Below are 115,343 nucleotides of genomic sequence, written 5' to 3' on the forward strand. Positions count from 1 at the left end.
ACCTGAAACTGCTCGAAGCCGCGGGTGTCCCGTACTACCACGAACGGGGCAAGGGCTATCGCATCCGGCAGAGCTACTTCCTCCCGCCGATCAACCTCACGGTCGCCGAGACCATGGGGCTGATGATCCTGGCCAAGTCCGCCGAGGCCGAACGCAACCGGCCGCTTGCCCCCGCCGCGCTCTCGGCGATCTACAAACTCATCGCCATCACCCCCGACCCCATCCGCGAGGCGTGCAGCGACCTCTTGGAAAACATCTCCGTCACGCCGATCCAGCCCGTCGATGGCCACGACGAGACGCGGGTCTACCACGAACTGCAACGCGCCATCGACGAGCAACTCGTCTGCGACGTCGCCTACCAATCCCCCACCGAAGACGAGCCGCTCACCTGCAAACTCATGCCCTACGCGATGCACCTGGCCAACAACGCCTGGTACGTCCTGGGCAAGACCTCCGCCCACGGCAACGAAGTCCGCGTGCTCAAACTTGTCCGCTTCCGCTCCGTCGAACTCACCCGACGGCGATTCAAACGCCCGGCCAAGTTTCAGGTCTCCGATAAGCTCGGCCTCGCCTGGAAGCTGATACCCGAAGGCAAGGAGTACAACATCGAGATCGAGTTCAGCGCCAAGGTCGCCACGAACGTGACCGAGGTCCGCTGGCACTCCACCCAACAGATCAAGACCCTCGACGACGGCCGGTGCCGGGTGAGCTTCCGAGTCGACGGTCTCAACGAGATCGCGTGGTGGGTGTGTGGGTACGCCGATCAGGCCCGCGTGATCAAGCCGGCAGCGCTTCGGAAACGGGTGCGCGAGATGCACGAGCGGGCGTCAAAACTCAACACCTGACTCAATTTTGTTTCGCGTCATCCCATCAAAAGGTTTAGCGGGTGACGCGAAGCGTCCCGCGAGATACGCTCGGAAAACGCGGGGCACTTCGTGCCACCCGCTAAACCAGTGGGCGGATGGCTCAAAACATTCGAAGCATCACGCGTTTTCGAGCCGCGCGATCGCCGCGGGCAGTTCACCCGCAAGTTCCATCGCCAACATGCCGCGCGAACCGTTGGCGTCTCGCCAGGCGTCGGCTGCGCTGCCGTGCAGGTGCGCGCCCAATACCCCGGCATCAAACGCATCACACCCCTGTGCGAGCAGCGAGGCAATCAAGCCGGTGAGGACGTCGCCCGTGCCCGCGGTGGCAAGCACCGGGTTGCCCGTGGTGTTGCGATAAACGCGATGCCCATCGCTCACGATCGTGTGTTGGCCCTTGAGGAGCACCACCGCGCCGGTCGCCCGTGCCAGGGCCGCCGCGGCGTCTGGGCGTTGCTGGGGGTCGGTCGGGTCGCCCTCGATGCCGAGTTGCTCGGCGAGTCGGCGGAACTCGCCGGGGTGGGGCGTGAGGACCCATGGCTTGTCGGACGACCGCTCAAACGCCTCCCCGATCGCCAGCGCGTTCAGGCCGTCGGCGTCCACAACCAGCGGGTTGGGCCAATCCAGGAACCCGCGCACCAGCACGTCAAATCCCTTCTCCTGCCCCAGCCCCGGGCCGATCGCGATCACGGTTTTCCCGTCGCCCTTCGCGCCGCCGAGGTCTTTCAAACCGATGCCCGTGGCGCTGGGTTGGATCGCCAGCACCGAGGCGAGCACCTGTAGCGCCCCCGCGACTTTGACCAGGCCCACGCCGCCGCGGAGGGCGGCTGTCGCACACAACGCCGGGGCGCCGGGCATGCGCAAGCTGCCGCCGACGACCACGACGGTGCCGAAGGTGCCCTTGTGCCCGTCTTCCGGACGTGGGGGCAGTGCCGGTAGAGATTCAACCCAATCCAGTTTCATCAAACCGATGCTCCGAGACACGCGCGGTTGAGCCGCGGCGCTGCATAGTGTGAATCACACCTTCCGATTATCCGCTTCCGTTTTCCGGATTCCTGCCCCCGCGTAAGACCGCCCGTTCGATCTGGCACGCCGCGTACGCTGCGCCGAAGCCGTTGTCGATGTTCACAACGGTGACGCCCGAGGCGCAGGAGTTGAGCATGCCCAGGAGCGCCGACAGCCCGCCGAAGCTCGCGCCGTAGCCCACGCTCGTCGGCACCGCGATCACCGGCACGTCCACCAAGCCCCCCACCACGCTCGGCAACGCGCCCTCCATCCCCGCCACCACGACCACGCAATTGCCCGCCCGCACCTCGTCGAGCCGCCCCATGATCCGGTGCAGCCCCGCCACGCCCACGTCGTTGATCGGGTACGGCTCGAAGCCCAGTGCCTTGCAGGTCAACGCCACCTCTTCGGCGACCTTCAAGTCACTCGTCCCCGCGGTCACGATCGGGATGGGGGTGGTCGACTTCGACTCGGCCGTGCCGACGATCACCGCGCCGCAGCGCTCGCCGACCTCGATCGGTTGCTTGCCGTCGAACGCCTCACGCATCGCGGCGACCTGCGCGTCGTCACAGCGCGTCGCCAACACGCACGGGCTCGAGCCACGCTCGAGCAGTTCCTGGGCAATCGCCACAACCTCGTGCGGCAGCTTGCCCGCCGCGTAGATCACCTCGCCATGCCCGCAGCGGGCGGCGCGGTCGTGGTCAACGGTCGCAAAATCAGACGAAGAACCTTCTTGCATCACATTCCTGGGGGCTGGTGTCACGGTGTTGTCACTCATGGGGAACGAAGTCTTAGATACTACTCTCGCTTCGTTGAAGCGGCCGAGAAATCCTGACTGGTTTCAGAGGGGCATTCCGGGGCCCCCCCGAATCGGCCGCAAATAAACTCCCCCTCGCGGGCCGCACTTCCGGGCGGTCCGCGAGGGTTTTTCTTCAAACACGCCGGTCAGTCTTTCTCGTAGACCGTCTCAACGACTTCGATCTCAAGGTTGCCCAGCAACGGCAGCAACGCCGCCATGTCGTTGCCGACCAAGCCTTCGTTCATGTCGGAGACGGACAACGCGATGTGCGTCGCGTCGAAGCGGACCCCGCCCGGGAGCGTGGCGTCAAAGTCGACCCATTGGCCCGATTGAACCGCAGGGCCGCCGGGGGCGGGGTCAACTTCGATCCACGCCTGGGTCCACATGTGATACCCAAAAATGCCTTCATGCCCCGCGAACTGGTCGGCGTACACTAAACCGCTCACGCAACGCGACGGGATTCCCGCCCCCCGCAGCAACGCCGCAAGCAGCACAGCGTGTTCGGTGCAGTCGCCCTGCTTCGTGCGGGCCACGTCGCTGGCGGTGGCGAAGCCGACCGACAGGTCCTTGGTTTGCACCTTGCGGTGGACTTCCTGCCGGAGGAATTCCGCGACCGCTTCCGGGCCGCCCGCCAACCGGGCACGCTTCAGCGGTTCGAGCCAAGCCTGGATCGCGGGGTCTTGGTGGTTAAGGATCGGCGAAGCCGCAAGATAGTTCTCGTCGGGAAACAAGCCTTGCTCGACATGGTCAACGACCACCGTCAATTCCCCATCGGGCTGAAAATTCTGGCCGTGCCTGTCGGGTAGGAATGGGAGCGGCGATCCGTCTTTCGTCGATAGTTTGTAACTCGCCCGCACCAATTCCCGCGGGCGGTCGATCGGCCGACTGGGCACGACGAACGTCTGGGCCATCATCTCTGCCGGGGTCAGCTCGGACAGGGCCAGGGCCTTGTCGGCCTGCAGCACCGTGATCGACATGCCCGGCATCAGATCGATCGTCGACTTGATCGACTTGCCTTCCGCATCGACATACTCCCGCATCGTGATGCCCGGCATGGCCGAGACAGTCGCGTCCCAGGCGATGGCGGGCACGACCTTGCCGTAGACCTCGACATCCTCGGGGCCACGCACCTGCATGGTCATATCCACCGCTTGCAGGCCCGACGCGATGTCTACCGTGCTGACCTGGATCGTCTCGGCCCCGGCCTCGAGCTGCTGTTCGACGTACCGCCCCATCGCGGCGGGTGGGAGCCAGTCGCCCTCGATCGGGCGTTTCATGGTGGTCTGCATCCGCCCCGCCTGCCCGGAGCTGACCTTCATCGCCTTTTCGCCGAACTCGACCTCGGTGACCATCGGCAGCCCGCCCATGCTCATCGACGAGCTCGCCCGGATCGGCTCGCCCTGGGCCGACTCAACGAAGCCCTGCGTAACCTCGATCTCAAGGCGGGTCCCGCCGCGGGCCATGACGAGTTTGGTGGTCTGGTTCGTGGTGATGTCGCCGTTCTCCGCGGTGGCTTCGGTGGTGTGCATGTACCCGATGCGGTCCTCGCCGTTGAGCAGGACGAACCAGTCTTCTTCCACGGCCGGGGCGTCGGCCCGGGCGGTGGCGGTGACGACGCCAACCGCCAACACCATGGCGAGTTTGAGATAGGCCGAGATCAACGAACGGTGACGTTTCATGAGTGAATCCTAAGACGGGAACGGCTGACTGGTCTGGAAGTGGTCTGGTCGTGGTCTACTTTTGGTGGTCTGGTCTGCGGTTAGACCCGTTCCAGACCAGTTGACCGCCCTGTTGCCATGCGACAACGCCTCCCCAAGCGACAGGCTCGGGCGGGAACGGCAAGCGGGTGACCAGCGGGATCGAGCAAAAGAGACTCCAATAAAACCTTATTTTACCCTAACAAAACGCATTCTCAACGATTTTCTTCCCGACATGCCCCAGCAATCTCATCTTCAGAGGCAATGCCGTAGGTCAGGTCTTCGACCTGACGCGGTCCGCGCAGATTGCCGAGTCAGGTCGAAGACCTGACCTACGGGACCGGCCGACCTACCCGGGCTTGCCGGGCTCGCTGGACAGTTGTCCGAGGGGATACGCGATCTGTTGCCGCAGCGTTTCAAGCTGGCTCGGCGGGTAGAGCAGGAATGACCAGTCACGCTTTTGCGCTAGCCGGGCGTTGGCCACGCCCAGGCGGGTGGTTTCCACGGCCCGCCTCGCCTCGGCGATCACTTGGCCGTGCTGGTCCGCCAGCTCGCCGTTGATCTGGTGGATGAGTTCAAACGCGGCGCGTCGGCGTTGCTTGTCGCGGTCGTCGTGCATGCGGTCCAGGAGCTCGCGCTTCTCGCGGGCCGGGGTGTGGTCGAGGGCGAGCTCGCGGTCGAGGTTGTGCGGCAGGTGGTGGGCCCGCCACACCGCACGCTCGACGTCATCCGGCGTATTCACCGGTAGGTCGCCGAAGTCGAGGCGCACGTCCGCGGTGGCGAGCGCCATCGGCGCGAGCGTTTCGCCGCGCCAGTGCTGCCACCACTGCTCGGTGATGCGGTCGTACTGCCAGCCGCCGGTGCCGTGGATGAAGAGGCCGCAGCGGTCGGGCCGACGCAGCAATGCGGTCATGAGCAGCGCACGCGGGGCAAGCGTGACATCGTCGGTGAGCGGCTCGCCGTCCTCGGTGATGAAGATCGGCGTCGAGTCGGCGATGTCCACATACACCCGCTCCCGGGGCTGCATCCAACGCAGCGCCCACACCGGCACCTCCACCCGATCCGGCTCGATCCCCATCGGCTTCATGCCCGCGCCCGGATAAGCACTCACCGCCTGGTTGTACAACGCTGCGCACCGCGGAGCATCGTGCAAAAGCTGATTCCCGATCTCGGTTTCATCCGCCAACAACGTCGAAGCGAAGACCGGCGGGCTCCCCGCGGCATACGCCGGCAGCAGGCAACGCAGGACCTGATCCATCTGCGCCGCCAGGCTCTCGGCCTGCGCCGCAGATGCGAACGCCTCGGCCAATCGATCCGCATCCAACGCGGTGTCGCGCCGCATCGCGTTCAACGTCATCGACATCGCGGCAGATTGAACCGGCGGCTGCATCCCGACCGGAACGCCCGGCAGCACCGGGGCCAACTGAAACGTCTGGGTGTAAAGCCGCTGGCCATCGACGCGCGGTACGGTGAGCTTCAACGGGTCGTAGACATCCTGATCGACGGCGACGTGTGCGAAGGGAATCCCCGTGGGCTCGGACACCGCTTGAGCGGCCAGATACTTCGCCAGGATCCCCGGGTGGAACAGGGTGAGTTGGTGCCCGGTCCAGATCGGGCGCTGGGCCGTGGGCGTGGGCCACTGATCGATCGGGGGTTCGAGGCGGGTGTGCATGGCTGGGTTTCGCCGCTTCGCTTGAATCTGCGTGATCGAAGGTTCCAACTTTAGCCGGGGGTGAATCACCCCCGGTGCCGCGGCCCCGGGGCCTGTTAGGCCCCGGCTATTTTGATCGTCGCTCCGTGTTCACGCCGTCGTGGTGACCTGCCCGTTTCGGGCCTCCAATGCCTCGGCGTGCCTATCGACCTCACGTTCAAACACCTCGCGGTAGTGGGCCAGGCGTTGCTCGGCGTCATCGAGCGGGCCGCCGAAGGAACGGTTCGGGTCGTTGTAGATCAGCTTGATGGGCAGCTCTTTCACGCGGTGCCCCGCGACGGCGTGCTGCACCCAGAACTGCAGCGGGATCGCGTAGCCGTCCACGCAGAGGTTGAGGTCCGCCAACGCCGAGACGCGGTAGGCCTTGTACCCGCAGAAGGCGTCGGTGATGTCCAGGTGCAGCTGATCGTTGACCCAGCCGGTGATGGTGCGGTTGATCTTGCGGCGTTCTTCGGGCGGCGGGTCGCCGCACTGGTCGGTGCTGACGTAGCGGCTGCCGGAGATGACGTCGGCGTCGTCGGCGAGGATGGCTTCTTCGAACGCGGGCAGGCTCTCGGGCTCGTGCTGCTCGTCGCAGTCCATCGTGATGAGCCAGTCGTAGTCGTAGGTCTGGGCCCAGCGGAACGCGTCGCGGATCGCCCGGCCGTAGCCGAGGTTGGTCTTGTGCCGGATCACGTCGACCGGCTGCATCGCCAGCAGCATCGGGGTGTAGTCCGTCGAGCCGTCGTCGATCACCAGGACATCGTCACTCGCGAATTCGGCGATCTTCGCGATGACGTTCTGGATGTACTTCTGCTCGTTGTAGACGGGCACCGCCACGAGGATGCGCGGCGAGTCGGACGGTTCGGACTGGGACATTGAGGGAGCTCCGTGGGATGCCTAAACCTTAGACTTGGGAGTGCCTCAGATCAATCCCTTCTGTGCCGAACCGACGGGCTTTGCCGCGAAAGCCCTGCCTACACTTCCGCGTTCGATGAGCCGCCCTGCCAACCCCCCAGGAACCCAAGATGAAAGCCCCACTTTTTTCTCTGCTCGCCCTGGCATTGATCTGCCTGCAACCCGCCGCCCAGGGCCAGGACGCCCTGCCGTACGGAACCCTGGTGGAGCTGGACCAAAGGCCCGGCAACCCCGCGGTCGGGCCGGACGGCACGGTGTACTTTTCGATGCACCCGATGGACGGGCCGGAGTTCAAGATCATGCGGCTGGAAGACGACGGCCAGTCGGCGCCTTACCCGAGCGCCGAATTCTCCAGGTCGCTCGGCGCGGTGATCGGCGTGTTCGTCACCCGCGACGGCGTGCTGTGGATGCTGGACATGGGCAGCCCCGAGACCAATGCGAAGCTGGTCGGCTGGTCGACCGTGACGGACACGCTGCACGCGGTGCACTACCTGCCGAACGAAGTCAGCGTGGGCAACTCGTTCCACCAGGACTTTGCGATCGACGAGGTGCGTGGCCGGGCGTTTATCGCGGACATGAGCCGGGGCGACATGGTGGGCGAAAGCCTGCCCGCGATCGTGGTGATCGATCTCAACACCGGCGAGACCCGCCGCGTGCTCCAGGGAGTGGCCGCGCTGCAACCTAAAGACGACCCGGTCGCCAACGTGGATGGCAACCCGATGACGTTTACCGGGGCCGACGGGGTCACGACGCCGCTGCGCCTCGGGCTCAACCCCATCGGCATCGATCAGGCCAATCGCTACGTCTACTTCTCCACCATCACGCCCGGCCCGATGTACCGCATCGACGCCGCCCTGCTCGGCGACTTCGACGCCAGCGACAAACAACTCGCCGCAGCGATCGAAGAAGTCGGCCCCAAGCCCACCAGCGACGGCATCGCGGTCGACGGCGACACGGTCTACATCACCAACCTCGAAGCCAACGCCATCACCGCCCTGCACGACGGCAAGCTCCACCACGTCGCTCAGCACGAAACGATGTCTTGGCCCGACGGGGTCGCGGTCGCGCCGGATGGCTCGCTGATCGTCACGATCAACCAGTTGCATAAAGTCCCGCCGTTCAATGGCGGAACCGACGGGGGCGAGCCGCCGTTCATGGTGGTGCGGATCGCGGCGCCGGAGTAAGGTCGAGGCGTAATTCGGTTACTTAATGTCTGACCCCAACATCTCGGCCAAGGCGATGAGCTGCTCAACGGTGAGCGCATCCGGCCGGGTGTCGTGACTGATGCCTTCGGGGAGCTCGGTGTCCCGGCCGAGGATCGAGCCGAGCTGCTTGCGACGCTTCGTGAAGAGAGTTTTGAGCGTTGCGGAAAACGCCTTGGGGTCGTCGGTCAACGGCTGGGGGCGACGCTTGAGGTGAACCACGGTTGAGGCAACCTTGGGGGGCGGCCAGAAGCAGCCGGGGGCCAGGGTGCCGACGGTACGGACCTCGCAGAGGGTTTGGATGAGGATGCCGAGTGGGCCGTAGGCCTTGCTACCGGGTTTGGCTTCGAGGCGGTCGGCGACTTCCTTTTGGATCATCACCACCGCGTCGCTCATGGCGGGGTGATCGACCGCGAGATTGGCCATCAGCGGCGAGGCGACGTGGTACGGCAGGTTCGCGATCAGCTTGAACGACTCCCGACCCGAAGACGCGACCCGGGCCATTGTCGGCTCGATGACGGCCGGGTTGATCGTGTGCTTGCCCGCCAAGGCATCCCCCACGACCAGCGTGAAGCGATCGCCCTGCCCATCGGGCAACCCGGCCATGCGGTGCGTGAGCACGGGCTCGAGGTCGGTATCGATCTCGACCGCCACCACCTCGGCCCCTACTTCGAGCAGCCGCTCGGTCAACGCGCCCGTGCCCGGGCCCACCTCGAGCACCACATCCCCCGCTTGCAGGTCGGCGGCGTCCATGATGCGGCGCATGTGGTTGCCGTCGTGCAGGAAGTTCTGCCCGAACTTATGCTTGGGGCGGAGGCCGTGCGCGGCGAGGAGGGTCTTGATTTCGGAGAGGGTCTGAGCCACGCCGGGAAGATAGCAGTTTCGGTCAGAGGTTGGCGGCCGCGTCGAGCCACGCGTCGGCCATGAGTTGATGGCCCGCCTCGGACGGGTGCACGCCGTCGCCCGCCCAGTGATCGGGGCCCGCCTGGGCGAGGGCGTCGTTGAAGACCGTCTGGAACGGAACGAACACATCCGCGTAGTCCTCGGCGATCGCGCGGACGAGCTTGGCCCGCTCGTCGATGTCGGGGTGGAAGTTCAGCTCGGTCACCGCGCCGCACTCGAGCGCGAACGGCTCGCAGATCACCAGCTTCACGTCGGGCAGCTCGGCCCTGGTGCGGTCGAGCAGTTCGCGGTAGATGCGGCCGAACTCGGGCAGGCTGGTGCCGCCTTCGGGGACGTCGAGAGGTTGGCCCTTGGCGGTGCCGTGCCAGGTGTCGTTGACGCCGATGAGGATCGAGAGGACGGTTGGCTTGAGGGCGAGGGCGTCTTCGGCCCAGCGATCGCGGAGGTGCCAGACGCGGTTGCCGGAGATGCCACGGTTGTGGACGGTGACGCCGGGGAGTTCGGCGAGCAGCCGCTGGGCGACGCGGTTGGCGTAGCCGTTGCCTAGGGAAGCGGGGTCGTTGGCGAGCTGCCGATCGCGGTCGCGGCCGCAGTCGGTGATGGAGTCGCCCTGGAAGAGCACGACGTCTTGGGGAGTCAGGGGCATGGGGTTCCTCTTGTGAAAAACACGGCGGGGCGAAAACTTCCGGCGGCCGGGGTCGGGTAAGATAGCTCGTTATGCCGATCCGCAAACTGTCTCCGCTGCTTGTGAACCAGATCGCCGCGGGTGAGGTGATCGAACGCCCCGCGTCGGTGGTGAAGGAACTGATCGAGAACTGCCTCGATGCGGGGGCGACGCGGATCGATATCGCCATCGAAGAAGGCGGGCTCAAGCTCATCCGCATCGCCGACGACGGCCACGGCATCCCCGCCGAGGAACTTCCCCTCGCCCTCACCCAACACGCCACGTCCAAACTCGAAACCGCCGAGCAGCTCGCCGCGATCGAGACGCTGGGCTTCCGCGGCGAAGCGCTGGCGTCGATCGCCAGTGTCAGCCGCTTACGGCTCAGCAGCCGGACCCCCGACAACGACTCGGGCCACATCATCGAGCAGGCCGGCGACGAGATCACCCCGCCCCGCCCCGCCGCGATGGCGCCCGGCACGGTGATCGAGGTCCGCGACTTGTTCTTCAACACCCCCGCCCGCCGCAAGTTCATGCGCACCGCCGCGACCGAGTTCGGCCACATCGCCGACACCGTGAACCGCACCGCGATGGTCCACCCCGCCGTGGGCTTCACGTTCACGCACAACGGGCGCAAGTCCATCGACCTTCCGCCCAACGACGACCAGCGCCAGCGCTGCGTCAACATCCTGGGCAAAGAACTCGAACCCGCCCTGCTCGAGTTCGAGCACCACGACACCCGCCCCATCGAAAACGACGCCGAGGGCCAGCCGCTGCAACCCGCAAGCATCTGGGGCCTGGCGGGCGAACCCTCGATCGCGCGGAGCTCGAGCAAGTTCCAATACCTCTGCGTCAACGGCCGACCGGTGAAAGACCGCAACCTCGCCCACGCGGTGAAGGAGGCCTACCGCGGACTGATCGCCCCGGACAAGCAGCCCGTCGCGGTGGTCTTTGTCGAACTCGACCCGACGCTGGTGGATGTGAACGTGCACCCGACCAAGGCCGAGGTCCGCTTCACCAAGCCCAGCAGCGTGCACGGGCTGGCGCTGTCGCAGGTGCGTCAGCGGTTGTTGGCGACGGATTTGGTGCCGGATGCGTCGTTGAAGGGATCCGGGGGTTGGGGGTTGGGGGTTGGGGGCTTGGGACAAGGCAAGGGGGATACGCCTGCTGCGCCCATCGCGACGCCGACGCCCAATGCGTTTGTGGACTACTTCAAGCAGATGGACCCCAAGCAGAAGGGGTTCGTGTACGAAGAAGTAAAGCGGGAGATGGTCGAGACCGACATGTTCGCCGACGCCGAGCCCTCAGCAGCCCCGGCCTCCGAGATCCGAAATCCGCAACCCGAAGTCCGCGACATCCTGCAGTTCCACAACAGCTACGTCGTCACCCACGACAACACCCCCGGCCGCGAGCCAGGCCTGATCATCGTCGACCAGCACGCCCTGCACGAACGCATCATGTTCGAAGAGTTCCGCCAGCGCATCCTCGTCGCGGGCGGCAATCTCGAGTCGCAGCGGCTGCTCATGCCGGCCGTCGTCGATGCGGATGCGAAACGGCAGTCGCTGCTGGACAACGTCAAGCCGTTGCTGACCCGGCTGGGCATCGAGGCCGAGCCGCTGGGACCGTCGGCCGTGGGCGTGCAGGCGTTCCCGTCGCTGCTGTTCGAGCGCGGCGTGGACCCGATCGCGTTCATGAACGAGCTGCTCGACAAGGCCGAGGCGGGCGACCTTTCGTCCACCGACCTGCGTCCCGAAGCCGACGTCGACACCGCCGAGGCGGCGCTGCACGAAGTCCTGGACATGATGTCCTGCAAAGCCGCGGTCAAAGCGGGCGACAAACTCAGCGACACCGAGCTCGCCGCGTTGCTGGCCAAGCGTGACGAGATCGAGCGCAGCAGCTCCTGCCCCCACGGCCGCCCCACCACCGTCCGCCTCACCCTCAAAGACCTCGAAAAGCAGTTCCACCGGGCGTAGTCCTTGCCACCCGCTCCCGGCTGTGTGGCCGGTTGAGCAACACCGTAGAATGTCCGCATGTTCAGGCTCGTTGTCTTCTCAGCCCTGTTATCCCTGACCGCCGTCCAAGCCCTTGGCCAGACGTCTTACGAACTGACCGACGGAGGCTTTGCCGAGGTCGCCGTGCCCGAGCCGGGGACGCCCGCGGCGGAGCTGGCGGCGGCGCGGAAGCTCATCGCGCAGGACGAGCCCAAGAAGGCGCTCAAAGCCCTGGAAGCCTGGATCGAGGACTACCCCAACGACCCGCTCGCGGTCGAGGCCTATCTGCTGCGGGGCGACGCCAAGGCCGCCAACGGCGATTTCTACAAGGCCCTGTTCGACTACGAAGAAGTCATCACCTACTACCCCGCTTCGGAGCAGTTCTGGACCGCGATCGAGCGGGAGTACGAGATCGGGGTGCTCTTCACCACGGGCTTCAAGCGCAAGCTCTGGGGCGTCCGCTGGCTCCCCGCCGACGGCGAAGGCGCCGAGCTGCTCATCCGCGTTCAGGAACGGGCTCCGGGTTCGCCCATCGGCGAGCAGGCCAGCATCGCCCTGGCCGACCACTACTTCAACAGCAGCCAGATGATCCTGGCGACCGAGGCCTACGACCTGTTCCTGATCAACTACCCCGAGAGCGAGCTGCGGCAGTGGGCGTTGCTCCGGCTGATCCAGGCGAGCCTGGCCCGGTTCAAGGGCCCCGAGTTCGACGGCACCGGACTGATCGACGCCGGGGAACGCCTCCGCCAGTACCGAGACGAATACCCCGCGGCCGCCGAACGGGTGGGCGTCGATGCGCTGCTGGTCCGTATTCGCGAATCGCTGGCGCGGCGGGATTACGCCAGCGCCAACTGGTACGACCGCACCGGCGAGAACGTCTCGGCCGCCCTGCTCTACCGACGCCTGATTCAAGAATACTCCGACACCACCGCGGCCCGCGACGCGGTCGCCCGGCTCGAAGCCATGGGCGAGCCGCCGGTGCTGCCCGAAGACGAGGGGGACGAGTGATGAAGAGCCAATCGCATCCCCTCCAACGTTTAGCGGGCGATCGCAGATCGCCAGGGCTCCTGGTGATCGCCCTCTTTGTGCTGTCCGGTGTCGGCTGCGGCTACTCCACCGCGGAGCTGTTCCCCGAGGAGTACCAGAGCGTGGCGGTGCCCATCTTTGACAACCGCACGTTCTACCGGGGCATCGAATACGACCTGACCGAGGCGTTGGTCAAGGAGATCGAGCAGCGTACGCCGTACAAGACGATGGACGCCAACGTGGCGGACACGCTGCTGTCGGGCACGGTTTCGAGCGTCGTCGTGCAGCAGCTCAGCCGGACCCGGGAAGGCGGCCTGCCCCAGGAGGTCCAGGTCACCGTCACGATCGACTACGACTGGACCGACCAGCGGAGCGGGGCCAAGATCACCAGCCGACGCAACTTCTCCGGCGTGGGCCGATACGTGCCCACCCAGCCCGTGGGCGAATCCTTTGAGATCGGCCAGCACGCGGCGGTCCAGCGGCTGGCCCGGGACGTGGTCTCGTCGCTGCGGGGCGATTGGTAAACCCGGGCGGGGATTCGGCCGTACATTAATATGCAGGTCTGCGTCACACCCCGACGATGTTTCACCATGAAGCCCCCCGCCGGGCTACAATACCGTTCTGAACCATCCCGCTTCCTCGACGCCTGCGGCCGGCAAACGCCCTACGATCACACGGCCGCCCCCTCAAGAAACCCCGATGTCTGACGAAAAAGACCCCAAAATCAACCGCGGTGACGACAAGCGGCCCGCCCGCGACAACGGCAACCGCTCCGGCAAGGACGACAAGCCCACCGGCCGTGGCGGCGGGCCGGGCAACAACGGCAAGCCCAACAACGTCATGTCCCGCGGCGCGTTCGCGTGGATCATGGTCGGCATCATCGCCCTGGTCATGCTCCTCCTGGTTAACTCGGCCCAGAACTCGGCCAGCGAAGTGTCCTGGAAAGAGTTCTACGAACGCGCCCAGAACGGCGACTTCGACACCAACGAATCGCTGGTCGTGAAAAACGACCGCATCATCGGCCAGCTCCGCGAAGGCCTCACCGGCGAGATCGTCACCAAGGCCCCCAACGGCCGTATCTTCACCCCCATCAGCATCGAGACGAAGACCTACCGCTTGTTCCTGCTGGACAAGATCGGCTACGGCAACGTCAAGGAAGATGCCGGCAGCAACCTGCTGGTGCAGATCCTGATCGCCTGGGGCCCGATCCTGCTGATCCTGTTCCTGATCTACTTCTTCGTGTTCCGCAGCATCCGTGGCGCGGGCGGCGGGCCGGGCGGCATGCTCGGCAGCTTCGGCCGGTCCAAGCACAAAGTCCTCAACAAAGAACACTCGAACATCACCCTGGCCGACGTCGCGGGTATCGACGAAGCCAAGGACGAAGTCGGCGAGATCATCGAGTTCCTCAAGAACCCCAAGAAGTTCCAGCGTCTGGGCGGCCGCGTGCCGCGTGGTGTGCTGCTGATCGGTCGGCCGGGTTGCGGTAAGACGCTGCTGGCCAAGGCCGTGGCGGGCGAGGCGGATGCGCCGTTCTTCTCGATCTCTGGCTCGGACTTCGTCGAGATGTTCGTCGGCGTGGGTGCATCCCGTGTTCGCGACCTGTTCAAGCAAGCGAAAGACAGCTCGCCGTGCATCATCTTCCTGGACGAAATCGACGCCGTCGGCCGTCGCCGTGGCAGCGGGTTTTCGTCCGGTGGTCACGATGAACGTGAGCAGACGCTTAACGCGATCCTCGTCGAGATGGATGGCTTCGACAGCTCCGACCAGGTCATCGTGATGGCCTCGACCAACCGCGCGGATGTACTCGACCCGGCGTTGACCCGTCCGGGCCGGTTCGACCGCCAGGTGCAGGTGCAGCTGCCCGACATCAAGGGCCGGCTGGAGATCCTCAAGGTCCACGCCCGCAAGATCAAGCTCAATCCCCAGGCCGACCTCGAGAAGCTCGCCCGCGGCACGCCGATGTTCTCCGGTGCCGAGCTCGCGGCGATCATCAACGAGGCTGCCATCGGTGCGACCCTGCAGAACAAGGACTTTGTCGAGCAGGAAGACCTCGAAGAGGCCCGCGACAAGGTGCGCTACGGCCGATCGCGCAAGTCGCACAAGATCGAAGAAGAAGAGAAGAAGGTCATCGCCTACCACGAGGCCGGCCACGCCGTGGTCATGTACTACGACGAGCACTCCGAGCCGCTGCACAAGGTGACGATCATCCCGCGTGGCCAAGCGTTGGGTGCCACGTTCATGCTGCCCGACAAAGATCGCCACATCCAGAGCAAGCAGCAGCTGCTCTCGATGATGCGTGTCAGCTACGGCGGCCGGATCGCCGAGCAGATGTTCACCGGCGACCAGTACAACGGCACCGCCGGCGATATCCGCCAGGTCATGGGCGTCGCCCGGGCGATGGTGACCGAGTACGGCATGTCCGAAAAGCTCGGCTTCCAGATGCTGGGCGTCGATAGCCAGGCCCAGCCTTGGGAGCAGCCCGACAAGCTGTACTCGGATGAAACCGCCGAGCTCATTGATGCCGAGATCAAACGCCTGATCGATACGACGTATCAGGAAACCGTCGATCTCATCACCGAGCACAAGCAGCAGACCGAAGACCTCGCCCAGGCGCTGCTGAAGTACGAGACGCTGACCTACGAAGAGGTCGACAAGATCATGAAGGGTGAGCCCCTGAACAAGGCCACCGTCAGCGACCTGCTCGCCGCGGAGAAAGAAAAGCTCGAAGCCGAGCAAGCGGCACAGGCGGATGAGCCTTCGACCGATCGGGCAGCCGACGGCGACGACGACCCCGCCCCGGGCATCATGCCCACGCCCGCATAAAAGCCGTCGCACTCCAAACCCAATCACTCCCGACACCCTTTCCCAAGGGTGTCTTTTTTTGGTCCAGATAACCGCTGCACCAAGGCCATCGACCTCTCGTAGGAGAGTTATCCGGTCTTACGAATCGATTAATCGGTTTCATGAGCCGGCTTTGCTTAAACCCTCGACGAAACGGCTCACCCCACTCACATTTCTTGCCGAAGGCTGATTCGATACAGGTTTACCCTGAATAGAAACACTTCGAGAGGCTTCCATGTCCATTAAATTCAAACTCACTCTGCTCGCAGCCATCCCGCTCCTGGCGATCGCCCTGATGGGGATCAACAGCACTCTGGCCAACGCCCGGGTGGCCGGTGAGATGAAAGACATCCAGACCCTTGCCGACCTGGCGGTGCGCGTCAGCGCCTTGGTGCATGAAACCCAGAAGGAACGCGGCCGTACCGCGGGCTTCCTCGGCAGCAAGGGCGCGAAGTTCACCGCCGAGCTCTCGGATCAACGTAAGCTCGCGGACCAGCGCATCGCAGAGTTGTACGACTTCCTCGAAACGTTCGACGCCACCCACTTCGACCCCGCCTTCCAGGACAGCTTTGCCGCGGCGCTCGACGACCTCGAACAGATCCAAGGCAAACGCCAGGCCGTCTCTTCTCAGAGCATCACCACCGGCGACGCGCTGGGCTACTACACCGCGATGAACGGCAAGTTCCTCGACGCCATCGGCGTGATGTCAGAGCAGAGCATGGACGCGGACCTGACGCGGTCGATCACCGCCTACGTCCACTTCCTCAAAGGCAAGGAACGCGCCGGCATCGAGCGTGCGGTGCTGGCCAACACCTTCGCCGCCGACGCCTTCGGCCCGGGCATGTACAAAAAGTTCGTCTCGCTCGTCACCCAGCAGGACATCTACCTCAACGAGTTCAAGGCCCTCACCTCTGACGAAGCGTTGGCGTTTATCGACGAGGCCTCGGCCGACCCGTCCTTCGCCCAGGTGCAGTCCTACCGCGACACGGCGTTTGCCAACGCCGACAGGGGCAACTTCGGCGTCGATCCCGGCGTGTGGTTCAGCACGATCACCAACAAGATCAACAAGCTGAAAGAAACCGAAGACTTCCTCTCCGCCGAATTGCAAGGACAGGCCGAAGCGGCGGCTTCATCGGCGGCCAATACGATGCTTGCTTTCGCGGCTGCCACCGGCCTGATTGTTTTGCTTGGTGTCGCCGGGGCCTGGTTCATCATGCGTTCGATCAACCGCCCCATCGGGAAGCTGGTCGCCACGATCAACGAGATCCAAACCACCAATAATCTCAACCTCACTGCTGATACCTCCGCCAAAGGCGAAGTCGGCCAACTCGCTGGCTCCTTCAACGAGTTTGTAGGCACCCTCCGCGACATCATCGGTCAGGTCAGCCAATCCAGCGAAGAAGTCGCCGCCGCCGCCACCGAGGTCGCCGCGTGTAGCGATGAGCTCGCCCGTGGGATGGGTGAGCAGTCGTCTCAGGTCATGTCGATGAGCGCCGCCATCGAAGAGATGTCGGCCAGCGTCGTCGAGGTCGCCCGGCAAGCCAGCGACGCCGCGGGTGACGCCGACCAAGCCGGCAGCGTGGCCCGCGAGGGGCAAGGTGTGGTGCGCCAGACCGTCGACGGCATGCAGAGCATCAAAGACGCCGTGACCCACTCCGCTCAAGCCGTCTCCGAACTCGGCAAACGCGGCGAACAGATCGGTGAGATCATCGCCGTCATTAACGATATCGCCGACCAGACCAACCTCCTAGCCCTCAACGCCGCGATCGAAGCGGCCCGCGCCGGGGAGCACGGCCGCGGGTTCGCCGTCGTCGCCGACGAGGTCCGCAAGCTCGCCGACCGCACCACCCAGGCCACCGACGAGATCAGCCAGTCGATCATCGCGATCCAGAAAGACACCACCTCGGCCGTCGGCCGCATGAACACGGGCACCGATCAAGTCAACCACGGTGTGGAAACCGCCACCCAGGCCGGGACCAGCCTGGAGCAGATCGTGGGCACCTCCGAGAGTTTGGCCACCAAGGTGCAATCTATCGCCGCGGCCGCCGAGGAGCAGTCCTCCGCGGCCCAGGAAGTGGCGCTGGGCATCGAGCAGATCAACACCGTGAGCTCGTACTCCCTTGAGGGGACCCGCCAGGCCAACAAGGCTTCGGACCACCTGTCCCGCAAGGCCGAAGAGCTGCGGGAACTGGTCAGCCGATTCAACACGTAAAATCCCAAACCCGCCAACCGATCGCGCGCTATCGGGGCTATGCTTCTGCCATGCCCCAACGCCAAGCCTTCACGCTGATCGAACTCCTTGTCGTGATCTCGATCATCGCGATCCTCATCGGTATCCTGCTCCCCGCCCTCGGGGCCTCGCGCAAAGCCGCCCGCAACGTCGTTTGCCAGAGCAACCTGCGCAGCATCCACCAGCTCATCCACGTCTACGCCAGCGACTTCGATCAGAACATCCCGGTCGGCTACCGTGACACCAGCGCCAGCTTTCCGCCCCGCCTGCAATTCAACGCCAACGTCTACAGCGGCTTCGCCAGTAAGTTCGTGCTCTACGGCTGGCTGCACGAGCACGGGCTCATGGAGACACCCGAAGTCTTCTACTGCCCCGCCGAAACGAGCGAAGGGCAATCTTTCGATTCCGCCTCCAACCCCTGGCCACCCGGCACGCCGGGACAAAACGTCCTCACGAGCTACGGCATGGCCCCGCTCGCCCCCATCCCCGACGATGCCGTCAACGCCACCAACCTGCCCAAGCTCGACCTGCTCGGCCAGCAAGCAATCCTGGCCGACAGCGTCGGACTCCCCGAACGGGTCGATTCCCGCCACGGCGATGGTGTCCACGCGCTCTACGCCGACGCGGCCGTCCGCTGGATCGACCGCGATCGTTTCGATGCCGACCTTGAAGTGATTACTTCGCTGAGCGACACCTTCAACCCGCAGCAGCAGGCGATCTGGGACGTGATCAACGAGCGCTAAGCCGACAGAAGTGGGACTCCTCCCGCGGGGATTCTCCGCCTTGCACCACTCAAATCCAAACGCTCGCGGTAAGATCGGCACAGGTTGATTTCACGCGCGAGACCCAAGCTTGGCTGAGAACACCCGGCACTACAAGTTCCATCAAGGGAGAGCCGCTCACACCATGCGTGTGCTGATCCCTCTGTTTTTCGTAGCGTTTGCCGTCACCGCGTTTCTTTCTGGAGACGGCGGCGTGTGTATCGGTACCGGCATCAGCTTCTTCGCCATCCTGGCGGCCGTCGGCCTCTCGTTCAATCACTACACGGTGATCGACTTCGACCACGGCTGGGTCCAGCGGTGGACCACGGGGTTCTGGGGCGTCCCGGGAGACGTCAAAACCTACAGCTTCCACGAATTCAACGAGGTCCGGGTCACGCAAGACGAAGAGAGCTTTGAGCTGATCCTGATGCGTGGCCGCAAGAAACTGCGGTTAACGTGGGGCGGGGAAGAGCTATGCGAAGAAGGCAAAACGCTAGCGGGCCTGATGCGGCTGCCGCTGGATGACCGCAGCGAGCGAGCCAACCCTGCGGAATAATCTATTCCGCCAATCGGTACTCGCGCACGACGATACGGCCGAACTTCCCTATAGACGCCGGATCACCCAACACCGCGACGCTGTTTTCCCACTGCTCGGCGGGCCGGCTGGTGATCAGCCAGACCGTTTGGTATCCCTTGGCCCTCTCTTCGAGACGGTCCCGGGCGACGCGTTCGAGGGTGATGAAGTACGCCGTGGGGGCCTCGCCGTCGAACTCCGCGGCGGACAGATCGACCAGCCCGATGCGGTCGGCGGGGCCGGTGTCTTGAGGGTAGTAGTAATCGAACGCGGTGTCGTGGGGCTCCCAGATGAACACGAGCAGGTCGCCCGCCTCGTCGTGGTCCCGCACGTAGTCCGCGGCCCGGTCCCAAGGCGACTTCTCGATCAGGGCGTAGGAGGAGTGCACGTTCTTGGTCGACAGCAGCAGCAGGAAGCCGACGACGCCCAGACGCAGCGGCGTCGGCCGGATGGACATCAAGCCCGCCGCCATAAGCGCGAACATCGCCGGGGCGGTCCAGATGACCGCCCGGGTCAGGAACATCGGCCTCCACTGGCTGAGGGCGTACAACAACATGATGCCGCCCACGCCCATCCCCAGACACATCAGCAACGCCACCGGCCGCTTCCGCCAGGCCAACAAACCCAGGAGCATCGTGATCAGCCCCAGCGCCAACGCCACGAGGCCGATGCGGTTGAGGTGGTCGTAGAGGTAGATCTGCTCGAACGACTGCCAAACCGATCCCCAGTTCGCATCGGGGATCCACCAGTTGGTCTGCAGGCGGTTGGTCGCCTGGCCCATGATGCGCGGGATCCACCAGGCCCACCCCACGAGCACCAGCACGTTAGCGGCGAACCAGTTCCCGAAGAAGCCCCACCGCCGGCCGCCCGCCGTGAGCCACCAAGTGAAGGTCAAAAGCTGGATGCACGCCATCGGGACGACGGCGGTGTTGTGCGTGTAGAGCATCACCAGCGACGAGAGGATGTACCCCGCCCAGGCCAAGCCTAGGCGGAGACTCGCTTCGCCTTCGGCCGTGGACGGATTGTCCCCGCGCTTCCACCAGAGCCGACTCGCCGCGATCGGATGCCGCAGGAGAACCGAGAGGCAGACCATCGCGCCGAGGGCGAACGTGGTCATCATGCCGTAGGCCCGGGCTTCCTGGGCGTATTCGATCTGCATGGCCGCCACGGCATACAACGCCGCCGCCACCAGCCCCGTCCGCCGCCGCACCTCCGGGGCCGCCAGCCCCGCCGCGAGCAGGTAGGTCAATCCGATCGATGCCACACCCAGCACCGCCGACAGCGACCGCAGCGCCGCCTCCGATTCGCCGAACACCAGCCAAAGCCGCTGGACGCTGTAGTACAGCGGCGGGTTGGTCTCCAACACCGCCAACGGCCCCCAGAGCTCGCCCAGCGTTCGGCGGGCAAACCGCAGGGTCGCGCCCTCGTCACGCCACAGCGGCAGCACACCGATGCGGTAGAACCGCAGGGCCGTCCCGATCAACACTACCACGGCGAGCGCCAGCAACGCCGGGCCGCGTCGCTCGAGCAAGGCAGCCGAAGCCGCGGGTGCTTGGGGTGTGGTGGAGGCGTCGGCCGATTCGTTCAATCGTCTGTTCTCGCAGGTGTAGGGGCGGGCGTTCACACGGCCGAGGAAGGCTCAGCTTCGGCTGAATCTTCTGGCACGTCCACCGGTTGTTTGGCCTGGGCCTCGGCTCGCTGGGCGTAGCTGCGGCGTTTGAACACGAAGAAGCGGTTGCCCAGGAAGTTGAACATCATGCCCGCGCCAATCCCGATGACCGCCGAGAGCTGCAGCCCCAGGCCGAAGCCCGACAGCAGCGTCTGCCGCATGACGTAGGCCACGATGTAGTTGATCGTCGCGCCCGCCGAGGTGACCGTGAAGTACCCGGCCATCTGCTTCCAGAAGTTGCCGCCCCGCGCGTAGCCGAAAGTGAATCGGCGGTTGAGCAGGAAGTTGCTGAGCACGCTCACGGCGATGCCGCCAAGCAACGCCACGCCATCGGCAGCGCCGAGCAGCGACAACACGGTCAGGGTGACCAGGTTCACGACCATGCCCGAGCTGCCCACCGCCAGGAACTGCAAAAGCTCCATCGCGGTCGAGAACTTGTAGATGTACAGCCGGCGGAGGTGTTGGATGTAGAGCAGTTGCTGGCGGAGCGTGAGCTTGCTCTCGCCCAGGTCGCGGTCGCGGAAGTGGATCGGCACCTCGCCGACGTTCTCCAGCCGACACTTCACGATCAGCTCCAACGCGATCTTGTAGCCGACCGGGTTGAGGTCTTTGGCGTTGTCGAAGTCTTCTTTGCGCATCGCGAAGAATCCCGCCATGGGGTCCTTGCTGTCGGTGAGCGGCCGAGCCAGAAGCGTGGCGATGCGGCTGTTGAGCCAGCGGAACAAGCCCCAGTCGTCGTCGGTCGATCCGCCGGGGACGTAGCGCGAGCCGATGACGAACTGCTGGCCGGACTGCAGGGCGAGGATGAGGTGGGGGATGCGTTCGGGGGGGTGGCTGAGGTCGCAGTCCATGCAGACGATGGCCGGGTGGGTGGCCGCCTTCATGCCGTCGATCACCGACTGGCTCAGCCCGGGGTCTTCGGTCCGCACGAGGATACGGACCCAGGGGTAGCCGCAGTTCTCGACCGCCTCGACGCTGCCGTCCCGGCTGTTGTCGTCGGCGAAGATCAGCTCGAACTCGGCGTCGTAGGCCTCGGCCAGCGCGGCGATCCGCTCGATCAGGCGGGGGATGTTCTCCACCTCGCGGAACGTGGGCACGACGATACTGACCGGCGTGTGAAGCCGGATACTGGCCAGCTCGAGCTGAGCGATGTCGTTGTCTTCCACGTGGTCCGGCCCCTGCTTGGTGGGTGTCTCCCGACGAGTCGGGAGCTTCAGGTTATACCCTACATCGTTTAAGGGAGACACCAACTTAAAAAAAACGCCCACGGCGAGGGCCGTGGGCGTGGTGGGGTCTGGATTTCCGGGATAGCTAAGCGATTAGCCTTCCTGGTTTTCGAGGATGGTCTTGGCGACGTTGGCGGGGACCGCGGCGTACTTCAGCGGCTCCATGGCGTAGGACGCACGGCCCTGGCTCATGCCGCGGAGGCTGTTGGAGTAGCCGAACATCTCCGAGAGCGGGGCCTCGGCGGTGATGATGCGGACCACGCCACGCTCTTCGTCGCCGACGATGATCGCACGGCGGCGGTTGAGGTCGCCGGTGACGTTACCGAAGAACTCGTCGGGGGTGGTGACGACGACCTTCATGAGCGGCTCCATGAGCTGGAGGCCGGCCTTCTTGGTCGCTTCCTTGAATGCCAGGGTGCCGGCCATCTCGAAGGCGATCTGCGAGGAGTCAACGTCGTGGTACTTACCGTCGGTGAGCTCGACCTTGACGCCCAGCAGCGGGTAGCCCGCGAGGACGCCGGAGATCGCGGTGTTGCGGCAACCGACGCCGACCGAGGGGATGAACTCGCGGGGGATGGCACCGCCAGCGATCTTGTCGACGAAGACGACGCCGTCTTCCCACTTGAGCTCTTGCTCTTCAGCTTCTTCCTCGGTGATGGGCGAGACGTTGATCGTACAGTCGCCGAACTGACCGCGGCCGCCGGACTGCTTCTTGTGGATGCCGCGGGCTTCGGCGGAACCGGTGATGCATTCCTTGTAGGCCACGCGGGGTTGGCCGACGTTCACGCCGATCTTCATGTCACGGGTGAGCTTAGTGGTGATGATGTCCAGGTGCAGCTCGCCCATGCCGGCGATGATGGTCTGGCCGGTTTCTTCGTCGTAGTTGGCTTGGAACGACGGGTCTTCGCGGCGGATGGTGCCCAGAGCGTTGGACAGCTTTTCCTTGTCGCCGGCGGTGGCGGGCTCGATGGACATCGAGATCACGGGATCGGGGAAGTCCATCCGGTCGAGGACGATCGAGTCGTCCGCGTCACACAGGGTTTCACCGGTGTAGCTGTTCTTGAGGCCGACCACGGCGACGATCTCGCCGGCGAGCGCTTCGTCGCGGGCCAGGCGGTCCTTCGAGTGCATCTCGAAGATACGGCTGACGATCTCTTTCTTGCCGTTGTTGGAGTTGAGCACGCGGGTGCCCTTGGTCAGCTTGCCGGAGTAGATGCGGACGTAGGTCAGGTCGCCGTGGGCGTCGTTGACGATCTTGAAGACCAGGGCCGACAGCGGCGCGTTTTCGTCGTGGGGACGGGTGAGGCGCTTCTCGGCGTCGTCCGGATCGGTACCTTCGGTCTCGGGCACTTCGGTGGGGTTGGGCAGGTAGTCGATGACGCCGTCGAGCAGCTTCTGCACGCCGATGTTTTGGAGGGCCGAGCCGCAGAAGGTCGGGTGGATTTCTTTGGACAGCGTGCCCTTACGCAGCGCGGCGGTGATCTGCTCGTTGCTGATCTCTTCGCCGCCGAGGTACAGCTCAGCCAGATCGTCGTCGACGTCGCAGGCGCCTTCGATCATCTCTTCACGCTTCTGCTCGGCGAGTTCTTTGAGCTCGTCGGGGATTTCTTTTTCTTCAACGACCGAACCCATGTCGCCGGTGAAGTAGAACGCCTTCATGGCGAGCAGGTCGACCAGGCCTTCGAACTCGTGGCCGGCGCCGATCGGGATCTGCACGGGCACGGCCTTAGCGCCGAGGCGCTCGCCGATGGAGTCGAAGCTGAATTGGAAGTCGGCACCGATCTTGTCCATCTTGTTGATGAAGCAGATGCGGGGCACGCCGTAACGCTCGGCCTGACGCCAAACGGTTTCGGACTGGGCTTCCACGCCTTCCTTGCCGTCGAACACGACGACCGCGCCGTCGAGGACCCGCATGGAGCGTTCGACTTCCATGGTGAAGTCGACGTGGCCGGGGGTGTCGATCAGGTTGCAGGTGTACTCGATGCCGTCGCGGGTCCAGGGGCAGGTGGTGGCCGCCGACTGGATGGTGATGCCGCGGTCTTGCTCGTCCTGGAGGTGGTCCATGGTGGCGGTGCCGTCGTGGACTTCACCGATCTTGTAGGACTTGCCGGTGTAGTAGAGCACGCGTTCGGTGGTAGTGGTCTTGCCCGCGTCGATGTGGGCGCAGATGCCGAAGTTACGGGTCTTCTGCAGGCGGGTGAGTTTGCCGGTCGGGGTGGTGGTGGTGCTCATGGGTGGTACGTGGGTTAGCGGGATGACCGGACCGAAATAATCAGGGTTTACGGCCGAGGAACTGGAAATGCCTCACAGATGTGGCATGTTATGTCTGGCATCCCGCCGATTCTCTGGGGAATGGGCGGGCGAGCCGCGTAATTTAACAGGTGGACCCACTGGGTCAAGCCTGAACGCCGGGATCACTGTCCAGGAGAGGCCCCAAATTGTCCGGGAAATCAACAAAACGGTGGCTTTGGATCGGGCGGGTGGTCCTATTGGGCTGGATGCTGGGCGTCATGCTCCCGTACGTCCTGTCGTCGCCCGAGCACGTGGATTTCCCCCAGCTTTACATGGCCGGGACCATTGCGGCCCAGGGCGAATGGGACGCCCTGTACGCCACCCCCCTGCCCGACGCCCAGCTGAACCCCGCCTACCCCACCGCCTCGACCCCCCACGCCGACTACCTCCGGCTGGCCCAGGAGCGGGGCGTGCCCCCCGAGAGCCTCCGCTACATCTATCCCCCGCCCGCCGCCCTGCTGTTCTGGCCGTTGGGGCTGATGACGTACGACTCCGCAATCCTGGCCTTCGCGGTTCTGTCCTGCCTCACCGTGTGGCTGGTCGGGGTCCAGGCGGGGCTGATTTACCGCCACTTTGCGGGCCAGCCCAGCCGGATCGAACTGGTGCTGACCGCCCTGGTTTGCATCTGCCCGGCCATGATCAACGGTACACGCGCCCTGAACATCGCCATGGTCAGCTCCGCGTTCATCGGCATGGCGGTCCTGGCTCTGCTACGCCGATCCGACCTCCACACCCCGTGGTCGCTAGCGCTGGGGGGGATTTTCAAAGCCACCTCCGGGCCGTTAGTCATCGTCGCCGCGGCCTTGGGAAGGTGGCGTGCGATCGTGGGGACGATCTCGGTCACCGTCGCCATCGTGGGGCTGAGCCTGCTGGTCATGGGGGCGGGCCCGTTTGAAAGGTTCTTCCAAGACATCGCCCCGAACCTGACCACCACTACCCCCGAAGTCTCCAACCAGTCCCTGGCGGCGGTTTTGCTGCGTCAGGGATGGATCGAACCCAACGGCAACGCCCTGGGCTGGATACGGCGTCTGGGAATCGTATTGCTCCTGGCCACGGCCGTGGCCACCCGGCACCAGACACGTCGTCATCCGGAGCAAAAGGCTGCCCTGCTCATGGCCGGGCTGTACCTGGCGATGCTGACTTGGATGGTGTTCAACCCGCTGTTCTGGAGCCACTACCAGATGGTCCTGGCGCCGTTCTGGGGCTGGCTCGCCTGGGAACTGCACCGCGAGGCCCGGGCGGGGCGTTGGGTGTGGGTCGGGCTGCTGGGGGTGAGTTTTGCCAGCGTGTGGTTCCCCGCCACGATCGTGCTGAACCAGAAATTCGCGACCCCGGAATTGATCACCTCGCATGTGTTGTGGGCGACGCTGGTGCTGGCCGTATTCACGGGGTGGCGACTGTTCAAGCCTTTGCCCGACACGGATAACGAACAAACCCCGGGTAATACCCCGACCGACGACGCCCCCGCCGCGTAAAGTGCGTTCATGCCGTTGATCATCGACTGCTACAACGTGCTGCACGTCTCGATGCCCCCGATGCTCGCCGGGCTCAGCGAAGCGGGGTTGTGCCACGCCCTGGTCCGGACCAAGTGGGCGGCCTCGGGCCAACCCATCACCGTGGTCGCCGACGGCCGGCCCAAACCGCTCGGAGTGGAAGCATCGCCCGTCGCCGAGGTGGACCTGGTCTACGCCGGCAGCCACCGCTCGGCCGACGACCTGATCATCGACCTCATCAACGCCCACTCCGCCCCGCGTCGCCTCACCGTGGTCAGCAGCGACCGCGTGATCCGCACCGCCGCCCGACGCCGCCGGGCCAAAGACCTGGCCAGCGAAGACTTCATCGATCAGCTCTGCGACCAGCTCCGAAAGCATGCCCAGGGCCCGCCCCCGCTGGCCCGCCCCCAGTTTGCCCCGCTCCCCCCCGAACTGGTGCAACGCTGGAAGAAAGCCTTCGGGTTCAAAGAACACGACTAACCCCTGCCGCTTGCGGCTTAGCGCCTGACCACACCCCCTAAGCCGCAAGCGGCAGGTTAAAAGGTTGTCACCGCCACTTGACGAAACCCCTTTTGGAAACTCCAATTACATCACCATGACCGAACCCGTCATCCAACTCGCCACGCCCCACTACCGCCGTGTCCTCCTCAAGATCAGCGGCGAGGCCCTGAGCGGCGAGGGTGGCTTCGGCGTCGACCCGGATGAGCTCCGCCTCATCGCCCACGAGATCGCCGAGGCCGCCAAGGTCAACGCCGAGGTCGACCCCAATCGGCTCCGCCGCGAGGGCGACAAGCCCAACGCCGGCACGCAGATCGCCGTGGTCGTGGGCGGGGGCAACATCATCCGCGGCGCGGCCCTCGCCGAGCAAGGCGTCATCCCCCAGGCCGTCGCCGACCAGATGGGCATGCTCGGCACCGTCATCAACGCGCTCGCCCTCAAAGAAGCGCTGGAAAACATCGGCCAACCCGCCCGCGTCATGTCCGCCCTGATGGTGTCTTCGGTCGCCGAGAACTTCATCCGCGGCCGTGCGCTACGTCACCTGGAAAAAGGCCGCGTCGTCATCTTCGCCGCCGGCACGGGCAACCCCTTCAGCACCACCGACTCGGGCGCCAGCCTCCGCGCCAGCGAGATTTCCGCCGACGTCGTGCTCAAGGCCACCAAGGTCGACGGCATCTACGACAAAGACCCCAACAAATTCAACGACGCGGTCCGCTTCGAATCGCTCTCGTTCGACGAAGCAATCAACCGCGACCTCAAGGTCATGGACATCGGCAGCTTCGCACAGTGCCGAGCCCAAAACATCCCCATCGTCGTCTTCGACATGAAAGTCCCCGGCAACATCGCCCGTGTCGTCGCCGGCGAATCCATCGGCACGCGGGTCGGCTGAAAACACTAAAGTGTGATCGCATCATTTCTTGATTGCCAGGAATGATCCAATCCCTCATTCAAGAAATCACACAATCTCACTTGGAGCACCGCGACTCATGGACCTCGACGAAATCCTCATGGAAGCCGAAGAATCGATGGAGAAAGCCATCGACTACGCCAAGTCAGAGATGAAAGGCGTCCGCACCGGCCGGGCCCAGCCGTCGATGCTGGAGATGGTCAAGGTCGAGTGCTACGGCGCCGAGTCTGAGCTCCGCAGCGTCGCGCTCATCAGCGCCCCCGAGCCCACCCAGCTCCTGGTCAAGCCCTTCGACCCCAGCACCACCAACGAGATCGCTAAAGGCCTCGAAAAGGCTGGCCTCGGGTTCAACCCCCAGGTCGATGGCAAGCAGATCCGCCTCAACATCCCCGCCCTCTCCGGCGACCGCCGCAAGCAACTCGCCGCCAGCGTCAAGCAGATGGGCGAGCAAGCCAAGGTCACCATCCGCAACGCCCGCCGCGACGCCAACAAGCACATCGACACCGCCGGCAAAGACAAATCGCTCGGCCTGTCCGAAGACGACGTCTCGGGCACCAAGAATGAAGTCCAAGACCTGCTGAAGAACTACGAAGGCATTGTCGAGAAGATGGTGGGTGAGAAGACCAAGGAAATCGAAGAGGTCTAAGCCTCGGGTTTTCGACTGATTCGCAAACCCCTTCGGACTTACATTACCCCTCCGACCGGCTTCGCCGGCCACCTCCCCCGACGGGGGAGGGATTATTGCCTTGCCCCCTCTCCCCTCGGGAGAGGGTTAGGGTGAGGGCACGCGACTGATGTCAGTCGTGCCGATGCTCATCAAGCCGACGAGCGAGTTCCACCACCGCTTCCCGCCAGCGTTCTTCAAGTTCTTTCTGCGCCGCCCGCGTTTCCAAATCCTCGCGCACGAACAATGGCTCACCAAACGCCACGTAGAAACGAGTGCGCGAAAACGGGAGCCACGCCATCACGCCCGAACTCTTGGCGGTGTCCAGGATCAGCGTGGGGATCACCGGCACATCCGCCAGCCGGGCGATCCGGCCGAAGCCCGAGCGGAACTCGCCGCCGTGCAACACCGAGTCTTCCTCCGGCGTGATCTTGCCCTCGGGAAACATGCACACCACCCGCCCGGCTTGCAGCCGCGACACGATCGTGCGCACCGCCGCCGCATCGACTTTGCCCCGGTCGAGCGTGATGGTGTTGAACAGCTTGTAGAACGCCCCGACGCCGGGCACGCCCATGACCTCGACGATGCTGACGAAGTCGATGATGCGCGGCACGCCGTACATCAGGCCGGGGATGTCGAACGGGCTGGTGTGGTTCGCCACGACGAGGTACCCGCCCTCCCGCATCGCGTGCTGCTGGCCATGGAGAATCCGGCGGTGGGTGACGGCGTAGATCGGGCGGCACACCACACGCATGAAGTAGTTGAACTTGTCGCGCACGGGGGCGGTGAACATCGCCTTGAGGTCGCCGGTCCAGCTGTTCATGGCTTGACCTCGCCCGGGATGTCGAAACGCTCCTGCATCTGCCGGTACACCCGCCGCATGGCCTGGGCCAACTCGGCTGAGCTCGCGGCGCGCGACGCCCGGCCGGGCCGTGCATCACCGGCAACCCGGATCGGCTCACCCAACCCGATCCACAACCGCCCCGTCCGCAACGGTAGCCACGGCATGACACGCCGGAACTGCTCACTGCCCAGCACCACACACGGCACGATCGGCACCCCGCTCCGCCGAGCCAACAACCCCGCCCCCCCTTTCACCGGCCCGCCGTTCAGCACCGAATCGTCGCCCGACATGATCTCCCCCTCGGGGAACAGCGCGATCGGCCGACGCTTCTCCAAACGACGCAGCGCCTCACGCACCCCCGGCAACGCCTGCCCGTACCGATCGATCCGCACGCAACCCGCGTGCTCCACGCACCACCGCGCGATCGGCGTCTCGTAAAACTCAGCCCGGGCCATGAAGTCCAGCTTCCGCCGCAGGAGCGCCCCCACCACGACCGGGTCGTAGTGCGACAGGTGCGCGATCGCCAGGATGTACGGCTGCCCCTTGGCGGGAAGATGCTCCCGCCCCACAAACGCGCAGCGCGACGTCACACGAAAGATCGCGTGGATGCCCGTGGCAATCGCGGTGTTGTTGAGCAGACTCATGAGCCCAGAGTGTCGCAGGATCGCCAGGGACCTGCATGCGAAAATTTAGCCCCGGGTCAGTGACCCGGGGCCGCCGCGGCACCCATGGGATTTCAAACCGCTCCACTCACCCCCGCAACGGCATCAACACCCCCGACAGATGCAGCCGCATCTGCAGCACCAGCTTCCGCGTCGTGGCGGTGTTGTCGTGGATCAGGTTGACCTTTTCTTCGGGGTCTTCGAGCAGATCGAACAGGCCCAGGCACTTGCGGTCGCCGGTGCGGAACACGGCTTTGTGCCGCTCGGTTTCGACGAGCAACCGGTCGTGGAACTCCGACAGGTTGGCGGGCGGCACGGGAAGCACGGGCTCGGCGTTGAAGATCGGCAGGACGCTGCGCCCCGCGACGCTTTCGGGGTGGTCCGCTCCGCCGAGGTGGGCGATCGTCGGCGCAACATCGACCACGCTGAACAGGCCGTCCTGGAATTTTTCCTTCGGCGGCGACACGCCGGGCGCGTCCGGCGGTGTGACGATGAGCGGCACCTCGATCGAAGGCGCCAGGAACGAGCGGTGGCCGATCAGGCCGTGCTCGCCGAGCAGTTGCCCGCGGTCGGAGGTGAGCACGGTCCAGGTGCGGTCGGCGTCTTTGCGTTTGGACAACGCCTCGTTGAACCGGCCGACGCCGTGGTCAATCAGGCTGACCCGGCCGAGGTAGTCGGCCCGGATGCGTGCGACCTGATGCGGCTCGAGCCGTTGCAAGACCGAGCGCGGAAGCTCCGGCTCGACGAGCGCATCGAGCTGCTCGAACTTGGCCGGCACAAATCCCTTCGCCAGGTCCGCCCCTTCGACCAGCCCGTCGTAGTACATCGGCGGGGGCAGCTCGTTGCCCGGGCCGCTGAAGACCACGAACATCGCCCAGGGCTTGTCCTCGGGCATCCGGCCCAAGGCCTCGGCGGCCTGGGCGGCGATGAAACCGTCGATGTCTTCCTCGGGTTCGAGCATCAGCCGATCGGGCGCCAACGGGCCGGACCGCAGACGCTGCCGACGCTGCTGCGCGAGGGCCGGGGCGTGACCACGCGACCGCGCGGCGGCGGTGTACCAGCAGCGGTTGGGCTTGGGCTCGGGGTTGGCCACGCCTTCGGTGACCAGCGACTCGTCGAGCAGCGAGGCGAACGCGCCGACTTCGCCGACGCCCACGGTGTGGTACCCCGCGTCGGCGAGCCATGCGGGCAGGCCGTCGCGGAGGGGCTGGGGTTGTTCATCGTCACGCAGCTGGCCGTGCTGCCGGGCGTGGAGGCCGGTGAGCACGCTGGTCATCCCGCCGGGGTCGGCCGGGCTGGCGCTGCTGAGCACCAGGCGTACGCCGCGCTCTGCCAGATCGACCAGGTGGGGCGTGGGCAGGGGCCACTCGCGCTCATCGGATAATGCATCGCTGCGCAGGCCGTGGGCCAGCACGATTAATAGATTCCGCTTGTGATTCATGGGGGTGATTCGCTTCCCTATTTCCGTCCTCAACCAGAGGTGCCACACGCACCTGCCCGGAACTCCCCTGTCGCGATCGATGCCCCACCGTGATCCCCCATCGGACCGGTCGGGCGGCTTGCGTACGAACCGGCCCGCCCCCCTCTCTTTCGAGGCCCCGGGGCACGACCAGCACGACGATCGGCGTGGTTACGCCAACGCCCAACTATGCACGCGCAACCGGCCCGAGGCCACGCCAAATCACCACCAATTTTTCCACCTTCGGCTACACTGCGGGGCCCCTCGGGCACCCCAGAGACCGCCCGGAAACCCCCAAACCCCCGGATTGCCCCCGTATGGCCCTGCTCAGCGTCGCCAACCTCGTTTTTTCCTTCGGCGACCGCGCCATCCTCGACGGCGTCAACCTCACCGTCGACTCCGGCCAACACGTCGGCCTGGTCGGCCGCAACGGCTGCGGCAAGTCCACCCTCCTCAAAATGATCGCCGCCCTGGGCGGCACCAAGGGCCTGCCCTCGGGGCTCAAGCCCGAGTCCGGCCAGATCCAGCTCGCACGCGGCAGCTCCGCCGGGTACCTCCACCAGGACCACGACCTGGACATGAACCGCACCCTCCGCGAGGAGGCCGGCCACGCCTTCGCCGAGCTCGAGTCGCTCCACCAGCAACTCGAAGAAACGGCCGAGGCCATGGGGACCGCCGAGCCCGATCAGCTCGATGCGCTGATGAAAAAATATCAGCAGCTCGAAGAGCGGATGGAAGCGTCGGGCGGCTACGCGGTCGACCACAAGATCGACGAGACCCTCCACGGCCTCGGGCTCACCGATGCGATGTTCAACATCAAATGCGGTGACCTCTCCGGCGGACAAAAGGGCCGACTCGCCCTCGCCAAGCTGTTGCTCTCCGAGCCCGACCTATTGCTGCTCGACGAACCGACCAACCACCTCGACATCGCCGGCCGGGAATGGCTCGAAGGGTTCCTGTCGACCTACGCGGGCGGTGTCGTGCTGATCTCCCACGACCGCTGGCTTCTGGACCGCGTGGTCACGAAGATCTACGAACTCGAAGCGGGCCAGATGGTCGAGTACCCCGGCAACTACGCCAAGTTCCGCACCCTGCGAGCCGAGCGCATCGAAGACCAGCGACGGGCCTACGAGAAGCAGCAGACGCTGATCAAGTCCGAGCAGGGATTCATCGACAAGTTCCGCGCCGGCCAACGGGCCAAGCAGGCCCAGGGCCGTGAGAAACGTCTCGAACGATTCAAGCGCGACCACCTGATCGAGCCGCCCGTCGAGCTCGACGTGATGAAGCTCAACTTCAGCCCCAAGAAGAAGGGCAACGACGTCGTCGCCCAGGCCGAGAGCCTGAAGCTGGTGCACGACAACGACGGCACCGCCAAGCAGCTCTTCGAAAACGTCGACCTCACCATCAAGCGCGGCGACCGCCTGGGCGTCATCGGGCCCAACGGCGCAGGCAAGTCCACCATCATCCGCTGCCTGCTCGGCGAGCAGACCCCCACCGCCGGCACCGCGAAGATCGGCAGCCAGATCGACGTGGGCTTCTTCACCCAGACCCACGAACACCTGGACCTGTCACGCACCATCGTCGAGTACCTCCGCGACTACACGCCCAACGAGCTTGAGCAGGAAGCGCGCGACCTCGCCGGGGCGTTCCTCTTCTCGGGTGATTCGCAGGACAAGCCGTTGTCGGTGTTGTCCGGCGGCGAACGCGCCCGGGCCGTGCTCGCAGGCCTGGTCAACGGTGGGCACAACCTGCTGGTTCTGGACGAGCCCACCAACCACCTCGACATCCCCAGTGCCGAGCGTCTCGAAGACACCCTGCGCACCTACACCACCCAGCAGCAGGCGTATTCGACTGCGGGTAACCAGTCCCACGCCGGCACCCTGATCCTGATCACCCACGACCGGATGCTGCTGGACAACCTCGTCGACCAGCTCCTGGTCTTCGACGGCAACGGCAACTGCACGCTCTTCCTGGGCACCTATTCCGAGTGGCTGGAGCAACAAGAAAAAGCCGCCGCAGGCGTAAGCAATACAGCGCCCACCAACGACAAACCTAATCCCAAGCCCAAGCAAAAGAAGCCAAAAGACAAGAAACCCAAGGCCGAAAAGCCAATCGCCAAATCACCAGATCGGAAAATCACCAAATCCAACAACGGCGCCGCGTCCAAGATGAGCCAATCCAAACTCGAGTCGGAGATCGAACGCGTCGAGACCCGGCTCAACGAGATCGACTTCGCCCTGATGGACCCCGACGTCTACGCCGACGGCGAGAAGGTCAAAGCCCTGCAAGAAGAACGCGACACGCTCAAGAAGCAACTCGGCCCGCTCGAAAACGAGTGGATCGAACGCGCGGGTTGAGTCTTACGACCAGCCGTGGTGTTCGCGTAACCAAATAATCTGTCCAGCATGGTGTCGTGCGTGCCACGGATAGTCGGCCAGCACTTGGTCCAACGTGAAGGTTTGGCCGTGCTCGGGGTGGATATAGTTCCGAGCAAAATCGGTGGCTTGCATCCCGCGAAGCAAGACCACCCACCGCCGATGGATCGCCTCGAGCATCAGCAGCGCATCTTCGACATCCCCCGTCATGCTGTCGGCCAAACCCACCGTCGCCGCTTCGTCGTACGGCTTGATCGTCGGCTGTTCTTCGGTCAGCGCCAACTTGAACCTCAGCAGCGCATGGGCATGACTGTCCGCCACATGATGCACGATCTACCGCACCGTCCAGTGGCGATATGGCGTGTCCAATGCGTCATCGTTTAAACCCGCCACCGCTTCCCGCATGATGCTGGGGACCGTCGCGATCTCCGCGATCAAGCGTTCTCGATCGTCGGGTGTATGAGTAACAATCTGTGGAGGTGGTCCGGCTGGAAAGTCTGGGCTCTGATGCTCATCGTGCATGTGGGGAAGATACCACGCTGCACTTGCCAAGAGCGGGCCCACGCTCAGGTGGAAGACTGGTATCGCTCGACGATCAGCTTCAGGTATTGCTCCTGATCCATCGCCCAGTACTCCTCGCTGAATACCTCCACCTCGTTGAACCCCTGAAAGCCTGCGGCTTCAACCTTGGCGCGGATGCTGGGGATGTCGATACAGCCGTCGCCCATGAGCCCGCGGTCGGTGAGCATGTGCCGGGTCTCCAAACGCCAGTCGCAGACATGGAATCCGAAGAGCGTGCCCTGCTGCCCGGCCAACTCGATCTCTCGGTCGAGGTCGGGGTCCCACCAGACGTGATACACATCCACCGCGATACCCAACCACATCGACTGCAGCTGCTCGCAGATCGCGCGAGCCTCGGCCATGCGATTCACGCAGCTCTTGTCGCCGGCGTACATCGGGTGCAACGGCTCAATGCTCAGCTTCACGCCCACCGCTTCCGCGTGATCCAGACACGCCGCAATACCGTCCGCGGTGTGCTTCCGGGCTTCGGCGAGCGTCATCCCCGGCACCGCCCCGACCACGAGTACCACCTGATCCGCACCGAGCGCCGCGGCTTCATCGAGCATGACCTTGTTGTGGTCGATCGCCTTCTGTCGGTCCTCGGGAGCAAAGGCGGGAAAGAACCCGCCGCGTACATAAGCCGGCACCGCAAGCCCCGAGGCTTCAATAATATTCACCGCCTCATCGAGCCCGACCCCGCCCTCTTCAGGCGCAACCGTGTTTCGCCAAACACTGATGCCCCCGATGCTCGCCGCGGCGAAACGTTCGCAGCACTGAGCTAGCGACCAGGGCTTATGGGTCATGGTGTGGATAGCGCAACGTGATAGATCGGTCATGCACCGACTATAGCGGCCGGGCATACCCGATCTGGTCATCATTCCGTCAAACTCTGGACAAGCCCTCACCCATTAAGGGATGGTGTAGGCGAACTCACCACCGCCGCACGCATTCTTAGCGGCATCCGTCATGACCGCTTGGCCTTCAGAGGATTCGAGTGAAACCCATTCTCCTGCTTCGAGCATCGCAAGCGAGGCGACAACCTCCGATTCCGGTGCGGTCAGCACCCTAATCTGTTCTTCGGAAGCGGGGCCGCCCGTCTTCTTGATGTCTTTCATCGCCTCAACCGCCGCATCAGAATGCTTACGGACATAGGCGACCTGTGGCTCGGTGTTGCCCGACGAGCATTCAATGACATACGCGTGAACCGCTCGGTTGCCGTTCGAAAGAGTGACGGGCGGGAGTGTGTCGCTGCTCATTTTGATCAGAGACTTCTCCCCCACATCGTAGAACCACATTTTGGAAGGATAGCTTGAGTTTGAGTTACCAAGCACAAAGAAGTAAACCAACGCCAAGGCAACCACGAGCCCCGCGAGGGTACCCAAAGACGCTTGATTTTTGGCAAAAAAGCCGGATGAACCACTCATAAAACCAATACCTCGAAGAATTTTACTTGAACCGAAAGCCCACACCATCAGACCTGTAAATTGCCCGCCCCAGGCATGGGGCGGGCAACCGAAGGAATCAAATTATCACTCCCGCATCGGACGCGATCAAGGCTGCAGGTGATTCCACATCGAATCACCTTCGGTGCGGGCATCGGTGGTGCTACCAGTCGTGGTATTGAACGTGTTGATCAAAAGATCGCTTGATGCGTGGCCGTCTACGAAAGCCATGTTGGGGGTAGCGTTGTCGGCGGGATTAACACCGGGACCGACGGCATTCATGTGGCTGTAGATCCGGGAAGGACCACCCGCTGGCCAAAGAAACGCTTGATCAAAACCACGGGTGGTGGCGATGTACTCAAACGGGGCGACGACAGAACCATTGACCCAGCCTACAAGCCCGAGTTGCGTGTTGTAGTCGATCAGGGCAATCGTGTTTGAGGCTTTGGTGACATCATCAACCCGGGCGGTCCAGGCTTGGTCGATTTCAGCAGCGGTCGTGTCGTCCGTTCCGGTTCTAACCAAACCTGTTACGTGCGTCTCCTGCCAACCGTTCGCGTAAGTGCCGGGTTTAAACCCCGCGGTGAACGCGTAGCTGGCGATCTGCTCACTGGTCGCCCAGCGACGGTTCTTTGCGTCATCCAACGGACAACGCCAGATCCGAGCATCGACCAGACCTTCGTACCACCAGTTTCCGAGTTGATCGGCCCGACTTCTCAAGTCGAAAGCGTTTTGCAGATACGGGAACAACTGCTCGTGGTGAGAAAGGCTCGTCGCCGATCCATTGGTGTTGTTGTAGTTTGCCGGGTAGTGGAGGTCGTAATCCTCGGCATAGGTCAGAGCCGCAATATTGATCTGACGAACTTGGCTCAAACACGCGGCATATCGAGCGGTACGCCGAGCTGCCGACAGAGCAGGCAGCAGGATGCCGACCAGCAGCGCGATGATGCTGATTACAACCAGAAGTTCGATCAGGGTAAACCCTTTTCTATTCAGAGATGTACATGTATGAGGCGTCATGGCGATAGACCTTCTTTCGAGAAATGGAATGATTTATGACAGAAAGAGAGATGAGAACGATAAAGTACTTTGACAGCGATTAACTACTTAACTCATTATGCATCTAAATGATACCTAATACAAGCCCTAGAACCAAATATTTTCTTCGTTCGGACGGTTACGGAGAATGGATGAAATCAGAAAATATCGTAAACCATTTATTGCAAGCACCTTAAGAACCTGGAGTTGGCCCATTTTCTCCCGCCGAGCCCCCCCTGCGTCCCTCGCCACAAGCTCCTGTGGCGGGCACCTCCAGGCCCGAAGCTTTGACGATCTTCACCGGCTCATCGAGCCCCACACTGTCCTCCTAGGGCGCAACCGTGTTGCGCCAGATACTGACCCGCCGATACCCGCAGCGGCGTAACACTCACAGCACTGGGCGAGGAACAGGGGCTTGTTGGTCTTAGTGTGAATGGCGCATCGTGACAGATCGTTCATCGCACAAAGTTAACACGTCAAACCTTCCCAAATAAAGCGAAGGCCTTCAATTGGATAACAAGAACTGTCCATCTCAGGACTCGCGCTAAACCCGATGATCAGGGCCGAGTCAAAACCGCAGTGCCGCCGTCTGGACAAGAGGGCATCGTATCGATCTGCAACTGCATGCCCGGGCCACTATTTTCACCAAACCACTGCCCCGCATCGGGGCGGGAGAAAAGCCGATTTGGAGCAAAGCCCGAATTCTGCTCGGTCGGGTTAGTGAGCGATTCAAACCCTTTGGGGTCGTAGCGGGCAATGAAGGCGATTTTAGCGTCGATTGCTTCTAAATCCTCTTGCGTCATCCCCTCTTTGGGGCCGGTTGGATCGCCGCAGGCGTAGACAAAGGCGTCAACGACCGAGCCGGCGGAGCCGAGCGGTCCGTAATCAAAAGCCCCTCCCCCCGAATCGTCTGGCGAGATCGTATCGATCGTGGCGACGACGAGCTGCTTGGTGTTCAAGTCATACATCCACTTAGTTTCGGCGTAAGGGGTACCACCCCTTAAGTTCAAAAGAATCAGCAAGACCGCCAACAATAAAACGACGACGCATGCGATGACTGCAACCTGATTGTTTTCTGCGAGGTAAGAACGAAGACTCATTGTGGTTCCAGAAGGTTAATCGAAAGAACGGGGGAGGGGAGAGAAGAAAAGTGGCGGCGGGTAGATTCCCGCCGCCACTGGCTAAGTCAGTAGTAATCACAGCACGGGCGTTGGATCAAAAGCTCATTTACCGGCCCAAGCATCCCATTGCGTGTCTTGTACAAAGAAACGGTTGGTTTGGATATACGCCCCGTCTTCTTTGACCGTATCACCCGCACGCTTGGTCTCGACGTGACCGTCGCCGTAGAGGAAGTTGGGCGTATAGAAATCGTCTTCGGCAACGCCGGGCGGAGGCGGCGACTGCGTATCCGAGTGATGCAATGCCTGCCGCGACAGGGTGCCCAGGTTGCGGGGATCGAATTGGGTGCCCGCAAAAATCAGCGAGCGGTTATTAATCGATCCCAAAATGTTCTGGCTAACGGTATCGGCCACATTGTTCAAACCCAAGGCATCTGCCATGATAATTGTGTTCGAGCCCTTGAGGACCTCTTCAAAGCGGAGCGAGGCGCCTTGCTCACCTAATGCTGCGGTTCCAACCAAGTCACGAATCACGCCACGACGGTTGTTGGTTGGTCCGTTTGCTGCATAAGATGTAAAACCATAAGACCGAGCGTTACGGACTGTCCCCGCGTTAAATCCATGGACAAAATCGTCTAGCGGACAGCGATATAAATCGTCTTGGAATGGCGGGGGGACCGGCGCAAAGTCCGGATTTCCTATATCAGCACGACCGTCGTAGCCGCCTGTACCAAGGAAGTCGTCCCAAGACCAGCCTAAGCCGGCAGCTTGATACCGCTCTTGCTTCATGATGTAGCCGTCGAAATCCGCAGAATATGTGAAGGTTGCTCGACCGATCTGTTGCTGTTGCGTCGCGCAAGCAACCACACGAGCAGCCCGACGGGCACTACCCAATGCAGGCAACAAAATACCGATCAGCAGCGCGATGATGCTAATAACCACCAGAAGCTCAATCAGGGTGAACCCTGACCGACTGGACGAGGAATTTGACACAGCTTTCATAGCGATAAACCTACTTTCAGATGATGAAATAGAGAAATTGCAGAGACGAAATGGAAGCAGATAAAATAATTAATTGCTAGCAAAAACAATTATGTCGGTCGAACTCGGCAAAATCAAGCCCATGCAACCCGGGGAATAGGCGTGCAGGCAGACAATCACCACCACGATGCAGATGTAATTGCTTTTTTAAGATCAATATCTTCGTGTTAAAAAACTTAAACACAAAAAAGCAGCCTCAGGCAAAAGCGAGCCGGGGGTAGAAAAAAAATTTTGCGAACCCTGAATTTTCTTAGCCAATTACTCCAATTTCAGGAGCACCAGTCTCGCAGTTGATCAATCGAGACCCGGCACATCCACCCAACACTTCTCACGCCAGGACTGCATGCCCAGTTCCGCGAGCTGGACGCCGCGTGCGCCCGCACGCAGGTCCCAGGTGAACGGCTCATCTAGCGCCACGTGACGCAGGAACAGCTCCCACTGGATCTTGAAGGCGTTGTCGTACTCGATGTTGTTCGGCACGAGCTCCCAGCCGCCGTAGAAATCGATGGGCTGCTCGATGTCGGGGTTCCAGACGGGCTTGGGGGTGTTGGCCGCACTTTGGGTGTAGACCTCGCGCAGACCCGCCACGGCCGAGCCTTTGGTGCCATCCACGTGAACCGTCAACAGGTCGTCACGGCGGACACGGGTGGCCCAGGACGAGTTGAACTGGCACATCGTGCCGTCTTCGAGCAGGAACATCGCGTAGGCCGAGTCGTCGGCGGTGCACTTGAACGGCTTGCCGTCTTCGGCCCGGCGCTCGTCGAGGTCGATGTGGCCGTGGGCGACGAGGGATTTGATCGGGCCGAAGAGGTTGGTGATGACGTATTCCCAGTGGCAGAACATGTCGATCATCATCCCGCCGCCGTCCTCGGCGCGGTAGTTCCACGACGGGCGTTGCATGGGCTGGTCGGAGTCCATGCCGGAGAAGACCCAGTAGCCGAAGTCGCCTTTGACGCTGAGGATCTTTCCGAAAAAGCCGAGCTCTTTGAGCATGGCGATCTTGCGGAAGGATGACAGCCAGAGCTTGTCCTGGACCACGCCGTTCTTCTTACCGGCCTTCTCGACCATGTCGGCGATGGCGACCGCTTTGTCGGTCTCGGTCGCGGTGGGCTTCTCGCAGTAGACCGCTTTGATCATCTCTGAGGCGCAGGCCTTCTCGAGGAAGCCGGCGCGTTGCAGCGTGCCCGAGGCGTCGAAGAAGACTTCGTAGTCGCCTTCCTTGCCGGCGATGACGCCGTCGACATCGGTGGAGAACTTGTAGGGCTTGCCGATCGCGCCGGGGCCATGAGCCTCGGCGAGGGCTTTGAGTTTGTTGGCGTTGCGGCCGGTGAGAATGGGGTCGGGCATGAGCGTGAGGTCGGGGCTGATCTTCACGCCGCCCTGCTGGATGATCGCTGTGATCGAGCGGATAAGGTGTTGGTTGGTGCCCATCCGGCCGGTCACGCCGTTCATGATGATGCCGATGCGTCGCTGTTCCATGGTGATTTACTCCGTTTTAGTGCTTGTCCTATTTTGGCACCTACACCCCACAAAGCCACCGGCGGATCGAGACAGAAAAATATCAAAACCAGACACAGGCAAATGGTTGGCTACTTACGTTTATTAACCGTGTCGCCTGCGCGGCGGGCGGCAGGGGCTTTGCCCCTTGCATCCCCAAAGACAATTAAGGCAAGTAAGGCACGCAAGCGATACGGGAGTGATATCGGCAGGGGGGGCAGGGGCAGAGCCCCTGCCGCTCGCCGCGCAGGCGACACGCAACAGTAGGCCAGAAGATTTAGAAGTTTTGTGGGTCGTCACGGAACGTGCGTGGGCTCTGGCCGGCCAAACGGGTGAACCAACGAGAGAACGCAGCGGGTGAGCTGAAGCCCAGGTCTTCCGCGACGCTCGAGACACGGCGGTCGGCGTCACGCAGCAAGCCGCGGGCCGCGTCCAGACGACGGGCCTGGAGGTAGTCGTGCGGCGTGCATCCGAAGTCTTGCCGGAATCGGCGGGCGAAGTGACGGGGTGACAGGTTGGCTGATGCCGCGAGTTCCGCCAGGTCCGGCGGATCGCTCAAACGTCGGCCGAGCGTTTCGATCGCGCGGCGCACCCGCGACGAAGGTCCATCCCCGCCGACTTCGTGGGTGGCCGAAGTGTCGTATCCCTCGGCATCTGCACGCTCTCCCTCGTAGACCGACTCCGGCCAGGCACCGATCGCCAGCGCCAACTGCGTCAACGCCTGCAGGCTCACGCCCTGCGGTGTCCAGTCGCTGACCAGCGCCGCCACGGCGGTTTTCACGCTCCCCCAGCCTTCGTTGCCTGTGACTAACGTCGGCAGAGCCGATTCACCGTCGCGGCCGATGCGCAGCTTGATCAGCCAGACCGCGGCGTCGGGGCCCGCGGGGCGCAGCGTATAGCCGTGCATCACGCCGGGGGGCACCGTCATCAACGTGGTGCCGGAGAGCTCAGTCTCGCGCCCATCGACCATCGCCTGACCTTCGCACTGATGGATCACATCCAGCTGCAGAAGGTCCGTGTGGTGGTGCGCCTCAATGACAAACCGCCCCGCCACCGGGTGGGACAGGGCATCGGCTATCTTGCTCGGGTCGTCGAACAACGCGGCGCACAGCGCCCGACGCCAGACCTCGGGTTCCTGATTGGTGGACAGCGAAGCACCGAAGCGACGGCGGGCAGAGCGCGGGGCGGAGTCGGGCGGCGGAGTCATACCAATTATCATATCCAGACACAGGCTGGCGGGAAGCGCCACTTCCCAAATCTTCTCTGCCGGGTATGGTTGAGGGTTGATTCTCCATTCCGCCTGAGCGCAGGAGCCTGCCCCGTCATGCAAATCGATACCCAACTCACCCCCGCCGACCTCAAGGCCGCCGCCGAGACGGTCTTCCAACTCGGGGCCGACAAAGCCCGCCTGATCGACACCACCTGGGACACCGGGCAAGGCACGCCCGTGTTCACCGTCGAAGGCAAGTACACCACCCGCGGCTGGACCGAGTGGACCCAGGGCTTCCAGTACGGCTGCATGATCCTCGCCGGCGACGGCCTCGGCGACGACGCGCTGATCGACCTCGGCCGACAGCGCACTGTCGAGCACATGCTGCCCCACGTCACGCACATCGGCGTCCACGACCACGGGTTCAACAACCTCTCGACCTACGGCAACCTCCTGCGCCTCCACCGCGAAGGCCGCCTGGGCGACAACCCGTGGGAAGCGACGTACTACCAGCAGCTCATCGCCGCGTCTGGCGCGGTCCAGGCCGCGCGGTGGTCCGGCACGCCCGGCGATCCGTCCGACCCGCACTGCGCCCACAGCGATTCGCTCGGCTACGTCTACTCCTTCAACGGCCCGCACTCGCTGTTCATCGACACGATGCGCACCGTCCGAATCATGGGCGTCGCCTACCAGCTCGGCCACAGCCTGATGCACGAAGGCGACCGCCAGGCCAACCTGCTCAAACGCTCGGTGCTCCACGGCCTAACCACCAGCAAGTACATCGTCTTCCACGGCGACAGCGAACACACCTACGACATCGCCGGCCGCACCGCCCACGAAGGCACCTTCAACCGCAACGACGGCGCCTTCCGCGCCCGCGCCACGCAGCAGGGCTACGCCCCGTTCAGCACGTGGACCCGCGGCCTGGCGTGGGCGATGTGCGGCTACGCCGAGGAACTCGAGTTCTTCCAAACGATCAGTGATGAGGATTTCAATGCCGCGACCGGCCTCGCCAAAGCCGACGTCGTCAAGGTCTACGAACGCAACGCCATCGAAACCTGCGACCACTACATCAACGACGTCACCGCCCTCGACGGCATCACCTACTGGGACGACGGCGCGCCGACGCTCCACAAACTCGGCGACTGGCAAGCCAAGCCCGCCGACCCGTACAACGACTTCGAACCCGTCGACGCCTCGGCCTCGGCCATCGCCGCCCAGGGCATGATCCGCCTGGGCAACTACCTGAGCGCCACCGGCCGAGACGGCGCGAAATACATCGCTGCGGGCCTGAGCGTGTCCAAGACGCTGTTCGACGAGCCCTACCTCTCGACCAACGCCGATCACCAGGGCTTGCTCTTGCATTCGATCTACCACTGGCCCAACCACTGGGACCACGTCCCCGCCGGCAGCAAGGTGTCGCACAGCGAGTCGAGCCTCTGGGGCGACTACCACCTGCTGGAGCTGGCCCTGCTCATCCACCGCATCGCCGACGAGAAGCCGTACCTTAAGTTCTTCCTGTGATGCTCAACCCCGTAGGTCAGGTCTTCGACCTGACACGGCTGTAAATGTGACTCGCGTCAGGTCGAAGACCTGACCTACAACGGACCCCACCCATGACCACTTCCCCCAAACGCGTCGCCCTCGTCACCGGCGGAAGCCGCGGCATCGGCCTAGGCATCGCCGAACACCTCGCCGACGCCGGCTACAACCTCGTCATCAACGGCCGCCGCCCGCAGTCCGACGTGCAAGCCACCCTCGACGCCCTACAAGAACGCGGAGCCGAGGTGCTCTACCGCCCCATGGACGTGTCCAACGTCGACGAACACGCGGGCATGCTCGACGCGATCCGCGAGACGTTCGGCCGACTCGACGTGCTGGTCAACAACGCCGGCGTTGCCCCGAGTGTGCGCGCCGACATCCTCGAAGCCGAGGCCAGCCCCGAAAGCTTCGACCGGCTGATCAACATCAACCTCCGCGGGCCGTACTTCCTGACCCAGGCTGCCGCCCGTTGGATGGTCGAGCAGAAGCAAGCCAACGCCGAGTTCAAGGGCGTGATCGTCAACGTCTCGTCGATCAGCGCCACCGTCGTCTCGGTCAACCGCGGCGACTACTGCATCAGCAAGGCCGGCGTCGCCATGGCCACCCAGCTCTGGGCCGCCCGTCTCGGCGAGTACGGCCTGGGCGTCTTCGAGGTCCGCCCCGGCGTCATCCGCACCGACATGACCGCCGGCGTCACCGAGAAATACGACAAGCTCTTCGAGCAGGGCCTCGCCGTCGAGCCCCGCTGGGGCGAGCCCTCGGACATCGGCAAGGCCGTCACCCACCTCGCCTCGGGCGACCTCACCTACGCCACCGGCAACGTCTTCATGGTCGACGGCGGGTTGACGATCCAGCGTCTCTAAAAACCTGCCGCCAACCCAACAATGAACGAAGCCCACGGCTCAAACCGCAGGCTTCAATCAAAATGGGCGATGAGGGACTCGAACCCGCGACCTATTCGGTGTAAACGAATTGCTCTAGCCAGCTGAGCTAATCGCCCCGGGCCCGTATTTTACAGACTTCCCGTCCGTCTGCCGTCGCCGGCCGGGGTATGATGACCGGATGCTTATCGACGACATCAAAAAACGCATCATCGTGGCCATGAAAGCCAAGAACACCCAGGAACGCGACATCCTCAAGGTCGTGCTGGGTGACCTGCAGATCCAGGAGACCCGCAAGGGCGAAGCGCTGACCGACGCCGAGTCGCAGCAGATCATCCGCAAGGTGATCAAGGGCAACAACGAGCTGCTCGCTGCGGCGAACGACCCGGCGGTGGCCGAGAAAGTGGGTCAGGAGAACGCGATCCTCGATTCGCTGCTGCCCCAGTCGCTGACGCCCGAGCAGATCGTCGAAGCGCTCGCCCCGGTCGCGGACGCGGTGCTGGCCGCGGGCAACGACGGCCAGGCCACGGGCGTGGCGATGAAGCACCTCAAGTCCAACGGGGCCGAGGTCCAGGGGCAGGATGTCTCCGCCGCGGTCCGGCAGATGCGGGCGGGATAGGACTGGGATGTGAGGGGTGAGGCACTGAGTGCTCATGCATCTCAGGGATTCTTGCCCGAACCCGGGAACGTTAGGCCCTCGGATGACGAGGCCGACGAGACGCGGCTGGCGCGGCCGGACATCGGTGCGGTCGGACTCGCGGCCCCGCCGCCACGGTTGGTGAGGTTGTAGGTGGCCGCGGCCCGTTCACGTCGGAGCTGCGAACGAGCGAGCCAGAAGAAGCCCAACGCCGCGCCCAACGGCACGACCAACACCGACCCCACCGCCTGCACCGAGGTCCGCCGGACCGGGTCGAGGTGGGACTCGTCGAGCAGCAGCAGGGTCGACGCCACCTGGCCGGCGATCAGTCGTTCACCCGCATCGTTCGGCTGCACGCCGTCGTAAGACAGGTGCGTGTCCGGATTAAACGACCGGGTCAGGTCGACCAACCGGATCGGCGAGTTCACCGTCGTCTCGCGCTGCGCGATCCCGGCGTAGGCCGTGGCCAGGGGCGGGAGGAACCCCGCGTTCTCGTGTTTCATCGGCGGGGGCACCACCAGGATGATCGCGACGCGGTCGTTGTCGTTCCGCAGCGCCTTGATCACCCGCCGCATCTCACGCTCGGCCCACTCGGTCTGCTTGGCCTGCAACACGTCACGCGTGCCCAGCAGGACCACCGCGATGTCCGGCGTGTAGCCGTCCAGCCAGCGGGCGAGGTTGCCCTTTTCTTCCTGCCCGTCTTTGCCGTTGACGATGTGGTCGATCCGCCAGCCGCGGTAGGCCTCGTGGTCACGGTCGAACTCGAGGTCCTGGTAGCGGGGCCAGTAGCCCTCACCGCCGTGGTTGAGGTGCTGGGTGCCGATGAAGTCGAACTCGAGCTTCTCGTCCACCAGCCGACGCCAGAGGTAGTAGCGGTACGACCGCCGGCCCTCTTCGCTGGCGGTGATGGAGTCGCCCAGGAACATGATCTGAAGCGGCTTGGCCTGGGCGGAACGCGGCATCAGCGCCACCGCCGTCAGCACCAGCAGACACCACCCCAAAACGCGGAGCCCACGCACCGCTGCGGGGGGCTGAAGCGAAGCGGATTGGCCTGGTGGACTCGTCAAATCAAGCGGCATCAAGCGTGGGGCTCCTGATCGACCACGGCAAGCGATTGTGGGCCGAAGTAACGCTAAAGGATAACCGCAAGCCCCCCTTGCCGCCCGCCCCCAGGCCCCGCCCTATCGGTCCAGCGCGATCGCCGGCCGGCCGATCTGGACATGCACATACAGCGGTGCCCGCACGATCATCTGGCCGTTGCTGTACCGGGCCCGGCTGAACTCCCCGCCGTGTTCCAGCCAGATGTCCGGCTCGATCGTGTCCCGCACCAGCTGCACCAGCAGCTCCCCGCGTTCCCGCTTGGTGAGCGGCCGGTCTTCCTCGGAAAACTCCTCCACATCAAAAATGCCCGAAGGCGAGCTGCCTCCTCCGCTGCTGGTGTTGCTCAGCGCGTCGGTCAGGCTCAGCCGGGGGGCGTCGTCAAAGTTGGGCACATCCACCAGCAGGTCGCGCACGTCGTACACCCGGGTGATCACGTCCTGATTCGCACGGATCCGGCTCCGCAAATGAACGCCCCACCCGTGCGTCTCGGCAATAAAACGCAGCTCTTCCGACATCGAATCCATCAACACCAACAGTACCGTGTCGGCCCGGACATCTTCGAGCTCGATGTCGACCTCCAGGTCGGGGTCCACCCCGTCGATCTCCATCGCCTCCCAGTCGATCACGAGCGGGACTTGCGTTTTCTTCGACCAATCCGCCAACGCCTGCTTCACCCCGACCCCGCGGGCACTGAAGTCCATCCGAGAGGCCATGCGCCGATCGATCTGCAGGTCCGGGTCGTTGGCCCGCTCACGCTCCGCCGCCCGGGCGAGCTTGCGTTCACGGTCTTCGATACGCTCCTGCAGCGTCTGCCCCGTCGCCGAGAACGACACCGTACACAACGCCACCACGACCGAGACCCACACGCAAGCTTGAAGGTGACGGGCGACATCAGGCATGGCACTACCTCTCATGCGATGGGCAAACGGGGGTGGATCAAAACCGGTCACAAAAGAACGATCATTTTAGTTACTACCCCATCAGATCACGAAAGAAATCGGTGATTCGTGCATGACCTGCACCTGGCGTGAGATACGAACAACCCAGGCAGCAAACCCGAAACCGCTCACCGCCCGGTACGGCGATCCGCTTTGCGTTTGGCTTGGTTGAGTGCCGACAGCATGTCCTGGTCGGGGTCGGGCGTGGGTTGGGGTTTTGACTTCGGAGTCTCGGCGGGAGCGGCTTGGGGTGCGGGGGCAGACGACTTGGCCGGCGACGCGTCGGGGATGGGGGCTGGCTTGCGGCGGCGTTTGGAGCGGCGCGAGGTTGCTACGGTGTCTTTGTCCGTCTTCGCCGGGGCTTCACTCGGAGACGGCGCGGCTTTCGCCTGGCGTCGACGGCCATAGACTGCGATGGACAGCTGCGACACCCACGAAGTCCGGCGTTCGAGCACTTCCAGCAACAACAGCACCACCACCGCCAACCAGAGCCAGTGGGCGATCGTTGCGAATCGCTCGATGGGCACCAGGTCGTCCCAGATGCTGCCCAGCTCGGCCCGGGCTTGACCCTGGGTGATGTCGGCCAGGAGCTGGAGTGTCGTTCGGCCGTCGCGGGTGTTGGGCCGGTACTCCGGGGAATACAGCAAACGCGTCGGCGGCAGCGTGACCGAACCCAACGCGCCAAGATCGACCGTGGCCAACGCGACGTCCGCACCGGGCAGGTTGAACTCGGCCACCAGTTTGTCGGGGGCGGCGTACTGCATCGACAGTTCACGGCTCGTCGGCGCGGTGCCCGGCCGACCCGACAACACGCTGACGCGCGGCTCGCCGGGCAGGCCCTGTTCGGGGCGTTCGGGGTCGAGCAGGAGCTCCACGACGAGCCGGCCACCGTCGATGCGCTGGCGCACCAGCAGAGTGTCGGGCAGCCGGCGGTCGCGCGCGGCAACCCATCGCGCCAGGCTGGTCAGCAGGTCGCCGAGCTGGGGCCAATCCGCAATCGGGCCGGTGAACTTGCCGTCGGCTTCCCCGGTGTACACCGCGACCCGCCCGAGGCCGGCCTGCCAGGACGCGACCAGCGGCGCGGTGTTTTGGTCGGTCGTGGCTAGGGCGAGTTGGGCGTCGGGCTTGAGGTAATTGAGGTTGTATCCGCCGACGGGCGGCGGGTCGGTAAAGCTGCGCCCGGTCATGGCCGTGAGGGCACCGGTGCTGCGGACGGGGGTGGTTTCATCGATAAAGCTCGAACGGGCGACGACGAAGGTGTCCTGCGCAAAGAGCTGCGGCAGCTTCTTGGGGTCCTCCGTGAAGAAGGCCCGCCCGCCGCCACGCTTGGCGATGTCTTTGAGCAGCCCCGCATCGACATCGCGATCACTCCCGAGGCCGATGACACTCACGGTGATGTTGGCTCGGCGGGCTTTCTCCAGAAGCGTTTGGTACGCGCCGGGCGCCTCGGAGTCCTGGGCGTCGGAGAACAGAATGATGTGCCGGGTGGTGGGCGTCGCGCTGGCGAGCATGCCCGCCGACGCGGCGAGGGCTTCGTAGACGTAGATGCCCCCGCCCATCGAATCGATGCTCAGGATTTTTTTCTTCAGGGTGGCTTTGTCCGTGACCGGCCCGAGGTTCACGATCGTGTGCGGCGCCGAGTCGACGGCGATCACGCCCAGCTCATCCATCGGCCCCAACAGCTCTAGCACCTGCGCCGAGCCGAGGTTCGCCAGGTCCATCTTGGTGCGGCCGTCGGGCACCGTCATCGACATCGAGCCCGAACGGTCCAGCGCGATCACGATCGCCAGCGACAGCTTGCGGTGCTCCTGCCGGAGCTCCATCGAGACCGGCAGCAGCGGATCAATCGCCGACTGGAAATACCCGCCCGGCCCGAAGGACTGCTGGCCGCCGGTCATCGCCAAGCCGACGCCCGACTCTTCGATCAACGGCGCGAGTTGATCGAGGGTGTTGGCCGGCAGGTCCGTGGCGGGAACATTCTCCAGCACGATCCCGGCGTAATTGGACAACTCTTGCAGCGTGCCCTGCAACTGTTCGGGTTGGGCCGACACCACATCCAGCCCGCCGGCCCGCAACAGGTTGGCCAGTCCCTGACCGGGCGAACGGGTCACCACCAACAGCGGCTTGTTGCCCTCGACGCCGACGATAAACCGGCCGGTGTTGTTCTCGGGCACCGGGTCGAGCGCCGCGGGATCGGCGTGGGTCAGCCGCAGCCGGTAGTCCATCGAACCCGGGGTTTGCGCCCGGTCACGGAAGGTCAATCGGCTAAGCCCCGCGGGCAGGTCGCGCTGCCCCGAGGCGATCCGGGTGTTGCCACGCATCAACTCGAAGGACACGCTCTGCGCCGACGGCGACTGCACCCAGCCGGTGATCATGAACGACTCGCCGGGCTGCACGGTGGCGGGGGTGTCCACATGCGTCACAGCCAGATCGCGTGTGGCCGGTCGGCTGAGGTCTCGGTAATCGATCGGCACGCCGCGGGCCGCCGCGCGGGCGGCCTCGGCCCCAGGGTCGCGGCCGGTGAACCGCCCGTCGCTGAGCACCAACACCCGGCCCGCGCCGTCGCCGGGGATCAACGCCAACGCCCGACGCAGCGCCCCCGACAGGTCCGACGCGTCGCCGCCCACCGCCTGCTCGAACCCCTCGACGCGCTCCACGGCCGGCTCCTGCTCCAACGCCACCGCCTCACCAAACCCCACCACCGCCAGCCGATCCTCGGGCGACATCGCGGCGTGCAGCAGCGCGATGGCTTCGAGTTGTTGGTCCGCCGCGTTGCCGGGCATCGACGCGCTGCGGTCCGCCACCACCACCACCGTGCCCGCGCGCTCGGGCAGCACCAGCCGGGGTTCGCACATCGCCAGCACGATCAGCCCGTAGATCAACACCCTCAACCCGCGCAGCCACCAACCGCCGGGGCGCAGCAGCCACCACGCCAACCCCAAGGGCACCACCAACAGCAACCAATGCGGCTCGGCCAAGATCATGCCGCCACCTCGACTCCCGCCACCGTCGCCGATGACGATCTCGAGAAGACGCCGCCGCCCTGGTGCCGAGCAAACCACCACGCGTGCAGGATCAACACGCCGAGCACCAACAGCCCCAGCGCCCACGCCAGGCCGCGGTACTCCCGGACGACGGCCAAGTCGTCGTCCCATTCTCCGAACCCGTCCTCAATCGCCGCACGCAAGTCCGACTCGGCCAACGAGCCCGCGTTGACCGCGAAGCGGTGCCGTTGCTCGCCGGCCACGACTTCGTAGACGCCGGGCTGATCCGGGATGAACGTCGCCCGACGCTCTCGGACGGGAAGCGTTTCGGCGGCGGTCTCTTGCGATGCATAGGCTTCGATGCGCTCGACCTGCACCTCACCGCGGCTGCTTCGCGTCACGATCGACACCGGCACGCCCGGCCGCGCGTTGACCGGCGAGAGCCCGGGACGCTCGGCCTGCCGCATCTCGATCATGTTCCAAACCAGAATTGGAAGCGCCGCGGACTGCAACACCGTCGACCGATCCGGCCGGAGCCGCCACGTCAGCTGGTGCGTCCCGTCCGGCCTTTCGTCGTCGCTGAGCAGCACCACGTTGCCCGCGGTCACCACCGGCCGACCCGGCGGCGTGGCTTGCTCCTCGGATGCGTTCCCCGGCACCGCCCAGACCAGGCCGTTCAACGACAACCCTTCCGCCACCGGGTGGGCAAAGTCGATCACAAACGGACCGAGAAACGCCTGCGGCTCGGCGCCGTCTTCGGCAGACCCGGTGTCGAACAACACCGTCCACGTAGGAATCGTCCCCGCGAGCGGTGCCTCGTCCGGTGCTGCGGCCGTGTCGGTGATCCGAAGCAATGCCCGCTCGCTGGCCAGCACCGCGCGGTTCGAGGCACGGACCGCCTGAGTCACGGACCGGTTGAGTTCTGCATCGCTCAGATCAACCGACACCGGTAGCAAGCGGCGCTCGGGCGGCATCAGCACCACGCGGTTGTCCTGCATCAGCGCATCGTCCCCGAGCGACGCGATCAACGGCCGACCCTCTGCTCCGACCGGCGACAACCAAAGCCGAGTGGTCTCCCCCGCGGCCAGCTCGATCGCTCGTTGATCGATCACCGTCGGCTCGGACCCCACCGCCGGCGCTTGCGGCTCGGCCTCATAAACCAGATCACTTGCGCCCACCGCAAGCGTCAGCGTCTGACGCACCGGGACCAAACTATGGTTCGCGATTTCCAACAGCACCTTGTCGCCCTGCGCCGCGTCGGGGGAACGCACCGCGTTGGTCAGGGCCACGTTCGGCAACGCCTTGCCCACCGAAACCCAACGCAACCTCCCCCACGACGAGTCCGTGTCTTCGGCCGACGTTTCATCCGCCGCCTCGCCGCCCTCGGCCGGTTCACGCAGGGCGTCCGGGATCGGGTGATCACTCAGCACCAGCAGTCGGCTACGCGGGTCGCCGATCTCCCCCGCCAGGGCGATCGCGCCGGTCAGGTCGGCCGACGACGACTCGCACCCCCACCCCTCCAACGCCGCCTCAACCTCGGCCCAGCGATCCATCGGCTCGCCCAACACCCGCGGCTGTGATCCCGCCGCGATCAGCCGCACCGAATACTGCCGCAGCGACTTCAGCTCGTCTTCCAGCGCCGCGACCGCCCGCTGTCGCGCCGACTCGCCCTCGGGGTCGACCGCGTTCATCGAATACGAATCGTCCAGGACCACGACGACCGCCGCGGTATACCCGGCCCGCAAGACCCGCGGGCTCGTTGCCGCCAGGACCAACAGCAAGATCGCCAGCAATTCCAACAGCAGCGCCAACGGTGTCTGCAGGCGGCTCTTCTTGCGTCCCCCGCCCTGCGCATCGAGCGTCGCCCGCCAGAGAAACAGTGTCGAGACTTCCTGCCTGCGAAAGCGCGTGCGCAGCCAGTAGATCCCCGCCACCATCGGCAGCCCGACCAACCCGACCAGCAACAACGGCAATCCCAAGACCGGCATAGAAAACCTTTACGATTCAGACCAACCGCAGCACATCCGCCCGGACCAACGCCCCCATGTCCCAATCCGCAACCAAGTCCTCGGCGATCAACTCGGTCATCCGCACACCCGCCCGGGCGCACGCGCTGCGCCACTGATCACGCAGCCGATCGAGCTGCTGGCGGTAGCGCGACAGCGCCGTCGCGTCGAGACGGAGTTCACGCAGCTCGCCGCTCTCGCTGTCGATCAGCCGGAGGTCGCCGTTCCACGAGGGGTCCACGTCTTGCCGGGCGAGCAGCTGCACGATGTGGGCCGACGACGCGCCCTCGGCGAGCCGACTCACGATCGGCCAGGGGTCGTCCGGACACAAGAGATCGCTGACCAGCACCCGCACGCCCCGCCGCCGCATGGGCACGGCCACCTCGTGCATCGCCGCGCCGAGCGAAAGGTCCTCGCCGGTTTCGGCAAAGGTCGGGCCGTGCCAAGCGTGGGGATCGCCCTCGCCGCCGGGCACGGGTTCGAGTCGCTGCGTTGCGGTGTAGACCCGGCGGGTCATCCGGGCGTTGTCCGACGAGGCCGACAACGCCGCGGCCAGCCCGAGCGTCGCCTGGGCTTTGGCCGAACCCTCCAGGGCCATCGATCGGCTGGTGTCGAGGATCAGATCGAGGTGGGGCGTGACCTCTTCGCGGTTGAGCTTGATCACCAACCGGTCGCTGCGGGCGTAGGCCGACCAATCGATGCGGCGGAGATCGTCGCCGGGGGTGTACTCGCGGTAGTCCATGAACTCGATCGAGTTCCCTACGCCGCTGCCCAGCTGTTCGCCGAGCATCCCCGCCGGCGTCTGCGCCGGTCGGCTCAGCGCGTAGCCCAGGCCCGCCCGCCAGCCGGCCTCGATCGCCGCGTTGCGTGCGTCCTCATCCATCCGCCGCTACTCCTGGACCCGGGCCATCGTCTAGTGCCGGGTCCGCGTTTAAGCCCTTGGAGTTTGTAGAAGCAGGCGGCGCGAAACCCCGGAACTGTCGCCAGTACCACGGCAGGTTGACCAGCTGCATCACCACGAAAAAGATGATCGAGAGGATAAAGGCGATCGACCCATACGTGCCTGTCCAGTCGCCTTTTTCGCAAAACAGCGGGCCAAACGGATTGAGCAGCAGCCAGAATTCCACGTTGAAATCCCAGCGGTCCGGGTCCATCGCGTAGGCAATGATCATGGGGACCACGCTAACCGCCGCCATGATGATCAAGCCCATCACGCCGGTGACGATCACGCCGTTTTTCATCTTCGTGGACCGGCGGCAGATGATGACCGACAGCAGCAGGTAGCCGATCACCCACATGCTCGTCGACGCAAACCGCGGCAGCCATTCATCGGGGAACGGGTCGTACGAGGAGTAGCGGAAGGTAGAAGACGCACCGCTGGCAATCAGCCCCTCGAAATAGGCCTTCGCGATATACACAGCCAACATCGACAGGAGCAGAAGCCCCTGCACCCAAAGCAGCCCCCCCGCCGCGCCGCTGTAGAAAAAGAACGCGGGGACCCGCAGCAGCCTCGACCGGGGGATGCCACGCCGAAGACGCGGCCCCAGGTTTTCTCGCTCGCTGGAACTGATCACCGACGCGAGGGTCAGCATGATGAAGACCCCGACCAGCCACGCCACCAACGGCTCCATGGTGCCGACGTTCCGGGTGAGGTAGAAGAACCCGACGAAGCTGCCGACGCACACCAAGGTGAAGTACAGCCGCGGCACCAGCGCCCGGTTCGCGGTCGCCGGCGTGATCATCGCCACCGACAGAAAGAACACCAGCGCCACCCCCGCCAACCACGAGCCGACAAACACCGCCATCCCGATCCAGAAGTCGCGGTCGTCCATCGCCGAGCCGATCCCGCTGCGCAGCAGTTCATCTCCGACGAAAATCGTCATCCCGATGAAACCCATCACCGACATGCCGATCAGCACCAGGCTGAGGAACGCCTTCACCGGCCAGCCGATCGGCATCGTGCCCACAAAGATCGCCAGCTGCGTCGCCGCCAACACGATCAACACATCCAGACTCAGTACGAACAAGATCGTGGGCAAGTCGATCCCGCGGAGCAGGTAGGTGATGACCATAAACGGCGCGCACGCGCTGAAGGTCAACGCCGTGACGATCATGCCCGCCAGCAGCTTGCCCCAGACGATCGACGAGGGGCGGATGGTCGTGACGTAGATCAGGTCCGAGGTCGCGGTGGATCGCTCCGCCGCCAGCCGGATGCCGACATACAGCGGCACAAACAACATGCAGGTCGCCAGCAAGATCGACTGGAAGACCAGGAACAGCTCGGACCCGGCGTCCTCATCAAACCCACGCCGCGGGTCCTGGCCCAGCAGCACCGCGGTCAGGATGATCATGAGGATCGACAACATCAGCATGAGCACCGCGACCACAAAGCGCGACTTCACCGCCTGACGAAGTTCCTTGACCACGATCGGGTTCATCCGGTCGTCGATCCACCCCGTGGTTCGGCCCGGCACCTGCAGTAGTCCCGTGATCGCACTCATTGCACATCCCCCTTGGTCACATCCATAAACAGCTGCTCCAGGTCGGTCTCGACCTGCTTGAATTCAATAATGCGGTATTCACGACGCAGCAGCTCCGCGAGCAGTTCGCACGCCTGGTCCTCGTCCCCGGCGACCTCGGCTTCGACGTAGGGCCCGGCCTGCTTGGCCTGCTTGACGTAAGGCATCTCCAGCATCGTCTTGTACAACTCTTCGTTGCGGTCTTTCGTGCGGATCGCCACGTGCTGGAAGTGTTCGTTGTCCGCGCGGCCGTGCCGGGAAATCTGGTCGATGGTCCCAGCACGCAGCAGGCCGCCCCGCTCGATGATCACCGCGCCGTCGGCGATCTCGGCGAGCTCGGTCAGGATGTGCGAGCTGATAAACACCGCCTTGCCTTGGTTGGATAACGCTTTGAGCAGTTCGCGCAGCTCGACCCGGGCGCGCGGGTCCAGGCCCGCGGCGGGCTCGTCCATGATGAGCAGCGGCGGGTCGTGGATCAACGCCCGCGCAAGCGACACACGCTGCTTCATGCCCTTGGACAACGCCTTGAGCATCTTCTCGCGGATGCCCATCAGGTTGGTGAACTCTTCGATCTGTTCGACCATGCGGATGCGCTTGCGTCCCCGCAGGCCGTAGGCCCGGGCGAAGAAATCCAGGTAGTCGTGGACCGTCAGGTCGCGGTGGGTCGGCAGGTTGTCGGGCATGTACCCGATCATCCGGCGGGCCTCTTCGGGGTACTGCAGGATGTCCAGATCATCGAAGCGGCAACCGCCCTCGTCGGGCACATCGAGCGTGGCGAGGATGCGCATCGTGGTGGTCTTGCCCGCGCCGTTGGGGCCCACGAAGGCAAAGATCTGCCCGGTCTCGAAGCTGAACGACAGGTCGTTGACGGCCTTGGTCTTGCCGAAGGTGCGTGTGAGGTTTTCAACGTGGAACTGCATTACTCGGCTCCCTCCCAACGCCCGACCACCACCGCCCGGGTCTCGTGATCGGTCAGATCGGCCAGGCCCGGCTCGACAAAACTCGCGTCGTCGAGAATCGCCACGTACGTCGATCTGGAGGCATACAGCTCGGGCGCCTTTTCAAGATCGTTGACCGTATAGATCGCCCCAACTTCCGAAAGCTTCTCCATGACCGATTCGCGATCAACGGCTTTTCGCTCAATCCTTTCGGCATCGACGGACCCGCCCGCCGCGATGCTTGGCGCTTCGTACATCTGCCCCTGCGCATCTACGAGGATGAGCCGCTTGATCGGCAACCCCAGGCCGTTGACCACCGCGAGGCCGCCGTCTTCGGCGCGGGTGATGTCCAATCGTTCGCGTCGGTCCTCGACGGTGCGTAGGTCGAAGTGCGCCGGGACTCGGGCGACGACCCAGCCGCGGCTGAGGTGCTGGCCGTTGGTGACATCGATCGTGCGGGGGCGGCCGCGGTTGTAGCCGTAGTACCCCGAGTCGCTGTTCTGCGGGGTGATCATCGTGCGTTCACCGAAGCGCAGGCCGTCGCCGGGGGTGAGCGGGGCGTAGTAGCCGGTGAACCCGAGCGTCACTGCTTGTCGGGTCGTCTGATCCAGCACCGTGACGGCAACCGTCTTCGCACGCGGCCGGACGCCTTCGCTCAGGATCGAATACGCCAGGACCGCCCCCGCGAAGACGAACGCGATGGCGGGGATGGTCCACAGCAGCCACATGCGTCGCTTCATCCACGACAGCAGAAAGATGTTGGCCGGGCCGATCAGCAACGTGAACAGGAGCATCATCCCCAGCAGGCCGCGGGCGGGGACTTGGTTTTTTTCGAGCATCGGGAGACGGCCCTCGGCGGCGTCGGCACTGATTTTACTCGTGCGACCCCGTATCTTCTCCAGCGAACGCTGGATGTACTGCTCCCAGCCATCGGCGTCTAACGCCGCCAGGGTGTCGGCGCTCGACCGCTCAACTTCGCCCAGCCCGACACGCATCGCTTGAGCGTTACCGGCCTGCGTGGCCCACTCCGAAGTCGCGGCCCGCTGCCACGCGGGCATGAGCTCGGGCAAACGGTCGTCTTCTCCGATGACCACGAGCAGTCCGCCCGCCGCCACATAATCCCGCAGCCCCGAATCCACCGCGGGCGGCGCGTCGCGCAGCTCTTCCTCGGTCAGCATCACCACCAGGTAGCGCGTGTAGGCCAACCAGTTGCCGCTCCATTCGTTGACCGGCCACTGCGCGCGAGCCAGATGGCCTGGACGATCCGACGACCCGCCAAACCCCCCGTACGGACTGCCCGATGCGTTGCGCGCCTCCACGAGCGCGGTCATCGCGTTGTCAAAGTTCCCGGCAAGCACCCGACCGGCACCCCGGCTGGTGAGTATGGGCTGCCCATCCCCGTAATGATTAATGTGATTCGCGAGGGACAGGGGAACCAAATCACGCTGAAGCTGACCGTCGATCCGCACCTGGGCATCGCTGCCGTTCATCGTCAGCGGCGGCTGCAGGAGTTCCGCGGTGGCGACGCCGTTGGGCTCGACCCGCACGGTCCGCGACAGTCGGCTGATCGAGTCGCCGTAGCTCCACGACTCGGCGGGCAGCGTCACCGTGACGTTGCGGGGCGACGCGGTGCGGTTGGTGACCGTCATGCGGTACACCGCGTAGCCGTACCAGCTCGTAGCCGACGCCGGCGACTCGACCGTCACAGCGATGCCGTCGTAGTTCCTCGTGCCCGCCCCGGCGCTCGCCGTGAACAGGCTGAGCAGGGCCGCGGCGACGAGCCATCCCTGTATTGCACCAAACCCGCCGGACCACCCGATTCGCTGACTCATTCCGCTGCCCCCTGTTCGACCCGCATCCCCGCGGGCAGGTTTAACTCGGCCTCGTCGATCGCGTCGATCAGTCCGCGGACCACATCGTGTGCGGTGACCTTGTCGAACCGCGCGGGGTAGCTAAGGATCAGCCGGTGATTCAAGACGTGGGGCGCAACCGTATCGACGTCTTCAAAACCAACGGTCGGTCGGCCGGCGAGCAGCGCCACCGCGCGGGCGGACTCGGCCATCGCGATCGCGGCCCGTGGCGAAGCCCCGTGGGTCACGTACTGCTTGACCACATCGGGCACCTCGGCACCGGGCTGTTCCGCGCCGGAAGGATGCGAGGCCGCGACCAGGCGAGCGATGTACCGCGCCACCGGCGAGGGCAAGACGATCCGCTCCATCACCCCGAACAAGCCACGCAATTGTTCCTCGGACACGAACGACTGCGGCGTCACCGCCTCGCCCCGCCGCCGGGTGTCGAGGATCGTTTCGAGCACGTCCACGTCCGGCTGCTGGACGTGGAGCTTGAACAGGAAGCGGTCGACCTGCGCCTCGGGGAGCGGGTAGGTCCCCTCGAGGTCGATCGGGTTCTGCGACGCCAGGACAAAAAACGGATCGGAAAGCGGACGCGTTTCGCCGCCCACGGTGACCCGGCGTTCCTGCATCGCTTCGAGCATCGCGGCCTGCGTCTTCGGCGACGCACGGTTGATCTCATCCGCCAACAGGATATTGGTGAAGATCGGCCCGGGCTGGAAGACCATGCGCCGCTGGCCGTCGCCGGACTGCTGGAGAATGGTCGTGCCCAGGATGTCGCTGGGCATGAGGTCGGGCGTGAACTGCACGCGGTTGAAACTCAGGGACATGATCTGCCCCAGCGTTTTGATCAGCACGGTCTTGCCGACGCCGGGCATGCCCTCGAGCAGGATGTGCCCGCGGCTGAGGACCCCCGCCAGCACCAGCCGGTGTAGTTCTTGCTGCCCCAAGAGCACCGCATCCAGGTCGGCCAGGATGCGAGTGGTCAGGTCCACTGCGGGCTGTAGCTCCTGGGGCTGCAGCAACCGCAAGGTCGATGGATTGTCGGTCATACCCGGTCCTGTCACAGAAGTTAAAACACGTTAGGCCAGAATCACGCTTAACGCGGGTCCAAAATATGAACCGCATACAGTCTAAAAGTTTGGGGTGTCGCACAACGCATCAATCGCCGCGCGGTTTGTCCCAATTGTGCTAGTCATCCGTTTCCGCCCCGCGCTCGAAGTAACGCTGCACCGCAGCGCGGTGCCTTGGCAACACCACGACCTCGGCGGCACTGCCCCCGCCCGCCGTCGCGCCGGCGAGTGCGCCGCCGCTCGATCCGGTGGCCCCGTCGACTTGCTGGGGCGCCCCTCGGCTGGTCCCCAGCAACTGCGCATCACGCAACTCGTTCATCCGCGAGGGCGGAAGCAGATTCGGATCAAACTCCACGCCCTCTTTCGATGCGGGGTCTTTCCAGATCATCTCGGCGTGACCGGGGCCACGGCTCAGGCCGCCCCGCCCCGCCCGCATGCCGCGACACATCGCCAGGACCCCCTGCCCGTCGCACTCGCCGTCCCCCGACAGCCATTCGAGCAACTCGGCCGCATCCATCGCTTCCGCGCCGCCCGACCCCGAGCCGCCGCCTTCACACAGGCCCGCCTCGGCCAGCGCGTCGAGCATGGCCTGGAGTTCTTCCTGCCGACCCGCCATCATCTCGGCGAGTTGCTGCAGCATCTCTTCACTCAGCTGCGACGCATCGATCCCGCTCTGGGACAAGGCCTCCGCCAACTCGGGGGGCAGGGTCAGTCCTTCCAGCGTGGGCAAACCCGCAGCCGACTCACTCAACTCTGCCAGGGCCGACATCGCTTCACTTAATCGTTCGGAGGACAGCGTCTGAGCGCCTTGTTCAAGCGCTTCAGACAACGCCTGCGCCGCCGCCGCCTCGTCCTTGCGCTGCTGCGCGAGTTCCACCGCTTCGTCGGCCGCCTGCTCGATTTTATCAGCCAGGTGATCCAACGCCTCCCACGTCTTGGACGGGTCGTCGCCCCGGGCTTCTTCGCCGATGCGTTCCGCGGCCTGCCGGATCTGGTCCGCGTCGGGCGAGTCCAGGATGTGTTCTTCTTCGAGGACTTCGACCTGCCGCTGGATCGCCTCCACCGATCGGCTCACGTCCAATCGCCCCCGCTCCGCCGCCTGCCCCGGCATCGGCACAAGCATCGCCGCGATCACAAAGCAGACCGACGCCACCAAACACCAGGCACTGGGCCCGCCCCGCCAACGGACGCTGGGCTCGCGCAGCCGAGACATCTGACCCGACCAGGACTCCCGACCCTCGGCCTCGACCATCATCAGCCCGCCGAGTTCGTTTTCATGATCAAACAAGGCCCGCGCTTTGTCGGCCGAGGGCACCGCACTCCGCGACCACCAGGCCCCCGCCAACCAAACGACGATCAGCCCCAGCCCGCCCCACCACAGGCCAACCACCCCGTCGCTCATCGCACGCAGCACCAGCGCCACCACCCCCCAGGCCAACGCATACGCGATGCTCGCGCGCACCCCAACGCGCACCCAGATCAAGCGATGTACTTTTTTGCGCCACCGCTCAATGATCTGCTCATTCGACATATCAAACTACTCTGATCGTTGACCGCGGAAAATGACCCAAGTGCATTATTCAGCACCTGTAAGACGATTGCAAAGACATTTTTTTCACCGAAAACTCAGAAATGAGGATCAGCAGGCGTGCTTCTTTCGCTCGGGGTACCGCTCAACTGAACACCCGCTCGACAGGTTTCCGGGACGATCAGCATGCCTTCTTTCCGCGATAAAACAGACATACCGTGCCCCCATCTGGCCTCGCATCACCCCCGACACCGCTCATCACTCATGCCCGGAAAAGCAAAAACGCCGCAAAAGGCGGCGTCAGAGCAATTCGTCAAAAGTGACCCCTACGGGGTTAATTCAAATGATCGTAACGAATGCGAAAGCCTTCACTTACGGATTCCCGAGGGAGGCTCTGGTGCAAAAACAGGGGCAGAATCGGAAGAAACAGCCTCAGCACCGCCCCTCGACCTCACCGCTCTGGGCGAGTTAGGCGAGGTGATGGCCGCATGGCCGACCCTCCCGACCCACGTCCGGAAGACCATCCTCGGCATCACACGAAGTACGAAAACGTAACCCCACACGTCGCCCCCACCGGCTGGCGTGCGGGGCTGCGTTTACTTCACAGCCAGCGATAAGGAATATCGACATGACGTTTCCCGCAAAGAATGGCCTTCTGATTACGACACCAGTCCCTCGCCTCAGCCCGCCTGAAACCGGTATCAGGATCATCGTACTTGGAGACGATGACGGATCACACGAGGTATACGATATCTACGATCCAGAGCTTCCCGAGAAAGTAAGAGAACGTGTAATCAATGAGGATCGGAAGCGGTTTGGCTACCCCGAGCCTTACGTCCCCCTCAATCGAGAACAACTCCTTAAGGCTCAGGAAGCATCAGATCGAGCCATGGCAGAGCGGGCGGCAGAGGACCTCTACGGTCACATGGGTGAAGGCAAACCAATGGCTCCCCAGGAAGAACCAGCAATGGCCCTGGTATAGATCATCTAGCCCACGCTGCCTTAGCGGGTGGCGGTGGGCATTTATTAACGCAAGTCATCTGGATATATGCGAGCACAGCTCAGGCCAAGACTACACCAGTTTGCGCGAACCCATGTGCACTATTAGTCTTTCTGCTCCAGCGATAATTGACCAGTAATTCGCACCCCCTCACTATTTTCACATTCGATCCATAGAATACCCCCTTCATCAAAATCAGCCGGACACGTTACATCTGCGTGGTAGTCGCCGCCCGAACCGAATGCCTTGCTTTTGACCGATCCCGTGGCAGATTCATCGCCTATCCACGCTCTGATCGCCTCAGGTGTTGGCTCACCCTTGACTTCAATATCGAGGTGTAATGTGACATTCGGGCCTGGCTCGCCACCGACTGAAACTTCGAGTACCAAACCGGCGATCTCGATTTGGCCGAGACCATGATCTGCATCATGTTCATCCTTGACTTCGTTGGCGTGGTCATCCACCTCCGAATGTTGTTCGTGATCATGATCGTGGTCGTCGTGGGATTCGCCGCATCCGGTGAGTAGAAATGTCCCTGTGAGAGCAGGGGCAAGCAATAGCTTCATGAGAATGGTCATATCAAGGTCCTTTGGATTTGGCCGGTCGTAACCGCCCGATTAGTGAATAGATGCCCCTGGGCCCGGTGCCCGTCGTGGTTCTGCTTGGCATCGAAAAACCAGCGCGTATCCCGCCGGTACAACAATCAAGTTGAGGAAAGTCGAGGTCAGCAGCCCGCCGAGAGTGACGATCGCCAGAGGCGCAAGCAGCTCGCTTCCTGGTTCGCCCGCCGCTAAAGCGAGCGGTACGAGACCCAGTGCGGCAGATATGGCGGTCATCAGGATCGGCACGAGCCGTTCCATCGAGCCTTGTACCACTGCTTCGTCGGGTGCGACGCCTTCCTCCTGCATGAGGTGGTTGTAGTGGTTGATCAACAGGATGCCGTTGCGGACTGCGATACCGAACAGCGTGATGAAGCCGACCATGCTGGCGATGGAAATCACGGGCGGGATGTAGTCCCCACCAACCCCCAACAGGGCCAGCGTGTTCGATACGGCCCCGCCGCCTTCGGTGAGGTAGATCGCGACGATCCCGCCGATGAGGGCCAGAGGCATGTTGAGCATGACTAGAACCGCAGCCCGCATCGAGCCCGTCGAAATCTGTAACAGCAAAAGCATGACGACTGCCACGACTAATCCCGCAACAAGGATGGTTCTTGATGCCGACTGCTGGGCCTCGAATTGCCCGCCGTAGGAAACAGTCATCCCTGCTTCGGCAACAATAGGATCGACCCGCTCACGAACCTGTTCAACAAGGTCGCCCAGGTTCGAGTCTTCGGCCACGTTCAGCGATATGACCGCCTTGCGTTGGGCATTCTCGCGTGTGATCAGGTTGCTGGAACGCTCAGGGCCGATGTCCGCCACATCCCTCAGGCGGACGGTTGCCCCACCACGGCCACGCAGCAGTAGGTCCCGGACCTGGCGGATCGATTCACGTTGATCTGGAGCCAAGCGAACCACCAGGTCATATTGGCGGATACCTTCGTTCACAACATCGACCCGTTCGCCGTAGATGGCTTCGCGGACCTGCTCCGCAGCGTCTGCGGGGCTTAGACCGACCGCAGCAAGCTCGGCGTGACGGTAGCGGATCGGAAGCGAGGTAATCATGACTTCGCGGTTGGCGTTGACATCGCGTGCACCGGGAAGGGCTTGCAACTCGCCTTCAACCTTCTTGGCCACCCGACGCAGCTCACTGAGTTCCTCGCCGTAGACATTGATCGTGATCGCGGCCGGAGTACCGGATAGCACGTGGCTCAGGCGGTGCTCGATCGGCTGGCCGACCATCGTGGTGATGCCTGGGATTGCCCCCAGTACACGATCGATGCCCTCTCGGACCTCGTGGCGGTCCCTGCCGTCCTCAACCGTCACCTCAATCTCAGAATTACTCACCGGCTCGGCGTGTTCGTCACGCTCGGCCCGTCCGGTACGGCGAGAGACTGAACGTACGCCATCGATCTCGACAAGTTGCTTCTCCACTTCGGTCGCTAGCCGGTCGCTTTCGATGATCGACGTGCCGGGTGGCGCGAGTAGGAAAACTGTGAAAGTCCCCTCATTAAACGATGGCAGGAACGAAGTGCCATAGGTACTGGCCAGCAGCAACGCACCAACCGTCGCAAGCCCCGCTCCACCGATCACCCATACACGCAAGCGGATCGCGTAGCGCAAGCTGGGCTCGTACGACCGCTTGAGCAGGCGGACCAGGAAACCGTCGCGGTCTTCATGTTGGCCGCCCCCACCCAATCGGCCTTTGAGCAGGAAACGGCAGAGCGCCGGCACCACGGTCAGTGCGACTAGGAGCGAGGCCCCAATCGACACCATGTAGGTCAGCGCCAACGGCTGGAAAAAGCGGCCTTCTAGCCCCTGCAACGCGAGCAGCGGGACGAAGACCATCACAATGATCAGGGTCGCGAACACCATCGCCGGTCGGATTTCGTTGCTCGCATCGAAGATGACCTCTACCGCGTCCCGCCGATCAGATTCAGGACGGCCACGGTTCTGCTTGAGCCGACGGAATACGTTTTCGACATCGATAATCGCGTCATCGACCAGCACGCCGATCGCGACAGTCAGGCCCCCGAGCGTCATGACATTCAGGCCGAGATTCATCCCGTCCATAATCAGCAGACCAACCGCTAACGAGATCGGGATCGCGGTCAGGGTGATCAGCGTCGTCCGCACGTTCATCAGGAACAACACCAAAACGACGAGAACAATCACCACCGCTTCGAGCAGTACTTTGGTTACATTGTCGATTGAGCGATCAATGAAGTGAGACTGCCTCACCACGTCACGGTTAAGTTCAGCGCCTCCGGGCAGTGTCGGCTCGATCTGATCGAACAGTATGTCCAGTTGATCGGTTAATGCGAGTGTGTTCGTGCCGGGCGATTTCTGGATGGAAAGAATGACGGCCGACTGTCCCCCCTCAGAAGCGGTGCCGCGCCGCAAAGCAGGGCCGAGACGGACTTCGGCGACCTGCCCAATCGTGACCGGTACGCCATCGTGGTACTTGATGATGGTGTTAGCGATGTCCTGCGGGCGGGTGACTCGGCTCTGCTGGCGGATGGGGATCTCAAAATGGTCAACATCAACGAGGTAGCCCCCGCTCGCAGTGCTGTGCGATCCGCCCGCCGCTTGGACTACGTCGGATATGGTGAGATCGAATAGGCGCAGACGTTCCTGATCGACGTTGACTTGGTATTCAGGAAGCTCGCCACCGATCGCAACGACCTGGGCGACGCCCGGCACCGCGAGAATCTTGTTACGCAGATCAAACTCCGCATAGGCTCGCAGGTCCATTGAACTCACTTCACGTGACGGTGAAGAAAGCGACACGAGCATGATCTCGCCAGCGATCGACGTAATAGGCGTAATGAAAGGCTCGGTGTCTTCGGGCAAGCTGCCACGTGCTGCGTTCAGCCGTTCCGAGACGAGCTGACGAGCATCGTACAGGTCAGCCCCCCAGTCGAGATCGACCCACACGATGGAAAGGCCGATCGCACTGGCGCTGCGGACGCGACGCACTCCAGTCATTCCGTTAACCGAGGTCTCGATGGGGAACGTGACGTACTGCTCGACCTCGTCGGCAGAGAGCCCACCGGACTCCGTCATGATGGTGACGGTCGGCGCGTTGAGTTCAGGAAATACATCTACTGACATGTGTGGTAGCCGGTAACCGGCATAGGCCACCACAAGCACGGCGGCAATCAGCACGAGCGATGAATAGTTCAGAGAGAAGCGGATGACAGCTTTCAGCATGTTCAGTGCTCTCCCTCGTGAAATGTACCGTCGGCGTGGAAATGGCCACCTTTCTGGATGGAGCCGCTGCTCGAAAGCATGAGCTGGAAGCCGCCGTCTAAAACGATCTCGTCACCCTCTGCAACACCGCTGAGTAGCTCAACCCATCGGCCATCGTCACGGCCGAGGTCTGCTTCCATCCGCATCACCTGGTTGGGATCATCGGGCTGGCGTCGGAAGATGACTGGGGTCAGCCCATCGCGCTGGACGGCGGCAAGCGGGATCGTCAATTCGGTAATCGCAGATTCATCAAACACCACCTCAAGCTGCGCCGACACACCGGGACGTGCCCAATCCTTGAGTTGTTCGGGAATCACGAACATCTCAACTGTTCGCTCGTTCGGATCGCCTTCCAATCCGAGTTGAAGTTCGCCAGTCATGTCGTCGCTGATAGAAATCGAGCGTCCAGAGGCGGTCGGTGAGGGTGAGACAATTCTCGCCGAAAGACCATCGCGTAGTACGCCAAGATCGCTCTGGAGACCTGATGCTCGGAAGCGAAGACGGTCGGGTTGAACAACGGTGACAACCGAGGTCTTTTCGTCCGCCCAAGCGCCAGTGGTCAGCCCAAACATCGCTACCACACCCGCCACTTCGGACCGCACCTCGATTCGGTCAATCGTGGACCATCTTGGTAGAGCCCGGCCATCGCTACGGGTGGAAGCGAGAAGGTCTGCACGGCCTAATGCCGTGACCGCCGCTGCATCATCCAACAGATAATTCAGGCGCGATTCTGCCGCCCGAATCCCGACCTGTGCCTGCTGCCTCTCGGCAGTCAGCTCTGCCTTTTTTTCTTGTACTTGTGCGAGATCAGCCCGCGCACTGCTCAACTCGGCGCGGGCCTGCGTGAGTTGTTCAATCCGCCCGCCGCCCGCCTCGCGGAGCCCCTCCAATCCCTCCACACGAGTCGTCCAAACTTCGATTACGTCCCGCAAGCTCTGCTCGTGTTCCTGGTGAGCTTCCAGCAGCGGGCCGTAAGTTTCGATCTGAGCACGAAGCTGATCGATTTCGGAACCCGCTTCGGCAAGGTTCTGTTGCAGTTCACGCCAGCCCGGCGAGTCGATGCGGTACAGCACCGCCCCCGCCTCAACCTTTTGAAACTGCTCAACCTCCAGCTCAACCCGCCCCGGTACCGGAGTGCGGTAATCACGACGGGCAGAGGGCTGGTATTCAAAGTGCCCCGGCACGCGCAAAGTCTGCTCAACCCTGCGACGCTCCACTTGAACAAACGTAATACCGAGATTGTTGCGGACTGGAGCCGGGATATCGATGAGATTGAGGTTTTCGGGTTGCTGGCGATCGGCATGCTCACCACCATCTTCCCGCTGATCATCGTAGTTAGGAGAACTACCATCGCAAGCGATCAGTAGCAATGGAACGGCCAACATGCTCGTGAGCCAGGCCCTTTGTGTAACAAATTTCATGGCGAGATTCCTTCGGCCGCATCGCGGTCGTTATCAATGGGTTCTGTGTTGTTTGTGCCTGGAACGGGCACTGGCTTTATCGCTTCTGCTGGCCCCAGTAGCCGCGCCACCTCGATTCGGTCACGTAGCGCAGTTTGGTGCAGTTCGAGAATTTGGTTCTTTGCTTCAAACCGCCGGGTCACTGTCTCTAACAAGACGAGTGTGTTCACTTCCCCCAATTCAGCAAGGCGATCGATCTCGTCCGCCTGCTCATCGAGCATCGGAACCAATTCTCGTTCGAGAACCTTTCGTTGCTGCTCGGCTGCTTTTAATCGCGTCTGAGTTGACACCAACTCGAAAGCGAGACGTTCATACTCGGTCTCGACCGTCGCACGTGCTAGGTCACGGTTCGCATGCGCCTCGGCGATGCCACCCCGGTTGGCGTTGAAAACTGGGATTGGTAGAGAAGCGCCGAGCAGGAGTCGGTCGTCATTATCCTCGCTGCCAAGACCGCCCCCGATCTGAATATCTGGATATTGCTTTTGGACCTCCAGCCGCAGAGCTTCTTCTGCGACTTGGTAATCCGCTCTCAATGCCGCAAGATAGGTACTCGTACGGATTAGTCGTTCGGTCAATTCTGATGGTTCGAGGTCGTCCAACACCGGTAGTGCTGACACAAGTGTGAGTTGTGTTTCTGGCAGCACTCCCATCAACGCAAGAAGATTAAGCCGCGCCTGTTCGGCCTCGGCGGCAACGGAAAACCTTTCTACGCTCAGACTAAGCCCCTGAGAGTTGAGCAGCCTCACCTCGGTACGAGTGAGTTCTCCCGCCTCGACTAGGCGACTGGGCACCTCACTGATTTGGCCGATTGATTGGATCACCTGATCGATCAGCTCCACTCGTTCGTTTGCCACCGACCAAGTGACCCACGCTTGGCGAATTCGTGCCCTCGTGGTCCATTCGGCATCGACAACATGCCGGAGCTGCGCAACATACGCCGCATCGGCCCGGTCCTGTTCAGCACCGAGTCGTCCCGAGACAGGGATCGTCAAACTCAACGTCATCCCGTATTCAAACGGGCCCGAGGGCGAGAGCAGTTCTGCCCCATCAAAGCCAAATACCGGGTCTTCCCAAAGGCCAGCCGTCTCAGAAGTGGCTAGAGCCACGCCCGCGTTTAGTCGAGCCAAGCGCAAGTCCGGGTTGTAGAAAAGTGCAATTACCTCGGCCTCAGCTACGTCGATCCCATCGCTGAGATCGAATGCGTTGGCCGCATCTCTGTCGGCGATCGAAAGCCGCTGCGAGAATGCACGAAGCGTCTCCTGCTCATCCAGGCGTGAGGCAACTTCGGCCCTGTGTAGTTCAAGGTTGACGGGTACGGGTTGGTAGCTCTGGCAGCCCGAGAAGAGCAAGACGCTTACATACAGCGCCGCGTACCAGAGCCTCCGCGCATACCGCGAAAAGCATCTAATTAACATGGATAAATTCCTGAAAGCGATCCAACGAATAGCCAGCCATCAACCATGCGATCGACGGTGGAAACGGGAACGAACTTCCAGTACTACACAATCAGACGAGTCGTTGAGATATGTTCCACACGCTGCATGCCACCGGGGTCAAACCAACTTGGCATTTGTGGCAAGAACCCAATCGGCCGAAAATGCAGGCTGCGGACCAACACCAGATCAACGGTTTCGAATACGAGCGCTGTTGGAAATGAGGATTCCACACGAGGCGGTACTGTAAGCAGTTCAGAAATCGAGAAATCAATATCAATACACCCACATTCAGAGTGTGATTCCTCAACCGGAACGGGCAGCAAAGCATTGTTGGACGCATGGCTGCAGTCCAGTTCACATGCTTGAACTATATCGTCATCTGGATGCTCGTGCCCACCTCCAAAACAAATTACACCAGCCGTATTGCCAAGCAAAGCTTGGAACAACACGATTGCAGCAATCAAGATGGGTACCACTTTAGGCATGCTTATACGTAGCGTATATCGGCTAGCACAGTTCTACAAAATCAAATTCATATTTGAGTTTTCGTTATCACTTAATTCAAGATATACACGTCCACTCGACCTACCAGAAGTCATAGCCACTCCGAGACCACCCGCAGAGCGTACTAATGGCTCTAACGTATTCTGGGCAAAATTCGCGTCAAGCTATCTCATAGAACATGAGAGGCGATTTCCCCCCATACCCCCCTCGCGTCCTCACACCTCCAACTCAGCAACACATGCCCCCACCCCTTCTTGTCAACTCGTCAGGAGAAGGCGTCTAATCGCCTGAAACCGCCGGGCACCTGTGGGCTCGCCTGAGAGGTCGGAAGCTCTTAGGCGTCTTCTCTCTGGACCTGCTGGCCATTCACAGCTTGCCACCGACATGCCACAGCCCCCAAGCGGCACCGGCACATAGCACCGCGAGAGCTGCAAACATCCCCGCGACGTTGGGGACTCTGATAGCGACCTGAGCGAAGTCGATGGTGAACCACGCTGGCACGATTGCCACGGCGCGGAGGAGTATTCCTAGCCACCCGGATACATGTGGATTCACGGTCTGATCCTTGCGTTGGCCACCTCACGGGCGGCGTGAGTCGGTCCTTCCGAAATCTACCCGAAAATGCATAGACATTGACGAAAAGCCTCGGCCTCTCTGGTCGGGCTGTATCAGCGGGCTATCGGCCCAACTGTTCGCGGTAGAAGGCGACCATCAGCCGCCCCACCGATACAGCCTTCGCATCCTCTCCACGCTCCCACTCTGCGTACTGGTGAGCTTCAGCCGTGCTCTTCAGCCAGAAGGCATTCATAGCCCACCGACCGCTTCGCACAGTCACAGCTCCACCATCCAGATCAAGCATGAACCAACGTCCTGTCTCAACGAGTAGCTTCACCCGAAAGACTCCATGTATAAGCTGCCTCGTCGATGACGCTGACCGTCAACGCCACGCCGAAGCCTCACCAGCAAGATACCCACCTCTACACCTGCGCGCCACAACAAACTCAAAATAGTTCACGAAATGACGAGAAACCTCTGGCGCGCCGATGGCCGTGGCGCTACGATGGCGACCGTTACACATATCGAACGTCCGTTCGTGCCTGTAACGCCCACTATCCGAGGAGTAAAGCATGGTCAGTCAGCCCGCCCCACGATTCGTCGCGTATCACCGCGTGTCTACTGCACGCCAAGGCCGGTCAGGCTTGGGGCTGGAAGCCCAGGAGGAGGCCGTCCGGGTTCACACCGCTACGGTCGGCGGGACGATCCTGGAAGCCTTTACCGAGGTTGAGTCCGGCAAGCGGAGAGACCGGCCCGAGTTGGCCAAGGCATTAGCCGCGGCGAAGCGGCGGAAGGCTGTCCTCATCGTGGCCAAGCTGGATCGGCTGGCCCGTAACGTGGCGTTCCTCTCCGCCTTGATGGAGTCGGGGGTGGACTTCGTCGCCTGCGATAACCCGCACGCCTCCCGGCTGACGATTCACATTCTGGCGGCTGTTGCCGAGGATGAGGCTCGGCGGATCAGCGAGCGGACCAAGGCCGCACTGGCTGCGAGGAAGGCTCGGGGCTTGCCGCTGGGGAATCCGGCCAACCTCACGCCGGGGAACAGCCCCGCTCCTCAGATGAACAAGACGAAGGCCCAAGCGGACGCCGAGCGGATGCGGCCTGTGGTGGAGTCGATCCTCGGGGACACGTCTGTGGCCGTGGAATCCGTACGGGGACTGTGCAGGGAGTTGAAGGAGCGGGGGTATGTGACGGCGTCGGGGTCTGATTGGCACCCAACGTCCACGAGCCGCCTGCTCGTCAGACTTGGGCTTGAAATGCCTTCCACCCGTAATTACTGAAACTTCAAACGAACACTTACAACTCTCTACGAGTAGAAGAACTAGAGCTATGAACGAACCGAGTAAACAATTCATTGATATTGAGCACGGACGCGAACCGGCCGAGCTAACCGGCCACACTTACACCCCTAGTCAATTGCCGTGCAACGGTGAGACAGAAAACAGATGGAAAGGTTGGGTCACATGGTGGGGACTTAAGAAGGGTGATGTTGTCGGAGTACGCATGGCGGTTCAAAAACGTGACTACAGCGACGACCCCACAGCAGGCATCGAGATCGGAGGAATGTTCAAGTACGCATTGGCGGAAGTCGTGCACCTCAACTTCTCTCAGCCACAGCACCGAGTCCCTAGGCAAATAACCGTTGCCGTACTTGACGGCTATCCCACTGAGCTGAACGGCAAGTATTACGGGAAAGGATCGAAGTGCAGCGCGGCGTATCGACTCGGGGACCGCAAGTATCAGCTCGTTGCTCCGACACCGGCCGTAGTAGCCGCAGCACACGAGAAGGCAGAGTTTCCCACCGCAAGACTCACTTTCGCAGATCATGGTGACGGGGCGGGTCAGTCCGACGATCCAGAAGCGTACTACCAAGGAAAGACGGGCAGCCGCGGACGAAAGCTGAAGGTGAGGGCGGAGCAACAGCGAAAAAGACGCAATGCCCAGAAGGCAAAAATGTAACCTCAAACACCCCACGTAAATGTCTTTGTAAAAAGCACTTTGTGTTTAGACATCAGTTGTTGAATATAGGGTTGCGCTTGAGCCTCCAAGCGTGACTCCAGCCTCTATCTTGAGCGTCGTATCACTCGCCGCTTGAGTGGCTTACGTCCACCCCGCAGTTGATGTAAATCCACCCGAGGTTAAAGGACACATAAGCAATATACGAATCGCTCCTCTCCCGATCCCACACTCCCCTTCTCCTCACCAACCCCACCCCGGCCTAGTGTCCTACGAACGCCTCCCCTTCCATCCGTCGCCGCATTCACCACGCTGGGTGTGGCTCGTCGGTGTTGTCCGTCCGCCTGACTGATGCCCCCAGCGTTGATGGGCGTTCAATTGGCGGGCCGGGGTGGGTTGAGACCGACGGAGAAGCCCGCTACCCCCTAGCAGAGAGCGTGTAAGAGCTTCCGGGTGCCACACCGACCTCGTTCCCCCTCAGGAAGATCGAGACGCTTAGAGCCTCTCTCCTGACGAGTTGGACTATCCGTTGCCCCCTGGGGTCGTTCGGCTGCATGGGTGTTCTCTATGTTATGTCAGGGTTCGGACCACAGCCCCCACCAATCAGCTCTTCACGGTGCGTTGTGTCGTATTTCGGACGTAATCCCCCAGTACAACACCAACAGAGAAGTGGCTAGGAGACGCGTTATCCCTAGCCCGGCGTTTACCCACCGTGAACGCTCGGACGCACGCTAAGCACATCTCTGTGGTTGCTTGGCCCATCACGCAACAGGGAAGCCTGTAAGGGCCCGAAGCTGAGTACGACCGTTGGCCCTTCTAAGACTCTGAAAGCCAGCAGAGCCTTCGGTAGTGGATGGAACAACGATCTTTTACCGCACCAGCTACACACCTTTCTTACCCCTTGCCTCGTCCCCCGCCGTCGCGGAGGGACTTTCTCACACCCACCCCTTCTCAATCGAAAGGACTTTGCCCAATGAACTCGCACTCTCAGAATCAATCGAACTATTGGAGGAACCGCAAAAACAGGATGAACGGCTGCGTAGTGGACCCAGACGCACCGCCGCCCACACACGACGTCATTGCATGGACGTACGGCGGGCATCCGCCAACCGAACGCATGGGATCAGCAGCCAAGCTGGCCCGCCTCCTCGAACACACCCCATATCTCACTATCAATGCCGAAATGCTCTGGATGCTGACAGGAGTCAGGTCTAACCGTCACGCGAAGGCGATGCGTGATCCGCGTGTTGCTGCAGTGGCTGAACGTCGGGGATGGCGGCAGTTGATCGAAAACAGACCGAGCGGCGGTAAACGCTCATCCCTGACCCGCGAACCCATCGAAGATCGAAAGGACTCGATTAGTGCCCACGAAAATGAATGACCTGAACAAGCTATTGAGGAAAGAAGCCTTGGCGGCAGTGGGGAGAGGCTGGAAGGTGTTCCCACTGGCACCGCGGAGCAAGATGCCTCTACGCAACTCGGCGGGCTGGAAGGACGCATCGACTTGCCCCGAGCAGGTCCAGCTTTGGTGGAGTAAGACTCCGGAGGCCAACATCGGACTGGCAACGGGGGAAGTCTCAGGCGTGGTTGTCCTCGATGTTGATCCACAACACGGGGGAAATGAATCCCTAACAGCTCTGGAGGCGGAACACGGCCCCCTGCCGACTACCGTAGAGACGGCCACAGGCGGAGGAGGAAGGCACCTCTACTTCAACCACCCAGGCCGACGGATCAGCACAAGCATTTCGAAGATCGGTGATGGCCTAGATGTACTGGGAGATCGTGGCAGTGTGGTACTTCCCGAATCGATTCACAAGACAGGAACTGTGTACGAGTGGACCCATTCACCAAACACCACACCCATCGCTGACCTACCGGGTTGGCTTGGGAAGCTGATGGATGGTCCACCAAGTGGGAGTTATTCTTCCCCTGTATATACCCCACCTGTAAATCTGTCCTCTCTCTCCTCATCTGTCCTCTCTGTCACACCTGAACTTGAGTCCCTGATTGTCTCCACCCAACCCACCGCTGAGGGCCAGCGTCACCGCAGGCTGTTTGATCTAGCCAGAGGCTTGAAGGCCTTACCCGAATACGCTCAGGCCGAGGCGAGGGCCGTAAGGCAGATCGTCAAGCAATGGCACGCACTCGCACAGCCAATCATCGGGACAAAAGAATGGGAGGCGACATGGGGGGACTTCGTCGAATCCTGGCCCAAGGTGAAGCACCCTGCCGGAACAGGACCTTTCGCGGAGGCTGTTTCTAGGGCAAAGCAAGCGCCGAACCCCCCAGAAGCCGAGGAATTCGACTCGCCCAGCACCAAGCTGTTACTCCGTATCTGCCGGGAACTACAACGCCAAGCCGGGGACGAGCCCTTCTACTTAGCTTGTAGAACCGCGGCTCAAGCTATCAGCATCAACCACAACTCAGCAAGCCGACTTCTCAAGATGTTCACCGCTGACGGACTCCTTGAATTAGTCGCCAAGAACACCACCCACAGGGCTACCCGCTACCGATACCTCGGCTCTATGGACTGAACCACCCACAGCACCAACCGCACAAGTACTCGCCCAGCCGACCACGGCGATGGGATGCGTTGCTGTGCGCCTACCCCGAAAGACCTATCCAATGAAAACCCCCACCAAGACCATCGTCCGCCGCGAACCCTACCGAGAAACCGACAAGAACGGCCGTGAGGTCGTCCGCGTTCCGCTCGCAGGCGGTCTACACACCGCCACACTCTACGCCGAAGACTTCGACCGCATCATCGCCGACGGCTGGAGCGACCAATGGCAACACGTATCCAATTACAGGGGCCGTCGATATGTCCGTGTATGCCATCGAGACGGTGGCAATAGACGAGAGAGCATCCACCGCCTAGTCGTGGACGCAGGCCCAGGCCAAGCGGTCATGTTCAAGACGGACAACACCCTCGACCTGCGTCCGAGCAACCTCATCGTGTGCCGCAAGAAGGACCAACAGCGTCCCTATGTGACCCACCTCCTATACGACTGACCCGCCCACCACACCAACACGAAACACCCAACTATGACTGAAAACACCTTCAACCCCACCGCGGCTGCCGCCGAATCAGTGGAAGTGGGCGAGGTCGTCTCGACCGTCCCCGCCTCCTCCGCTGCCCCTCCCCGACTCCCCTCTCCCGACGCCCGCTTCCGAGCGGAAAACGAGCCTCCCTCGTTCTTCGCGACCTTCTCCGCTGCGTGGCAGGACAACACCCTTACCGCCGCGGGCCTCCGGTTCATCAACCGTGAGCAGCAACAGCTCGACACGACCTTCCGGTGGACAGATAAGGAATTTGAACAGCTCACCGCCGACCTCCCCCTCGAAACCCTCGACGAGTTCCGCGGAGCTGTCTCCTACAGCCACGCTCAAACCATCAGGCAGAGAATCCTCGATTCACAGGAACGCAAGGCCACTCTCGCGGACGCCGGATGGACAGGCGCGACACTGTCGATGGTTTCCGCCATAACCGACCCCGTCACGCTCATCGCTGGTGCCCTCACAGGTGGGACCGCGTGGGCCGGAGGCATTGGCCGAGGTGCCTGGGCCTATCGAGCCGGTAAAGGTGCCTTAGCTGGTGCGGCTTTCACCGGTACCGAGGAAGCTCTCCTCAACCTCGAAGACCCAATCCGCGACTACACCGATGTGATGGTTGCCTCCCTCTACGGGGCAGCCTTCGGGGGCACGATCAACGTCGCCGCTCCGCAGCTTCGCAACGCCTACGTCAAGACCTCCAGCCGCCTCGAAGCCCAGGCGATGAACCGTGCGGGCATCCCGCTGAGTGAGCTGGGAACAGACCTCGCCGGAACCTCGCCTCAGAGAGCCTCTAAGCGTCTCAAACAGGTGGATAGTCCAGAGGCCTTCGGGGAGGTCTCCTCAACACACAGGGCTCTCTCCGAGACCCTAGAGACGCTCTCAGATGCCAAACTCCTCGGCACCTCCGGTGTGCGGGCAGCTCGTCAAATCCTCTCCGTCGTCAACCCCAAACTACTCGCCCGCGTCTCCCTCTCTGCCGCGGACGATATCCGTAACGCTGTGGGAGAGTCAGTGGAAAATGCCTTGGGATCGACTCGGCAGGTTGGCGACGGGTTCCAAGTGAACCTCCGCCGGTCGGAGAGCGGGGCGAAGGGGAAACGCCAACTCGGCGTCCTCCTCCACGAGATCGGCCACGCTGCACACAAGACCCTTGATCCCGCAGCAGCCAAGCAATTCAACTCTCTGGTGGCTGACCTCCGAGATCGGAATCAGCTCCGCCAGTTCGTTACCGCGATCGCAGGCCGAGACGTCGCCCGTGACCTGTCCCGGCTTGAAGCCGACCCGGCGGAACTGTTCGGGGAAGTCTTCTCCAAGTCCCTGATTGCCCGGTACGGGGGAGATGCCGTTTCCGACTACTCCAAGCGAGTCGGCCGACAGGCGGAGAAGTACCGCGAGGGAGCGGGGCTAGACCCGAAGCTCCTACGCGGCTTCGATAAGATCGTGGACACCGCGGCGGGAATCGATCCCGCCAAGCTGGAGTTCGAGCCGCAGCTACCGCAGGCACCTTCGCAGGCTTACCTCGACATAGAAGAGGCAACAGCAGCCGCAGATGAGGTTCTATTCGACGTAGCAAGCGACACGCCCGACCAGCTCACCGGCTTGGAGCGGCGGCTCCGCTTCGACCTCGCAGCAGACATGCTTTCGTCCAGTGTGGAGCGTATCCGGGGCATAGGGTCTTACCTGCTCTACAACGGCGTGGGCGATCCGGACAAGGTCCGCATCCGCTCTACTGAGGAGGCCATCAGCCAAACCAGCGAGCGGATCAGAGTTGAGCTGTACGCCAAGGTGAATCCCGCCTTCGAGTCCTGGGCGAGAAGCCAAGGCAGCGGCCTGAAAGCGGTGAGTGACGTTGCCCGTGCGGACTTCTTCGAGCAAGTCGGCCGGGTGATGCACTTGGAGCAACTACCCGAAGGCATCGACGCCAACGTGGCCACGGCAGCAACAGCCATGCGTCGAGCCATCAACTCGGCTCTCAAGCACGCCGTGAACTCCAAGGTTCCCGGAGCCAAGGAGGCTGCCAAGGGTCTATTCAACTACCGCCCTCGCGTTGCGTCACAGTCGAAGCGTCTCAACACGACCCGCCGTTACGGCAAGAAGGCCATCGTGGATTGGTTCCAAGGGGCAATCCTCTCCGCGTCTAAGAAGCTCAATGCTGCCGATGCCGACGACGTCCGCGTAGCTCGTCAGATGGCCCGCGGTTACGTGGCTCGCCTGGAGAAGTTCCGTGGGGAAGCAGCGTATCGGGTGAACTCTGGCCTAGCCGGAACAGCCGATGAGTTGGACGAAGTCCTCGCCCTGTTCAAAGACCAAGGAAAGATGACGGACGCCGATATCGCCAAGGCCAAGGATATTCTCGTCAACCCCGAGGACGGACGCCCCGACATATTCAAGGCCCGCATGCCACTTGATGAGGACTACGTCCAGAAGACCAAGGACGGCGAGATCGCTTTCCACGACCTCTTCGAGACCGACGCGGAGAAGCTCGCTCAGTATTACATCCGCTCCTCTGTCCGAGAGTCGGAGTTCTACTCTTTGCGTCGTCGCTTCGCCGACCCGAAGAAGGACACACGCACCACCAAGGCGCTAGACGATGAGGGGAACGTCGCCGGGGAGACCTCCGAGCTGGTGGTCCCCTCATGGGAGGAACTCATGGGCCGCATAGCGGCAGACATGCAGAACCTCGACCCGAAGACGTTCAAAGCGGAGAAGGCCCGCCTCGACCGCCTCGACGATGCCGGGAAGATTCTCTCCGGGCAGATCGATGAATCGAGCGGCGGCCACCAAGCCGCCCGTCTGCTTATGAAGTCCAACTTCAACCGCATCGCGGCTGCGTTTGGTATCGCACAGATCGCAGAGATTCCCGTGGCCGTGGCCAGTCAGGGACTAGGCGTGATGGTCCGCTCCATCCCCGAGTTCCGCCGCATCCTCACAAACCGGGCACAGACGCTGGTGAATAACGATGACGGAGTCCTTAGCGAACTCATCGGTATGGGTATCGGTGCAGAGGGTTGGACCCGACCGAGCCGCCTTATGCAAGACGTAGCGGGCGACTTGGAATGGGATCGCCAGATGCTCAGCACCGCGGACAAGGCAGAGAAGCTCCTCGACAAAGGGGGCCGGATCGTGTCCATCGTGGGCGGTCTACAGCCCATCACCAACTGGACGCGGGTTGCGTGCGCCAACACGCTGGCCCATCGCATCGGTATGAATGCCCTAGGCGAAGGCCGAACCATTCGCCTCGAACGCCTGCGCGATATGGGGTGGGATGAAGCCGCCGCCGACGCGATCTATGAGCAGTTCAGGAAGCACGCCGAGTTCAACGGCAAGAAGCTGGTCCGGATGAACCTGGATGAGTGGGACGAAGACGTGGCCTCTACGTTCGCCTATGGCGTCACACAGAAGACCCACGCGATCATCCAGCAAAACCACCTCGGCGGTCAGCCCAAATGGTTCGCGTCGTCACCCGTGATGAAGATGCTCCTCCAGTTCCGCAGCTTTCAGCTCCAAGCATGGACCAATCAGACTCTCCGCGGTCTCAAGTATTGGGACATGGAGACGTTCGCCAACTTCTCTCTGCTCGCCTTCGGCGGTGGCCTGTCGTACGCAGCCCTCGTGGCTGTGCGGGCTTCGTCGCAGGAAGACCCGGCGGAGTACCTCGCGGAGCATCTAACGCCTCAGCGGATGGCTATGGGGGCGTTCGCCCGTAGTGGCTTCTCCTCCATCATCCCGACGGTGGCCGACACGGCGGGCGACATGTTCCTCAACTTCCAGTTCTTCTCCAACACACGAACCAGCGGACTGCGACAGAACGCCATCATGGGCATACCCACGGTGGACCTGCTCGCGGAGAAGCTACCGGGAGCCATTGGAGCGGTCGCCTCGCCCATCAGGCCAGACTACAACCTGTCGAGTGAGGACGTCCGCAACTTCCGCTCTCTGATCCCGCTGCAAAACCTCATCGGCATCGACCACACCTTCAGGTCTATCGAAGGCCAACTGCCTAAGCGTTCGCAGAAGGCCGACGCCAAGAACAGTCTCGACGCTCTACTCAACGAAGAGTGAGCTAACACCACACAACACAACGCGACTAGCAGGGCCACTCCTTGGGCATCACCGCCTGGGGTTTGGCCCTGCTTTTGTTGCGCAGGAACACACCTCAATGACCCGAAACACCCAGCCAGATAGCTGGCTCGACAGTTACGAAGACCAAGACAACGAGCGGCACAAGAACACCGCCAACTCACCCACTACCGCGGGCAGCCTCACCCCTCTACTCGTGAACACAGCAGAAGCCGCCCGACTCCTCGGAGGCATCAACCCAAAGACCCTCCAGAAGTGGCGGGATAACGGCCATCTCGACGGGGCATGGTTCCGGATCGACGGCCCCATCCTCTACTGCGTGGACGCACTCAAGGAGGCGGTGAGGCGGCTATGTGAAGCCTCAGCCTTGACAGCGCGCTCCGATCCATCACACTAACCCCACCGGGAAACTCTTATGGCAAGTCTCTACACCGAGCACAACCGCCGCACGATTCAGATAAACAACCTGCCGCAGCGTCCCAAACTGCGGCTAGGACACATCCGTCTACGCCAAGCTCAGTCAATCCTGACGATGGTTGAAGCGTTGGTCGCCTCTCACGTCGCAGGCCTTCCCGTCGGAGACGACGTCGGCCGGTGGCTCGATACCATCGACGGCACACTCAAGGATCAACTGGCCGCAATCGGCCTGATTGACAAACCAAAGGCAGGCAGGCTCGGCAAGCTCACCGAGTTCTACATCACGCGGAAAGAGGAAGCCAAGTGCAAGGCGGGTACGCTCACACGGCTGCGACAATCCGCGAAGGACGCTATCAGCTTCTTTGGGTACGACCGCAGAGTGCACACCATCACGGAGGCGCACTGCGAGGACTTCCGGCACTACCTCCTGCACAAACGGACACCTAAGACTCTCAGCGAGGCTACAACCCGCAAGCGTTGCGGTGATATCCGTGCGATGTTCACTAGCGCGATCAAGGCAGGCGTGTTACGCTCCAACCCGATGCAAGCCGTGCCCACTGCAAACATCAGCACCACCCAACGCCAATTCATCTCCGAGGCCGACGCGGTCAAGGTGATGGAGCAGTTCCCTAACGCTCAATGGCGGCTTCTGTTCGCCTTAGCTCGCTGGGGCGGACTACGAGTCCCGAGCGAACCCCAGGCATTGACTTGGGCGGATATCAATTTCGACGACAACCGGATGACCGTCCACAGCCCCAAGACAGAGGGCTACGTGGGCAAAGAGTCACGGATTGTCCCGATCTTCCCGGAGATACTCGGCCCGCTCCAAGACGTGTTCGATCAGGCAGAAGTGGGCGAGGTGTTCGTACTCCCGATGCTTCAGGACCGAACCGGAGCCGCACTGCGGAAACCAATGGAGAAGGCTGTCAAAGCCGCAGGCCTACAACAGTGGCCGCGGATGTGGCACAACCTGCGGGCCACTCGGCAGACCGAGCTTGAGGACAACTTCCCCACCCACGTAGTTTGCTCGTGGATCGGCAACAGTCCCGGCATCGCCCAACAGCACTACCTACAGACCACTGAGGACCACTTCGCGGCAGCGATTCGCTCCCCAGAACCCGTGGTGCAGTCAGGTCTAGTCTTTGGTGCAGAATCCGGTGCAGTAGACGACGGAAACGGAGAGAAATGCTCCGTAATCTGCACCACTCCTACCAATGAAAAAGCGGAAAACCTTGATATAGAAGGCTTTCCGCAAGTATCAAGTGACCCCTACGGGATTCGAACCCGTGTTGCCTGGATGAAAACCAGGTGTCCTAGACCAGACTAGACGAAGGGGCCAACCGAAGTCGGTCCGACATTCTAGCGATCCTCGCAAACTCGGCAACCCGAAGGCAGGAAATCATTTATTCAGATGCCGACCCTAGTTCTTCGGGGCTCTGCAGGCGGGGGCGAGGAGCGGGCCGGGGCTTGGCTTAGTGCTTTGCCGGGCGGGGCTTAGTGAAGGCGAGCGGTACGGCGGGTGCCGTTTATCGGACACCCCGGGCGTGATTTGCAGGGGATGCGAACTTTGGCCGCGCCCATGCGTTCTATAGGTTGCAGGCCGCTGCGTGGCGGTTTGGGGCGTTTGATCGAGATGGATGAGACCTCAGGCCATGCCCGAGCCCGAGTTAAAGTTCAATCTGGAGGGGCTTGGCGGGTCTCCTGTGATAAACTACAGAACGCCTTGAATTGCGTTCAAGGCGGCTTCTGAATCACCCGCTTCTCCGACGCAGCCCCCGGCCCGTGGCTGCGTAACACAAGGGCCTGCGGCCTCCGCCGCGCCGCCCGCGCCGTCGCCCGGGGGGACCCGACGCACCAGGACGTAACCTTGCTGACTTTGATCCAGTTCAATCCCGACGAGCGAACCAAGCCGCAAACGTTCCATCTCTCGGCGGATCAGCCCCACGTCATCGGCCGACGCAACGGCGAGGTCCAACTGCTCGACACCCGCATCTCTCGCCAGCACGCCGAGGTCTCGGTCCAGAACGGGACCTGGGTCATCCGCGACCTGAATTCCTCGAACGGCACGTGGGTCAACGGCGACCGCGTCGAAGGCCTGTGCGAACTCGAAGAAGGCGATCGCCTGGTGGTCGGGCGGGTCACCCTGATCGTCGGCCACGTCGCGGTCGATGAGACCGAGGTGGGCATCACCATGCCCGCCCCGCCGACCGAATCGGAAACCGAAGCGCCCGCTCTTCCGGAACCCGAGGCCGAGCCCACGCTCGAGGCGGATGCGCCCGAGGGCCTGGACCTTGAGGCAGACATCGAGCTCGAGCCGATCGACTTCGATGGCGTGATCGATGAGGAACCACCCCAGGAACCAAGCGAACCCGACGCCTCTGCCGATGAAGTGCTGGCGGTGTCCCCGGAGTCGGACGAGGTTTCGTCGCCGACCCAAGACGAGGCCGACCTGCTCGACCTGAGCAACGAGTCGGAAGAAGACGCGGGGTTGAGTGCTTCGTCACTGGGTCCGACGCTCGCCGCTCCGCCGGAGTCTGAGCTCGAAGCTGGGCTGGATGAACCGGGGGTGGAAGACGAGTACGCCGCGACGATGGACTTCGTCACGCCGACCACCCGCCCGAACTCGCCGCTGGACGACAGCGACGCGCCCTCCGAACTCCCGGAAGAGCAAGGCGCGGCTTCGGCGGATGACTCTGATGATGCGCCGCCGGTCGTCGGTCTCTCGCTGGACATGCCCGGCCCGTCGGATGAACCGGGAGACGACCGGGGCGATGAGGACCACGCTCTGGAGGAATCGCTGGAAGCTTCCTTGGAGCTGAGCGATCTACCCGGCGATGACGACGCCAACGACGACACGGCAGACCCGCAAGCCGCGGCAGACGACAAGCCCGCCGAGAAAACCCCGGCCTACGTCGAGGAACGGACGGGCCCGGATTGGGTCGAGTCCGAAGAGCAGCAGGAACTCTCGCCCGAGTGGTCGTCGAACCGCGGCTCGTCCGGCAAGAAGAAGGCGCTGATTGCATTGGTGCTGTTGGCGTTGGCTGGTGGCGGAGCGTATTGGGCGATCAACACCATGCAGTCGGACACGACGACCGCGGTTGTCTCGCCGGGCGATGGCTCGGCGGCTCCTGCGGGACCGGTGGCCCAAGCCCCGCCCACCCAAACCCAAGCCTCGACTCCGCCTACCCCCAAGCCGCAGACACCCGCCGTCGCGCCGCCTGTCGAAGTCGCCGAGGCCGACGAAACGCTCGACGTTCCCAAGTCCAACGCCTTCGGCCAGGCCCCGACCCTGACCACCCCCCCGCCGCAGATCACCCCGCCTAAGACAACGCCCACGCCGCCGGCCGTCGTCGAAGCCCCCACCCAGGTCCCCGCCGAGGAACCTGCACCGACCGACACCACGGTTGAAGCTACCCGCGTGGACACCCCCGAAGTGCCAGAGCCCCCGGCCGTTCCCACGGAAACCGACACCAACTCCGGCGCTGCGGTGGCGGCGCTCGATCCGCCCGCGGCCAACGACGCGCAGCTGACGCCCGTGCCGACTGAACCCGCGGAGGCTGAGACGCCCCCGCCCCCCGCCATCCCGGTGGAGGCCCAACGCCTGGTCTTTGTGATCGATGCCTCGGGCTCGATGGTTGACTCGATGAACCAAGGCGCGTTGAGTTGGCTCGAACAACGCTTGGCCTTGATGTCGGATCACGACCAGTTCGCGGTGCTGTTCTTCCGTGATAACGAGGTGATCGAGGTCCCGCCGATGGGCATGAAGCCCGGCGACAGCCTGTCGCGTGAGCACGCCCTGGCGTGGGTCGCTCCCGACGCGGGGCACGTCCGCCCCCGGGGCAAGTCCGAGCCGCTCAACGCGTTGCAACAAGCCCTGCAGTACGGGCCCACCGACCTGTTCATCCTCTCGGACGACAAGTTCGGCCAACGCAAAGCCGCCGCCGCGATCGATGTGCGAGACCTCGAATCTCTGCTGGGCGATCAGAAGACGCTGATCCACACCGTCCAGTTCTTCTACCCCAGCCCCGAAGACCGCCGACTCGAAGCCATCGCCAAGCGTTTCGGCGGTACCTACGAGTTTGTCGAAGAGCCGCCGTTCGACATCAACCCCGGAGACAACCTCGGGGTCGATCTGCTGGGCATCTCGCGGTAACACCGTCGATAACATCCCCGCGTAGGGCAATAGGTCGCTATTTATTCCGACCCTGCCGCCTGTAGATCCGCCAGGCGTTGTTCCAGCGACTCGACGCTGCGTTGCAGGCTGTCGATCAGCTTCATCTGGCCGAGTTCCGCCGCGGCCCGTTCCGCGCAGATGCGGAGCACCGTCTCGGTGGCCGGGTTGAACGAGGCCGCCGGGTCGTCCAGCACCGCCACCAAAGTCCCGATGGTCTCCTGAGACAACGGGTCGTCCAACCGCACCCCGACGTAACTCGCCACCTCGAAACTCGATTGAGCGGCGTGCGTGGGGAACACTTCGGGGAAGTTGCCTTCGCACTGATAAAAGTCTCGCTCGATCGAGGCTTCGCACGGCGACCCCACAAAGGGAAAACGTACTTCGTCGACCAACGCCCCCCGGTAGGTCATCGCGACCGAACGCATCGTGCCCAGATCGTGTTCGCAGAACATGAGGCCCGCGCCGGTCGTGCCCAACTCCTGGCTCAAGGTTTTGCAGAGCATCTGGGCGTAGTTCATGCCGACCATACTGGTGCAGGCCCACTCGATCCGCCGGACCAACTCCGCCGCATGCGGGTCTTCGCTCAACTGGCCACGCGGGTCCCGCTCGGAGATCAGCGGCGGCACCGCGTCGACCCCCTCCAGCGGAGCTAAGCCGACCTGGATGGCGATCCGCGCGAGCTCCACACGGTTACTCGCCCCCAGTTTTCGGCCCAGTGACTGGCGGTGGGTCTCAATGGTCTTCTGACTGCGAAACAAGGTCTCGGCGATTTTCGGGATCGAATAACCCTGGCCGATCAGAGCCAGGACCTGTTGCTCCCGTTTGGTTAATACGCTGATATCGCGGTTAATGATTCGTATCTCCAGTCCCTCGGATCGACCCCACAACAACTCGGGTCCAATCCCCCGGTGTAAAGCGTCAATCGTCCTGACCTACGCCTCGGCGAAACCTAGGCTGCACCTTAGATTGATCCTAGAGAAATCTGGATTCACCGCTTCAGGTGAAGACCTGAATTTGGGTGAGTTAACTCTTTTATATGTTTACACTTGGGGCAACTACTCATAAGATGCAAGGGAAGCACCGGTCAAGGTGTGGGGCTTGCCCCCATATTCGCCCCGATTGTCTTCGCTCCGTCGGCGTCTACCAACCCCCCAACGCCGGCGGGGTTTTTTTGTACCCCACACATCCGGTGGGCTCTGACCAAACCGCGAATCGCAGCCGGTGAATCCAAACCGCCTGACACATAAAACAGCCGCAGCCGAATAAATCCAGCCGCTCAACACTGAATTTGATGGTTGTGATGCATCGCCAAGCCCGCGGGGCTTGCCGTGCGATCAGTCGTAGCGGAACACGCCCTTACGCCACGCATAGGCGAACGCGATGATGCTCGTCAGGATGAAAAACAGCATCCGCCCAAAGAAGATCGGCGAGAGCACTTCGCCCTCGGCCCCGCCCAGACTCGGGAAGGTCGTCGCCCAGGGGTAGAGGAACACGATCTCCACGTCGAACAGCAGAAACGTCATCGCCACGACGTAGAACCGCACATTGAACCGCCGGCGGGCGTCGCCGATGGGGTTCATGCCCGATTCGTACACGGTGCCCTTGACCTCGCCCTTGCGGCTCGGCCCCAGCAGGTGCGTCAGCACGATGTTGCCCACGCCAAACCCGATCGCCATCAACAGCAACACGCCCACGGCGGCCCACATGGCAAACGAACTGGATGCAAGGATCATCGGCATCCCACGAGTTTACCCAAGCCCGGCGGCCGTGTCACACCGGAAAAGGCGATCCCCCAGACGGATCCGGTGCCCCCAACGCCGAGCCCGCCTCGGCTACAATATCCCCCTCATGCAGCAATACCACGACCTGCTCCAGCACGTCCTCGACCACGGCGTCGACAAACCCGATCGCACCGGCACCGGCACACGATCCGTCTTCGGCCACCAGATGCGGTTCGACCTGTCCGAGACGTTCCCCTGCCTCACCACCAAGAAGCTCCACCTCCGCTCGATCATCCACGAGCTGCTGTGGTTCCTCCGCGGCGACACCAACGTCCAGTACCTCCAGAACAACGGCGTGACCATCTGGGACGAGTGGGCCGACCCCAACACCGGCGAGCTCGGGCCCGTCTACGGCCACCAGTGGCGCAGCTTCCCCACGCCCGACGGCGGCAGCGTCGACCAGATCCAGAACGTCCTCGACTCGCTACAAAACAACCCCGACTCCCGCCGACACCTCGTCTGCGCCTGGAACCCCGGCCAAGTCGAGCAGATGGCCCTGCCCCCCTGCCATTGCCTGTTCCAGTTCTACGTCGCCCCGGCTCCCGAAGGCAGCGACGCCAAGGGCATCTTGTCCTGCCAGCTCTACCAACGCTCGGCCGACATCTTCCTGGGCGTGCCGTTCAACATCGCCAGCTACGCCCTGCTCACGATGATGATCGCCCAGGTCACAGGCCATCAGCCCGGCGAGTTCGTCCACACCCTCGGCGACGCCCACCTCTACCTGAACCACTTCGATCAGGCGAAAGAACAACTCAGCCGCGATCCCCGCCCGCTGCCGACGATGAAGCTCAACCCGAACGTGACCGACCTCTTCGCGTTCACCTACGAAGACGTCACCCTCGAAAACTACGACCCCCACCCCAGCATCAAGGCCCCGATCGCGGTCTAACCCCCCCCGGCGTGCGGGCTTCAGCCCGCATGCCCACCCCCCAAAAAAACGCGCTCAATAACATCCATGCAAAAACGCCTGACTATGATCGCCGCCATGTCGGAAAACCGCGTCATCGGCGTCGACGGCGGCCTGCCGTGGAAACTGCCCGACGAGATGGCTCAGTTCCGCGCCTACACGCTCGGCCACCCCGTCATCATGGGGCGGGTGAACTTCGAAGCCGAGGGCAAGCCGTTGCCCCACCGCCGCAACATCGTGCTCACCCGCAACGCCGACTGGCAGCCGCCCGAAGACGCGACGGAACAGATCGAGGTCTGCCACACCCTCGACGAAGCGCTCGCTCTGGTGGAAGGCGACCCCGAGCCCTACATCATCGGCGGCGCCAAGATCTACGAACTCGCCCTGCCGATCGCCGACCGCATCGTCCTCACCACTGTTCACACCACCCTCGACGGCGACACGTTCTTCCCCGAGTTCGATCTCAACGACTGGACGCTCACCGATTCGCGTCACCACCTCGCCGACGCCCGCCACTCCTACGCGTTCACGGTCAACACCTACGACCGCACGCATTGACCGTGGCTGCAGTCCGAACCGCCCGTTCCTGATTTTCAGGGTCAAGAGAATAAACCATCTATTTTGCGGTTTCGCTAAAGCGAGAAACCGAGAGGCGACCGTATATTTAGTTTGGTAATACATCGGTGTTTCTAGCATCTCCGATGTCGCCTGAGCTTGCCCCTGCATTTCTACGCGAGCTTTTCGTTTGCATCTCTGTTCGTTACGACATCTCTACGATTGGATTTCCCCCATGACTACACGCCCGAACACCCCGCGGACTTTTAGAGGATTCACCCTCATCGAACTACTCGTGGTCATTAGCATCATCGCGTTGCTGATTGGCATCTTGCTCCCCGCCTTGGGGGCTGCACGGCAAACGGCACGCCAGATGGCCAACAGCACCCAGCTCCGTGGTATCCACCAGGGCATGATTATTTTTGCCCAGAGCAACAAGAGCGGCGGCAAGGACGGCTGGTTCCCCGGGCTCGACGCCGCCGGCGACATCGCCACCAACCCGACCATGGCCGGGGGTGACCCGTACTGGACTCAGAACAATCGCAAGAACCTGCCCCAGGTCCGCTTCGCCATCATGCTCAACAACAACGTCTTTACCCCCGAGTACCTCATGAACCCCGCCGACCCGGGCGTATCCGAAGCGGAGGCCAACGCGGAGTTCACCTCGCTCAACTACTCCTTTGCCATGCTCACCCTCGGCGGGAGAATCACGCCGGCGCTCAACGACACCAACAAAGTCATCGCCAGCCACCAAGCGGGCCGCAAGGCCGAGTGGCAGGAAACCATCAACAGCCAAGCCCCGATCATCAGCGATATCAACACCGGGGCAAACACGTTTACCCAAGCGAGCTCGTGGTGGACCGAAGAAAACTCCGGCGAATGGGGTGGCGGCGTCGTGATGAACGACAACAGCACGAGCTACGAAAGCACCACCGTCATGGAAAACACCCGCTACGGCAACCTCCCCGAAAACCCCACCGACAACATCTTCACCAACTCGCGTGGATTCGCCGCGGCACCCAACCCCGACGGCGGTGACGCCACCATGATCTTCGCCTGGCCCACCAACTTCAATATGGAGATTGACCGCGAGAACCCCGCACGGCGGTAACCTCCAAGCGGCATCGCACCAGCGCTCTTCACCCATGAAGCACACCCCAAGCCTAACGATTGGGGTGTTTTTCTTGCGCTGCATACGCTCCCCTCCCTCACGCCGACGCTGAGCCACGCGAAGCGTCTGGTACCGCCTCAGCCCGCCCTGGTGTACACCTAACCACACCGTTATCCCCCGAGTCGAGAATAAGCCAACTATCTTCCCACATCGCCAGCGAGTTCAAGCGCCACCCCCAATATAGTGAACGGCTCGGCTACTCCGCTGATCGGATCACCCATGCGCACATTCTTCGCTCTGCTCGCCGCACTGCTGCTTGCTCCTTCTCCCCAGGCCCAGCCGACCGGCAAGCCCAACATCCTGTTCATCTCCATCGACGACCTACGCACCGAGCTTGGCTGCTACGGCTCGGACATCGCCGTCACCCCGCACATGGACGCCCTCGCCCAGCAAGGACTTCGCTTCAACAACGCCTACTGCCAGCAAGCCATCTGTGGCCCCTCCCGCGCCAGCCTGCTCACCGGGCTCCGCCCCGACACCATCGGCATCACCCACAACTACGTCAAGATCCGCGAGCAGGCCCCCGACGTCGTCACCCTCCCCCAATACTTCGGCAACCGCGGCTACGACACCGTCGCCTTCGGCAAGATCTTCCATCCCGGCGACCGTGACCCCGCTTCATGGAACCGCCAGCCCCAAGTTACCGAAGAAGACGCCGAGTTCGCCCGCAGCCGCTACGGCTTCGCCCTCACGGAAAACCGCGAGAATACCCATCAGTCGCGTCAGGAGATGTTCGCCAAGTACGGCGAGGTCGCGAAGTACGGCCTGGCGATGGGCCCGGCCTACGAAGCCGCCGACGTCCCCGACAACCGCTACATCGACGGCCACAGCACCGACCTGGCCATCGCCACGATGCGCCAGCTCGTCGCCGAGGGTGACAAGCCGTTCTTCCTGGGGCTGGGACTCTACAAACCCCACCTCAACTGGATTGCACCGAAACGCTACTGGGACCTCTACAACCCCGACGACATCACCCTCGCCACGCAAACCACCGCCCCCGAGAACGGCGCGGCGATGGGCCTGCACGCCTCGTTCGAGCTGCGCGTCCGCCAAGGCATCCCCAAGAGCGGCGGCTTCGACCCCGAGTTGGCCCGCACGCTGAAACACGCCTACCTCGCCTGCACCAGCTACATCGATGCGCAGGTCGGGCGGATGATCGCGGCCCTCGAAGAAGAAGGCGTCCGCGACAACACGATCATCATTCTCTGGAGCGACCACGGTTTCCACCTCGGCGAGAAAGGCGTCTGGGGCAAGGCCACGAACTACGAACTCGCCACCCGCGTGCCCATGATCATCTGGACGCCCGACATGCCCGCGTCGACCCGCGGCCGATCGACCGATGCGCTGGTCGAGCTCATCGACATGTACCCCACGCTCTGCGAACTCGCCGGACTCGACTCGCCCACCGATGTCGAAGGTCACAGCTTCGCACCGCTGGTTCATTCGCCAGACACACCTTGGAAGACCGCCGCGTTCAGCCAGTTCCCTAATCCCGCCCTACGCGAATGGGGCGCCTTCCCGCTCCGCCCCGCGATGCGTGAGACCTTCTTCGGCCCGCTCATCGAAGACGTCGAAGCACGCATCAAGCAGCAGTTCCCCGACCGGTGGGACCGCGACCTGTTCGAAAACCGCCTGATGGGCTACTCGATGCGTACCGCCCAGCACCGACTCATCATTTGGATCGACCAGGCCAACCCCGACGCGGAGCCGCTGTTTGTCGAGCTCTACGACCACACGGCCGACCCGGAAGAAACCGTCAACGTCGCCGCCGAACAACCCGGCCTGGTCGTCGACCTGATTCAGCAGTTCCGTCGCGGCTGGCAAGGCAACCTGCCACCACAGTGATGTGAACCGCGGGGCTTGCCCATCCGCGTCCTCTTCAGCATCTCCATTGCCCCACACTCCAAAAAGGGTTAAATGGGTGCATGCACAAGCCCTACCGATGCCACTGCGTGGATTGGGAGTTCGACGATTCGTTGTCGGGGCAATTGGCGTTGTGGCCCTCGACCAAAACCGTGACGCGTTCGCTCAAGGGCTCAGCGATCCTCATGGTCTTCGTCGGCATCATCGTGCTCGCCTTCGGTTTTCCACCGGGCTGCCGCACCGTGAGTAGCGAGCACCGCAAGCTGGCGCAGATGGAGCAACAACTCGAACAAGCCCAGCGTCACGCGAAACGTGTCGCCACCGGGGCCACCGCCAACGAGCCCGGCTCCGTCGGCAGCCAAGTCGCCCAGCAAGCCCGAGCGACCGCCGAGTGTCTCGGACGTGAGGTTGAACAACAACGAACCCGAGCCGAGAACGCCCGCCCCACCCTCGGCCCCGTCGGCGACACGCTCTACTGGTTCGCTGTGAGCGGGCTCACTCTGCTGGCCGTCGCCGTGCCGTTCATCGCCCGCCGCGAACGCATCGCCCTCGACCTCGATGCCGACGGCCACACCCTGCGCGTCAAGCGCCGCGGCCAGGTCTTGCCCTCTCGAACGTTCGACACCCGGCACTACGTCGGCCTCGCCGTCGTCGTGCAACGCATCATCACCCGGGGTGAACACGGCCGAACCTACGACCACGGCTGGCGCTGGTCCGTCGTCATGGTCAGCCCCGACCCCGGCACGCCGTGGCTCGAACTCGCCATAGACGAAGACACCATCCTCCCCCAGCCCTTCACCAAACTCACCACCCGTGTCCGCAAGGGGCTGCGCTATTTCGAGCAAGCCACCCACTTACCCACCGCCCCGCCGGTCAAGATCGACGTCGGCGAATCCTGGTCCGGCCTGCTCCGCAGTTTCGAAACCCGCGTCGAGCAAGGCACCGAGCCCGCCATCAGCGACTCGCCTTACACGCCGTTGTGACGTTAGCAAATTCGGATCGAAACGAACTGCTGGTGCGCACATAGATACGCACGGGAGAGTTCGTGCGATTATTTTATTTTTCGAGTTATCTACCGTCATCCCAACGGCTTGCAAAATCATCTGCCACGATCGCGCGCACAGATGTGGCACGCCATCCCTACATAGAGGGAGGTTTTTTTCGGCACCCCGCGGCGGCGGGACGGTTTCAGGCAAGGACCGTTCCGTGAGATGCGTGGGGAGGGCCGGGCTCGCGTTTTCAAGCGTGGGGGTTTCGGCGTTCGTCGGTGAGTCACCTTGCCGACAACAGACACGATGGACCGTGGCGTAATCGCGCAGCCGCTCCCAGCACGCGGGTCGAGGACGTTGGCTTGAAGTGAACTTCGCGACACGGGCCGATGCGTGTGGCGGGGTTGAGCCGGGCGTTCGCTCTTTGGAAATTAGGGGCTTGGGTGTTGGGGGCTTGGAGGCTTGGGTTGCGCGCCGAGCGCGGGATGCGAAGCAGCCGCGTGGCTTCGCTACGCTGGTCGGGTTGTAGGTCAGGTCTTCGACCTGACGCGAGTGATAGTGCACATATGAACCGTGTCAGGTCGAAGACCTGACCTACAGCGCTTGTCGGGACTTCATAGGGAGTCCGAATAATTCGTCCCGGTCACGGGGCTTTGTGTCGAAGCACGGCAAACGGTTCCCATAACCCGACGTCGCGTCCGAGGATGGCTCTAAACCATTCATACCATTCAGCCGTTTTTGGCCAACCAATCCAAAAGACTGAACTCCCCGATATTCGTTGGTGGAAGCCCGACTTAACCCCCCACCACCATGTCACGCACGTCCTCCAACCTGTTCACCGAGCTCGCCGAGCACCGACGCCAACGGCGGAACGTCGCCCACGCGGTGCTCGCGCTGATGATCGTGCTGATGGTCGGCACGGGCGGGTTCACGCTGCTCGAAGAGCAGTGGACGCCGTGGGACGCGTTCTTCTTCACGCTCATCACCATCACCACCGTTGGCTACGGCGACTACGGGCTGGACATGAAGGGCGAAATCTTCGCACTCGTGCTCCTGCTGACCGGGATCGCGGTGACCACCTACGCCTTTGGACAAGTTGTGCAGCTCGCGGTCAGCAGCCGCGCCGCCTGGAGACGCAAGATGCTCAAGACCATCGAAAACATGTCGGACCACTACATCGTCTGCGGCGCCGGCCGAGTCGGACGCGCGGTGTGCGAACGCTTCGAGGAATCGGGCATCCCGCTGGTCGTCGTCGACAAAGACGAAGAGCGCTGCGAGTGGGCCCGGTCACACGGACACCTGGCGATCGAGGGCAACGCCACCAACGACGAGACGCTACTCATGGCGGGCATCGAACGCTGCAAAGGCCTGGTCGCGGCCGCCCCCGCAGACAACCAGAACCTGGTGATTACGCTGACCGCACGGGAGCACAACCCCGATGCGCTCATCGTGTGTCGATCCGACGACCCGGACACCGAGGCGAAGTTCCGCCGAGCCGGGGCCGACCGCGTCGTGGCCCCCGAGACCAACGGCGGGCACACGATCGCCAACCTCCTGGTCCGCCCGCACATGACCGACTTCCTCGCCCACACCGGCGAAGACGACTACCAGCTCTCGGAGCTGCACCTGCGCGATAACTCGCCGCTGGTGGGACTCACGATCCGCGAGCTCGGTGAACGCGAACCACAGCTCGTATTCGTCGCCCACAAGCGAACCGACCAACCTACGCGGGTCCGCCCGAACCCGGACGAGGTGTTACAGGTGGACGATGTGCTGATCGTCGTGGGCGAGCTGGATGCATTGGCCCGGGCGGCGCAACACGCCGCCGCGGCATAAGACGGTGAATGCGAGATTGCTCCGGGGTGGACTGAAATCCATGGGCCTAACCCACGTCTACCCCTGCAAGGCGTTCGGCGGTGGCTTGCACCCCCGCGACCCGCCGCTGTTCTATGATGATCGCGATGCTCGAAATCACCCTGCTTATCTTCGCCATCGTGGCGCTGCTGCTGATCAACGCGACGGGTGTGGTGCTGACCGCCATCCAGTTGCCGGGGACGTGGCTGATGATCGGGGCGACCGCGGCGTTCGCGTGGTGGCGCTGGGACGCCGAGTATTTCACCTACGGCTGGTGGACGCTGGCGAGCCTGCTCGTTCTGGCCCTCATCGGCGAGCTGATCGAGTTCGCCGCGAGCGCGGTGGGCTCGAAAGCGGTGGGCGGATCGAAACGGGGGGCAGCGATCTCGATCGTCACCGCCCTGGTCGGCGCGATCGCCGGCTCGTTTCTTATCCCCATCCCGATCGTCGGCACCCTGATCGGCGCCGCCGTCGGCGCGGGCCTAGGCGCTTCGGCCGGCGACAAGTGGGCCGGCCGTTCGTGGTCCGAAACGGCCCAAGGTTTCAAAGGCGCCGCCGTCGGCAAACTCGGCGGCGCCGCAGGCAAGCTGCTGGTCGCGGCGATCATGTGGCTCGTCGCGGCGGTGATGTTGTTTCTGTGACTCAAGAGGAAACAATTGTTTCCCTAGGCGTGCGGACTTCAGTCCGCATGCCTCCCCTCATAACGCTTGTATCTCACCCCCTCCATGAATGCGCCCAGCTCCAGCGCACGCTTCACCGCCCGATCGATATCCAATCCCACACGCGTGTGATCATAGGTACGCCAATCGTCACACACCCCATGCCGCTCGGATTGGATCAACGTGTAGCGATAGGCCCGACGGGCTTGCAAATCGTCACGGATACAGCCATCGAAGTAGTTCTGCCTGCCGCTATCGATCCAGAAGGGTTTGATCCGATCCAAACCTTCCGCAACAAGCAAGTCGTTTACTCGCTTGGCTGTGCGTCCATGGATCCCGCGCATCATCCTCGGCAACTCCGTCCCCAATTTCAGATATCCCAGCGTGTGGTAGTGATTGCCCAACAACGATGTCACCCAAGGCACAAATCCGTGCGCTACGGTGTAGTGCTCAAACGCGTCCCAGAACACGGATTTCGCTTCTTCGGTATTGAACGCGGGGAACTTGCCGCGTACCCGAGCGGTGATGAAATACACCTGATTGTCGCGGAGCCAGTGTTCGAAGCGGTGTTTGCCTCGAAAGGTGCGCTTGGTTGACCCGGAATTGCGTTTGGTTGGACGCATGGTTTCATCATACTGCAACCCATGCGTGCTGAAGCACGCACGCCGAAATATGAGCCCACTTCCCTATAGCGTGCGGGCTTTAGCCCGCATGGCCATCCTGAAACTCTCAACTCAGCGCAAGAAAAACCCCGCCAGGGGGCGGGGTTGAGGGGAGTTAGATTTAAACATCACGCCGACCGTAGGCCGCAGAGCGGAACGTCTTAGCTCTTGCCGGTCGGGTCTTCGCCGAGGAGTTCGGCGACGAGGCGGCTGTCGCCGACGGTGCTGGTGATGGTGTCGGGGCTCTCGGCACCGGCGGCTTCGGCGATCAGAGCGGCTTGCTCGATCTCTTCTTCCACCGACAGGGCTTCTTGAGCCGGGGGCTCGGCGAGCTTGACGACTTCCATGTTCTGGTACTCGCGGAAGCCGGTGCCGACCGGGATCAGGTGACCCAGCAGCACGTTTTCCTTGAGGCCCACCAGGTCGTCGGACTTGCCGGCCAAGGCCGCTTCGGTGAGCACCTTGGTGGTTTCCTGGAACGACGCACCGGAGAGGAACGACTCGGACTGCAGCGCGGCCTTGGTGATGCCCAGGAGCAGCACGGTACCCGTGGCGGGACGGCACTTGCTGGCGGACGCGGTGGCCTTGCCGTCGGCTTCGAGCTTGGCGTTGACTTCCTTGAGCTCGGCCTTGGTGACGATGCTGCCGACGACCAGCGACGAATCGCCCGGGTCTTTCACGCGGCCGCAGCCGGCGATCTTCTCGTTCGCTTCGCGGAAGCGGAACTTGTCGACGACTTCGTTGGGCAACAGGTCGGTGTCGCCGGGGTTGTCCACGCGGGTCTTGCGGAGCATCTGGGCGACGATGACTTCGATGTGCTTGTCGTTGATCGGCACGCCCTGAGCACGGTAGACGTTTTGGACCTCTTCCAACAGGTAGTTGTAGAGGGCCTCTTCGCCTTTGATGCGGAGGATGTCCTGCGGGACGAGCGGGCCGTCGATGATCGGATCGCCGGCTTCGACGTGGTCGCCGGAGTGGACGAGCAGGTGACGGTCCTGCGGGACGTGGTGATCGACTTCGAGGCCCGAGTCGGACCGGACGATGACGGTCATCTTGCCCTTGCGCTTGTCGCTGCGGAGCTCGACCTGGCCGGAGATCTCGGCCATGACGGCGGCGTCCTTGGGCTTACGCGCTTCGAAGATCTCCGTAACCCGAGGCAGACCGCCGACGATGTCGGCCGAGCTGGTCGCGGCGCGGGGCTGACGGGCGAGCATGTGACCGGCTTCGATCTTGTCGCCTTCCTTGACGTCGATGCGTGCCTTGGCGGGCAGGTAGTGGAAGTCGAGGATGTTGCCCGACTCGTCGTCGATGACGATGCGGGGGTGCATCTCGCCCTTGTGCTCGATGACTTCGAGCTGCTCGCCGGCGTTGCCTTGAGCCTTCTCGACGCGGACGGTCTGGCCGACCACGATGTCTTCGAAGCGGATGACCCCGGCCTTCTCGGCGAGGATGGCCGAGCGGTGCGGGTCCCAGGTCACCAGGACGCTGCCCTTCTTGACCTTTTGGCCGGGCTCGGCCTGGATGTAGGCACCGTAAGGCACCTTGTACTTCTCGAGTTCACGGCCCTTGTCGTCGAGGATGGCGACTTCGCCGTTACGCTTCAGGGCGACGAGCACGTCGTTGCCCTCTTCGTCCTGGACGGGGACTTCGTTACAGTCGCGGATCTCGACGACACCGCCGTTGGCGGCGCGGTGCGAGGTGTCGACCAGCGAGGTGGTGGCGACGCCGCCGGTGTGGAACGTCCGCATGGTCAGCTGGGTGCCGGGCTCACCGATCGACTGGGCGCCGATGATGCCGACGGCCAGGCCGGGCTCGACGAGCTTGCCGGTGGACAGGTCCATGCCGTAGTCGAGCACGGAGATGCCGGTGCGCGACTCGGTGGTGAGCGGGGAGCGGACGACGACGGTGTCGATGCCCAGGTCCTCGATCTTGCGGGCGGCTTCCATCGTGATGAGTTCGTTTTCTTTAACGATGATCTCATCGGTGATGGGGTTGGCGATGGTCTCGCGGGCCACACGGCCGAAGATGCGGTCACGCAGCGGCACGTCGACTTCTTCGCCCTTGTAGATCGCACGCTTGGTGATACCACGCTTGCTGCCGCAGTCGTACTCGGCGATGAACTGGTTCTGAGCGACGTCGCAGAGCTTACGGGTGAGGTAACCCGAGTCGGCGGTCTTGAGCGCGGTATCGGCCAGACCCTTACGGGCACCGTGGGTCGACGAGAAGTATTCGAGGACCCGCATGCCTTCACGGGCGTTGGCCTTAATGGGCGTCTCGATGATCTCGCCCGACGGCTTCTGCATCAGGCCACGCATACCGGCGAGCTGCTGGATCTGCGACTGGTTACCCCGGGCGCCCGACGCTTCGGCGGACATGATGTGCACGGGGTTGATGTAGAGTTCGCCGTCGGTCGAGTCGCTGGCGACTTCGTTGCCGTCCGCGTCGCGGCGGTCCGAACGCAGCTCCTTGAGCAGCTCCTTGGTGACTTCTTCACGGCAGTGCGTCCAGAGGTCGAGCAGCTGGTTGTAGCGTTCGCGGTCGGTGATGGCACCGGCGTCGAACGCCTTCTCGACGCGGTCGACCTTCTTCTGGGTCGCGGCGATGAGGTCGTGCTTCTTGGCGGGGATACGCAGGTCGGTGATGCCGAACGACAGACCCGAAGTGGTCGAGCGCTTGAAGCCGACCTGCTTCATGTTGTCCAGCAGGGTGATCGTCGCGGGACGTCCCAGGTATTGGTAGGTGTCGTCGATGACGCGCGAGCAGCCCTTCTTACCCAGGGCGCAGTTGTAGAACGGCATGCCGGGTTCGAGGATGTCGTTGAACAGCAGGCGGCCGACGGACGTGATGATCCGGCCGGTCTCGGGCAGCGGGCCGACGTCGCCGCGTTCCTTGGTGACGATGCCGTGATACTTTTCGGGGTCGGGCTTGACGACGATGGGTTCGTGGATGCCGATCTTCTTGAGGTCGTAGGCGAGGATGGCCTCGGTCGGGTCCTTGAACTCCTTGTACTTGCGCATCTCGGCGACCATGTCGTCGGACAGCTCGCCGGAGCGGGTGACCAGTTCCTTGGCGACCTCGGGGCCGGGCTCACCGCGGAGCATGGTGGTGTAGTACACACCGAGCAGGATGTCCTGCGACGGCGAGATGATCGGGTCGCCGTTGGCGGGCGAGAAGATGTTGTGCGGCGACAGCATCAGCACGCTGGTCTCGGCCTGGGCCTCGACCGACAGGGGCAGGTGGACCGCCATCTGGTCGCCGTCGAAGTCGGCGTTGAAGCCGCCGCAGACCAGCGGGTGGATCTTGATCGCGTTGCCTTCGACGAGCACGGGCTCGAACGCCTGGATACCCATGCGGTGGAGCGTGGGGGCGCGATTGAGCATGACCGGGTGCTGGTAGATGACTTCTTCGAGGATGTCCCAGACTTCGGGGTCACGACGCTCGAGCATCTTCTTGGCGGACTTGATGGTGTCGACCAGGCCGTGCTCTTTGAGCTTGCGGATGATGAACGGCTGGAAGAGCTCCAGGGCGATCTTCTTGGGCAGGCCGCACTGGTGCAGCTTCAGCTCGGGGCCGACGACGATGACCGAACGGGCCGAGTAGTCGACGCGCTTGCCGAGCAGGTTTTCGCGGAAGCGGCCCTGCTTGCCCTTGATCATGTCGGTGAGCGACTTGAGCGGACGGTTGGACGAGCCGAGCACCGGACGGCGGCAGCGGCCGTTGTCGAACAGCGCATCGACCGACTGCTGCAGCATCCGCTTCTCGTTACGGATGATGACCTCAGGAGCGTTGAGGTCCATCAGCTTCTTGAGGCGGTTGTTGCGGTTGATGATCCGGCGGTACAGGTCGTTGAGGTCGGAGGTGGCGAAGTTGCCCGACTCCAGCAGGACCAGCGGACGCAGGTCGGGAGGAATCACGGGCACCACGTCCATGACCATCCAGGTCGGGTCGTTGTCGCTGCCGCGGATCTGCTCGACGATCTTCAGACGCTTGGACAGGTCCTTGGTCTTCTGCTTCGACTTGGTGGCCTTGAGATCGGCACGAAGCTCGGCCTGCAGGGCGTTGAGGTCGATGGTTTCGAGCAGTTCCTTGCCCGCCTCGGCACCCATCATGGCGACAAAGCCGCTGCCGTACTCGGCGATGGCCTGGCGGTACTCGTCCTCGGTGAGGACTTGGCGTTCCTTCAGCGGCGTGTCGCCGGGGTCGGTGACGACGTAGTCCTGGAAGTAGATGACCTTCTCGAGGTCGCTGGTCTTCATACCCAGCAGGTTGCCGAGGTGCGAGGGGATCGCTTTGAAGAACCAGATGTGGATGATGGGTGCGGCCAGGTTGATGTGGCCCATGCGCTTACGACGCACGCGGGAGTGGGTGACCTTAACGCCGCAGCGGTCGCAGATGATGCCCTTGAACTTGGTGCCTTTGTACTTGCCGCAGGCGCACTCGTAGTCGCGTTCGGGGCCGAAGATGCGTTCGCAGAACAGGCCGTCCTTTTCGGGGCGGTAGGTGCGGTAGTTGATGGTCTCGGGCTTCTTGACTTCGCCGAAGGACCAGGAGCGGATGTCGCTGGGCGAGGCGAGGTTGATCTTGACCGAGGAGTAGTCGTTGACGCGGTCGTATTGCTGTTCAGCCATGGGGGTAACGCTTCGTTTGGGGTGAGCGTGAATAAGTCAGTGGGGGTAGGAACAAGAGGCTTTGGCCTGCACGCTTGAGCGTGCGGGCCGGGAGGGCACATCGCTTACAGGATCGAGCCGCCTTCGTACTCGGCTTTTTCGATCGTGATGTTCAGGCCCAGGCCCTTGACTTCGTTGCACAACACGTCGAAGGCCACGGGCATGCCGGCCTCGAGGGTGTTGGTGCCCTTGACCATCGACTCGTAGATCTTGGTACGCCCTTCGACGTCGTCGGACTTCACGGTCAACAGTTCCTGCAGGACGTACGCGGCGCCGTAGGCCTCGAGGGCCCAGACTTCCATCTCGCCGAAGCGTTGGCCGCCGGTGCGGGCCTTGCCGCCCAGCGGCTGCTGGGTGATAAGCGAGTAGGGGCCGGTGGCGCGGGCGTGGATCTTGTCGTCGACGAGGTGGTGCAGCTTGATGATGGTCATGAAGCCGACGGTGGTCTTCTCGTCGAACGGCTCGCCGGTGCGGCCGTCGTACAGCTGGATCTTCGCGCCCTTGGGCATCTTGGCTAGCAGCTCGCGGTCGCCGTGGGCGCCCTTGGTTTCTTCCATGCGCTGGTCGATGTAGGCGTTGGCCTCTTCGAGCACCTCGTGGATCTCGTCTTCGGTCGCCCCGTCGAACACGGGGGTGACGGCCTGGAAGCCCAGGACCTGACACGCCCAGCCGAGGTGGGTCTCGAGGATCTGGCCGACGTTCATCCGCGAGGGCACGCCCAGCGGGTTAAGCAGCACGTCGACCGGGGTGCCGTCGTCGAGGAACGGCATGTCTTCGATCGGCACGATCCGGGCGATGACGCCCTTGTTGCCGTGGCGGCCGGCCATCTTGTCGCCGACCGACAGCGGACGCTTGGTGGCCAGGTAGACCTTGACCATCTCGAGCACGCCCGAGGGCAGCTCGTCGCCACGCTTCATGTGAGCCAGGCGGCGTTGCTTTTCTTTGTCGACGGCCTGGATACGCGGCCAGAACTGGTCGTACAGCACTTCGGCCTGTTCTTTGACGTCCTTGTTGCCCTTCACCCACTTGAGGTTGAAGTCGCTGATCTGTTCCATCACGACCTCAGCGATGTCGCTCTGGGCGACCTTCTGACGGGTCGAGGGGTCGACCATCTGCGTGCCGGTGATTTCGTTGACTTGGTCGACAAACTCACGGAACAGCGAGACGGCCTTTTCGTCCATCTCTTGTTCGTACTCACGCATCTCGCGACGCAGGGCCTTCTTCTGGTCGTCGTTGAGGTGCATCCGGCGGCTGAACCGCTTGGCACCGATGACGATGCCTTCGGTGCCGGCGGGCACTTCCAGCGAGTCGTTCTTCACGTCTTCACCGGCGCGGCCGAAGATCGCGTGAAGCAGTTTTTCTTCGGGCGTCAGCTCGGACTTACTCTTGGGCGAAACCTTACCGACGAGGATGTCGCCGGGGGTCACACGAGCACCGGTGCGGATGATGCCCTGCTCGTCGAGCATCGACAGCATCTTCTCGGAGACGTTGGGGATGTCGCGGGTGAACTCTTCGCGGCCAAGCTTGGTCTCGCGGATCTCGACGTCGAACGACTCGATATGGATCGAGGTGAAGACGTCTTCCTTCACGAGGCGCTCGCTGATGACGATCGCGTCTTCGAAGTTGTAGCCGTCGAAGGTGTTGAACGCGACCATGACCGACTTGCCCAGGGCAAGCTCACCCTGGTGAGTCGCGGCACCGTCGGCGATGATCTGGTCTTTCTTGACCTTCTCGCCGAGGCGGACGATGGGCTTCTGGTTCTGGCAGGTGCGTTCGTTGAGGCCGACGAACTTGCGCAGTTCGTACTCGTCGGCGTTGTCGATGACGATCTTCATCGCGTCGACGTAGGTGACGGTGCCGGCCCGCTTGGCCCGGACGACCATGCCCGAGTACTTGGGGATTTCCTTTTCCATCCCGGTCGCCACGTAGGACGGCTCGGTGATGATCAGGGGCACCGCTTGGCGTTGCATGTTGGAGCCCATCAACGCACGGTTGGCGTCGTCGTGCTCGAGGAACGGGATCATCGCGGCCGAGACACCGACGATCTGCTTGGGGCTGATGTCGATGTAGTCGAGGCTGTTCGAGTTGACCTGCGAGAGGTCGCCGTCGACACGGGCCAGGACGTTGCCGGCGATGATCTTGCCGTCTTCGTCGATCGCGTCGGTCGGGCCGAGCGTGATCTTCATTTCTTCGTCGGCACGCAGGTAGGTGACGTCGTCCGACACCTTGCCGTTCTTCACGGGGCGGTACGGCGTCTGCAGGAAGCCGTACTCGTCGATGCGGGAGTAGAGACCCAGCGACGCGATCAGGCCAATGTTCGTGCCTTCCGGCGTTTCGATCGGGCAGATACGGCCGTAGTGCGAGATGTGGACGTCGCGGACTTCGAAGCCCGCGCGCTTCCGGTTCAGGCCGCCGGGGCCCAGCGCCGAGAGACGACGCTCGTGGGTCAGCTGCGAGAGCGGGTTGGTCTGGTCGACGACCTGCGACAGCTCGCCGCGGCCGAAGAAGTGGTCGATGGCGCTGCTGATCGACTTGGAGTTGATCAGGTCGGCGACCTTCGCCAGCTCGTCGGGGTCCTTAACCGACATCCGCTCCTGGACGGTGCGGCGCAGCTTCAGGAAGCCCTTGCGGAGCTCTTCCACCGCCAGCTCGTCGAGCGTGCGGAGGCGGCGGTTGCCCAGGTGGTCGATGTCGTCGATGTGGGCCTTGTTGCGGTTGTTCCGCAGGTCCAGCATGTACTTGATGACTTCGAGGAAGTCTTCGGCACGGATGTGCATGATGCCTTCGTCGACATCCATGTCGAACTTGCGGTTGATGCGGAACCGGCCGACCTTACCGAGGCGGTAACGGTTCTCGTCGTAGAACTTCTCTTCGAACAGGGCGCGGGCCTTGTCGACCTGCGGCGGGTTGCCGGGACGCAGGCGGGCGTAGAGGGCCAGCAGCGCCGCTTCGTGTTCGGTCACGTCGAGGCCGTCGGGCAGGTGGGCCTGCTTCTCGTCGGCGATCGTGTTGAGGATCAGCATGTCCGAGGCGTTCGAGATGACCTCGATCACCTTGAGCGAGCTACCCAGGACTTCTTCGATGTTGTCGCCGATCTGGGCGCCGAGGGGCACCAGCTCTTCGCCGGTCTCGGTGTCGATGATCGGAGCGGCGACGTAGTGCTCGGGCTTGGCGTCTTTCACCTTGATGGTTTCGACGTTGTAGAAGGTCTTGAGCAGCGCGTCGGTGGTCGAGAAGTCCTCGTTGAGCGCACGCAGGAACGTGGTCGCGGGGATCTTGGTCGACTGGTCGATGCGCATCTGCAGCACATCCTTCTTGCTGACTTCCAGCTCGATCCACGAGCCACGCTCGGGGATGATCCGAGCCGAGTGCAGCGGGCGGTCGGCCTCGGCCGAGGCGATCGAGAAGTCCACACCGGGCGAGCGGTGCAGCTGGTTCACGATGACGCGCTCGGCACCGTTGATGATGAACTCGCCGCCACCCATGAGGATGGGGATCTCGCCGAGGTAGATTTCTTCTTCGGGGATCTCAGCGACGTCTTTACGCACGAGACGAACCGCGACGCGGAACGGCATGCCGTAGGTAAGGCGCAGCTCGCGGCACTCGTCGGGGGTGTAACGCGCTTCGTCGAGCTTGTAGTACAGGTACTCGAGTTGCATGTTGCCGTCGTACGAAACGATCGGGAACACTTCACGCAACAAGCCCTCGAGGCCGGCATGGGCGTCGCGGGCATCGATTGGGCTGTCTTCTTGCAGGAATCGTTCGTAGGCCACCTGCTGCACACGCACCAGGTTAGGGATGGGAAGAGCATCTCCACGTTTGGAGAAGTCACGCACAGAATCTAGCAGCATCAAGTTCCTCGCGCTAAAGCCAGGGTGAATGAGTGTCGTCAAGTTGTGAGGGTTCGAGTCCCGATCACGCCGCGAACACAGCATTGTAGGACAAACCACAGGGGACCACAACCGGACCCCGGAAAAAATTTAAGTCCAGAGGGGTTATTGGCCCCAAATTTGCCACACCGCCCCGCCCGGCACCGTCCTATCCACGCAAATCATATCCAAACCTGAATTTACAGGTTTTCCCAAAATTCTCCACGAACCATTAAGAAACCGCCCACCCAGCCGTCTGTCACCCCGGCGGGTCGATTCGCTCGGATTTCACCCAAAACCTCAGATTTTTCGCGGGAAGGCCTCGGGATGACTGTACAACTCCATGAACGCCCTTCCGAATCTGCCGCCCCGCCCATGACCGATTCCGACCCCGCAGCCGATCCCGACCTGCTTCAGCCCCACGAGGCGGACCTGTTGCGTTACGCCAACCACCTCCTGGGCCGAACGCCTGGAGCCGCGGACGTGGTTCAGGACACCTTCGCCCGGTTCTGGGCCCAGCCGGATGACACCCGGCAGCGCCTCTGCGAAGCCAACGCCCACCCCGGCCGCGACCCGCACAGCCGACTCCGGGCCTGGCTCTTCACCGTCTGCCGCAACCGGGCGTTCGACGTCCGCAAGAAGGAGCGACGCATGACCCCACTCACCGCCCCGGTGTCCGACGCCCAGACCCACCCCGCCCCGGGCCCCGACCAGCAGGCCGAGCAACGCGACACCCACGACGCGGTGCTCCGCCGACTGGCCGACCTGCCCGACGCCCAGCAAGAAGTCGTCCGCCTCAAGTTCCAGGCCGGGCTCAGCTACAAGCAGATCGCCGAGGTCACCGGCCTCACCGTCTCGGGCGTCGGCGTCCACCTCCACCACGCCCTCAAAACCCTGCGCCAGCAAATGAACCCCGCCAACTGACACACACCCCCCATGCCGCGAACACCATCCGCGGTCTTCAAACGAAACACCCCACGTTTAGCGGGCGGCCCGAAGGGCCCCGCGACCTCCCCGGAGGAAACCACCATGACCGACCAACCCACCCCCGACATCAACCTCACCGCCTACGCCCTGGGCGAACTCGACCCGGCCAGCCCCGAGCACGCCGCCGTCGAAGCCCGCCTCGCCGCCCCCGGCCCCGAAGGCGACGCCGCCCGCGCCGAGGTCGAGTCGATCCGCGCCACCGCCGCCGACCTCACCGCCGCCCTCGCCGACGAGCCCGCCCCGGAAGCCACGCCCACAAAGCCGCGGATGTCATCCGCGGTCTCGGCAGCTTCCAACAACAATCAAAACGATCCCCCCGCCCCCATCCCGATCCGCAACTGGCCCCGCCGCCTCGCCCTCGCCGCCAGCCTCGCCGCCGCCGCCGCGCTGGGCGTCGCGGTCCTCCTCCCGGGAATCCTCGAACAGCGAGCCAACGCTCTTGCCCAACAACGGCTCGAGCAGGCCAACGAACTCTACGAGCAAGGCCTACTCAGCCGGGCCGAATGGGATGCCGCCACCTCATTAATCTATCAGCCCGAAGGCTTCGGCCACTTCATCGAAAAAGCCCAAAACCTCACCGACGATCAATGGCTCGCCACCATCGAACGCGAAGCCGACGCCCGCTCGAGTAACGACAGGCTCGGGGCACAACTCCGTGGCCTCTATCTGCAAGAAGACGGCAGATCCGAAAGCGAAACCGATCGGTTCATGCGTGAGCTTGATGCCCGTATCTCGGCTTCCACCGACCCGGCCCCAGGGGAACCCGCCCACGAAACCCGCGTCTACGACATCCGCGACCTGGTCGTGCAGGTCCCCACCTTCACCGACGCCCCCGAGTTCGATCTCAATGAAGCGCTCGCCCAAACCAACGGAGGTACCCAACACGAAACCGGCGTCTCCCTCTTCGGCGTAGATGATTCCGCCACCCCACAGAGCGGCACAAAAACGATGATCGCCGCTGGCGAAGCCGGGGCTCGCCCCAACGATCGGCTGTTCTACTGGAAAGACAACACTTCCGGAGACTGGCGCGGCGGTATCACACGTAACGACAACTCGACGGATTTCTCAACCGAACGCTCCCCGGCAGGTGCAGATCGCACGGCATCGTTACACCAGCTCGGCGCAAGTAGCGGCAAAGAGGTACGCACCCTGATCTCGGAAGCCCGTCAGCTTCAAAAAGAAATGAAGTACGACGATGCTTTAGCACTCCTTGATCAAGCAAACGCTATCGATCCGAACAACTTCACGGCCCAACTACTCAAAGAGTTGGTTGAAGACTCCAAGGTTGCCGTCGCGTACACCAAGATCGAACGTCAGCGTCGTCTCGAAGGTGCTCGCGACCACCTGCTCAACCGCGAAGCGATCATCCCCTACACCGATCTGGTCGCCTTCCCCGAAGACTGGCCCGAGTTGTCCCACCGCCAAATCGAAGAGCGGAACGCTCGGACGTTGGAGATGCTGAAGCACAACGAGAATGCTCTTCGTCTACGAAGAACGGTGCCGATCAACTTCGACGCCAACCCCCTTGAATCGGTCATCCTTTATCTGGAAGAAACCACCGGTGCCGATCTGGAAGTCGATTGGGACACACTCGCGGAAAGCGGCGGCATCGAGCGTGACCAACCGATCTCGCTTTCTCTGCACAACGTTCCGGCGGGGAAAGCTCTGGAACTGGTGCTACAGCAAGCCTCGTCGAGCGGCTTTGGCGACCCCATCGGATATACCGTGGCAAACGGCGTGGTGAAGATTACAACCCAGGAGAACATCAATTCACCACTTCTAACGGTAGAGCGGCACAAGGAAGCCAATCGGGAAGCTGAACTAAGACTCAAAAAAACGATATCTATTGTTCTCGATGGCAACCAACTCGAACGGGCTATTGGCGATATCAGGGAGAGAACCGGCAACAATATCTTCGTCAACTGGCCAGAGCTGATCGACGCAGGAGGTATCGAGAAAGACGTACCCATTACGCTGACCCTAGAAGACGTACCTGCCGATCGTGCACTTGAAATTATCCTGCAACAGGCTGCACACGGTTTCGGTGATCCGATCAGCTACGCAGTGATCGATGGGATCGTGATGATCTCATCCCAACGCGACCTGGATCAGATGAAACAGAAAAGCGAAGAGTTCACCACCGAATCCTACGACCGCGTCGAAGACAACCCGTTCCTGGCCGCGATCGACAACCCGTTGTCGACGTTCTCGGTCGATGTGGATACCGCGAGCTACGCCAACGTGCGGCGGTTCCTGGATCAGGGTCAACTTCCCCCCGCGGATGCGGTGCGGATCGAGGAACTCGTCAACTACTTCGAGTACGGCTACGAGCCCCCGATGGCTTTTGAACTCAACGGCGCTTTACCCAATGCCAATGATGAGCCGGCGGCTGCAGACACGGCCCCATTCGCCGCACACGTCGAGGTCACCGCCGCGCCGTGGACGCCCGAGCACCGGCTCGTTCGCATCGGGATCAAGGGCATGGAGATCGCCACCGACGATCGGCCCGCGGCGAACCTCGTGTTCCTGCTGGACGTGTCAGGCTCGATGAATCGACCCAACAAACTCCCGCTGGTGAAAGCCGGGATGAAGAAGCTCGTCGGCGCGCTACGCATGGACGACCGTGTGGCGATCGTGGCGTACGCCGGGGCGTCGGGGCTGGTGCTGGATTCGACCAGCGACCACGACGCGGTGCTCGCGGCGATCGACAACCTCACGCCCGGCGGCTCGACCAACGGCGCGGCGGGCATCGAGTTGGCCTACCAACAGGCCGTGGACAACCACATCCCGGGCGGGCTAAACCGCGTGATCCTCTGCACGGATGGTGACTTTAACGTCGGCATCACCGACCGCGGGGCGCTCACCCGTCTCATCGAAGACAAGGCCAACGCCCCCGAGACGCCGACGTATCTCACCGTGCTCGGCTTCGGCACGGGCAACCTCAAGGACGCCACGATGGAGGAGCTCTCCAACGTCGGCGACGGGAACTACGGCTACGTCGACTCGCTCGCCGAGGCCGAGAAACTCCTGGCCGAGCAGGTCAACGCCACGCTGCTGACCATCGCCAAGGACGTGAAGGTCCAGGTCGAGTTCAACCCCGCCAACGTCGCGTCCTACCGCCTCATCGGCTACGAAAACCGCCTGCTGGCGAAAGAAGATTTCAACAACGACGTGGTCGATGCGGGCGACATCGGGGCCGGGCACACGGTGACGGCGTTGTATGAGGTGGTGCCGGCTTCGGCTGAGCAACCCGCAGCCCAAGAGCGCGGGCCTCAAGACGTAGACGACCTCAAGTATCAGAAGAAGAGCGCGCTCTCCGACGCCGCGGACTCGAACGAGTTGCTGACGCTGAAGCTGCGGTACAAGCAGCCGGACGCAGCGAAGGTGCAGGGGACGTCGAAGCTGCTGGTCTTCCCGGTCGAGGACGCGAGCACGCCGTTTGCCGAGGCGTCGGAAGACACACGGTTCGCCGCGGCGGTGGCGGGGTTCGGGATGCTGCTGCGGGGCTCGCCGTATGCGGGTGAGCTGGATTTCAACGACGTGGCGGCCTTCGCGGCGGAAGCCGGTGCGGGTGTGGTGGATGCCCGCGGCGAGCTGACGCCCGAGCACGAGCGCCGGGCCGAGTTTCTCCAGCTCGTAATCCGTGCAGACGCCCTGGCGAACCCGGTGAAGCTGCCCCCCGCCGCACCCGCGACCGAACCCGCGGCGGACTGAGTCGTATGATCACGCATGGCCGTAATCTTCCTGACAGGAGTGCTGTGCGATGCGTGATTGGACCCGATCGATGGGGTTGGCGGTGGCTGTGGGTGCGATAGGCGCCTTGGCTTTTCAGGGATTCTGGCAGGGCAATGGGGGCACGTCGGCCGTCGCGCAATCGGCGGAAACTGCGCCCGCGATTCAGCCTGAGCCTCGACCGTTGCCCGAAGGGTTGCTGCCGGACGAGTTGCACACCGTTCAACTCTTCGAGACCGCCTCGCCGTCAATCGTGAACGTCGACATCACGCAGCGACGGGTTGACCCGTGGTCGCGCCGCAGCGTTGAGGTGCCGGCCGGGTCGGGCTCGGGGTTCTTGTGGGACGACCAAGGCCACGTCGTGACGAACTTCCACGTGATCCGCCAAGCGAGCGGCGCGACGGTGACGCTGGACAACCAGACACAACTTGAGGCCGAACTCGTCGGCGTCTCGCCCGACCACGACCTCGCGGTGCTGCGCATCAAGTCCGAAGACGGCATGCCGCTGCGTGCGCTACCCATCGGCGCATCCGGCAAGCTGCGCGTCGGCCAACGCGTCTACGCCATCGGTAACCCGTTCGGGCTCGACCACACGCTCACCACCGGCGTCGTCTCCGCCCTCGACCGCGAGATCCAATCCCTCACCGGGCGGATGCTCGACCACGTGGTGCAGACCGACGCGGCGATCAACCCCGGCAACTCCGGCGGGCCGCTGCTCGACTCGGCCGGACGGGTCATCGGCGTGAACACCATGATCTTTAGCCCATCCGGTGCCTCGGCGGGCGTGGGCTTTGCCATCCCGATCGACACGGTGAAACGCGTGGTGCCCGAGCTGATCGAACACGGCGAGTACACCCGGCCGATCCTGGGTGTGCGGATCGACGACCGCGTCGCGGCGCCCCTGCTCGCAGAGCTCGGCGTACGTGGCGTGCTAGTGTTGGGCGTCGATCCGAACAGCGCCGCGGGTAAGGCGGGGTTGCGCCCGACGCTGCGCGATCAGGCCGGGGAGATCACCTTCGGCGACGTGCTGCTCGCCATCGACGGCCAACGTCTGGAAGACACCGACGACCTGCTGAACGTGATGGAACGCCTGACCGACCCCGGCATGATCAAGCTGAAGGTGTACCGCGAGGGTGAAGAGGTCGAGATCGAGGTTGCGCTGGATTAAACCCGCAAAAAACCGTTTAGCGGGTGGCACGAAGTGCCCCGCGTTGGCGAAATCAAGCTTATACGACATAAGGAAGCGGGACGCTGCGCGTCGCCCGCTAAACCAATGGTTGATCTGCATTAAACCCGGATGACGTTCAACGCGGCGGGCATGACGGTCATCTCCAGCGGCGTATCGCCCGCCGGATCGCCATCAGCTTGGGCTGGGGCGGGGTGGCCGTTGCCGGTGCGGAGGGTGACGCGGTCGGCTCGGCCGTGGGCGACGGTTTTGCGGGTCAGGTGTTTGCCACGCAAGACCGACCAGTGGTAGCCGAGCAGATTAATAAAGCCGGGCTTCTCGAAGACGACCCAGGCGAGTTGGCCGTCGTCGCGCTGGGCTTCTTTGCCGATGTGCAGGTTGCCGCCGTACTGCGGGAGGTTGAACACGTAGGCCTGGTGGCCGGTGACGGTTTGCCCATCCGCTTCGAGGGTGACGGGCGGGAAGCGGTAGCCAAGCATCGCGGAGACGACGCGCGGGGCGTAGCTCATGCGGTTGACACGCTTGAGGCTGGTGTCGGCGGTGGCGTTGCGCCAGCGGTCGACACGGTGAACGACGTCGGCGTCGAATCCGGCGGAGGTCATCAGCGTGAACAGTCGGCCGGGCTCGTCGGGCTGCTCGGGGTCTGCGGCCCGGGCGAGGTCCACGGGCACGGTGTCTCCCCGCACGATGGCGTCGGCGATGTCTTCGGGTTTGCCGGTGAACTTGAACTCCTGGGCGAAGAGGTTTTCGTTGCCCGCGGGCAATGTGGCGAAGGGTAAACCCAGGCACCCGGCGGTCTGCATGTCGTTGAGTACGTCCGCCACCGAGCCGTCGCCCCCCGCCGCGACGACGCAGCGCAGTTCGTCGCCCGCATCCTTGAGCGCGGGGATGCGTTCGTCACGATCCCACACAACACGGGTCGACAAGCCTTGCTGAGTCAGCGCCTCTTCGAGACGCAGGACGCGTTTGCGGTTGGGGCCGGTGCCGCTGAACGGGTTGGCGAGGATGAGGACTTTCATATCGGCCGGTTCGGATCGGTCTAGCCCTATCGGCGTTGCCCGTGAGCAGCGGGTTAAAAAGCCGCGAATGCTGTGTGCGAGATGAACCTACCAGTGCGGTGGCTTGTCGTCTTCGAGTTGCTGATCGCTGTCGGGGGCGGGTGCGTCGCCGGAGCCGGGCTGATGGGTTTCGAGATCGGAGCGGATTTTTTCGAGCTGGGCTTTGAAGCCGTCCATGCGGTCGTACATCTCGCGGACCACGCCGTCGAGTTCGCCGAGGTGGCGCTCGAGGTGGGCGATCTTTTCTTCGATGTTGACGAGTCGCTGGTCCATGGTGCGGGATTGTAACCGGGGGTGGTTGGTTTTGGGTGTCTAGGTGGATACCAGACGCTTCGCCCCGTTGGGGCTCAGTGTCGGCGTGGGGGGGTGAGTTGGGGGCCTGAAGTCAGAGGAACATGCCGGCGACGGCGGCGGTGCAGCAGGACGCGAGGGCGCCGCCGAGCATGGCGCGGAAGGCGAGCTTGGACAGGTCGGTCTTTCGGCCCGGGGCGAGCGGGGTAATGCCGCCGATCTGGATGCCGATGGACGAGAAGTTCGCGAAGCCGCACAGGGCGTAGGCCGCCATCTTGGCCGAGCGAGCGGATTGGAAGCCGCCCTCTTCGCCGACGGTCATCTGGCTGAGGTCGAGGAAGCCGATGAACTCGTTGATCGCGATCTTCGTGCCGAGTAAGCCGCCGAAGAGCTGACAGTCTTGCCAGCCCTGCACGCCGATGACCCAGGCGATCGGCGCGAGCACCCAGCCGAAGACCTTGGCCAGCGTAAGCGGGTTGCCGGGGTCGGTCACCACCCCCGCGTCGTCGGTCGTCGGCAACGGCATGCCCAGCAACGCATCGCCCACCCAACCCAGCGGCCAATCGACCAACGCCACCAACGCGATGAACGCGATGAGCATGGCGATGACGTTCAGCCAGAGCTTGAGGCCGTCGGCCGTGCCGTTGGCGGCGGCTTCGATGAGGTTGTGCGCATCGCGTTTGATCTCGAGCTTGATCTGGCCCTGCGTCTCGGGCGTCTCGCGTTCGGGGAGCATGATCTTGGCGATGACAAACGCGGCCGGGGCGCTCATGACCGACGCGGTGAGCAGATGCCTTCCGAACTCCACGCCCTGGTCGCCGAACAACCCGATGTACACCGCCATCACCGAGCCCGCCACCGTGGCGAAGCCGCCGGTCATCAGCGCGTTGAGTTCCGAGCGCGTCATCTTGGGGAGGTAGGGCTTGACCACCAGCGGCGCTTCGGTCTGGCCGACGAACATGTTCGCCGCCATCGCCATCGCCTCGGCCCCGCTCACACCCATCGTGACCATCATCACCCGCGCGAACACCCACACCAGGATCTGCACGATCCCGATGTAGTACAGCACCGACATCAACGCCGCGAAGAAGATGATCACCGGCAACCCCTGCGCCGCGAACGCGAACGCCGGGCCGAACGTGCCGTCCGCCGAGGACAGCCCCGTGCCGAAAAGCAGAAACGTCGCGGGCTCCACGCTCGCCACCAACCGCTGCACAAACTCCGCCAACCCGCCAAACACCGCCAGGCCCACCGGGGTCTTGAGCACGAGCAATCCCAAGAGCAGCTGCAGCCCCATGCCCCAGGCGATCAACCGCCACGGCACCCGCTTGCGGTCGCTGGACATCAGCCACGCCAACGCCAGCAGCACCGCCACCCCGAGCAACCCACGCAACATGAAAATCGCCAACGCTTGCACTCCACGCCCGAACGGGCTTCTCGAAAGTGTCCCTCTCGCAGCAGGCCCCTGCCGCAGTGTCAGCTTAACCGGTTCCGCCCCGGTTGTCGGGGGTTGGCCGATGGGTGGCCCCGCGTGTCACCGCAATGCCGCGGTGTTTTGACCTACAATGCCTCATCACCCCAACCCCGAAGGACTCCACCATGCCCAGCGCCGTCGCCAGCCACATCCTCGTCTCCAGCGAAGCCGAAGCCCTCGACCTCAAGCAGCAGATCGCCGATGGCGCCGCTTTCGCCGACCTCGCCAAGCAACACTCCGCCTGCCCCTCGGGCAAAGGCGGCGGCTCGCTCGGCCAATTCAAGCAAGGCGACATGGTCCCCGAATTCGACGCAGTCATCTTCAGCGACCTGCCCATCGGCGAAGTCTCCGAGCCGGTGAAAACCCAATTCGGCTACCACCTGATCGAAGTCCAACAACGGTTGGCCTAAGCATCGATTCACCCGGATGTTGTTCCGGGCGGGTTCGGTTTTTCCTCGCTGTCGCCTGCGCGGCGGGCGGCAGGGGCTCCGCCCCTTGCATCCCCGCCAAACCACCACCCCGTCTCCATTCGCCCCGGGCTCTGCCCGGGGGCGGTTGTTTATATCGACACGGCCCCCGGGCAGAGCCCGGGGCGAATGGGGCCGATCAAGGCAACTCGAAGGTGCCTTGGCCGCCTTTTTTCAATCGGCCCAGTTCCACCAACTTGATCCACACCGCCATCGGGTATTCCTTGGGCGGAGTCACCGCGCTGATCTGCGAGCCGCGTCCCGATGTCACGTACTTGCTGCCGAGCTTCGATTCATCGTCCCGGCGGATCGTCTTAAGCTTTCGGCGAAACGCCTTGAGCGCCCGCTTGAGGTTCTCTTCTTCGAGTGAGTCGTAGCCCGCCTTGGCGGCGGCCTCGTCGCGCATCTGCCCGATCGTTCGCCCGCCGCCGGGCTGATCGGCGACCGAGCGTGCGCCCATCGCCTTGATCTCCGAGCCGTCGAGAGGCGTTGCGCCTTTATGCGGACGCTTCACGGTGCCGGGGGCACTGGCCCGGTGCTGCCCCATCGCCTTGCCCGCGTCGGCTTTCTGCACAAGCTGCGCGAGCGCTTCCATGTCACGCTTGGCCACGACCTGGCCGACGCGCGTCGCGTCCACGCCCATGCGCATCAACGCGACCTGGGCCTTGCCCCAGAGCTTGGTCTGCGTCTTGGCGTCCTCGGCGAGCCACAACTCCGACACGAGGTCCGAGAGTTTGTTGCTCTGGATCGTGTCGTGGTTCTCGTAGTAACGCTTGACGATGCCCTGTTGGTAACGCGAGAGGTCTTGCTTGGCCATGAAACGATTGTAGCGACCCTCCCTCACGGATTCGTCGGCCGCACAATCTTCACCCCCCGAATCACAAATGCGTGATCCAGGATCGCCGTGATGTCCGGTGTATCGCTCGCCACATCCGGCGCAGGCTCGAACACCAGATCCACCAACGTGCCGTCTTCCCATTCGTCGGGCACCGCCCCGCCGATGCCGAAGCCGTGGTTCCCCACCGTTTGCGTAGAGGCCACCGTACTGAGCTTCCACTTCTGTTCGCCGCGTTGCATATACAGCTGATAAGCCAGATCAACCGGAATGGAAGACCAATCCAGCATGGCGTTGATGCCGTAGGTGTTCACCGTGAGTTCGCCATCTCGCAGTTCGACCGCCTGCTCGACCTGCGCCGCCAACGCGGGGTCGTGGATCATGGCAATCGGGTCGCCGCCTTCGGGGACGTATTCAAACCTAACCGGATGCGGCTCGGTCCAATGGACCAGCAGCGGACCGTTTTGTCCGTCGGTGATGCGGACAGGCACCTCAGCAACCATCTCGTGAACCCCGAGCCCCAGGCCGCGCGGCAGGCCGTAGCTCGGCGCCAGCGAGGTCCCGCTCCAGCCCGAACTACTACTGCCTCCACCCCGGGTAGCGCTAAGGCTGCCGCCGCTGGACATGCCTAACGGATAGCGCTGCGTATCCATGACGATCACCGGAGGATCGAGGTGACCGTACAGACCCGCCGCATAAGACGGCCCGAACTCGCGCCGTTTAAAGCGGATCGGCACCGACTCCCCCACATGTGTTTTAGCCCGAACCTCGACGGAAAATTCGATCCATGAGCGCCCAATAATTTCATGCTCGGCCGGCGTGCCTACACCCCGGCGTAGCAGCTCAACCGCAAGGTCATCCCAAGCATTCCCGATGGCTACGTTAGTCAACAACGGATTACCCGCCGGGCCGTACGCGACCGCGTCATCCATCAGCCGTTCCAGGGCGGTGTTGCTGAGTTGGCCGTTCTTCAGCCGCACAGTCATTTCACTCAGCGCCACCCCCGCCGCGCTGGACGAACCCGATCTGGCTTCCCAACGCAGGAGCCAGACCGGCTTGTACTTCGCAAGCTGCTCCGCGCCGTAATTCTGATACCCCCACACCCCCGCGCCGCCCAGCGACGCGAGCATCAACAACACCCCCGCCAACACCAACACCGGCCGGCGTTTGCGATTCCCCACAAGCGGCTCGCGCCGCGTCCCGCACTCCGGGCATTTGGGGTGTTTGTCGGGGATCGGCTCGTGGGTGCCGACCAGGTCGAAGCCGCAGCCGCGGCAGATCGGGTGGTCATCAATCCGCTTGCCGCGTCGCCCCGCAATCAGCAGCAATAGCCCCGGCAGGAAGCCGATGATCACGACCCACACAATGAACCACGGGAACCCGGCGGACGCCTGAGACATGCAAACAGTTTAGCGGGCGACGCGCAGCGTCCCGAGGATTTCACGTATGCAATCGTCCCGGTTTTGCGATTAGACGAGCGCGAGGACAATCCCCGCGGCTAACAACACGTATCAACCGCCCGCGGGTTTGGCGGGGTAGCCCTTGGCCTTGAGCATCTCGACCAAGCGGTCGCGGTGGTCGCCCTGGACTTCGAGGCCGTCGGCCGTCACGGTGCCGCCCGCCGAGCAGGTCTTTTTGATCTGCTTCAGCAGTGCGGGGAGATCGGTGGCCTGTGCATCCAAACCGCGGACCACGGTCGTCCACTTGCCTCGGCGTTTCTCACGCTGCACCCGCGCGGGCTGATCCTGCGGCCGACAGACCGCACCCGAGCCGTCACGCGGGCAGGCGCAGTCAGCGACCGCTTCGCTGCAGTGTTCGCAGGTGACGGGTTGTTCGAGCGCGGTGCCGTCGAAGAGTCCCATGGGTGTTGGCTCCGCGGGGGCGTGGCTTGAAGGATCAGGCTTCGAGCGAGTCGTAGATCACGACCTTGGCCCAGGTGTCCTTGAAGTTCTCGATGAACTGGGTGTGGAGGGTGTCGTCGGCCGACTGGTAGCGGTCGTGGTCTTCGACGCTGTTGAAGCCGCAGACGAGCTGAATGTCGTAGCTGTTGTCGACCACCGGGCGGTCCGTGCCCGCGGGCACTCCGACCCGGCAGGACGCGACGTTGGGGCTTTCGCCCAAACCCTTGAGGGCCTCGACGAGGGCAGCGCGACGCTCATCGCTGACATCGGGCTGCAACCAGAAATGCACGGCGTGGACGAATGGATTCATGCGTTTACTGTACCGCATCCATCGCGGCCTGAGGAGCCTGGGCCGTGGGGGTTTGCTCGGGGGCCAGCCGCCGCAGCGTGTTCAAAGCCACCCAGCCCATCGAGAACAGAACCAGCACCGTCGCCGCCACGCCGACCGCGAGCCACCCCCAGCCGCCGGGCTTGGTCATCTCCAGCTTCTCCAACCCCGCCCCCAGCGCCGCGACCGCCGCGACCCGTGGCGCGAGGCCCAGTGCGGTGCCCCAGATGAACGCCCCGAGGCGCACCCTGAACGCCGCCGCCAGGACATTGGTTGCGCCGTACGGCACGACCGGCGAGAGCCGCAGCAAGCCCACCAGCCACCCCGCTCGCCAGGCCGAGGAACGGGTGATCGCTTCGCACACCGCGGCGCCTTTCGGGTATTTCTCCGCCCAGGCCAACGCGCCCGGGCCCGCCAACTTGCCGCCCACGACATAGCCCAACGGCGAAGCCAACGTCGCCGCCAACAACGCCACCGCCGCGCCCACCGGAAAGCCCAACGACCAGCCGCACACCAGCGAAAGCACGTGGGTCGGCATGAGCCACAACCCGCAGCAAACCGTGCCGATGACCAACAGCATCACCGCGATCGGCAACCCGCCGTCACGCAGTTCGTCGGACCAGCCGATCAACACCCCCAAAGCCACCGCCCCGCCCAGCCCCGCAAGCACGGCGGCCATGAACATGATCACCGCGGGTCGGCCGAGTTCTCGGATGGTCTGCTTGGTGCTCATCGCCGAAGTCTAGCGCTTCACCCGCAGCCAGAGCCACATGGCCAACCAGAACAACAGGTTCGCGGCGAAGAACTGAAACACCAGCAGCACCACGAAGTTGCCGATCGGCGAATACAGGATCTCGGTGAGCGGGTCGTTGGTCGTGACCTGGGCCGCGAGGTTTTCCTCCGGCTCACGCACCGCGTACCACCCCGCCCACCACGTCAACGGGATCATCACCGCCACGATCGAGCCGATGGCGATCCAGTAGGTGCGTCGGCTCACCGACTCAAACACACGGGGACGGGGCGTTTTTTCATTGGCCATGGATACATTCCAAACTGCCCTTAGCCCCGGGCTCTGCCCGGGGGGGGCTGGCGCTCTCACCATCTTGCCCCCGGGCAGAGCCCAGGGCTAAGGGAGAACATTCCGAAGCGATTACTTCGAGCCGCCGAGGAACTTCTCGGCCAGCGTCGCCAGGTCGCCGCCGCCCTTGGCTTCGAGGAACTCCATGACCTTGGGCAGGAACTGCGTGACCATCGACGCGTCGAGCCCGAGCTTGTCGAAACCGCCCGCCAGCGAGGCGACGCCCTCAAACTTCTCGCCGCCGAGCGCCCCGGCGATCGAGCCGACCACGCTCATGAGGCCACCGCCCGAACCCTCGCCGCCCTCGGCTGCGCCGTCCGCCAATGCCTCGGCCCCGGGCACCGCTTCTTTGATCTTCTCGAAGTCTTCGCCGCCGAGCTGATCCTTGAACAGCTTCATGATCAAACCCAGACCGCCCTCGGCCTGCTTCTCGTCGATCCCCAGTTCCGCCGTTAGCTTCGCGATCAATTCCTGCATCGTGGCCCTCTCGTGGTAGTGATTTGGGTTGTGATAAATGGACGAATCAATTTCAAAATTTAGCCCCGGGCTTTGCCCGGGGACCCGGCGTTTTTACCCCATCGCCCCCGGGCAGAGCCCGGGGCTAATGGGCAGACGCCGCATGCTTCAACGGAAACGGCAGAGGTATGCCGTGGGCGCTTCGACCTGCACGACGAACGCGCTGTCGCCGGGCACATCAAATTGATACCCCGCCGGGTATTGGGCAAACGCATCTCGGCCCGGCAGCTTCACCATCAAGCAGCCGGTGATCACCGACATCGTCTCGGGCGCCGCGGTGTTGAACGTGTACTCGCCGGGCAGCATCACGCCAACGGTGGCCTTGCCCTCGGCGTCTTCGTATCCGAGCGAGCGGACGTGGTCATCGAAATAGGTGTTGGGTTGGATCATCGTAGACTTCCTGTTTTTCAACATGCCGGGCGTTCCGGATGTATCCTCACATCATAGTGGTCTGGCTACACAACTGTTCGTAACCTGCTTGCTGTTTGTATCCACTTTCCGAGGAAGATGTCGTGCAATCACCAATCCGTCGCAGAACCGCATCGCTACTTTTGTGCCTTTTCGCAATCGTTTTTTCTGGCTGCACCGACCCCAGCGACAACGCATTCATCTCAGCCAATCTTTTGTTTCCTCCCGCCAAAACGATGGGGCCGGATTGCACGGTAAGCGATTCATCGGATAACACCGCGATCGCGATCGCGACCGGAACCTATCAACCGCCGGCCGGGGCAGCCTCTCCCTCGATCTGGGGGCACCTCCAGTGCCAGTACAAAAACCCCGACGTGCTCGTCACCGTTCGCATGCAGTCAGACGCAGACGCAGCAAAAAAACAACACGAGGACTTTCTTCAGCAGATGGGTGAGATGTCCAGC

Annotated in this window: 89 protein-coding genes, 2 tRNA genes and 1 pseudogene (2 of these 92 running past the window's edge); 38 read left to right on the forward strand and 54 right to left on the reverse strand. The window is 63.1% G+C overall.

The annotated features are described in order from the left end of the window. Positions 1-845 carry the 3' portion of a helix-turn-helix transcriptional regulator gene (locus HNQ40_RS03005; RefSeq protein WP_184676248.1) on the forward strand. Its footprint begins 121 nt before the window's first position, so only the last 845 of its 966 coding nucleotides appear in the window; its start codon lies beyond the left edge, outside the window; it ends in the stop codon at positions 843-845. 138 nt (positions 846-983) lie between these two features. On the opposite strand, the gene HNQ40_RS03010 is transcribed toward HNQ40_RS03005, so the two are convergent. From HNQ40_RS03010 to HNQ40_RS03030, 5 genes are all read right to left on the reverse strand, one after another. Next, positions 984-1,826, reverse strand: a complete 843-nt coding sequence (locus HNQ40_RS03010; RefSeq protein ID WP_184676250.1) for an NAD(P)H-hydrate dehydratase — start codon at positions 1,824-1,826, stop codon at positions 984-986. A gap of 67 nt (positions 1,827-1,893) precedes the next feature. Further along, positions 1,894-2,607, reverse strand: a complete 714-nt coding sequence (larB, locus tag HNQ40_RS03015; protein WP_246402750.1) for a nickel pincer cofactor biosynthesis protein LarB — start codon at positions 2,605-2,607, stop codon at positions 1,894-1,896. Between the two features lie 206 nt (positions 2,608-2,813). After that, entirely contained in the window at positions 2,814-4,346 is a 1,533-nt protein-coding gene (locus tag HNQ40_RS03020) for a transglutaminase-like domain-containing protein (RefSeq protein ID WP_184676254.1), read from the reverse strand. Between the two features lie 367 nt (positions 4,347-4,713). Further along, entirely contained in the window at positions 4,714-6,036 is a 1,323-nt protein-coding gene (locus tag HNQ40_RS03025; RefSeq protein WP_184676256.1) for a hypothetical protein, read from the reverse strand. A 129-nt stretch (positions 6,037-6,165) separates the two neighbouring features. Then, entirely contained in the window at positions 6,166-6,933 is a 768-nt protein-coding gene (locus HNQ40_RS03030; protein WP_184676258.1) for a glycosyltransferase family 2 protein, read from the reverse strand. 149 nt (positions 6,934-7,082) lie between these two features. On the opposite strand from HNQ40_RS03030, the gene HNQ40_RS03035 reads away from it, so the two are divergent. Further along, positions 7,083-8,156, forward strand: coding sequence for an L-dopachrome tautomerase-related protein (locus HNQ40_RS03035; RefSeq protein ID WP_184676260.1), 1,074 nt, complete (start codon positions 7,083-7,085; stop codon positions 8,154-8,156). A gap of 18 nt (positions 8,157-8,174) precedes the next feature. Here the strand turns inward: HNQ40_RS03035 and rsmA are convergent, their stop codons facing one another. Further along, positions 8,175-9,038 carry a 16S rRNA (adenine(1518)-N(6)/adenine(1519)-N(6))-dimethyltransferase RsmA gene (gene rsmA / locus HNQ40_RS03040; protein ID WP_184676262.1) on the reverse strand — a complete coding sequence of 288 codons (864 nt, stop codon included), beginning with the start codon at positions 9,036-9,038 and terminating at the stop codon, positions 8,175-8,177. Positions 9,039-9,060: 22 nt separating this feature from the next. Then, positions 9,061-9,723 (reverse strand): SGNH/GDSL hydrolase family protein, encoded by a 663-nt coding sequence (locus HNQ40_RS03045; protein WP_184676263.1) that lies wholly within the window; start codon positions 9,721-9,723, stop codon positions 9,061-9,063. Positions 9,724-9,794: 71 nt separating this feature from the next. On the opposite strand from HNQ40_RS03045, the gene mutL reads away from it, so the two are divergent. From mutL to HNQ40_RS03080, 7 genes are all read left to right on the forward strand, one after another. Continuing rightward, entirely contained in the window at positions 9,795-11,711 is a 1,917-nt protein-coding gene (mutL, locus tag HNQ40_RS03050; RefSeq protein ID WP_184676265.1) for a DNA mismatch repair endonuclease MutL, read from the forward strand. Between the two features lie 57 nt (positions 11,712-11,768). Next, on the forward strand, positions 11,769-12,737 hold the full coding sequence (gene bamD / locus HNQ40_RS03055; RefSeq protein WP_184676268.1) for an outer membrane protein assembly factor BamD: 969 nt from the start codon (positions 11,769-11,771) through the stop codon (positions 12,735-12,737). Between the two features lie 62 nt (positions 12,738-12,799). After that, positions 12,800-13,279 carry an LptE family protein gene (locus HNQ40_RS03060; protein ID WP_184676270.1) on the forward strand — a complete coding sequence of 160 codons (480 nt, stop codon included), beginning with the start codon at positions 12,800-12,802 and terminating at the stop codon, positions 13,277-13,279. A gap of 175 nt (positions 13,280-13,454) precedes the next feature. Continuing rightward, positions 13,455-15,578, forward strand: coding sequence for an ATP-dependent zinc metalloprotease FtsH (ftsH, locus tag HNQ40_RS03065; RefSeq protein ID WP_184676272.1), 2,124 nt, complete (start codon positions 13,455-13,457; stop codon positions 15,576-15,578). A gap of 253 nt (positions 15,579-15,831) precedes the next feature. Continuing rightward, positions 15,832-17,808 (forward strand): methyl-accepting chemotaxis protein, encoded by a 1,977-nt coding sequence (locus HNQ40_RS03070; RefSeq protein WP_184676274.1) that lies wholly within the window; start codon positions 15,832-15,834, stop codon positions 17,806-17,808. A 50-nt stretch (positions 17,809-17,858) separates the two neighbouring features. Further along, the gene (locus HNQ40_RS03075) at positions 17,859-18,569 is read left to right on the forward strand and encodes a type II secretion system protein (RefSeq protein WP_184676276.1); all 711 of its coding nucleotides are present in this window, start codon (positions 17,859-17,861) and stop codon (positions 18,567-18,569) included. Between the two features lie 163 nt (positions 18,570-18,732). Then, positions 18,733-19,143, forward strand: a complete 411-nt coding sequence (locus HNQ40_RS03080; RefSeq protein ID WP_184676278.1) for a hypothetical protein — start codon at positions 18,733-18,735, stop codon at positions 19,141-19,143. A gap of 1 nt (position 19,144) precedes the next feature. Here the strand turns inward: HNQ40_RS03080 and HNQ40_RS03085 are convergent, their stop codons facing one another. The 3 genes from HNQ40_RS03085 to fusA form a co-directional block, all read right to left on the reverse strand. After that, positions 19,145-20,749, reverse strand: a complete 1,605-nt coding sequence (locus HNQ40_RS03085) for a glycosyltransferase family 39 protein (protein WP_184676281.1) — start codon at positions 20,747-20,749, stop codon at positions 19,145-19,147. Positions 20,750-20,781: 32 nt separating this feature from the next. After that, positions 20,782-21,996 carry a glycosyltransferase gene (locus HNQ40_RS03090; RefSeq protein ID WP_184676283.1) on the reverse strand — a complete coding sequence of 405 codons (1,215 nt, stop codon included), beginning with the start codon at positions 21,994-21,996 and terminating at the stop codon, positions 20,782-20,784. A 153-nt stretch (positions 21,997-22,149) separates the two neighbouring features. Continuing rightward, positions 22,150-24,288: an elongation factor G gene (gene fusA, locus HNQ40_RS03095; RefSeq protein ID WP_184676286.1), complete on the reverse strand. Its 2,139-nt coding sequence runs from the start codon at positions 24,286-24,288 to the stop codon at positions 22,150-22,152. Between the two features lie 248 nt (positions 24,289-24,536). On the opposite strand from fusA, the gene HNQ40_RS03100 reads away from it, so the two are divergent. The 4 genes from HNQ40_RS03100 to frr all read left to right on the forward strand — a co-directional run bounded on the left by HNQ40_RS03100 (position 24,537) and on the right by frr (position 27,892). Continuing rightward, on the forward strand, positions 24,537-25,823 hold the full coding sequence (locus tag HNQ40_RS03100) for a glycosyltransferase family 87 protein (RefSeq protein ID WP_184676288.1): 1,287 nt from the start codon (positions 24,537-24,539) through the stop codon (positions 25,821-25,823). Between the two features lie 9 nt (positions 25,824-25,832). Then, the gene (locus HNQ40_RS03105) at positions 25,833-26,321 is read left to right on the forward strand and encodes an NYN domain-containing protein (RefSeq protein WP_184676290.1); all 489 of its coding nucleotides are present in this window, start codon (positions 25,833-25,835) and stop codon (positions 26,319-26,321) included. 115 nt (positions 26,322-26,436) lie between these two features. Further along, a complete protein-coding gene (pyrH, locus tag HNQ40_RS03110; protein WP_184676293.1) occupies positions 26,437-27,228 on the forward strand; it encodes a UMP kinase in 792 nt (263 codons plus the stop codon). Positions 27,229-27,325: 97 nt separating this feature from the next. Further along, positions 27,326-27,892: a ribosome recycling factor gene (gene frr, locus HNQ40_RS03115; protein ID WP_184676295.1), complete on the forward strand. Its 567-nt coding sequence runs from the start codon at positions 27,326-27,328 to the stop codon at positions 27,890-27,892. A gap of 151 nt (positions 27,893-28,043) precedes the next feature. On the opposite strand, the gene HNQ40_RS03120 is transcribed toward frr, so the two are convergent. The 3 genes from HNQ40_RS03120 to HNQ40_RS03130 all read right to left on the reverse strand — a co-directional run bounded on the left by HNQ40_RS03120 (position 28,044) and on the right by HNQ40_RS03130 (position 30,857). Further along, entirely contained in the window at positions 28,044-28,733 is a 690-nt protein-coding gene (locus HNQ40_RS03120; RefSeq protein ID WP_184676299.1) for a lysophospholipid acyltransferase family protein, read from the reverse strand. After that, the gene (locus HNQ40_RS03125) at positions 28,730-29,398 is read right to left on the reverse strand and encodes a lysophospholipid acyltransferase family protein (RefSeq protein ID WP_184676301.1); all 669 of its coding nucleotides are present in this window, start codon (positions 29,396-29,398) and stop codon (positions 28,730-28,732) included. Before HNQ40_RS03125 ends, HNQ40_RS03120 begins: the two co-directional genes overlap by 4 nt. A gap of 106 nt (positions 29,399-29,504) precedes the next feature. Further along, positions 29,505-30,857: a sulfatase-like hydrolase/transferase gene (locus HNQ40_RS03130; protein ID WP_184676304.1), complete on the reverse strand. Its 1,353-nt coding sequence runs from the start codon at positions 30,855-30,857 to the stop codon at positions 29,505-29,507. A 335-nt stretch (positions 30,858-31,192) separates the two neighbouring features. Here HNQ40_RS03130 and HNQ40_RS03135 point away from each other — a divergent pair, with 335 nt between their 5' ends. Beyond that, on the forward strand, positions 31,193-33,232 hold the full coding sequence (locus HNQ40_RS03135) for an ABC-F family ATP-binding cassette domain-containing protein (RefSeq protein WP_184676306.1): 2,040 nt from the start codon (positions 31,193-31,195) through the stop codon (positions 33,230-33,232). Positions 33,233-33,235: 3 nt separating this feature from the next. On the opposite strand, the gene HNQ40_RS18035 is transcribed toward HNQ40_RS03135, so the two are convergent. From HNQ40_RS18035 to HNQ40_RS03175, 8 genes are all read right to left on the reverse strand, one after another. Further along, the gene (locus HNQ40_RS18035; RefSeq protein ID WP_221435350.1) at positions 33,236-33,580 is read right to left on the reverse strand and encodes a DinB family protein; all 345 of its coding nucleotides are present in this window, start codon (positions 33,578-33,580) and stop codon (positions 33,236-33,238) included. A gap of 236 nt (positions 33,581-33,816) precedes the next feature. After that, on the reverse strand, positions 33,817-34,647 hold the full coding sequence (locus tag HNQ40_RS03145; RefSeq protein WP_184676308.1) for a sugar phosphate isomerase/epimerase family protein: 831 nt from the start codon (positions 34,645-34,647) through the stop codon (positions 33,817-33,819). A gap of 72 nt (positions 34,648-34,719) precedes the next feature. Then, entirely contained in the window at positions 34,720-35,283 is a 564-nt protein-coding gene (locus HNQ40_RS03150; RefSeq protein ID WP_221435351.1) for a hypothetical protein, read from the reverse strand. Positions 35,284-35,361: 78 nt separating this feature from the next. Then, positions 35,362-36,273, reverse strand: a complete 912-nt coding sequence (locus HNQ40_RS03155) for a prepilin-type N-terminal cleavage/methylation domain-containing protein (protein WP_184679166.1) — start codon at positions 36,271-36,273, stop codon at positions 35,362-35,364. A gap of 575 nt (positions 36,274-36,848) precedes the next feature. Next, the gene (locus HNQ40_RS03160) at positions 36,849-37,391 is read right to left on the reverse strand and encodes a hypothetical protein (protein WP_184676312.1); all 543 of its coding nucleotides are present in this window, start codon (positions 37,389-37,391) and stop codon (positions 36,849-36,851) included. 123 nt (positions 37,392-37,514) lie between these two features. Continuing rightward, on the reverse strand, positions 37,515-38,411 hold the full coding sequence (locus tag HNQ40_RS18040; protein ID WP_221435352.1) for a prepilin-type N-terminal cleavage/methylation domain-containing protein: 897 nt from the start codon (positions 38,409-38,411) through the stop codon (positions 37,515-37,517). A gap of 333 nt (positions 38,412-38,744) precedes the next feature. Next, positions 38,745-39,929, reverse strand: coding sequence for a Gfo/Idh/MocA family protein (locus tag HNQ40_RS03170; RefSeq protein WP_184676315.1), 1,185 nt, complete (start codon positions 39,927-39,929; stop codon positions 38,745-38,747). 295 nt (positions 39,930-40,224) lie between these two features. Then, complete coding sequence (locus HNQ40_RS03175; protein WP_184676317.1) at positions 40,225-41,154, reverse strand: helix-turn-helix domain-containing protein; 930 nt, start codon at positions 41,152-41,154, stop codon at positions 40,225-40,227. Between the two features lie 117 nt (positions 41,155-41,271). Between HNQ40_RS03175 and HNQ40_RS03180 the strand changes: the two genes are divergently transcribed. Both HNQ40_RS03180 and HNQ40_RS03185 read left to right on the forward strand, forming a co-directional pair. Beyond that, positions 41,272-42,681 (forward strand): glycosyl hydrolase, encoded by a 1,410-nt coding sequence (locus tag HNQ40_RS03180; RefSeq protein ID WP_184676319.1) that lies wholly within the window; start codon positions 41,272-41,274, stop codon positions 42,679-42,681. Positions 42,682-42,773: 92 nt separating this feature from the next. After that, positions 42,774-43,562, forward strand: a complete 789-nt coding sequence (locus HNQ40_RS03185) for a 3-ketoacyl-ACP reductase (RefSeq protein WP_184676321.1) — start codon at positions 42,774-42,776, stop codon at positions 43,560-43,562. 63 nt (positions 43,563-43,625) lie between these two features. Here HNQ40_RS03185 and HNQ40_RS03190 read toward each other — a convergent pair. Continuing rightward, a tRNA-Val gene (locus HNQ40_RS03190) sits at positions 43,626-43,699 on the reverse strand. 62 nt (positions 43,700-43,761) lie between these two features. Here HNQ40_RS03190 and HNQ40_RS03195 point away from each other — a divergent pair. Next, the gene (locus tag HNQ40_RS03195) at positions 43,762-44,199 is read left to right on the forward strand and encodes a GatB/YqeY domain-containing protein (RefSeq protein WP_184676323.1); all 438 of its coding nucleotides are present in this window, start codon (positions 43,762-43,764) and stop codon (positions 44,197-44,199) included. 41 nt (positions 44,200-44,240) lie between these two features. Here the strand turns inward: HNQ40_RS03195 and HNQ40_RS03200 are convergent, their stop codons facing one another. The 10 genes from HNQ40_RS03200 to HNQ40_RS03245 all read right to left on the reverse strand — a co-directional run bounded on the left by HNQ40_RS03200 (position 44,241) and on the right by HNQ40_RS03245 (position 59,157). Next, a complete protein-coding gene (locus tag HNQ40_RS03200; RefSeq protein ID WP_184676325.1) occupies positions 44,241-45,296 on the reverse strand; it encodes an SGNH/GDSL hydrolase family protein in 1,056 nt (351 codons plus the stop codon). A 102-nt stretch (positions 45,297-45,398) separates the two neighbouring features. Beyond that, on the reverse strand, positions 45,399-46,217 hold the full coding sequence (locus tag HNQ40_RS03205) for a hypothetical protein (RefSeq protein ID WP_184676327.1): 819 nt from the start codon (positions 46,215-46,217) through the stop codon (positions 45,399-45,401). A 167-nt stretch (positions 46,218-46,384) separates the two neighbouring features. Further along, positions 46,385-49,240: a VWA domain-containing protein gene (locus tag HNQ40_RS03210; RefSeq protein ID WP_184676329.1), complete on the reverse strand. Its 2,856-nt coding sequence runs from the start codon at positions 49,238-49,240 to the stop codon at positions 46,385-46,387. Next, positions 49,237-51,228 carry a vWA domain-containing protein gene (locus HNQ40_RS03215; RefSeq protein WP_184676330.1) on the reverse strand — a complete coding sequence of 664 codons (1,992 nt, stop codon included), beginning with the start codon at positions 51,226-51,228 and terminating at the stop codon, positions 49,237-49,239. Before HNQ40_RS03215 ends, HNQ40_RS03210 begins: the two co-directional genes overlap by 4 nt. Positions 51,229-51,244: 16 nt before the next feature. Next, on the reverse strand, positions 51,245-52,129 hold the full coding sequence (locus HNQ40_RS03220) for a DUF58 domain-containing protein (protein WP_184676332.1): 885 nt from the start codon (positions 52,127-52,129) through the stop codon (positions 51,245-51,247). Continuing rightward, on the reverse strand, positions 52,122-53,747 hold the full coding sequence (locus HNQ40_RS03225) for a hypothetical protein (RefSeq protein WP_184676334.1): 1,626 nt from the start codon (positions 53,745-53,747) through the stop codon (positions 52,122-52,124). The genes HNQ40_RS03220 and HNQ40_RS03225 overlap by 8 nt, the downstream gene beginning before the upstream one ends. Then, the gene (locus tag HNQ40_RS03230; RefSeq protein WP_184676336.1) at positions 53,744-54,685 is read right to left on the reverse strand and encodes an ABC transporter ATP-binding protein; all 942 of its coding nucleotides are present in this window, start codon (positions 54,683-54,685) and stop codon (positions 53,744-53,746) included. Before HNQ40_RS03230 ends, HNQ40_RS03225 begins: the two co-directional genes overlap by 4 nt. Next, the gene (locus tag HNQ40_RS03235; protein ID WP_184676338.1) at positions 54,685-56,535 is read right to left on the reverse strand and encodes a hypothetical protein; all 1,851 of its coding nucleotides are present in this window, start codon (positions 56,533-56,535) and stop codon (positions 54,685-54,687) included. The genes HNQ40_RS03230 and HNQ40_RS03235 overlap by 1 nt, the downstream gene beginning before the upstream one ends. Next, on the reverse strand, positions 56,532-57,605 hold the full coding sequence (locus HNQ40_RS03240; protein WP_184676340.1) for an AAA family ATPase: 1,074 nt from the start codon (positions 57,603-57,605) through the stop codon (positions 56,532-56,534). The genes HNQ40_RS03235 and HNQ40_RS03240 overlap by 4 nt, the downstream gene beginning before the upstream one ends. Before the next feature lie 139 nt (positions 57,606-57,744). After that, positions 57,745-59,157 carry a hypothetical protein gene (locus HNQ40_RS03245; protein ID WP_221435353.1) on the reverse strand — a complete coding sequence of 471 codons (1,413 nt, stop codon included), beginning with the start codon at positions 59,155-59,157 and terminating at the stop codon, positions 57,745-57,747. A 625-nt stretch (positions 59,158-59,782) separates the two neighbouring features. Between HNQ40_RS03245 and HNQ40_RS03250 the strand changes: the two genes are divergently transcribed. Next, complete coding sequence (locus tag HNQ40_RS03250; protein WP_184676344.1) at positions 59,783-60,136, forward strand: hypothetical protein; 354 nt, start codon at positions 59,783-59,785, stop codon at positions 60,134-60,136. Between the two features lie 122 nt (positions 60,137-60,258). On the opposite strand, the gene HNQ40_RS03255 is transcribed toward HNQ40_RS03250, so the two are convergent. From HNQ40_RS03255 to HNQ40_RS03275, 5 genes are all read right to left on the reverse strand, one after another. Beyond that, positions 60,259-60,732 (reverse strand): hypothetical protein, encoded by a 474-nt coding sequence (locus HNQ40_RS03255; protein ID WP_184676346.1) that lies wholly within the window; start codon positions 60,730-60,732, stop codon positions 60,259-60,261. A gap of 39 nt (positions 60,733-60,771) precedes the next feature. Then, a complete protein-coding gene (locus tag HNQ40_RS03260; protein ID WP_184676348.1) occupies positions 60,772-63,966 on the reverse strand; it encodes an efflux RND transporter permease subunit in 3,195 nt (1,064 codons plus the stop codon). A gap of 2 nt (positions 63,967-63,968) precedes the next feature. Continuing rightward, positions 63,969-65,426 (reverse strand): efflux RND transporter periplasmic adaptor subunit, encoded by a 1,458-nt coding sequence (locus HNQ40_RS03265; protein WP_184676350.1) that lies wholly within the window; start codon positions 65,424-65,426, stop codon positions 63,969-63,971. Then, positions 65,423-66,814 (reverse strand): TolC family protein, encoded by a 1,392-nt coding sequence (locus HNQ40_RS03270; RefSeq protein ID WP_184676352.1) that lies wholly within the window; start codon positions 66,812-66,814, stop codon positions 65,423-65,425. Before HNQ40_RS03270 ends, HNQ40_RS03265 begins: the two co-directional genes overlap by 4 nt. Positions 66,815-66,963: 149 nt before the next feature. Next, on the reverse strand, positions 66,964-67,386 hold the full coding sequence (locus HNQ40_RS03275; protein ID WP_184676354.1) for a hypothetical protein: 423 nt from the start codon (positions 67,384-67,386) through the stop codon (positions 66,964-66,966). A gap of 1,146 nt (positions 67,387-68,532) precedes the next feature. Here HNQ40_RS03275 and HNQ40_RS03280 point away from each other — a divergent pair. The 7 genes and pseudogenes from HNQ40_RS03280 to HNQ40_RS18685 form a co-directional block, all read left to right on the forward strand. Next, positions 68,533-69,240 carry a recombinase family protein gene (locus HNQ40_RS03280; RefSeq protein ID WP_184676356.1) on the forward strand — a complete coding sequence of 236 codons (708 nt, stop codon included), beginning with the start codon at positions 68,533-68,535 and terminating at the stop codon, positions 69,238-69,240. Positions 69,241-69,289: 49 nt separating this feature from the next. After that, positions 69,290-69,919: a hypothetical protein gene (locus HNQ40_RS03285; RefSeq protein ID WP_184676358.1), complete on the forward strand. Its 630-nt coding sequence runs from the start codon at positions 69,290-69,292 to the stop codon at positions 69,917-69,919. 970 nt (positions 69,920-70,889) lie between these two features. After that, positions 70,890-71,297 carry a hypothetical protein gene (locus HNQ40_RS03290; RefSeq protein ID WP_184676360.1) on the forward strand — a complete coding sequence of 136 codons (408 nt, stop codon included), beginning with the start codon at positions 70,890-70,892 and terminating at the stop codon, positions 71,295-71,297. Continuing rightward, the gene (locus tag HNQ40_RS03295; protein WP_184676362.1) at positions 71,290-72,450 is read left to right on the forward strand and encodes a bifunctional DNA primase/polymerase; all 1,161 of its coding nucleotides are present in this window, start codon (positions 71,290-71,292) and stop codon (positions 72,448-72,450) included. The genes HNQ40_RS03290 and HNQ40_RS03295 overlap by 8 nt, the downstream gene beginning before the upstream one ends. 91 nt (positions 72,451-72,541) lie before the next feature. Continuing rightward, positions 72,542-72,928 (forward strand): hypothetical protein, encoded by a 387-nt coding sequence (locus tag HNQ40_RS03300; protein ID WP_184676364.1) that lies wholly within the window; start codon positions 72,542-72,544, stop codon positions 72,926-72,928. Between the two features lie 33 nt (positions 72,929-72,961). Next, complete coding sequence (locus HNQ40_RS03305; RefSeq protein WP_184676366.1) at positions 72,962-77,032, forward strand: hypothetical protein; 4,071 nt, start codon at positions 72,962-72,964, stop codon at positions 77,030-77,032. 550 nt (positions 77,033-77,582) lie between these two features. Beyond that, positions 77,583-78,002: pseudogene (locus HNQ40_RS18685) on the forward strand (phage integrase SAM-like domain-containing protein); the annotation flags it as partial. Positions 78,003-78,730: 728 nt separating this feature from the next. Here the strand turns inward: HNQ40_RS18685 and HNQ40_RS03325 are convergent. Beyond that, positions 78,731-78,805: transfer RNA gene (locus HNQ40_RS03325), tRNA-Glu, on the reverse strand. 529 nt (positions 78,806-79,334) lie between these two features. Between HNQ40_RS03325 and HNQ40_RS03330 the strand changes: the two genes are divergently transcribed. Then, positions 79,335-81,620: an FHA domain-containing protein gene (locus tag HNQ40_RS03330; protein WP_184676373.1), complete on the forward strand. Its 2,286-nt coding sequence runs from the start codon at positions 79,335-79,337 to the stop codon at positions 81,618-81,620. Positions 81,621-81,661: 41 nt separating this feature from the next. On the opposite strand, the gene HNQ40_RS03335 is transcribed toward HNQ40_RS03330, so the two are convergent. Both HNQ40_RS03335 and HNQ40_RS03340 read right to left on the reverse strand, forming a co-directional pair. Then, positions 81,662-82,531: a response regulator transcription factor gene (locus HNQ40_RS03335; protein WP_221435354.1), complete on the reverse strand. Its 870-nt coding sequence runs from the start codon at positions 82,529-82,531 to the stop codon at positions 81,662-81,664. Between the two features lie 444 nt (positions 82,532-82,975). Beyond that, positions 82,976-83,380 carry an NADH-quinone oxidoreductase subunit A gene (locus tag HNQ40_RS03340; protein WP_184676377.1) on the reverse strand — a complete coding sequence of 135 codons (405 nt, stop codon included), beginning with the start codon at positions 83,378-83,380 and terminating at the stop codon, positions 82,976-82,978. A gap of 109 nt (positions 83,381-83,489) precedes the next feature. Here HNQ40_RS03340 and HNQ40_RS03345 point away from each other — a divergent pair, with 109 nt between their 5' ends. The 7 genes from HNQ40_RS03345 (at position 83,490) to HNQ40_RS03375 (ending at position 91,402) form a co-directional block, all read left to right on the forward strand. Continuing rightward, entirely contained in the window at positions 83,490-84,311 is an 822-nt protein-coding gene (locus tag HNQ40_RS03345; protein WP_184676379.1) for a thymidylate synthase, read from the forward strand. A 66-nt stretch (positions 84,312-84,377) separates the two neighbouring features. Next, positions 84,378-84,887 carry a dihydrofolate reductase gene (locus HNQ40_RS03350; protein WP_221435355.1) on the forward strand — a complete coding sequence of 170 codons (510 nt, stop codon included), beginning with the start codon at positions 84,378-84,380 and terminating at the stop codon, positions 84,885-84,887. Between the two features lie 232 nt (positions 84,888-85,119). Continuing rightward, entirely contained in the window at positions 85,120-85,995 is an 876-nt protein-coding gene (locus tag HNQ40_RS03355; RefSeq protein WP_184676380.1) for a type II secretion system protein, read from the forward strand. A 279-nt stretch (positions 85,996-86,274) separates the two neighbouring features. Further along, positions 86,275-87,900 carry a sulfatase gene (locus tag HNQ40_RS03360; protein WP_184676382.1) on the forward strand — a complete coding sequence of 542 codons (1,626 nt, stop codon included), beginning with the start codon at positions 86,275-86,277 and terminating at the stop codon, positions 87,898-87,900. A gap of 80 nt (positions 87,901-87,980) precedes the next feature. Then, positions 87,981-88,901: a hypothetical protein gene (locus HNQ40_RS03365; RefSeq protein ID WP_184676384.1), complete on the forward strand. Its 921-nt coding sequence runs from the start codon at positions 87,981-87,983 to the stop codon at positions 88,899-88,901. 816 nt (positions 88,902-89,717) lie between these two features. Beyond that, the gene (locus HNQ40_RS03370) at positions 89,718-90,743 is read left to right on the forward strand and encodes a potassium channel family protein (protein ID WP_184676386.1); all 1,026 of its coding nucleotides are present in this window, start codon (positions 89,718-89,720) and stop codon (positions 90,741-90,743) included. Positions 90,744-90,868: 125 nt separating this feature from the next. Then, positions 90,869-91,402: a DUF456 domain-containing protein gene (locus HNQ40_RS03375; protein ID WP_184676388.1), complete on the forward strand. Its 534-nt coding sequence runs from the start codon at positions 90,869-90,871 to the stop codon at positions 91,400-91,402. A 38-nt stretch (positions 91,403-91,440) separates the two neighbouring features. Here the strand turns inward: HNQ40_RS03375 and HNQ40_RS03380 are convergent, their stop codons facing one another. From HNQ40_RS03380 to rpoB, 3 genes are all read right to left on the reverse strand, one after another. Next, the gene (locus HNQ40_RS03380; protein WP_184676390.1) at positions 91,441-92,043 is read right to left on the reverse strand and encodes a hypothetical protein; all 603 of its coding nucleotides are present in this window, start codon (positions 92,041-92,043) and stop codon (positions 91,441-91,443) included. A 200-nt stretch (positions 92,044-92,243) separates the two neighbouring features. Then, positions 92,244-96,710: a DNA-directed RNA polymerase subunit beta' gene (rpoC, locus tag HNQ40_RS03385; protein WP_184676392.1), complete on the reverse strand. Its 4,467-nt coding sequence runs from the start codon at positions 96,708-96,710 to the stop codon at positions 92,244-92,246. A 104-nt stretch (positions 96,711-96,814) separates the two neighbouring features. Continuing rightward, the gene (rpoB, locus tag HNQ40_RS03390; RefSeq protein WP_184676394.1) at positions 96,815-100,600 is read right to left on the reverse strand and encodes a DNA-directed RNA polymerase subunit beta; all 3,786 of its coding nucleotides are present in this window, start codon (positions 100,598-100,600) and stop codon (positions 96,815-96,817) included. Positions 100,601-100,945: 345 nt separating this feature from the next. Here rpoB and HNQ40_RS03395 point away from each other — a divergent pair, with 345 nt between their 5' ends. The 3 genes from HNQ40_RS03395 (at position 100,946) to HNQ40_RS03405 (ending at position 106,505) form a co-directional block, all read left to right on the forward strand. Further along, a complete protein-coding gene (locus tag HNQ40_RS03395) occupies positions 100,946-101,542 on the forward strand; it encodes an RNA polymerase sigma factor (protein WP_221435356.1) in 597 nt (198 codons plus the stop codon). Between the two features lie 105 nt (positions 101,543-101,647). Continuing rightward, positions 101,648-105,319, forward strand: coding sequence for a vWA domain-containing protein (locus HNQ40_RS18485; RefSeq protein WP_221435357.1), 3,672 nt, complete (start codon positions 101,648-101,650; stop codon positions 105,317-105,319). Between the two features lie 49 nt (positions 105,320-105,368). Further along, entirely contained in the window at positions 105,369-106,505 is a 1,137-nt protein-coding gene (locus HNQ40_RS03405; RefSeq protein WP_184676398.1) for a S1C family serine protease, read from the forward strand. 119 nt (positions 106,506-106,624) lie between these two features. On the opposite strand, the gene HNQ40_RS03410 is transcribed toward HNQ40_RS03405, so the two are convergent. The 3 genes from HNQ40_RS03410 to HNQ40_RS03420 form a co-directional block, all read right to left on the reverse strand. Beyond that, positions 106,625-107,542, reverse strand: a complete 918-nt coding sequence (locus tag HNQ40_RS03410; RefSeq protein WP_184676400.1) for a diacylglycerol/lipid kinase family protein — start codon at positions 107,540-107,542, stop codon at positions 106,625-106,627. An 87-nt stretch (positions 107,543-107,629) separates the two neighbouring features. Further along, positions 107,630-107,854, reverse strand: coding sequence for a SlyX family protein (locus tag HNQ40_RS03415; RefSeq protein ID WP_184676402.1), 225 nt, complete (start codon positions 107,852-107,854; stop codon positions 107,630-107,632). Between the two features lie 112 nt (positions 107,855-107,966). After that, positions 107,967-109,289, reverse strand: coding sequence for a NupC/NupG family nucleoside CNT transporter (locus HNQ40_RS03420; RefSeq protein ID WP_390674758.1), 1,323 nt, complete (start codon positions 109,287-109,289; stop codon positions 107,967-107,969). Between the two features lie 182 nt (positions 109,290-109,471). Between HNQ40_RS03420 and HNQ40_RS03425 the strand changes: the two genes are divergently transcribed. Further along, the gene (locus HNQ40_RS03425; protein ID WP_184676403.1) at positions 109,472-109,756 is read left to right on the forward strand and encodes a peptidylprolyl isomerase; all 285 of its coding nucleotides are present in this window, start codon (positions 109,472-109,474) and stop codon (positions 109,754-109,756) included. Positions 109,757-109,952: 196 nt separating this feature from the next. Here the strand turns inward: HNQ40_RS03425 and HNQ40_RS03430 are convergent, their stop codons facing one another. From HNQ40_RS03430 to ppnP, 8 genes are all read right to left on the reverse strand, one after another. Then, a complete protein-coding gene (locus HNQ40_RS03430) occupies positions 109,953-110,630 on the reverse strand; it encodes a hypothetical protein (RefSeq protein ID WP_184676405.1) in 678 nt (225 codons plus the stop codon). 23 nt (positions 110,631-110,653) lie between these two features. Then, positions 110,654-112,048, reverse strand: a complete 1,395-nt coding sequence (locus HNQ40_RS03435; RefSeq protein WP_184676407.1) for a hypothetical protein — start codon at positions 112,046-112,048, stop codon at positions 110,654-110,656. A gap of 111 nt (positions 112,049-112,159) precedes the next feature. Beyond that, positions 112,160-112,510, reverse strand: a complete 351-nt coding sequence (locus tag HNQ40_RS03440; RefSeq protein ID WP_184676409.1) for a translation initiation factor — start codon at positions 112,508-112,510, stop codon at positions 112,160-112,162. Positions 112,511-112,544: 34 nt separating this feature from the next. Next, a complete protein-coding gene (locus tag HNQ40_RS03445) occupies positions 112,545-112,859 on the reverse strand; it encodes a Dabb family protein (protein ID WP_184676411.1) in 315 nt (104 codons plus the stop codon). A 4-nt stretch (positions 112,860-112,863) separates the two neighbouring features. Continuing rightward, complete coding sequence (locus tag HNQ40_RS03450; RefSeq protein WP_184676413.1) at positions 112,864-113,610, reverse strand: VTT domain-containing protein; 747 nt, start codon at positions 113,608-113,610, stop codon at positions 112,864-112,866. A 9-nt stretch (positions 113,611-113,619) separates the two neighbouring features. After that, positions 113,620-113,916 carry a hypothetical protein gene (locus HNQ40_RS03455; RefSeq protein WP_184676415.1) on the reverse strand — a complete coding sequence of 99 codons (297 nt, stop codon included), beginning with the start codon at positions 113,914-113,916 and terminating at the stop codon, positions 113,620-113,622. Between the two features lie 111 nt (positions 113,917-114,027). Further along, positions 114,028-114,432, reverse strand: coding sequence for a DUF2780 domain-containing protein (locus HNQ40_RS03460; protein WP_184676417.1), 405 nt, complete (start codon positions 114,430-114,432; stop codon positions 114,028-114,030). Between the two features lie 147 nt (positions 114,433-114,579). Then, entirely contained in the window at positions 114,580-114,861 is a 282-nt protein-coding gene (gene ppnP, locus HNQ40_RS03465; RefSeq protein WP_184676419.1) for a pyrimidine/purine nucleoside phosphorylase, read from the reverse strand. A gap of 122 nt (positions 114,862-114,983) precedes the next feature. Between ppnP and HNQ40_RS03470 the strand changes: the two genes are divergently transcribed. Next, on the forward strand, positions 114,984-115,343 hold the 5' portion of the coding sequence (locus HNQ40_RS03470) for a hypothetical protein (protein ID WP_184676421.1). 186 nt of this gene lie beyond the right edge of the window; only the first 360 of its 546 coding nucleotides appear in the window; it begins with the start codon at positions 114,984-114,986; its stop codon lies off the right edge, out of view.

Origin of the sequence: Algisphaera agarilytica (assembly GCF_014207595.1) — a bacterium.
Classification (GTDB): domain Bacteria; phylum Planctomycetota; class Phycisphaerae; order Phycisphaerales; family Phycisphaeraceae; genus Algisphaera; species Algisphaera agarilytica.

Coding starts and splice junctions, on each gene's coding strand:
- HNQ40_RS03010 (WP_184676250.1), bottom strand. CDS start 1,826: ATGAAACTGGATTGGGTTGAATCTCTACCGGCACTGCCCCCACGTCCG.
- larB (WP_246402750.1), bottom strand. CDS start 2,607: ATGCAAGAAGGTTCTTCGTCTGATTTTGCGACCGTTGACCACGACCGC.
- HNQ40_RS03020 (WP_184676254.1), bottom strand. CDS start 4,346: ATGAAACGTCACCGTTCGTTGATCTCGGCCTATCTCAAACTCGCCATG.
- HNQ40_RS03025 (WP_184676256.1), bottom strand. CDS start 6,036: ATGCACACCCGCCTCGAACCCCCGATCGATCAGTGGCCCACGCCCACG.
- HNQ40_RS03030 (WP_184676258.1), bottom strand. CDS start 6,933: ATGTCCCAGTCCGAACCGTCCGACTCGCCGCGCATCCTCGTGGCGGTG.
- HNQ40_RS03035 (WP_184676260.1), top strand. CDS start 7,083: ATGAAAGCCCCACTTTTTTCTCTGCTCGCCCTGGCATTGATCTGCCTG.
- HNQ40_RS03045 (WP_184676263.1), bottom strand. CDS start 9,723: ATGCCCCTGACTCCCCAAGACGTCGTGCTCTTCCAGGGCGACTCCATC.
- mutL (WP_184676265.1), top strand. CDS start 9,795: ATGCCGATCCGCAAACTGTCTCCGCTGCTTGTGAACCAGATCGCCGCG.
- bamD (WP_184676268.1), top strand. CDS start 11,769: ATGTTCAGGCTCGTTGTCTTCTCAGCCCTGTTATCCCTGACCGCCGTC.
- ftsH (WP_184676272.1), top strand. CDS start 13,455: ATGTCTGACGAAAAAGACCCCAAAATCAACCGCGGTGACGACAAGCGG.
- HNQ40_RS03070 (WP_184676274.1), top strand. CDS start 15,832: ATGTCCATTAAATTCAAACTCACTCTGCTCGCAGCCATCCCGCTCCTG.
- HNQ40_RS03075 (WP_184676276.1), top strand. CDS start 17,859: ATGCCCCAACGCCAAGCCTTCACGCTGATCGAACTCCTTGTCGTGATC.
- HNQ40_RS03080 (WP_184676278.1), top strand. CDS start 18,733: ATGCGTGTGCTGATCCCTCTGTTTTTCGTAGCGTTTGCCGTCACCGCG.
- fusA (WP_184676286.1), bottom strand. CDS start 24,288: ATGAGCACCACCACCACCCCGACCGGCAAACTCACCCGCCTGCAGAAG.
- HNQ40_RS03105 (WP_184676290.1), top strand. CDS start 25,833: ATGCCGTTGATCATCGACTGCTACAACGTGCTGCACGTCTCGATGCCC.
- pyrH (WP_184676293.1), top strand. CDS start 26,437: ATGACCGAACCCGTCATCCAACTCGCCACGCCCCACTACCGCCGTGTC.
- frr (WP_184676295.1), top strand. CDS start 27,326: ATGGACCTCGACGAAATCCTCATGGAAGCCGAAGAATCGATGGAGAAA.
- HNQ40_RS03120 (WP_184676299.1), bottom strand. CDS start 28,733: ATGAACAGCTGGACCGGCGACCTCAAGGCGATGTTCACCGCCCCCGTG.
- HNQ40_RS03125 (WP_184676301.1), bottom strand. CDS start 29,398: ATGAGTCTGCTCAACAACACCGCGATTGCCACGGGCATCCACGCGATC.
- HNQ40_RS03130 (WP_184676304.1), bottom strand. CDS start 30,857: ATGAATCACAAGCGGAATCTATTAATCGTGCTGGCCCACGGCCTGCGC.
- HNQ40_RS03135 (WP_184676306.1), top strand. CDS start 31,193: ATGGCCCTGCTCAGCGTCGCCAACCTCGTTTTTTCCTTCGGCGACCGC.
- HNQ40_RS03145 (WP_184676308.1), bottom strand. CDS start 34,647: ATGACCGATCTATCACGTTGCGCTATCCACACCATGACCCATAAGCCC.
- HNQ40_RS03150 (WP_221435351.1), bottom strand. CDS start 35,283: ATGGTGTGGGCTTTCGGTTCAAGTAAAATTCTTCGAGGTATTGGTTTT.
- HNQ40_RS03155 (WP_184679166.1), bottom strand. CDS start 36,273: ATGACGCCTCATACATGTACATCTCTGAATAGAAAAGGGTTTACCCTG.
- HNQ40_RS03160 (WP_184676312.1), bottom strand. CDS start 37,391: ATGAGTCTTCGTTCTTACCTCGCAGAAAACAATCAGGTTGCAGTCATC.
- HNQ40_RS18040 (WP_221435352.1), bottom strand. CDS start 38,411: ATGAAAGCTGTGTCAAATTCCTCGTCCAGTCGGTCAGGGTTCACCCTG.
- HNQ40_RS03170 (WP_184676315.1), bottom strand. CDS start 39,929: ATGGAACAGCGACGCATCGGCATCATCATGAACGGCGTGACCGGCCGG.
- HNQ40_RS03175 (WP_184676317.1), bottom strand. CDS start 41,154: ATGACTCCGCCGCCCGACTCCGCCCCGCGCTCTGCCCGCCGTCGCTTC.
- HNQ40_RS03180 (WP_184676319.1), top strand. CDS start 41,272: ATGCAAATCGATACCCAACTCACCCCCGCCGACCTCAAGGCCGCCGCC.
- HNQ40_RS03185 (WP_184676321.1), top strand. CDS start 42,774: ATGACCACTTCCCCCAAACGCGTCGCCCTCGTCACCGGCGGAAGCCGC.
- HNQ40_RS03195 (WP_184676323.1), top strand. CDS start 43,762: ATGCTTATCGACGACATCAAAAAACGCATCATCGTGGCCATGAAAGCC.
- HNQ40_RS03200 (WP_184676325.1), bottom strand. CDS start 45,296: ATGCCGCTTGATTTGACGAGTCCACCAGGCCAATCCGCTTCGCTTCAG.
- HNQ40_RS03205 (WP_184676327.1), bottom strand. CDS start 46,217: ATGCCTGATGTCGCCCGTCACCTTCAAGCTTGCGTGTGGGTCTCGGTC.
- HNQ40_RS03210 (WP_184676329.1), bottom strand. CDS start 49,240: ATGATCTTGGCCGAGCCGCATTGGTTGCTGTTGGTGGTGCCCTTGGGG.
- HNQ40_RS03215 (WP_184676330.1), bottom strand. CDS start 51,228: ATGCCGGTCTTGGGATTGCCGTTGTTGCTGGTCGGGTTGGTCGGGCTG.
- HNQ40_RS03220 (WP_184676332.1), bottom strand. CDS start 52,129: ATGGATGAGGACGCACGCAACGCGGCGATCGAGGCCGGCTGGCGGGCG.
- HNQ40_RS03225 (WP_184676334.1), bottom strand. CDS start 53,747: ATGAGTGCGATCACGGGACTACTGCAGGTGCCGGGCCGAACCACGGGG.
- HNQ40_RS03230 (WP_184676336.1), bottom strand. CDS start 54,685: ATGCAGTTCCACGTTGAAAACCTCACACGCACCTTCGGCAAGACCAAG.
- HNQ40_RS03235 (WP_184676338.1), bottom strand. CDS start 56,535: ATGAGTCAGCGAATCGGGTGGTCCGGCGGGTTTGGTGCAATACAGGGA.
- HNQ40_RS03240 (WP_184676340.1), bottom strand. CDS start 57,605: ATGACCGACAATCCATCGACCTTGCGGTTGCTGCAGCCCCAGGAGCTA.
- HNQ40_RS03245 (WP_221435353.1), bottom strand. CDS start 59,157: ATGTCGAATGAGCAGATCATTGAGCGGTGGCGCAAAAAAGTACATCGC.
- HNQ40_RS03250 (WP_184676344.1), top strand. CDS start 59,783: ATGACGTTTCCCGCAAAGAATGGCCTTCTGATTACGACACCAGTCCCT.
- HNQ40_RS03255 (WP_184676346.1), bottom strand. CDS start 60,732: ATGACCATTCTCATGAAGCTATTGCTTGCCCCTGCTCTCACAGGGACA.
- HNQ40_RS03260 (WP_184676348.1), bottom strand. CDS start 63,966: ATGCTGAAAGCTGTCATCCGCTTCTCTCTGAACTATTCATCGCTCGTG.
- HNQ40_RS03265 (WP_184676350.1), bottom strand. CDS start 65,426: ATGAAATTTGTTACACAAAGGGCCTGGCTCACGAGCATGTTGGCCGTT.
- HNQ40_RS03275 (WP_184676354.1), bottom strand. CDS start 67,386: ATGCCTAAAGTGGTACCCATCTTGATTGCTGCAATCGTGTTGTTCCAA.
- HNQ40_RS03280 (WP_184676356.1), top strand. CDS start 68,533: ATGGTCAGTCAGCCCGCCCCACGATTCGTCGCGTATCACCGCGTGTCT.
- HNQ40_RS03285 (WP_184676358.1), top strand. CDS start 69,290: ATGAACGAACCGAGTAAACAATTCATTGATATTGAGCACGGACGCGAA.
- HNQ40_RS03290 (WP_184676360.1), top strand. CDS start 70,890: ATGAACTCGCACTCTCAGAATCAATCGAACTATTGGAGGAACCGCAAA.
- HNQ40_RS03295 (WP_184676362.1), top strand. CDS start 71,290: ATGAATGACCTGAACAAGCTATTGAGGAAAGAAGCCTTGGCGGCAGTG.
- HNQ40_RS03300 (WP_184676364.1), top strand. CDS start 72,542: ATGAAAACCCCCACCAAGACCATCGTCCGCCGCGAACCCTACCGAGAA.
- HNQ40_RS03305 (WP_184676366.1), top strand. CDS start 72,962: ATGACTGAAAACACCTTCAACCCCACCGCGGCTGCCGCCGAATCAGTG.
- HNQ40_RS03340 (WP_184676377.1), bottom strand. CDS start 83,380: ATGCCGATGATCCTTGCATCCAGTTCGTTTGCCATGTGGGCCGCCGTG.
- HNQ40_RS03345 (WP_184676379.1), top strand. CDS start 83,490: ATGCAGCAATACCACGACCTGCTCCAGCACGTCCTCGACCACGGCGTC.
- HNQ40_RS03350 (WP_221435355.1), top strand. CDS start 84,378: ATGCAAAAACGCCTGACTATGATCGCCGCCATGTCGGAAAACCGCGTC.
- HNQ40_RS03355 (WP_184676380.1), top strand. CDS start 85,120: ATGACTACACGCCCGAACACCCCGCGGACTTTTAGAGGATTCACCCTC.
- HNQ40_RS03360 (WP_184676382.1), top strand. CDS start 86,275: ATGCGCACATTCTTCGCTCTGCTCGCCGCACTGCTGCTTGCTCCTTCT.
- HNQ40_RS03365 (WP_184676384.1), top strand. CDS start 87,981: ATGCACAAGCCCTACCGATGCCACTGCGTGGATTGGGAGTTCGACGAT.
- HNQ40_RS03370 (WP_184676386.1), top strand. CDS start 89,718: ATGTCACGCACGTCCTCCAACCTGTTCACCGAGCTCGCCGAGCACCGA.
- HNQ40_RS03375 (WP_184676388.1), top strand. CDS start 90,869: ATGCTCGAAATCACCCTGCTTATCTTCGCCATCGTGGCGCTGCTGCTG.
- HNQ40_RS03380 (WP_184676390.1), bottom strand. CDS start 92,043: ATGCGTCCAACCAAACGCAATTCCGGGTCAACCAAGCGCACCTTTCGA.
- rpoC (WP_184676392.1), bottom strand. CDS start 96,710: ATGGCTGAACAGCAATACGACCGCGTCAACGACTACTCCTCGGTCAAG.
- rpoB (WP_184676394.1), bottom strand. CDS start 100,600: ATGCTGCTAGATTCTGTGCGTGACTTCTCCAAACGTGGAGATGCTCTT.
- HNQ40_RS03395 (WP_221435356.1), top strand. CDS start 100,946: ATGACTGTACAACTCCATGAACGCCCTTCCGAATCTGCCGCCCCGCCC.
- HNQ40_RS18485 (WP_221435357.1), top strand. CDS start 101,648: ATGACCGACCAACCCACCCCCGACATCAACCTCACCGCCTACGCCCTG.
- HNQ40_RS03405 (WP_184676398.1), top strand. CDS start 105,369: ATGCGTGATTGGACCCGATCGATGGGGTTGGCGGTGGCTGTGGGTGCG.
- HNQ40_RS03410 (WP_184676400.1), bottom strand. CDS start 107,542: ATGAAAGTCCTCATCCTCGCCAACCCGTTCAGCGGCACCGGCCCCAAC.
- HNQ40_RS03415 (WP_184676402.1), bottom strand. CDS start 107,854: ATGGACCAGCGACTCGTCAACATCGAAGAAAAGATCGCCCACCTCGAG.
- HNQ40_RS03425 (WP_184676403.1), top strand. CDS start 109,472: ATGCCCAGCGCCGTCGCCAGCCACATCCTCGTCTCCAGCGAAGCCGAA.
- HNQ40_RS03430 (WP_184676405.1), bottom strand. CDS start 110,630: ATGGCCAAGCAAGACCTCTCGCGTTACCAACAGGGCATCGTCAAGCGT.
- HNQ40_RS03435 (WP_184676407.1), bottom strand. CDS start 112,048: ATGTCTCAGGCGTCCGCCGGGTTCCCGTGGTTCATTGTGTGGGTCGTG.
- HNQ40_RS03440 (WP_184676409.1), bottom strand. CDS start 112,510: ATGGGACTCTTCGACGGCACCGCGCTCGAACAACCCGTCACCTGCGAA.
- HNQ40_RS03445 (WP_184676411.1), bottom strand. CDS start 112,859: ATGAATCCATTCGTCCACGCCGTGCATTTCTGGTTGCAGCCCGATGTC.
- HNQ40_RS03450 (WP_184676413.1), bottom strand. CDS start 113,610: ATGAGCACCAAGCAGACCATCCGAGAACTCGGCCGACCCGCGGTGATC.
- HNQ40_RS03455 (WP_184676415.1), bottom strand. CDS start 113,916: ATGGCCAATGAAAAAACGCCCCGTCCCCGTGTGTTTGAGTCGGTGAGC.
- HNQ40_RS03460 (WP_184676417.1), bottom strand. CDS start 114,432: ATGCAGGAATTGATCGCGAAGCTAACGGCGGAACTGGGGATCGACGAG.
- ppnP (WP_184676419.1), bottom strand. CDS start 114,861: ATGATCCAACCCAACACCTATTTCGATGACCACGTCCGCTCGCTCGGA.